The 113,720-nt window shown below is 57.4% G+C and carries 114 protein-coding genes and 2 pseudogenes (1 of these 116 running past the window's edge); 59 read left to right on the forward strand and 57 right to left on the reverse strand.

The features are described from left to right. Positions 1–14: 14 nt before the first annotated feature. The 7 genes from BMX68_RS16485 to BMX68_RS16515 all read right to left on the reverse strand — a co-directional run bounded on the left by BMX68_RS16485 (position 15) and on the right by BMX68_RS16515 (position 6,031). Positions 15–839 carry a methyltransferase domain-containing protein gene (locus BMX68_RS16485; protein ID WP_060782611.1) on the reverse strand — a complete coding sequence of 275 codons (825 nt, stop codon included), beginning with the start codon at positions 837–839 and terminating at the stop codon, positions 15–17. A 16-nt stretch (positions 840–855) separates the two neighbouring features. Continuing rightward, positions 856–1,248, reverse strand: a complete 393-nt coding sequence (locus tag BMX68_RS16490) for a DUF1641 domain-containing protein (RefSeq protein WP_017133501.1) — start codon at positions 1,246–1,248, stop codon at positions 856–858. A gap of 25 nt (positions 1,249–1,273) precedes the next feature. After that, positions 1,274–2,464, reverse strand: a complete 1,191-nt coding sequence (locus tag BMX68_RS16495) for an NAD(P)/FAD-dependent oxidoreductase (RefSeq protein WP_017133500.1) — start codon at positions 2,462–2,464, stop codon at positions 1,274–1,276. A gap of 219 nt (positions 2,465–2,683) precedes the next feature. Beyond that, positions 2,684–3,691: an SMC-Scp complex subunit ScpB gene (gene scpB, locus BMX68_RS16500; RefSeq protein WP_060782612.1), complete on the reverse strand. Its 1,008-nt coding sequence runs from the start codon at positions 3,689–3,691 to the stop codon at positions 2,684–2,686. Between the two features lie 11 nt (positions 3,692–3,702). Continuing rightward, positions 3,703–4,521, reverse strand: coding sequence for a segregation and condensation protein A (locus BMX68_RS16505; RefSeq protein ID WP_017133498.1), 819 nt, complete (start codon positions 4,519–4,521; stop codon positions 3,703–3,705). Beyond that, positions 4,522–5,151, reverse strand: a complete 630-nt coding sequence (locus tag BMX68_RS16510) for an L-threonylcarbamoyladenylate synthase (RefSeq protein ID WP_017133497.1) — start codon at positions 5,149–5,151, stop codon at positions 4,522–4,524. 13 nt (positions 5,152–5,164) lie between these two features. Beyond that, on the reverse strand, positions 5,165–6,031 hold the full coding sequence (locus BMX68_RS16515) for a PHP domain-containing protein (protein ID WP_017133496.1): 867 nt from the start codon (positions 6,029–6,031) through the stop codon (positions 5,165–5,167). Positions 6,032–6,115: 84 nt separating this feature from the next. Between BMX68_RS16515 and BMX68_RS16520 the strand changes: the two genes are divergently transcribed. The 6 genes from BMX68_RS16520 (at position 6,116) to BMX68_RS16545 (ending at position 10,326) form a co-directional block, all read left to right on the forward strand. After that, positions 6,116–6,712 carry a septation protein A gene (locus BMX68_RS16520; protein ID WP_026013352.1) on the forward strand — a complete coding sequence of 199 codons (597 nt, stop codon included), beginning with the start codon at positions 6,116–6,118 and terminating at the stop codon, positions 6,710–6,712. Position 6,713: 1 nt separating this feature from the next. After that, positions 6,714–7,013: a YciI family protein gene (locus BMX68_RS16525; protein ID WP_017133494.1), complete on the forward strand. Its 300-nt coding sequence runs from the start codon at positions 6,714–6,716 to the stop codon at positions 7,011–7,013. Positions 7,014–7,123: 110 nt separating this feature from the next. Beyond that, positions 7,124–7,531, forward strand: coding sequence for an SH3 domain-containing protein (locus BMX68_RS16530; RefSeq protein WP_017133493.1), 408 nt, complete (start codon positions 7,124–7,126; stop codon positions 7,529–7,531). Positions 7,532–7,565: 34 nt separating this feature from the next. Continuing rightward, positions 7,566–8,243 carry a response regulator transcription factor gene (locus BMX68_RS16535; RefSeq protein ID WP_017133492.1) on the forward strand — a complete coding sequence of 226 codons (678 nt, stop codon included), beginning with the start codon at positions 7,566–7,568 and terminating at the stop codon, positions 8,241–8,243. Between the two features lie 247 nt (positions 8,244–8,490). Next, the gene (locus BMX68_RS16540; RefSeq protein ID WP_017133491.1) at positions 8,491–8,916 is read left to right on the forward strand and encodes an LTXXQ domain-containing protein; all 426 of its coding nucleotides are present in this window, start codon (positions 8,491–8,493) and stop codon (positions 8,914–8,916) included. Between the two features lie 75 nt (positions 8,917–8,991). Then, entirely contained in the window at positions 8,992–10,326 is a 1,335-nt protein-coding gene (locus tag BMX68_RS16545) for a sensor histidine kinase (RefSeq protein ID WP_017133490.1), read from the forward strand. A 235-nt stretch (positions 10,327–10,561) separates the two neighbouring features. Here the strand turns inward: BMX68_RS16545 and BMX68_RS16550 are convergent, their stop codons facing one another. Further along, positions 10,562–11,122 carry a nitroreductase family protein gene (locus BMX68_RS16550; protein WP_017133489.1) on the reverse strand — a complete coding sequence of 187 codons (561 nt, stop codon included), beginning with the start codon at positions 11,120–11,122 and terminating at the stop codon, positions 10,562–10,564. 118 nt (positions 11,123–11,240) lie between these two features. Between BMX68_RS16550 and BMX68_RS16555 the strand changes: the two genes are divergently transcribed. After that, on the forward strand, positions 11,241–12,695 hold the full coding sequence (locus BMX68_RS16555; RefSeq protein ID WP_017133488.1) for a TrkH family potassium uptake protein: 1,455 nt from the start codon (positions 11,241–11,243) through the stop codon (positions 12,693–12,695). Here BMX68_RS16555 and BMX68_RS16560 read toward each other — a convergent pair. Next, the gene (locus tag BMX68_RS16560; protein ID WP_039792811.1) at positions 12,652–13,713 is read right to left on the reverse strand and encodes an AraC family transcriptional regulator; all 1,062 of its coding nucleotides are present in this window, start codon (positions 13,711–13,713) and stop codon (positions 12,652–12,654) included. The genes BMX68_RS16555 and BMX68_RS16560 overlap by 44 nt on opposite strands. A 158-nt stretch (positions 13,714–13,871) precedes the next feature. Here BMX68_RS16560 and BMX68_RS16565 point away from each other — a divergent pair, with 158 nt between their 5' ends. Next, positions 13,872–14,183 (forward strand): Mpo1-like protein, encoded by a 312-nt coding sequence (locus BMX68_RS16565; RefSeq protein ID WP_017133486.1) that lies wholly within the window; start codon positions 13,872–13,874, stop codon positions 14,181–14,183. Between the two features lie 132 nt (positions 14,184–14,315). Here the strand turns inward: BMX68_RS16565 and BMX68_RS16570 are convergent, their stop codons facing one another. Then, positions 14,316–15,137, reverse strand: a complete 822-nt coding sequence (locus BMX68_RS16570) for a UDP-2,3-diacylglucosamine diphosphatase (RefSeq protein ID WP_017133485.1) — start codon at positions 15,135–15,137, stop codon at positions 14,316–14,318. A gap of 222 nt (positions 15,138–15,359) precedes the next feature. Between BMX68_RS16570 and BMX68_RS16575 the strand changes: the two genes are divergently transcribed. Both BMX68_RS16575 and BMX68_RS16580 read left to right on the forward strand, forming a co-directional pair. Next, on the forward strand, positions 15,360–16,250 hold the full coding sequence (locus BMX68_RS16575) for a DMT family transporter (protein WP_017133484.1): 891 nt from the start codon (positions 15,360–15,362) through the stop codon (positions 16,248–16,250). A gap of 147 nt (positions 16,251–16,397) precedes the next feature. Further along, positions 16,398–16,694 carry a hypothetical protein gene (locus tag BMX68_RS16580; RefSeq protein ID WP_017133483.1) on the forward strand — a complete coding sequence of 99 codons (297 nt, stop codon included), beginning with the start codon at positions 16,398–16,400 and terminating at the stop codon, positions 16,692–16,694. Between the two features lie 62 nt (positions 16,695–16,756). Here BMX68_RS16580 and BMX68_RS16585 read toward each other — a convergent pair whose 3' ends face one another. Next, positions 16,757–17,041 (reverse strand): Rdx family protein, encoded by a 285-nt coding sequence (locus BMX68_RS16585; RefSeq protein WP_017133482.1) that lies wholly within the window; start codon positions 17,039–17,041, stop codon positions 16,757–16,759. 67 nt (positions 17,042–17,108) lie between these two features. Between BMX68_RS16585 and BMX68_RS16590 the strand changes: the two genes are divergently transcribed. Continuing rightward, positions 17,109–19,298 (forward strand): patatin-like phospholipase family protein, encoded by a 2,190-nt coding sequence (locus BMX68_RS16590; RefSeq protein WP_017133481.1) that lies wholly within the window; start codon positions 17,109–17,111, stop codon positions 19,296–19,298. Positions 19,299–19,358: 60 nt separating this feature from the next. Here the strand turns inward: BMX68_RS16590 and BMX68_RS16595 are convergent, their stop codons facing one another. From BMX68_RS16595 to recQ, 3 genes are all read right to left on the reverse strand, one after another. Then, entirely contained in the window at positions 19,359–21,515 is a 2,157-nt protein-coding gene (locus BMX68_RS16595; protein ID WP_017133480.1) for a FimV/HubP family polar landmark protein, read from the reverse strand. A 121-nt stretch (positions 21,516–21,636) separates the two neighbouring features. Beyond that, on the reverse strand, positions 21,637–22,071 hold the full coding sequence (locus BMX68_RS16600; protein ID WP_017133479.1) for a MarR family transcriptional regulator: 435 nt from the start codon (positions 22,069–22,071) through the stop codon (positions 21,637–21,639). Between the two features lie 152 nt (positions 22,072–22,223). Then, positions 22,224–24,353 (reverse strand): DNA helicase RecQ, encoded by a 2,130-nt coding sequence (recQ, locus tag BMX68_RS16605; protein ID WP_017133478.1) that lies wholly within the window; start codon positions 24,351–24,353, stop codon positions 22,224–22,226. Between the two features lie 285 nt (positions 24,354–24,638). On the opposite strand from recQ, the gene BMX68_RS16610 reads away from it, so the two are divergent. Continuing rightward, positions 24,639–25,226, forward strand: coding sequence for a UPF0149 family protein (locus BMX68_RS16610; protein WP_017133477.1), 588 nt, complete (start codon positions 24,639–24,641; stop codon positions 25,224–25,226). Between the two features lie 24 nt (positions 25,227–25,250). On the opposite strand, the gene BMX68_RS16615 is transcribed toward BMX68_RS16610, so the two are convergent. Both BMX68_RS16615 and BMX68_RS16620 read right to left on the reverse strand, forming a co-directional pair. Further along, positions 25,251–25,844, reverse strand: coding sequence for a tRNA-uridine aminocarboxypropyltransferase (locus BMX68_RS16615; RefSeq protein WP_017133476.1), 594 nt, complete (start codon positions 25,842–25,844; stop codon positions 25,251–25,253). A gap of 15 nt (positions 25,845–25,859) precedes the next feature. Next, positions 25,860–26,753, reverse strand: coding sequence for a LysR family transcriptional regulator (locus BMX68_RS16620; protein ID WP_017133475.1), 894 nt, complete (start codon positions 26,751–26,753; stop codon positions 25,860–25,862). A gap of 243 nt (positions 26,754–26,996) precedes the next feature. On the opposite strand from BMX68_RS16620, the gene speB reads away from it, so the two are divergent. From speB to BMX68_RS16630, 3 genes are read left to right on the forward strand one after another with little or no spacing between them, the layout of a single operon-like run. Continuing rightward, positions 26,997–27,947, forward strand: a complete 951-nt coding sequence (speB, locus tag BMX68_RS16625; protein WP_017133474.1) for an agmatinase — start codon at positions 26,997–26,999, stop codon at positions 27,945–27,947. Between the two features lie 42 nt (positions 27,948–27,989). Then, a complete protein-coding gene (locus tag BMX68_RS25960; RefSeq protein ID WP_017133473.1) occupies positions 27,990–28,133 on the forward strand; it encodes a hypothetical protein in 144 nt (47 codons plus the stop codon). A 25-nt stretch (positions 28,134–28,158) separates the two neighbouring features. Next, positions 28,159–29,538, forward strand: a complete 1,380-nt coding sequence (locus tag BMX68_RS16630; protein WP_074862386.1) for a sodium:solute symporter family protein — start codon at positions 28,159–28,161, stop codon at positions 29,536–29,538. A gap of 433 nt (positions 29,539–29,971) precedes the next feature. On the opposite strand, the gene BMX68_RS26420 is transcribed toward BMX68_RS16630, so the two are convergent. Beyond that, a complete protein-coding gene (locus BMX68_RS26420; RefSeq protein ID WP_017133472.1) occupies positions 29,972–30,097 on the reverse strand; it encodes a PA1414 family protein in 126 nt (41 codons plus the stop codon). Between the two features lie 127 nt (positions 30,098–30,224). Continuing rightward, positions 30,225–31,127: a putrescine utilization regulator PtrR gene (gene ptrR / locus BMX68_RS16635; protein ID WP_017133471.1), complete on the reverse strand. Its 903-nt coding sequence runs from the start codon at positions 31,125–31,127 to the stop codon at positions 30,225–30,227. A 104-nt stretch (positions 31,128–31,231) separates the two neighbouring features. On the opposite strand from ptrR, the gene BMX68_RS16640 reads away from it, so the two are divergent. Beyond that, a complete protein-coding gene (locus BMX68_RS16640) occupies positions 31,232–32,416 on the forward strand; it encodes an MFS transporter (protein WP_017133470.1) in 1,185 nt (394 codons plus the stop codon). Here BMX68_RS16640 and BMX68_RS16645 read toward each other — a convergent pair. Continuing rightward, a complete protein-coding gene (locus BMX68_RS16645; protein ID WP_017133469.1) occupies positions 32,364–33,293 on the reverse strand; it encodes a DMT family transporter in 930 nt (309 codons plus the stop codon). The genes BMX68_RS16640 and BMX68_RS16645 overlap by 53 nt on opposite strands. Before the next feature lie 94 nt (positions 33,294–33,387). Beyond that, a complete protein-coding gene (locus BMX68_RS16650) occupies positions 33,388–34,224 on the reverse strand; it encodes a CvfB family protein (RefSeq protein ID WP_017133468.1) in 837 nt (278 codons plus the stop codon). 347 nt (positions 34,225–34,571) lie between these two features. On the opposite strand from BMX68_RS16650, the gene BMX68_RS16655 reads away from it, so the two are divergent. Next, entirely contained in the window at positions 34,572–34,760 is a 189-nt protein-coding gene (locus BMX68_RS16655; RefSeq protein WP_176987101.1) for a PFL_1563 family small protein, read from the forward strand. Positions 34,761–34,928: 168 nt separating this feature from the next. Next, a complete protein-coding gene (locus tag BMX68_RS16660) occupies positions 34,929–35,789 on the forward strand; it encodes a DUF6279 family lipoprotein (protein WP_017133467.1) in 861 nt (286 codons plus the stop codon). A 12-nt stretch (positions 35,790–35,801) separates the two neighbouring features. Here BMX68_RS16660 and BMX68_RS16665 read toward each other — a convergent pair whose 3' ends face one another. Beyond that, positions 35,802–36,194 (reverse strand): hypothetical protein, encoded by a 393-nt coding sequence (locus tag BMX68_RS16665; protein WP_017133466.1) that lies wholly within the window; start codon positions 36,192–36,194, stop codon positions 35,802–35,804. A 194-nt stretch (positions 36,195–36,388) separates the two neighbouring features. After that, positions 36,389–37,735 (reverse strand): DEAD/DEAH box helicase, encoded by a 1,347-nt coding sequence (locus BMX68_RS16670; protein WP_017133465.1) that lies wholly within the window; start codon positions 37,733–37,735, stop codon positions 36,389–36,391. A 193-nt stretch (positions 37,736–37,928) separates the two neighbouring features. On the opposite strand from BMX68_RS16670, the gene BMX68_RS16675 reads away from it, so the two are divergent. Beyond that, entirely contained in the window at positions 37,929–39,182 is a 1,254-nt protein-coding gene (locus BMX68_RS16675; protein WP_017133464.1) for a mechanosensitive ion channel family protein, read from the forward strand. A 36-nt stretch (positions 39,183–39,218) separates the two neighbouring features. Here the strand turns inward: BMX68_RS16675 and BMX68_RS16680 are convergent, their stop codons facing one another. From BMX68_RS16680 to BMX68_RS16690, 3 genes are all read right to left on the reverse strand, one after another. After that, entirely contained in the window at positions 39,219–40,073 is an 855-nt protein-coding gene (locus BMX68_RS16680; protein WP_026013351.1) for a carboxylate/amino acid/amine transporter, read from the reverse strand. Positions 40,074–40,293: 220 nt separating this feature from the next. Beyond that, positions 40,294–40,893, reverse strand: a complete 600-nt coding sequence (locus tag BMX68_RS16685) for an FMN-dependent NADH-azoreductase (protein ID WP_017133462.1) — start codon at positions 40,891–40,893, stop codon at positions 40,294–40,296. A gap of 147 nt (positions 40,894–41,040) precedes the next feature. After that, a complete protein-coding gene (locus tag BMX68_RS16690; protein WP_026013350.1) occupies positions 41,041–41,355 on the reverse strand; it encodes a hypothetical protein in 315 nt (104 codons plus the stop codon). A gap of 49 nt (positions 41,356–41,404) precedes the next feature. On the opposite strand from BMX68_RS16690, the gene BMX68_RS16695 reads away from it, so the two are divergent. The 5 genes from BMX68_RS16695 to aqpZ all read left to right on the forward strand — a co-directional run bounded on the left by BMX68_RS16695 (position 41,405) and on the right by aqpZ (position 46,515). Then, positions 41,405–42,328, forward strand: a complete 924-nt coding sequence (locus BMX68_RS16695) for a PA3225 family LysR-type transcriptional regulator (RefSeq protein WP_017133460.1) — start codon at positions 41,405–41,407, stop codon at positions 42,326–42,328. Positions 42,329–42,342: 14 nt separating this feature from the next. After that, on the forward strand, positions 42,343–43,146 hold the full coding sequence (locus BMX68_RS16700; protein WP_017133459.1) for an alpha/beta fold hydrolase: 804 nt from the start codon (positions 42,343–42,345) through the stop codon (positions 43,144–43,146). Between the two features lie 3 nt (positions 43,147–43,149). After that, entirely contained in the window at positions 43,150–43,713 is a 564-nt protein-coding gene (locus BMX68_RS16705) for a peptidylprolyl isomerase (protein WP_017133458.1), read from the forward strand. Between the two features lie 85 nt (positions 43,714–43,798). Next, positions 43,799–45,631, forward strand: a complete 1,833-nt coding sequence (locus tag BMX68_RS16710; RefSeq protein ID WP_017133457.1) for an ABC transporter ATP-binding protein — start codon at positions 43,799–43,801, stop codon at positions 45,629–45,631. A gap of 185 nt (positions 45,632–45,816) precedes the next feature. Then, a complete protein-coding gene (gene aqpZ, locus BMX68_RS16715; protein ID WP_017133456.1) occupies positions 45,817–46,515 on the forward strand; it encodes an aquaporin Z in 699 nt (232 codons plus the stop codon). 7 nt (positions 46,516–46,522) lie between these two features. Here the strand turns inward: aqpZ and BMX68_RS16720 are convergent, their stop codons facing one another. The 9 genes from BMX68_RS16720 to aceK all read right to left on the reverse strand — a co-directional run bounded on the left by BMX68_RS16720 (position 46,523) and on the right by aceK (position 59,673). Then, positions 46,523–47,647 (reverse strand): GNAT family N-acetyltransferase, encoded by a 1,125-nt coding sequence (locus BMX68_RS16720; protein WP_026013349.1) that lies wholly within the window; start codon positions 47,645–47,647, stop codon positions 46,523–46,525. 294 nt (positions 47,648–47,941) lie between these two features. Then, the gene (locus tag BMX68_RS16725; protein WP_017133454.1) at positions 47,942–49,270 is read right to left on the reverse strand and encodes an OprD family porin; all 1,329 of its coding nucleotides are present in this window, start codon (positions 49,268–49,270) and stop codon (positions 47,942–47,944) included. A gap of 255 nt (positions 49,271–49,525) precedes the next feature. After that, positions 49,526–49,765, reverse strand: coding sequence for an anti-sigma factor family protein (locus tag BMX68_RS16730; RefSeq protein WP_060782629.1), 240 nt, complete (start codon positions 49,763–49,765; stop codon positions 49,526–49,528). Further along, positions 49,759–50,370, reverse strand: a complete 612-nt coding sequence (locus BMX68_RS16735; RefSeq protein WP_026013348.1) for an RNA polymerase sigma factor — start codon at positions 50,368–50,370, stop codon at positions 49,759–49,761. Before BMX68_RS16735 ends, BMX68_RS16730 begins: the two co-directional genes overlap by 7 nt. 167 nt (positions 50,371–50,537) lie before the next feature. Next, positions 50,538–51,659: a beta-ketoacyl-ACP synthase III gene (locus BMX68_RS16740; RefSeq protein ID WP_017133451.1), complete on the reverse strand. Its 1,122-nt coding sequence runs from the start codon at positions 51,657–51,659 to the stop codon at positions 50,538–50,540. Positions 51,660–52,007: 348 nt separating this feature from the next. Beyond that, a complete protein-coding gene (gene hrpA, locus BMX68_RS16745; protein WP_017133450.1) occupies positions 52,008–55,919 on the reverse strand; it encodes an ATP-dependent RNA helicase HrpA in 3,912 nt (1,303 codons plus the stop codon). Positions 55,920–56,018: 99 nt separating this feature from the next. Further along, a complete protein-coding gene (locus tag BMX68_RS16750) occupies positions 56,019–56,585 on the reverse strand; it encodes a DUF4276 family protein (protein ID WP_248672858.1) in 567 nt (188 codons plus the stop codon). 8 nt (positions 56,586–56,593) lie between these two features. Beyond that, on the reverse strand, positions 56,594–57,781 hold the full coding sequence (locus BMX68_RS16755) for an AAA family ATPase (RefSeq protein WP_074862389.1): 1,188 nt from the start codon (positions 57,779–57,781) through the stop codon (positions 56,594–56,596). Between the two features lie 170 nt (positions 57,782–57,951). Next, a complete protein-coding gene (aceK, locus tag BMX68_RS16760; protein WP_017133446.1) occupies positions 57,952–59,673 on the reverse strand; it encodes a bifunctional isocitrate dehydrogenase kinase/phosphatase in 1,722 nt (573 codons plus the stop codon). Positions 59,674–59,817: 144 nt separating this feature from the next. Between aceK and BMX68_RS16765 the strand changes: the two genes are divergently transcribed. Then, positions 59,818–60,729, forward strand: coding sequence for a DMT family transporter (locus BMX68_RS16765; RefSeq protein WP_026013346.1), 912 nt, complete (start codon positions 59,818–59,820; stop codon positions 60,727–60,729). Positions 60,730–60,783: 54 nt separating this feature from the next. Here the strand turns inward: BMX68_RS16765 and BMX68_RS16770 are convergent, their stop codons facing one another. After that, the gene (locus BMX68_RS16770) at positions 60,784–61,722 is read right to left on the reverse strand and encodes an aspartyl/asparaginyl beta-hydroxylase domain-containing protein (RefSeq protein ID WP_017133444.1); all 939 of its coding nucleotides are present in this window, start codon (positions 61,720–61,722) and stop codon (positions 60,784–60,786) included. A 208-nt stretch (positions 61,723–61,930) separates the two neighbouring features. Then, positions 61,931–62,905 (reverse strand): cysteine synthase A, encoded by a 975-nt coding sequence (cysK, locus tag BMX68_RS16775; RefSeq protein WP_017133443.1) that lies wholly within the window; start codon positions 62,903–62,905, stop codon positions 61,931–61,933. A gap of 238 nt (positions 62,906–63,143) precedes the next feature. On the opposite strand from cysK, the gene BMX68_RS16780 reads away from it, so the two are divergent. Both BMX68_RS16780 and BMX68_RS16785 read left to right on the forward strand, forming a co-directional pair. Beyond that, a complete protein-coding gene (locus BMX68_RS16780) occupies positions 63,144–63,989 on the forward strand; it encodes an AAA family ATPase (protein ID WP_017133442.1) in 846 nt (281 codons plus the stop codon). A gap of 66 nt (positions 63,990–64,055) precedes the next feature. Then, positions 64,056–65,234 carry a vWA domain-containing protein gene (locus BMX68_RS16785; RefSeq protein ID WP_060782635.1) on the forward strand — a complete coding sequence of 393 codons (1,179 nt, stop codon included), beginning with the start codon at positions 64,056–64,058 and terminating at the stop codon, positions 65,232–65,234. A gap of 57 nt (positions 65,235–65,291) precedes the next feature. Here the strand turns inward: BMX68_RS16785 and BMX68_RS16790 are convergent, their stop codons facing one another. The 4 genes from BMX68_RS16790 to BMX68_RS16805 form a co-directional block, all read right to left on the reverse strand. Then, complete coding sequence (locus BMX68_RS16790) at positions 65,292–66,209, reverse strand: 5-oxoprolinase subunit C family protein (RefSeq protein WP_060782636.1); 918 nt, start codon at positions 66,207–66,209, stop codon at positions 65,292–65,294. Further along, on the reverse strand, positions 66,206–66,910 hold the full coding sequence (gene pxpB, locus BMX68_RS16795) for a 5-oxoprolinase subunit PxpB (protein WP_017133439.1): 705 nt from the start codon (positions 66,908–66,910) through the stop codon (positions 66,206–66,208). Before pxpB ends, BMX68_RS16790 begins: the two co-directional genes overlap by 4 nt. Next, a complete protein-coding gene (locus BMX68_RS16800) occupies positions 66,907–67,659 on the reverse strand; it encodes a 5-oxoprolinase subunit PxpA (RefSeq protein WP_017133438.1) in 753 nt (250 codons plus the stop codon). Before BMX68_RS16800 ends, pxpB begins: the two co-directional genes overlap by 4 nt. Before the next feature lie 61 nt (positions 67,660–67,720). Continuing rightward, complete coding sequence (locus BMX68_RS16805; RefSeq protein ID WP_017133437.1) at positions 67,721–69,007, reverse strand: MFS transporter; 1,287 nt, start codon at positions 69,005–69,007, stop codon at positions 67,721–67,723. A 151-nt stretch (positions 69,008–69,158) separates the two neighbouring features. Here BMX68_RS16805 and BMX68_RS16810 point away from each other — a divergent pair, with 151 nt between their 5' ends. Continuing rightward, a complete protein-coding gene (locus tag BMX68_RS16810) occupies positions 69,159–70,076 on the forward strand; it encodes a LysR family transcriptional regulator (RefSeq protein WP_017133436.1) in 918 nt (305 codons plus the stop codon). A gap of 168 nt (positions 70,077–70,244) precedes the next feature. On the opposite strand, the gene BMX68_RS16815 is transcribed toward BMX68_RS16810, so the two are convergent. The 3 genes from BMX68_RS16815 to BMX68_RS16825 are packed head-to-tail and all read right to left on the reverse strand — an operon-like array spanning position 70,245 to position 72,099. Continuing rightward, on the reverse strand, positions 70,245–70,778 hold the full coding sequence (locus tag BMX68_RS16815) for a DUF2937 family protein (protein ID WP_017133435.1): 534 nt from the start codon (positions 70,776–70,778) through the stop codon (positions 70,245–70,247). A gap of 17 nt (positions 70,779–70,795) precedes the next feature. Further along, the gene (locus tag BMX68_RS16820; protein ID WP_017133434.1) at positions 70,796–71,572 is read right to left on the reverse strand and encodes a class II glutamine amidotransferase; all 777 of its coding nucleotides are present in this window, start codon (positions 71,570–71,572) and stop codon (positions 70,796–70,798) included. A 32-nt stretch (positions 71,573–71,604) separates the two neighbouring features. Next, positions 71,605–72,099 carry a hypothetical protein gene (locus BMX68_RS16825; protein ID WP_017133433.1) on the reverse strand — a complete coding sequence of 165 codons (495 nt, stop codon included), beginning with the start codon at positions 72,097–72,099 and terminating at the stop codon, positions 71,605–71,607. A 90-nt stretch (positions 72,100–72,189) separates the two neighbouring features. Between BMX68_RS16825 and BMX68_RS16830 the strand changes: the two genes are divergently transcribed. Continuing rightward, on the forward strand, positions 72,190–74,241 hold the full coding sequence (locus BMX68_RS16830) for a S9 family peptidase (protein ID WP_017133432.1): 2,052 nt from the start codon (positions 72,190–72,192) through the stop codon (positions 74,239–74,241). 68 nt (positions 74,242–74,309) lie between these two features. Beyond that, complete coding sequence (locus tag BMX68_RS16835; protein WP_017133431.1) at positions 74,310–74,783, forward strand: cyclic nucleotide-binding domain-containing protein; 474 nt, start codon at positions 74,310–74,312, stop codon at positions 74,781–74,783. 89 nt (positions 74,784–74,872) lie between these two features. On the opposite strand, the gene BMX68_RS16840 is transcribed toward BMX68_RS16835, so the two are convergent. Further along, a complete protein-coding gene (locus tag BMX68_RS16840) occupies positions 74,873–75,154 on the reverse strand; it encodes a hypothetical protein (protein ID WP_017133430.1) in 282 nt (93 codons plus the stop codon). Between the two features lie 138 nt (positions 75,155–75,292). Here BMX68_RS16840 and BMX68_RS16845 point away from each other — a divergent pair, with 138 nt between their 5' ends. Both BMX68_RS16845 and BMX68_RS16850 read left to right on the forward strand, forming a co-directional pair. Beyond that, the gene (locus tag BMX68_RS16845; RefSeq protein ID WP_017133429.1) at positions 75,293–75,979 is read left to right on the forward strand and encodes a spermidine synthase; all 687 of its coding nucleotides are present in this window, start codon (positions 75,293–75,295) and stop codon (positions 75,977–75,979) included. Between the two features lie 50 nt (positions 75,980–76,029). Then, positions 76,030–76,404 (forward strand): YajD family HNH nuclease, encoded by a 375-nt coding sequence (locus tag BMX68_RS16850; RefSeq protein ID WP_017133428.1) that lies wholly within the window; start codon positions 76,030–76,032, stop codon positions 76,402–76,404. A gap of 136 nt (positions 76,405–76,540) precedes the next feature. On the opposite strand, the gene BMX68_RS16855 is transcribed toward BMX68_RS16850, so the two are convergent. Then, a complete protein-coding gene (locus tag BMX68_RS16855; RefSeq protein ID WP_026013345.1) occupies positions 76,541–77,122 on the reverse strand; it encodes a TetR/AcrR family transcriptional regulator in 582 nt (193 codons plus the stop codon). A gap of 106 nt (positions 77,123–77,228) precedes the next feature. On the opposite strand from BMX68_RS16855, the gene BMX68_RS16860 reads away from it, so the two are divergent. Both BMX68_RS16860 and BMX68_RS16865 read left to right on the forward strand, forming a co-directional pair. After that, complete coding sequence (locus tag BMX68_RS16860) at positions 77,229–77,936, forward strand: glutathione S-transferase family protein (RefSeq protein WP_017133426.1); 708 nt, start codon at positions 77,229–77,231, stop codon at positions 77,934–77,936. 48 nt (positions 77,937–77,984) lie between these two features. Beyond that, positions 77,985–78,452, forward strand: coding sequence for an RNA methyltransferase (locus tag BMX68_RS16865; protein ID WP_026013344.1), 468 nt, complete (start codon positions 77,985–77,987; stop codon positions 78,450–78,452). A gap of 38 nt (positions 78,453–78,490) precedes the next feature. Here the strand turns inward: BMX68_RS16865 and BMX68_RS16870 are convergent, their stop codons facing one another. Both BMX68_RS16870 and BMX68_RS16875 read right to left on the reverse strand, forming a co-directional pair. Then, complete coding sequence (locus tag BMX68_RS16870) at positions 78,491–79,729, reverse strand: hypothetical protein (RefSeq protein ID WP_017133424.1); 1,239 nt, start codon at positions 79,727–79,729, stop codon at positions 78,491–78,493. Between the two features lie 25 nt (positions 79,730–79,754). Beyond that, on the reverse strand, positions 79,755–80,204 hold the full coding sequence (locus BMX68_RS16875) for a YcgN family cysteine cluster protein (RefSeq protein ID WP_017133423.1): 450 nt from the start codon (positions 80,202–80,204) through the stop codon (positions 79,755–79,757). Between the two features lie 278 nt (positions 80,205–80,482). On the opposite strand from BMX68_RS16875, the gene BMX68_RS16880 reads away from it, so the two are divergent. Next, a complete protein-coding gene (locus BMX68_RS16880) occupies positions 80,483–81,076 on the forward strand; it encodes a nitroreductase family protein (protein ID WP_017133422.1) in 594 nt (197 codons plus the stop codon). A gap of 151 nt (positions 81,077–81,227) precedes the next feature. On the opposite strand, the gene BMX68_RS16885 is transcribed toward BMX68_RS16880, so the two are convergent. The 5 genes from BMX68_RS16885 to BMX68_RS26155 all read right to left on the reverse strand — a co-directional run bounded on the left by BMX68_RS16885 (position 81,228) and on the right by BMX68_RS26155 (position 84,361). Beyond that, positions 81,228–82,160: a D-2-hydroxyacid dehydrogenase gene (locus BMX68_RS16885; RefSeq protein WP_017133421.1), complete on the reverse strand. Its 933-nt coding sequence runs from the start codon at positions 82,158–82,160 to the stop codon at positions 81,228–81,230. 126 nt (positions 82,161–82,286) lie between these two features. Then, positions 82,287–82,580 (reverse strand): YcgL domain-containing protein, encoded by a 294-nt coding sequence (locus BMX68_RS16890; protein WP_017133420.1) that lies wholly within the window; start codon positions 82,578–82,580, stop codon positions 82,287–82,289. Continuing rightward, positions 82,577–83,710 carry a ribonuclease D gene (gene rnd, locus BMX68_RS16895; protein WP_017133419.1) on the reverse strand — a complete coding sequence of 378 codons (1,134 nt, stop codon included), beginning with the start codon at positions 83,708–83,710 and terminating at the stop codon, positions 82,577–82,579. Before rnd ends, BMX68_RS16890 begins: the two co-directional genes overlap by 4 nt. A gap of 193 nt (positions 83,711–83,903) precedes the next feature. Next, entirely contained in the window at positions 83,904–84,212 is a 309-nt protein-coding gene (locus BMX68_RS26150) for a class II aldolase/adducin family protein (RefSeq protein WP_341844455.1), read from the reverse strand. Then, entirely contained in the window at positions 84,206–84,361 is a 156-nt protein-coding gene (locus BMX68_RS26155) for a class II aldolase/adducin family protein (RefSeq protein ID WP_256218801.1), read from the reverse strand. The genes BMX68_RS26150 and BMX68_RS26155 overlap by 7 nt, the downstream gene beginning before the upstream one ends. Positions 84,362–84,495: 134 nt before the next feature. Between BMX68_RS26155 and BMX68_RS16910 the strand changes: the two are divergent. Further along, positions 84,496–84,684 (forward strand): annotated as a pseudogene (locus BMX68_RS16910) (FAD-dependent tricarballylate dehydrogenase TcuA); the annotation flags it as partial. After that, on the forward strand, positions 84,677–84,847 hold the full coding sequence (locus BMX68_RS25965) for a hypothetical protein (protein WP_157214261.1): 171 nt from the start codon (positions 84,677–84,679) through the stop codon (positions 84,845–84,847). The pseudogene BMX68_RS16910 and the gene BMX68_RS25965, both read left to right, overlap by 8 nt. A gap of 280 nt (positions 84,848–85,127) precedes the next feature. Here BMX68_RS25965 and rfaH read toward each other — a convergent pair whose 3' ends face one another. After that, complete coding sequence (rfaH, locus tag BMX68_RS16915; protein WP_026013343.1) at positions 85,128–85,628, reverse strand: transcription/translation regulatory transformer protein RfaH; 501 nt, start codon at positions 85,626–85,628, stop codon at positions 85,128–85,130. A 22-nt stretch (positions 85,629–85,650) separates the two neighbouring features. Then, positions 85,651–86,178 (reverse strand): phosphohexomutase domain-containing protein, encoded by a 528-nt coding sequence (locus tag BMX68_RS25585; protein ID WP_143063308.1) that lies wholly within the window; start codon positions 86,176–86,178, stop codon positions 85,651–85,653. A gap of 526 nt (positions 86,179–86,704) precedes the next feature. Between BMX68_RS25585 and BMX68_RS16925 the strand changes: the two genes are divergently transcribed. The 22 genes from BMX68_RS16925 to BMX68_RS17030 all read left to right on the forward strand — a co-directional run bounded on the left by BMX68_RS16925 (position 86,705) and on the right by BMX68_RS17030 (position 111,326). Next, on the forward strand, positions 86,705–87,145 hold the full coding sequence (locus BMX68_RS16925; RefSeq protein ID WP_017133411.1) for a low molecular weight protein-tyrosine-phosphatase: 441 nt from the start codon (positions 86,705–86,707) through the stop codon (positions 87,143–87,145). A gap of 39 nt (positions 87,146–87,184) precedes the next feature. Then, positions 87,185–89,413, forward strand: a complete 2,229-nt coding sequence (locus BMX68_RS16930; protein WP_017133410.1) for a polysaccharide biosynthesis tyrosine autokinase — start codon at positions 87,185–87,187, stop codon at positions 89,411–89,413. A gap of 257 nt (positions 89,414–89,670) precedes the next feature. Then, positions 89,671–90,957 (forward strand): lipopolysaccharide biosynthesis protein, encoded by a 1,287-nt coding sequence (locus tag BMX68_RS16935; protein ID WP_017133409.1) that lies wholly within the window; start codon positions 89,671–89,673, stop codon positions 90,955–90,957. Then, positions 90,958–91,956 (forward strand): UDP-N-acetylglucosamine 4,6-dehydratase (inverting), encoded by a 999-nt coding sequence (gene pseB, locus BMX68_RS16940; protein WP_017133408.1) that lies wholly within the window; start codon positions 90,958–90,960, stop codon positions 91,954–91,956. Between the two features lie 3 nt (positions 91,957–91,959). Next, a complete protein-coding gene (pseC, locus tag BMX68_RS16945; RefSeq protein ID WP_017133407.1) occupies positions 91,960–93,120 on the forward strand; it encodes a UDP-4-amino-4,6-dideoxy-N-acetyl-beta-L-altrosamine transaminase in 1,161 nt (386 codons plus the stop codon). Then, positions 93,117–93,812, forward strand: coding sequence for a pseudaminic acid cytidylyltransferase (gene pseF, locus BMX68_RS16950; protein WP_017133406.1), 696 nt, complete (start codon positions 93,117–93,119; stop codon positions 93,810–93,812). Before pseC ends, pseF begins: the two co-directional genes overlap by 4 nt. Positions 93,813–93,823: 11 nt before the next feature. Next, positions 93,824–94,933: a UDP-2,4-diacetamido-2,4,6-trideoxy-beta-L-altropyranose hydrolase gene (gene pseG / locus BMX68_RS16955; RefSeq protein ID WP_143063309.1), complete on the forward strand. Its 1,110-nt coding sequence runs from the start codon at positions 93,824–93,826 to the stop codon at positions 94,931–94,933. Positions 94,934–94,973: 40 nt separating this feature from the next. Then, positions 94,974–95,456 carry a UDP-4-amino-4,6-dideoxy-N-acetyl-beta-L-altrosamine N-acetyltransferase gene (gene pseH, locus BMX68_RS16960; RefSeq protein WP_017133404.1) on the forward strand — a complete coding sequence of 161 codons (483 nt, stop codon included), beginning with the start codon at positions 94,974–94,976 and terminating at the stop codon, positions 95,454–95,456. An 11-nt stretch (positions 95,457–95,467) separates the two neighbouring features. Beyond that, on the forward strand, positions 95,468–96,541 hold the full coding sequence (gene pseI / locus BMX68_RS16965) for a pseudaminic acid synthase (protein ID WP_017133403.1): 1,074 nt from the start codon (positions 95,468–95,470) through the stop codon (positions 96,539–96,541). A 111-nt stretch (positions 96,542–96,652) separates the two neighbouring features. Then, positions 96,653–98,014: a glycosyltransferase family protein gene (locus tag BMX68_RS16970; protein ID WP_060782653.1), complete on the forward strand. Its 1,362-nt coding sequence runs from the start codon at positions 96,653–96,655 to the stop codon at positions 98,012–98,014. Positions 98,015–98,433: 419 nt separating this feature from the next. Then, the gene (locus tag BMX68_RS16975) at positions 98,434–99,531 is read left to right on the forward strand and encodes a hypothetical protein (RefSeq protein WP_143063310.1); all 1,098 of its coding nucleotides are present in this window, start codon (positions 98,434–98,436) and stop codon (positions 99,529–99,531) included. Positions 99,532–99,569: 38 nt separating this feature from the next. Then, on the forward strand, positions 99,570–100,658 hold the full coding sequence (locus tag BMX68_RS16980) for a glycosyltransferase (protein WP_167375427.1): 1,089 nt from the start codon (positions 99,570–99,572) through the stop codon (positions 100,656–100,658). A 139-nt stretch (positions 100,659–100,797) separates the two neighbouring features. Further along, a complete protein-coding gene (gene galE, locus BMX68_RS16985; RefSeq protein WP_026013341.1) occupies positions 100,798–101,820 on the forward strand; it encodes a UDP-glucose 4-epimerase GalE in 1,023 nt (340 codons plus the stop codon). 307 nt (positions 101,821–102,127) lie between these two features. After that, complete coding sequence (locus BMX68_RS16990) at positions 102,128–102,442, forward strand: hypothetical protein (RefSeq protein ID WP_017133398.1); 315 nt, start codon at positions 102,128–102,130, stop codon at positions 102,440–102,442. A gap of 82 nt (positions 102,443–102,524) precedes the next feature. After that, positions 102,525–103,625 carry a polysaccharide biosynthesis/export family protein gene (locus BMX68_RS16995; RefSeq protein ID WP_017133397.1) on the forward strand — a complete coding sequence of 367 codons (1,101 nt, stop codon included), beginning with the start codon at positions 102,525–102,527 and terminating at the stop codon, positions 103,623–103,625. 13 nt (positions 103,626–103,638) lie between these two features. After that, positions 103,639–104,298, forward strand: a complete 660-nt coding sequence (locus BMX68_RS17000; RefSeq protein ID WP_074862397.1) for a YjbF family lipoprotein — start codon at positions 103,639–103,641, stop codon at positions 104,296–104,298. After that, positions 104,295–105,062: a capsule biosynthesis GfcC family protein gene (locus tag BMX68_RS17005; RefSeq protein WP_026013339.1), complete on the forward strand. Its 768-nt coding sequence runs from the start codon at positions 104,295–104,297 to the stop codon at positions 105,060–105,062. The genes BMX68_RS17000 and BMX68_RS17005 overlap by 4 nt, the downstream gene beginning before the upstream one ends. Next, positions 105,059–107,140 carry a YjbH domain-containing protein gene (locus tag BMX68_RS17010; RefSeq protein WP_017133394.1) on the forward strand — a complete coding sequence of 694 codons (2,082 nt, stop codon included), beginning with the start codon at positions 105,059–105,061 and terminating at the stop codon, positions 107,138–107,140. The genes BMX68_RS17005 and BMX68_RS17010 overlap by 4 nt, the downstream gene beginning before the upstream one ends. Further along, positions 107,137–107,499 carry a VanZ family protein gene (locus BMX68_RS17015; RefSeq protein WP_017133393.1) on the forward strand — a complete coding sequence of 121 codons (363 nt, stop codon included), beginning with the start codon at positions 107,137–107,139 and terminating at the stop codon, positions 107,497–107,499. The genes BMX68_RS17010 and BMX68_RS17015 overlap by 4 nt, the downstream gene beginning before the upstream one ends. 640 nt (positions 107,500–108,139) lie before the next feature. Further along, positions 108,140–108,802 carry a winged helix-turn-helix domain-containing protein gene (locus BMX68_RS17020; RefSeq protein ID WP_017133392.1) on the forward strand — a complete coding sequence of 221 codons (663 nt, stop codon included), beginning with the start codon at positions 108,140–108,142 and terminating at the stop codon, positions 108,800–108,802. Positions 108,803–109,169: 367 nt separating this feature from the next. Next, positions 109,170–109,604, forward strand: a complete 435-nt coding sequence (locus tag BMX68_RS25180; RefSeq protein WP_081503057.1) for a winged helix-turn-helix domain-containing protein — start codon at positions 109,170–109,172, stop codon at positions 109,602–109,604. A 333-nt stretch (positions 109,605–109,937) separates the two neighbouring features. Further along, positions 109,938–111,326, forward strand: a complete 1,389-nt coding sequence (locus tag BMX68_RS17030) for an undecaprenyl-phosphate glucose phosphotransferase (RefSeq protein WP_256218803.1) — start codon at positions 109,938–109,940, stop codon at positions 111,324–111,326. 244 nt (positions 111,327–111,570) lie between these two features. Here BMX68_RS17030 and BMX68_RS17035 read toward each other — a convergent pair whose 3' ends face one another. The 3 genes and pseudogenes from BMX68_RS17035 to tssE form a co-directional block, all read right to left on the reverse strand. Continuing rightward, positions 111,571–112,419 (reverse strand): MinD/ParA family protein, encoded by an 849-nt coding sequence (locus BMX68_RS17035; RefSeq protein ID WP_039792814.1) that lies wholly within the window; start codon positions 112,417–112,419, stop codon positions 111,571–111,573. Between the two features lie 432 nt (positions 112,420–112,851). Continuing rightward, positions 112,852–113,583: a type VI secretion system ImpA family N-terminal domain-containing protein gene (locus BMX68_RS17040; protein WP_017133389.1), complete on the reverse strand. Its 732-nt coding sequence runs from the start codon at positions 113,581–113,583 to the stop codon at positions 112,852–112,854. Positions 113,584–113,606: 23 nt separating this feature from the next. Further along, positions 113,607–113,720: pseudogene (gene tssE, locus BMX68_RS17045) on the reverse strand (type VI secretion system baseplate subunit TssE) (it continues 321 nt past the right edge of the window).

Consider the following 113,720-nt stretch of genomic DNA (forward strand, 5'->3'; position numbering starts at 1 on the left):
CGCCGCCTTCGCGCTCAAACAGTCGCGAGAATGAAGATCCGTTTGAACGGAAACAGGGTGCATCCATTCCCTTCCGGTGGGTAATCCTGATGAACACGTGGCAGATAGTGATCGAGAAATCTTTGCCGTTCTTGCTCGTCCAGTGCCAGCAGCACTGGACGTAATGCCGAGACCTTGACCCAGTCGAAGATCGGTGAGTTGCCCTCGACTATCTGTAAGTGCTCTGTTTCCCAGATATCCACGTCCTTGGTCAGCGGAGCCAACAAACGATAGTAATCGTCTAGTGACAGCACCGAACGCTCGGCCATAGACCGTCGCAGTTGCAAATCCCCCAGTGGTCCGTTATTGATACCGCCGTGCTCAAGGGTTTCCAGCATCAATTGATACCAGGGTGCATCACGCCAGTTGGGCATATGCGCCGCCAGGCAGCCACCGGGATTGAGTTGTGCCAATAAATGTGGCAGCAACACCTTGTGATCTTTGATGAAGTGCAGCACCGCCGCTGCAAACAACAGGTCTGCTCGCTGATCGGCCTTCCAGACTTGTAGGTCGCATGCCTGCCAAAACGCTTTGATTGGCAAGCTCCGGGCCTCTTCGAGCATCTCCGTCGAGTTGTCAACGCCGGTCAGATCAGCCTCTGGCCAGCGTGTGGCTAACAATTGAGTTGCAATCCCGGTGCCGCACCCCAAGTCATAGATTCGTTTAGGATGTTCTAGATTGACCTGGTTTAACAATTCCACCACTGGTCGTTCTCGTAGACGGGTGAATTTGAGGTATGCCTGGGGATCCCATTGGGTACTGGCAGTCCTTGCCGTTGACGGCTGAGGCTTGATAAGCATGAGCTAGTCCTTTAGATCAAAGTTGCTTTCCGATGACATTCAGTGTTCTGAGTATCAGTGCTATCCCTCGGCGGGTGTCCGTTTCACGCAGCAACGACAGTAGCCCAAAGAGACTGGGGGGACCTTCCTCCGCCGTGGTCTCAGCCTTGGCCATACGCAACGCATTGCCAAAGCTCCAAGAGACAGCAGTCGCGCTCTCGAACAACCCGGCAAGCTTTTCCACCAAGGCAGAATCCAGCAGATCCACCAGGTCGGAAATCAAAGCTAGAGCATCGGCAATATTATCCATGCGACCGCCGTCCAGCAGAGGTTGTAGCTTGCCAAGCAGCGCCTCGAGCCCTGCATTGTGGCCAGGCGATAGAACGTTGGCAGTGGTATTGATTTGCGGCAACTCATTGGCGACATCCATGACTTTCACTCATCCGTATGCAGGTTCAAAGCATTCCCCGAGCCACGGCCCAATACAGGCCGCGGTTGAATCCGTTGCGAAGCAGCCCGCCTAGCTTGCTCGGCGGAGTCGGCAGAACATCATGTGTGTAGTCGTACCACAGCGGCATCCCGCCATTGAGCCCCATCTGTGCCACCGCTTGGACGCGCCCGTCATACACCGCGCAGGGCGCCCCCAGACGGATTTCGGCAGCGATGTTATTGGCGATGACCGGAGCTTGGTTGTGGCAGGCTCCTCCCGCCTTGCTGATAGGTAGATCCACTGTGTCACCTATTACATAGACGCCTTCCAACCCATAGACTTGTAGCGTTTCATGATGGGTCGGCAACCAACCTTCGTCATGCTCGGCCTGCGATGCACCACTCTCGAGTACCACATCCACCGCACGAATGGGGGGTGTCGCCATCAGAATATCGAAGGGTTGCTCGTCACCTTCTTCGGAGTAGGCAATACGCCGCCCTGGATCGACCTTGCTCAAGGTAAAACCGCGCTGAAAGCGGATGTTTTTCTGCTCGAAGATGCTTGGAAGAATCTCGCCAGTCGGTCGCTGTAAGAACAAACAATTGCGCAGGAGTTGGGCGGTGGTGGGATAGGTGTAAATGATTTCAACCTTATCCCGCACGCCGCGACGACGCAGGAAGTCGTCCAGCATCAAAGTCGTCTCCACCGGAGCGATACCGCATTGGTGCGGAACATTTGGCGTCTTGGGGAAAGACACCGTAATAAAGATTCGGCCCTTTTCTATGGTGCTCAAGCGCTGGGCCAATTGCCGTGCCGCTGGGTATTGATAGAAGTGGTCGCCCGCCTCTTTAAGCCCCTCGATGCGCTCGGGAGCTGGAATGCAACCTGTTGCGATGACTAGAAAATCGTAACCATGACGTTTGCCGCCGCGGGTCTGCACGTACTGTCCGGAGAAGTCGAAGCGCGTGACTTCGTCGACTTGAAAGTCAATTTCCGGGCGCAACAATGAACGCTCCGGACGCTTTAGCTCCTCTTCAAAGAACTGATTGAAGGCCACGTACATAAACGCGGGTTTATAAAAATGATCAGGCGAATTCGATAGCAAGGTAATGCGTACCTCACCGCGCTGAATCTCCGAATAGAGCTTGTTGACCAACTGGTTGGCAAGCATCGTGCCGCCAACACCGCCACCGACAATAATAACCTGCTTGGCCACCCGTCACCTTCCTTGGTTTAAGTTCGATCCATCGGATGGAAATTAGACGATTTCTGAAAAGAGCTAAGAATAATAGGCGATTAAAACAGCTTGGCTAATTACCACCTAACAGGCTGGTTTTTATGTCCTGCGCGTCGTTTCCACACCTCGAAAGGGCGTTGATCAGAGGTAGTCGGTTTTTGGGGCACATTGCGGCCCATCCGCCTTCCAGGGCAAAAGTCAATCCTCCCACTGACGCCGTTCGTTCTCGATGGCTTCGGCCAGGGCCTGGGCCTCTGCTTCTTCATCACTCAAATCGGGCGGGGCGGCGACGTTCAGCGCGGCGACCGCGGCCAGCAGCCGCTCGCGAGCCTCGGCGGCGCCGACTGAATCTTCCTCCGGTTCATCAGGCACTTCGGCGGAGCGAAGATCCGGATCCAACCCGTCACGCAGCTCCTCGACCTCTGCGGGCAGCTCCAGCTCGGGTTCCCTGCGCGACTCCCCGCTCGGCACCGGGCTTTCGCTATCTCTGAGCAAATCGTCGAAATCGGTCTTGATGCCTTCCTCCATCGAATCCAGCTCCAGCAGCAGGGTATGAAAGCTGGTTTCTTCCTTCTGCTCCTCCACCGCCTCCGGATCGGCGCTGGCATCGGCCAGGGCTTGAAGGCTTTCGGGCACCGGCGCATCCTCGAAATCGAGCACCGGGTCCGGCTCAAGCTCACGCAGCTGCGCCAGCGGCGGCAAATCGTCAAGGTTCTTCAAGTTGAAGTGGTCGAGAAAGGCCTTGGTGGTGGCAAACATCGCAGGCTTGCCCGGCACCTCGCGATAACCGACCACCCGAATCCATTCACGCTCCAGCAGGGTCTTGACGATCTGGCTGTTGACCGCCACCCCGCGCACATCCTCGATCTCGCCCCGGGTAATCGGCTGGCGATAGGCAATGAGTGCCAGGGTTTCCAGCATCGCCCGGGAATAACGCTGTGGACGCTCCTCCCAGAGCCGACCGACCCAGGGCGAGAACTTTTCGCGAATCTGCAGGCGATAGCCGGAAGCCACTTCCTTGAATTCAAAGGCACGGCCATCGCAGGACTTGGCGAGGAGCGTCAGGGCTTTCTTGAAGACTGCCGGCTCTGGGCGCTCGGCTTCCTCGAACAGCTCGTACAGGCGTTCCAGCGATTGCGGCTTTCCCGAGGCCAACAGAAAAGCTTCAAGCAGCGTAGCCAGCTCGCGGGGTTCAGTCAGATTCATTGATTCGCTCGTTATTCGGCTCGGGCCCGCACATGGATTGCCCCGAAGGGCTCATTCTGCACCAGCTCGACCAGGGATTCCTTGACCAGTTCGAGGATTGCCATGAAGGTCACAACCACACCGAGCTTGCCTTCCTCGGCGCTGAACAGCTCGACAAACGGCACAAAACCACCGCCCTTGAGCCGGTCGAGTACATCGCTCATGCGCTCGCGGGTCGACAGTTGTTCACGGCTGACCTGATGGCTTTCGAACATGTCGCCACGGCGCAACACTTCGGCCATGGACAGCAATACTTCTTCCAGGCTGACGTCCGGCAGTAATTTGCGCGCTCGCGCTTGCGGCGCGTCGAGCTTAGGCACGACGACATCGCGCCCCACCCGGCTCAAGCCATCGATGCCTTCGGCAGCCGCCTTGAACCGCTCATATTCTTGCAGGCGACGGATCAGTTCGGCACGCGGATCGCCCTCCTCCTCCTCGACGTCAGCCGAACGCGGCAGCAGCATCCGCGACTTGATCTCGGCGAGCATGGCCGCCATTACCAGGTATTCGGCTGCCAGCTCCAGGCGCACCGACTGCATCAGTTCGACATAGCCCATGTATTGGCGAGTGATTTCCGCCACCGGAATGTCGAGAATATTGATGTTCTGCTTGCGGATCAGGTATAGCAGCAGGTCCAACGGGCCTTCGAAAGCTTCGAGGAAAACCTCCAGGGCATCCGGCGGAATATACAGATCCAGCGGCATTTCCATGACTGCCTGGCCGTAGACCATGGCAAAGGGCAGTTCCTGCTGCGCTCCAGCCTGGCTGTCGACGGTTTCAACGGCGGACATTCAGGCCTCGCCCCCAAAGGGTGCCGGATCGCCGCAACCGACGCGCACCACTTGCGGCTCGCCATCGGCCAGGTTGATCACGGTGGACGCCTTGATCCCGCCGAAACCACCATCGATGATCAGCTCGACCTGATGTTCGAGCAACTGGCGGATCTCGTAGGGATCAATCATCGGATCGCTGTCGCCGGGCATGATCAGGCTCACGCTCATCAGCGGTTCGCCCAGCTCGGCCAGCAACGCCAGGGCAATCGGGTGGCTGGGGATACGCAGGCCGATAGTGCGTTTTTTCGGGTGCAGCAGCAGCCGCGGAACTTCCCGTGTTGCGTTCAGGATAAAGGTATAGGGCCCCGGCGTATGCGCCTTGAGCAGACGGAACAGGCCGGTGTCGACCTTGGCGAACAGGCCCAGTTGCGACAGGTCGGCACAGATCAGCGCAAAGTTGTGTTTTTCGTCCAGTTGCCGCAACCGCCGCACGCGCTCGACCGCAGTCTTGTCACCGATCTGGCAGCCGATGGCATAGGACGAGTCGGTCGGATAGATCACCACCCCACCTTTGCGAATGATCTCCACCGCCTGCTTGATCAGGCGCGCCTGCGGGTTTTCCGGATGAATCTGGAAAAATTGACTCACATTTTCTACCTGTTCAGACGCATTCGGTTGTTGGCTGGGCATAGTTGAACCGACACCAAAGCGGCGGTAGATCTTCGGGAAGCGGGCGATACTCGCCGATCTCGGACCAACCTCCGGGGCCATGAAAATCACTGCCGGCACTGACCAACAGCCCGAACTCACGGGCCAGGATCGCCAGGCTGCCGACCTGCTCGGCCGGCTGGCGCCCGTTGACCACTTCAAGCGCCTGGCCTCCTGCTTGAATATAGTCGGCAATCAACCTGCGGCGCTTGCTGCGGGTGAAATCGTAGTGCCAGGGATGCGCCAGGCTGACCCAGGCGCCGGCTGCGCGCAGGGTGCCGACGGTGTCGTCCAGGCTCGGCCAGTGCAGTTTGACATCCCCCAGCTTGCCGGCTCCCAGCCATTTGCGAAAAGCTTCGGCACGGTCCTTGACGAAACCTTCGCGTACCAGGAAGTCGGCGAAATGCGGCCGCGCCGGCGCATTACCGCTATCGCCCAGTTCCCGCTGGATCGCCCGCGCACCTTCCAACGCGCCCGGCATGCCCTTGAGGGCCAGCTTGCGGCTGATTTCCTCGGAGCGCAGCCAACGACCCTCATGCAACCTGGCGATAGCCTCGACCAGAACGGGTGCATTCGCATCAAAGCCATAACCCAGCACATGGATGGTCGCGCCACCCCAGGTGCAGGACAATTCGACGCCATTGACCAGTTGCATACCCAGCACATTGGCCGCGACACGGGCCTCTGCAAGGCCTTCGAGGGTGTCATGGTCGGTCAGCGCCAGGACTCGCACGCCTTTCTCGTGCGCGCGGGCAACTAGCAGCGCGGGCGCGAGGGCGCCGTCGGACGCCGTGCTATGGCAATGCAGGTCGATTTCCACGGGAACTGAATAACCTCTAGGTGGCGCTTTCGCTGGCAAGTATGTTTGTTATTATGCCGCTACATCCTGCTTCTGGCTGCCACTGTGAAACAATTCATCGATTTCATCCCGTTGTTCCTGTTTTTCATCGTCTATAAAATCGAACCCCGCATCCTCGACATCGCTGGCGAGAGTGTGACGTTCGGCGGTATCTACAGCGCCACGGCGGTACTGATCATCAGTTCCCTGGTGGTCTATGGCGCCTTGTTCGTCAAGCAACGCAAGCTGGAGAAGAGCCAGTGGCTGACGTTGATCGCCTGCCTGGTATTTGGCAGCCTGACCTTGGCCTTCCACAGCGAAACCTTCCTCAAGTGGAAGGCTCCGGTGGTCAACTGGCTGTTCGCCCTGGCCTTTGCCGGCAGCCACTTCATTGGCGACCGCCTGTTGATCAAGCGCATCATGGGTCACGCCCTGAACCTGCCGGAGCCGGTCTGGACACGCCTGAACGTCGCCTGGATCGTGTTCTTCCTGTTCTGTGGCGCGGCCAACCTGTTCGTCGCGTTCACCTTTCAACAGTACTGGGTCGACTTCAAGGTATTCGGCAGTCTGGGCATGACGTTGCTGTTCCTGGTCGGCCAGGGCATCTATCTGTCCCGTCACTTGCACGACGCCGACCCCGCTACGCCAAAAACCGAGGACTGACATGCTCTACGCAATCATTGCCACCGACGTCGAGAACTCCCTGGAAAAACGCCTGGCGGCGCGTCCCGCGCATATCGAGCGCCTGCAACGGCTCAATGCCGAGGGCCGCGTGATCCTGGCCGGCCCGCATCCAGCCATCGACAGCAACGATCCGGGCGCGGCCGGTTTTACCGGCAGCCTGATTGTCGCCGAGTTCGAGAGCCTGGCCGCCGCCCAGGCCTGGGCCGATGCCGATCCGTTTGTCAGCGCCGGTGTCTACGACCATGTACAGGTCAAACCCTTGCGCCAAACCATGCCCTGAGTCGCCGCTGGTGCGATGACTCGCCGTGGAGCATCGCGCCTGCAATCGCTCATTATTCTCCTTCGACAGCCGACAACGTTCTGAATACCGATTGGAATCAGGAGTTTCCGATGCGTAAAGGTCCGTTGTGTCTGCTGTGTGTCATGTTATCGATTGGGGCAATCGCTCAGGCTGAAGAAAGCGGCGCGGGGGCTACCACCCCCCTGTCCCTGAGTGTCGGCGGCCAGATCACCGATTTGCGCCAACGCCTGAAAGAAAGCGAGCGACTGCGTGAAGAATTGGGCAAGCAACTGGCCAACACCGACGCCGAACGCGAAAGCGTTCAACTGAGCCGGTTGCGTCAGGAAAACCAACGCCTCAAGCTACAACTCAGGGAGGCGCAGGCCAGCCCGGCGTCCCGTCTGCTGACCGACCAGCAGCAATGGTTCGTTACCGGTGGCGCAGTTGCACTCCTGGCCCTGCTCTGCGGTATCTTCGCGGGTGGCGGACGCAGAAAGCGCCGGCAATGGTTGAATTGAGAACGCCATCGGGCGATCTGTTATCGAGAACTTCATGAGCGACCTGTTACTGATAGACGATGACCAGGAGCTGTGCGAGCTCCTGAGCAGTTGGTTGAGCCAGGAAGGCTTTCAGGTACGTGCCTGCCACGACGGCCTCAGTGCGCGTCAGGCATTAGTCGACAGCACCCCGGCAGCGGTGGTACTGGACGTGATGCTGCCTGACGGCAGCGGCCTTGAACTGCTCAAACAGTTGCGCGGTGAGCATCCGGAATTGCCGGTGGTGATGCTTTCGGCCAGGGGCGAACCCCTGGATCGCATCCTCGGCCTGGAACTGGGAGCCGACGATTACCTGGCCAAGCCCTGTGATCCACGGGAGCTGACCGCCCGCTTGCGCGCGGTGCTGCGCCGTAGCCACCCGACTGCGACGCCGAGCCAGCTGGCCCTGGGGGATTTATGTTTCAGCCCGGTGCGCGGCGTGGTCACCATCGACCAACAGGATTTCATTCTGACCGTCTCCGAAAGCCGCCTGCTCGAGGCCCTGCTGCAACAGCCGGGAGAGCCGCTGGACAAGCAGGAACTGGCGCAGATCGCCTTGGGCCGCAAGCTGACCCTCTATGATCGCAGCCTGGACATGCACGTCAGCAACCTGCGCAAAAAAATCGGTCCGCACGCCGATGGCCGACCGCGCATTGTCGCGCTACGCAGCCGGGGTTATTACTATGCGCCGTAAGCCATCCCTTTCGGGTAGGAACGCCGATCGACGCTCGATTGCCGGCCACGACGGTCGGAACGCCGTCAACTTGCGTCCTCAGCGTCAGCCCGCCGACGCCTGCAGATAATTGCGACTTCGTGGCCAATGTCAGCGCCCTGTGCCAACCTCTTTACCCAAGCTTTACCCTGCGCTGACCGCCGCTGACCTTGATCTCCTTAAGCTGTACCCATCCGGACCGACCGGACCCCAGACAAGGAGAGACACCATGCGCAAGACCCTTATCGCCCTGATGTTCGCTGCTGCCCTGCCGACCGTCGCCATGGCCATGCCCAGAGATACTGGCGCCATGGGTGGCCCTCACAGCGACCTGCATCAGTGGAGAAGCCCTTACAGTCAACTGGACCTGAGCCGCGAACAGCGCCAGCAGATTGGCAAGCTGATGGGCGAGCAGATGCACAGCCGCAAGGCTTTGGCCGAGAAGTACCTGGCAAAGCTCCCGGCAGCCGACCAAACAGCCTTCAAGAACGAGAAAGACGCCGCTCGCCAGAAGACCCAGAGCGAAATCCGCGCCCTGCTCAAGCCCGATCAGCAAAAGGCCTTCGACGAAATCCAGAAAAAACGCGCCGAACGCCGTGCCGAATGGGCAGAATTCAAGGCCTGGAAAGCACAGCAAGCGCAAAAAGCGCAATAATCCACGCCACACCGAGCCCGACGGCCAACCCCGTCGGGCGTTCCCTCTTTGCATCCGATGGTTTGAGGAATTGCTGTGCGATCACTGTTCTGGCGCGTCCTGGCCAGCTTCTGGCTGGCCATTGCCCTTGTCGCGGGGTTGTCGATTCTGCTCGGGCACATACTCAACCAGGACGCCTGGATCCTCAGCCGGCATCCCGGCCTGGCAACCCTGGCCGAAGAATGGACCCAGACCTACGAGAACCAGGGCGAAGAAGCCGCCCAGGAGATCCTGGAACAACGCAAACAGCAGTATCACATCAATGTCCAGGTCCTCAACGAAAGTGGCGACCCGGTCGTGCGGGGCACCTTTCCACAACGCGCAGCCGCCTTCGAGGCCCGGCAAAACAACGATGACCGTCGATTGCCATGGCGGCGCCTGACCGCCGAATACACCAGCCCGAAAAGCGGCGACACCTACCTGTTGATCTACCGTATTCCTCATCCCGAATTGGATGCCTGGCACCGCGAAAGCCTGCTCTGGCCTCTCAGCGCCCTAGGTATCGCCCTGGTGGTGCTGACCTTGTTCAGCCTGCTGGTGACGCTATCGATCACCCGTCCACTGAGCCGCCTGCGCGGCGCGGTGCACGACCTGGGCCAGGCCACCTATCAACAGAACAGCCTGGCGAAACTGGCGGCGCGGCGCGATGAGTTCGGCGTGCTGGCCAGAGACTTCAACCTAATGGGCGCCCGCTTGCAGAGCCTGATCGGCAGCCAGCGCCAGTTGTTGCGCGATGTCTCCCACGAACTGCGCTCGCCGCTGGCGCGTTTGCGAATCGCCCTGGCCCTGGCCGAACGTTCAGGTCCCGCAGAACGTGAGCGGCTTTGGCCGCGGCTGACCCGCGAATGCGACCGTCTGGAAGCGCTGATCAGTGAGATTCTGGCCTTGGCTCGGGTCGATGCCGACCAGGCCAGCACCGAAGAAGTCGACCTCAACTCGTTGCTGACAGACCTGCAAAGGGAAGCCGTGCTCGGCTCACCGCAACAGCCGGTACAACTGGATGTCGAGCAAGCTCTGCGCTTCAGGGGCTGGCCGACCATGATCGAACGAGCCTTGGACAACCTGCTGCGCAATGCCCAGCGCTTCAACCCTGAAGGTCGGGTCATCGAAGTCGTAGCGCGGCGCCAGGGCGAACGAATCGAAATCAGCGTCCGCGACCATGGCCCCGGCGTCGAGGCCGAGCACCTGGCGCAGTTGGGCGAACCGTTCTTCCGTGCGCCGGGCCAGACTGCGCCGGGCCATGGCCTGGGCCTGGCAATTGCCCGCCGGGCAGCGGAACGGCATGGCGGCGGCCTTGTTCTGATGAATCATCCCGAGGGAGGGTTCGTTGCCAAACTCGATCTACCGTTGGAGCCCGGAGCGGTAGTCTAGTGGCCTGTACGGTGAGTTCGTTAGCTCAAGGTCGGATGCCATAAGTCCATGGCCAAAGCGCTGTGACGAGTCATAGCCGGGCTATGGCGAGGAACAGCAACGCAGGCCAGGGATTTAGGGCGCCGAAATGGACTCATAGAACTCACCACACAGGCCACTCGTGACCGCTGTTCAGGGTGCGCTGGACGCGACCAAGGCACGCATCTCGTCCATCGCTTCATCATCAGAAAACGTTTCAGGCCGACCAGGCGCTGACGAACTCCGTCAGATCAACCTTGGGCGCCGGACGCAGTTCGTTCTGTGGTGTGCCCAGGTAGAGGAAGGCGATCACCTCTTCATCGTCGCTCAAGCCCAGACCCTTGGCCACATGGCGCGAGTAGGACAGCTCGCCAGTGCGCCACACCGCACCGATGCCCTGGGCATGCGCCGCCAGCAAAATCGCATGGGCCGCGCAGCCGGCCGCCAGCACCTGCTCCGACTTCGGCACCTTGAAGTGCGCCTGCAGACGCGCAACCACGACCACCACCAACGGTGCTCGCAACGGCATTGCCAAGGCCTTGTCGAGCGCCGCCTGGGTCACTTCGCCATCTTGCTGTCGTACCGCCTCGGCCAGTAATTGCCCCAACTGCTCGCGGGCAGTACCTTCCACCGTCAGGAAGCGCCAGGGCCGCAATTGCCCATGATCTGGCGCGCGCATGGCCGCGGCGAACAGGATGTCGCGCTGGGCCGGCGTCGGCGCCGGGTCCAACAGACGCGGGGCGGAAACACGGTTAAGCAAATTATCGAGAGCCTCCATCGGCCACCTCCTCGGGAAAATGTGCGGTTATTTTAGCCATATCCGTAGCGGCCTTGGCGGTTTACATGGACAGGCTCACAGGTAGAATGACGGCCTTCCCCTGCCCCGAGCTTATTTCATGGCGTTGCCGACCCTGCGCATCATCGGTTTCATTATCGGCATCTTCCTGATTACCCTGGCTATCAGCATGGTCGTGCCCATGCTGACCCTGGTGATTTTCGAACGTACCGGCGACCTGCCGCCGTTTCTCTGGGCCAGCACCATGACCTTTATCGCCGGCCTGGCGCTGGTGATCCCAGGGCGCCCCGAGCAGGTACACCTGCGCCCCCGGGACATGTACCTGCTGACCGTCTGCAGTTGGGTGGTGGTGTGCATCTTCGCCGCCCTGCCCTTTCTACTGACGCTGCACACCAGCTACGCCGACGCCTTCTTCGAAAGCATGTCAGGCATCACCGCCACCGGCTCGACGGTGCTCAGCGGCCTGGACGGCATGTCCCCCGGCATCCTGATCTGGCGCTCGCTGTTGCACTGGCTGGGGGGGATCGGCTTTATCGGCATGGCGGTGGCGATCCTGCCGTTGCTGAGGATCGGCGGCATGCGGTTGTTCCAGACCGAATCTTCGGACCGCTCGCAAAAAGTCATGCCGCGCTCGCATATGGTGGCGCGCCTGATCGTCACCGCCTATATCGGCATCACTGTCCTCGGTAGCCTGGCCTTCTGGTGGGCCGGCATGAGTCTGTTCGATGCGATCAACCATGCGATGTCGGCAATCTCCACCGGCGGTTTCTCCACCTCCGACCAGTCCCTGGCCAAATGGCGGCAGCCAGCGGTGCACTGGGTGGCGGTGGCGGTGATGATTCTGGGCAGCCTGCCGTTCACCCTCTACGTCGCGACCCTGCGCGGGCACCGCAAGGCGTTGATCAAGGACCAACAGGTGCAGGGCCTGCTCGGGTTGTTGCTGGTCACCTGGCTGGTGCTCGGCACCTGGTACTGGTGGACCACCGACCTGCATTGGCTCGATGCCTTGCGCCATGTGGCGCTGAACGTGACCTCGGTGGTCACCACCACCGGCTTTGCCCTGGGCGACTACAGCCTGTGGGGCAATTTCTCGCTGATGCTGTTTTTCTACCTGGGATTTATCGGCGGCTGCTCAGGGTCGACAGCGGGGGGGATCAAGATTTTTCGTTTCCAGGTGGCCTATATCCTGCTCAAGGCCAACCTCAACCAGTTGATCCATCCACGGGCGGTGATCAAGCAGAAGTACAATGGTCATCGGCTCGACGAGGAAATCGTCCGTTCGATCCTGACCTTCTCGTTCTTCTTCGCCATCACCATCTGTGCGATTGCCCTGGCCCTGTCGTTGCTCGGCCTGGATTGGATGACCGCCCTGACCGGCGCAGCCAGCACCGTGTCCGGAGTCGGACCGGGCCTGGGTGAAGTGATCGGCCCTTCGGGCAATTTCGCCAGCCTACCGGACGGAGCCAAGTGGATCCTGTCCCTGGGCATGTTGCTGGGTCGACTGGAGATCATCACAGTGTTCGTGTTGTGTATTCCAGCCTTCTGGCGTCACTGATCGTCGCCATCGTCCCCAGCAACCGCGCCCGGTACTCGCCGGGCGTCACTTCGAACCAACGCCGAAACGCGCGGAAGAAGTTGCTCGGGTCGGCAAAACCCAGCAGATAGGCGATTTCCAGCAGGGTCATGCGTGGCAGCGCCAAGTATTGCTCGGCCAGCTCGCGACGCGTGTCGTCAAGCAGTGCCTGGAAACTCGTGCCTTCTTCCTGCAAGCGCCGCTGTAGGGTGCGCTGCGACAGGTGCAGGGTCTGCGCGACTCGCGCGCGTTTGGGCTCTCCCTGGGGCAGCAACCGGCACAACACCTGGCGCGCCTTGTGGGTCACTCGGCTCTCGGAGAAGCGCGCCAGGTATTCCCCGGCGAAGCGATCATGCAGCAAGGCCATCGCTTCATTGGCCGTCGGCAGCGGCATTTCCATATCGGCTTTTTCGAAAATCAGCGCGTCGTAGGGTGAGTTGAACACCAGCGGCGCGTGAAACGCTTCTTTGTAGGGCTCGATGTTTTCCGGCTGGGCCCCCTGGACCAAGACCTTGCGCGGTTGCAGCCTGCGCCCGGTCAGCCAGCCGCACAACGCCAGCGCACAAGCCAACGACGCCTCGGCACTCTGCCGGGTCGGCGGCAGGTGATCGCCGTGTACAGTCAGGATCAGCGCGTACCCCTCGGGCAGCAAGCGAAAGCTCAGGTCCGCGCTTTCGGCGATGATTCGCTGGTAACGCACCAGGCGCATGAAACCTTCGGCCAGGGTCCGACTGGACATCAACGCGTACCCGGCCACATGAAAGGACGCCGGACGCACGACCTTGCCCATGTTCAAGCCAATCGCCGGGTTGCCGGAAAGCTCTACCGCGCGCTGCCAGAGGCGTGTCATGGCGTCCTGAGGGAAACGTGCGTCAGGGTCCTCCAGCGCCGCGTAATCGAGCCCTACCTGCTTGAAAAGAGCACGGCAATCCAGACCGTCCATCTCCAGTGCTTTGACAATCCCCATCGCCCAGCTTGCAGAAGTCGTTCTTTCGCTCATGGCCTTTTCTTACATGATAAGCCGCATATTACGACTGACGGCCTAAGGATACTAAAGTGGCGCCTATTGTCACTGGTGGTTACAGCGAATGACCCTAGACTCAAATAAGCTCCCCGCGAAGCTCTCACCACCCGTCGTCGAAGTACGGAGCCTACACAGTGGAAAACCCAAGGAAATTCAACAGCTTTACCGAGTTCTATCCTTATTATCTGAGCGAGCACGGCAACAGCAGCTGCCGGCGCCTGCATTTTGTCGGAACCAGCCTGGTCATCTTCATTCTCGCCCTGGCCATCGGGCGCTCGGCCTGGTGGTTGCTGTGGGTCGTGCCGGTGGCCGGCTACAGCTTTGCCTGGGTTGGGCATTTTTTCTTCGAAAAGAATCGCCCGGCAACTTTTCAGTATCCTTTCTACAGCGTGCTGGGCGATTTCGCCATGTACCGCGACATGCTGCTGGGTAAGGTGCCGTTTTAGGGTCTGTACGAACTGCTTTCGAGCGAAGGATAGGCAAGACACCGACCAGCAAGTGCAGTCGACCGCCGTCAATGAGCCTTAGGGACCTGCTTGCAACGCCGCATGGGCGAGCGCGGATCTACGTCGAAAAAACTATCCCACCCGCGCAACCTTCTCCAGTTCCAACTTGAGCTGCGCCTCGCGGGCATGAGCATCGGCCAGTCGATACAGTTCGATGGTGCCATCCCAGTGCTCGATCAGCGCCGTGCAGGATTCGACCCAGTCGCCGCAGTTGAGGTATTCCACTTCGCCGACCTGGCGAATCTCGGCATGGTGGATATGCCCGCAGACCACGCCATTGAGCCCGCGCTTCACACATTCGTGAGCGATGGCCTCCTCGAAATCACTGATAAAGCTGACCGCGGTCTTGACCTTGTGCTTAAGGTAGGCCGACAGCGACCAGTAGCCATAACCGTAACGCGCCCGCCAATGATTCAGCCAGCGGTTGAGGGTCAGGGTGAACTCGTAGGCCCAATCGCCGAGAAAGGCCAGCCAACGGTGGTAACGGGTGATGACGTCGAACTGGTCGCCGTGGATCACCAGGAGCTTGCGACCATCGGCAGTGACATGTACAACCTCGTCCACCAGTTGGATATTGCCGAGGATCAACTTCGAATAGCGGCGTAGGAATTCATCGTGGTTACCCGTGACATAGATCACTTCGGTGCCACGCTTGCTCATGGTCAGCAGGCGACGAATCACGTTGGTGTGGGCCTGCGGCCAATACATGCCGCCGCGCAACTTCCAGCCATCGATGATATCCCCGACCAGGTAGATCCGGTCGGCGTGATAGCCCTTGAGGAACTGTGACAGGTGCTCCGCCTGGCAATCACGGGTGCCGAGATGCACATCGGAAATCCACAGGGTTCGCACACGCTGCTTACGGCTGGGTTTGGCGAGCTCCGCACGGGTCATGGGCATTCTCCGGATTTTTCCTGAGCTTGCACCGGAGCCATTAATGCTCCATGACAATCGCACGACGGTCTGATGACAATCGCCACGTCGCAAGCCTGACGACCATTGACACGAGGCACACGACAGACAGTAACATCACTGGCACTCTAGCGGCTTGTATGGCTGATTCTGTCAGTCAATTTCGGCTCTACAAGCCCCTGACCCGCGTGTCCAAGGACTGCAATGACTCCCCGCTCCGCCCTCGGCGCCCTACATATCGGCGCATTGATGTTCGGCCTGACCGGCGTGTTCGGCAAACTCGCCGCCACCTCTCCCGCCATCATCGTCTTCGGTCGTGCCACCTTTGCCGTGCTCGCCCTTGCGCTGTTCGCCGGTCTGGCCGGCAACGGCGGCTGGCAGCGCCTGCAGGCCCAGGACTGGCGCCGACTGTTGCTCAGCGGCCTGCTGTTGGCGGGACACTGGGTGAGCTTCTTCATTGCGGTGAAAGTCGCCGGTGTCGCTATCGCCACCCTGGGCTTTGCCAGTTTTCCGGCCTTTACCGTGCTCCTCGAAGGGTTGATTTTCCGTGAGCGTATCCGTTTGAACGAGATCCTCCTGGTGCTGCTAGTCAGCGTCGGATTGGTGCTGGTCACGCCTGATTTCGACCTCGCCAGCCAAGCCACCAGCGGCCTGCTCTGGGCGGTGTGGTCGGGACTGCTGTTTGCCCTGTTGTCGCTGGCCAATCGGGCCGGTTCCCAACGGATTGCGCCAGTGCAGGCGGCGCTGTGCCAGAACCTGGTAGTCGCCGCTTGCCTGCTACCCTGGGCGGCGTCTGGGCTGGGCGAAGTCCGGGCACTGGACTGGCTGTGGATCGGTCTGCTCGGAATCTTCTGCACCGGCCTTGCCCACAGCCTGTTCGTCGCCAGCCTGGCGGTAATCAAGGCCCGCACTGCCGCCGTGGTCTTCGCCATGGAGCCGGTGTACGGCATCAGTGCCGCCTGGTTATTGTTCGACGAAAATCCGAGTCCGCGCATGCTGCTCGGTGGCGCGTTGATCATTGTCGCGATCGTGTTGTCGAGCGTGTTGGGCCAGGCATCCGCTCCCAAAACCACGGAAGTGGCTTCGACCCATTGATTTGCGGAGACTGTCCTATACTTGGAGCATCCGCAACAGCCAGCCGTCGTTATCCGGATAACCAGGGCTGCTCGGCGACAGCGGCAGTGTTCCAGGCAGTAGCTCGATGCCAGTTGCCCTCCTACTCAAACTGTGGAGGGTTTATCCATGGAATTCATCAGTCTCCTGATTCAACTGATCAGCGGTGCCGTGGGCGGCAATGTCGCGGGCGCGGCCAGCGGTAAATACAGCCTCGGCCCCTGGTTCAACTCAGTGGCGGGCGGGGTTGGCGGAGCGTTGCTGGCACAGGTGCTCTCAGCCCTTACCAATGGCACCCTGGGCGGCAGTGTCGCCGGCATGGACCTGACAGCCATTGTCAGCAGCATCGCCAGCGGTGGTGTCGGCGGCGCACTCCTGACCCTGATCGTCGGTTTTATCAAGGCCAAGCTCAAGACCACCGAGTAAGCCCATGGTTGAACGGTCGATCACCACAACGTCAGCGCCGTGCGGCAATGACGTTGTCGACCTCAGCGCGATTCGTTATGACCCAGGTCACGCTCGGGGTCGATCCGGTCGCGCACACGCTGCTTGAGCACCTTGGCCTCGGGAAAGCCACCGTCCAGTTTGCGCTCCCAGATCTGCACCGTATCGCAGGTAATGCGGAACACCCCGCCAGTCCCTGGCTGCAGAGAGACCTTGCCGAGATCCCCGGCGAAAGTGCTCAACAATTCCTGGGCCAGCCAAGCGGCGCGCAGCAGCCATTGGCACTGAGTACAGTAGGTGATGACGATTTCCGGTTTACCTGCGGACATGATTGACTTGGGCTCCTGGGTGGTTGGGTGCCGTTATAATAACGCCCTTTGTTCCTTGAGATCCGTGATGCGCCGCCTGCTGTGTTGCCTATTGCTCTGCCTGCTTCCCGTCCTGTCGCACACCGCCGAACCTCCCCGGCCGAAGGTCGGCCTGGTGCTGTCCGGTGGCACGGCCCGAGGCCTGGCGCATATCGGCGTACTCAAGGCCCTCGAGGAACAGGGTATCCACATCGACGCTATCGCCGGCACCAGCATGGGCGCGGTGATCGGCGGCCTGTATGCCTCCGGCTACAAGATCGACGAACTGGAAAAGCTGGCCCTGGATATCGACTGGAAACGCACGCTGTCCGACGATCCGCCACGCGAGGACATGCCCTTTCGGCGCAAACAGGATGATCGCGACTTCCTGGTGAAACAGAAACTCAGCTTTCGCGATGACGGCAGCCTCGGCCTGCCACTGGGGGTGATCCAGGGACAGAACCTGGCCCTGCTGCTCGAAAGCATGCTGGCCCACGCCAGCGACACGGCTGATTTCGACAAACTGCCGATTCCGTTCCGTGCCGTCGCCACCGATATCGCCAGCGGTGAAAAAGTCGTGTTTCGCAAGGGCTACCTGCCCACAGTGGTCCGCGCCAGCATGTCGATCCCGGCGGTGTTCGCCCCGGTCGAGCTGGATGGCCGGCTGCTGGTAGATGGCGGCATGACCGATAACATCCCCGTGGATGTGGCGCGGGAAATGGGCGTCGATCTCGTCATCGTGGTCGACATTGGCACCCCGCTACGCTCGCGTAAACAACTGACCACGGTGGTCGACGTGCTGAATCAGTCAATCACCCTGATGACCCGGCGCAATTCGGAGGAGCAACTGGCAACCCTGCAACGCGACGACATCCTGATCCAGCCGAGCCTGGCCAATTACACCGGGACCGACTTTGGCCGAGCTCAGGAGATCATCGATGCCGGTTATCGGGCGACACGTGTTCTCGACGCACGCCTGGCCTCGCTGCGCCCGGCGCAAACACTCGATCCCGAATTGAATGCCGCTCGCACCCCCCAACAACGCACACCGATCATCACTGCCATCAAGATCGAGAACGACTCGAAAGTCGGCGACTCGGTGATTCGCTACTACATCCGCCAGGCCCTGGGTAAACCGCTTGACCTGGGCCGCCTGCAAACGGATATGGGCACGCTCTATGGCCTGGACTACTTCGAGCAGGTGCAATACCGGGTGGTACACAAGGGCCAGGACAACACCCTGGTCATCAACGCACGAGGCAAACGCAGCGGTACCGACTACCTGCGCCTGGGACTGAACCTGTCCGACGACCTGCGCGGCGACAGCGCTTTCAATATTGGTGCCAGCTATCGGGTCAACGGCATCAACCGCCTCGGCGGCGAGTGGCTGACACGCTTGCAGATCGGCGACACACAGGACCTCTACAGCGAATTCTACCAGCCTCTGGACGAGGGCTCGCGCTACTTTGTCGCGCCTTACGTCAATGCCCTGTCGCAAAACGTCGAGGCCACACTCGACAGTGACCCCATCGCCGAGTATCGGCTGGAACGTTATGGTTTGGGCATAAACCTCGGACGGCAGATCGCCAATAACGGTGAAATCCGCTTCGGCATCGGCGAAGCCTGGGGCAAGGCCGATGTCAAGATTGGCGATCGCGACCTGCCGCGGGTGAGCTTCAGCGAGGGCTTCTACCAGTTGAAGTATTCCTTCGACTCCCTCGACAACGTTTACTTCCCCCACAGCGGCGAGGACATCGGTCTGAGTTTGCGGCAGTTCGACCCCAACCTCGGTTCCGATCAACGCTACCGGCAGTGGGAGATGAAACTGGACAAAGCCCTCAGCCGGGGGGCGGACACCTGGATCCTCGGCGGTCGCTACGGGCGTACCCTGGACAAGTCCGAAGTGGTGACGTCGAGCTTCCTGCTTGGCGGTGCCCGACAGTTGTCGGGTTTTCGCCAGGATTCGCTCAGCGGGCAGAACATCAGTTTAATGCGCGCCGTGTATTACCGGCGTCTCACTCCGCGCGCCTACCTGCCGCTGGACTTCCCGCTATATATGGGCGCCTCGCTGGAACGTGGTCGGGCCTGGAACAATGACAACCCATTCGACAGCGGTTACATCAACGCCGCCAGTATCTTCCTTGGCTTCGACACACCACTGGGCCCGCTGAACTTCAGCTATGGCATCAATGACGACAACCAGCAAGCCCTCTACCTCAACCTCGGGCAAACCTTCTGAAGCCCGAAACGACAACGCCACGCGCAGGGGTGCGGCGTTGTCGTCTCGGGCGCCGGGCAGTCAACGGATACTGGCGAGCAGCGTGCGGGCCACCTGCTTGAGGGGCTCGTCAGCTTCCCTGAGCAATTCGTGTAGCAACTGGCTGGCGTTGTCCAGCTCACCGATAGTGATGCAGGCCTGCGCCTGCTCCAGCTTGCTCGCACAGGCTTGCTCACGTTCCAGGCTGGCGAAGTCCACTTCCAGCGGCTCGATGTCCAGCGGCTGGGCATCGTCCATGAAATGCTCAAGAAACTCGTCGTCCGAGGCATCGCCCGTCAACGGCAAGCTCAGATCGGTTTCGGCGAACAACTCGGGCTCTGGCTCGGCAAAATCGCAGAGGAACTGCTCCTCAGGCATCTCGAACACTTCAGGGAGTTCGTCGAGGTGACTGGTCGACACCGGATCGGTACCGGAAAGTACCGACGAATCGAGGGCCGCTTTGTTCCCCTGCCGCGGTGCGTCCCCAAACGAACCGGCAAGATCCCAGTCGGCATCCATCGACAAGTCGTCGAGATTGAGTTGGAATTCATCCTCCAGCGGCTTGGCCTCGGCCTTGGGCACCGCTTCCATCCATTCGGCCGCCAGTACAGGCGCGGCGACCGGTACCATCGGAACGCCTGAAGATGCCGGCGTGGGGGCTGGCTCGGAGGTCACAACCACAGGGGAGACCGAAGCGGCTTGCAGTTTCGGGTACTTTGAGCGCAGCTCGCGTAATGTCGCCTCGCTGAAGCCGGACGCCAACAGGCTCTGCTCCTCGAGCGCATAGCCAGCACTGTCGCCCTGCAGGGCTAACATGTCCAGCAAGCGTAAGCGCAGGTCCGTGCGCTGGGGTTCCTTGAGCATCGCTTCACGCAGAATACCGGCGGCCTCGCTGAAGCGGCCATAGGCGATGTAGATACTCACCCCCTCAAGGGCATCCGGGACTTCATTGGTCTCGCGCCGTACTGTCGCCAGCGCTTCGGCCACCGGCTCGATCCGCGTCGCCGAAGCACTGACGACCACCGGCGCGGCGGCGGGAACCATCTGGCTGACCATCGGCGTATCCTGACCCACTGGTGCAACAGGCGCGGGCTCGACGGCCATTTGTGCCAACCGCCGCCGTCGGCGCACGATCAGGGCGCCAGCCAGCAGCAGAACCAGCAAGGCCAGGGCAACCAGCAGCGGCAGACTGAATTCGCCGGACTGTTGGGCGACCACCGGAGGCGCCACCACTGGCGCGGGTGCCGTGACGGGCACGGCAGCGGCCCGGGCCTTGAGCTCCGCCAACTGGGCTCGCAGGTCGCCCATTTGCTTCTGGTCGCGGCTGATCTGCTCATCCTGGGCCTCCAGCCTGGCCCGCAATTGCTCGGCTGTTTTTTGCAGTTGCTGGTTTTCCAGGCTCGCCGCCGCCAACTGCTCGGCGTTGCCCGCAGTGTCGGTCGCCGGGACCGCAAGGTTCGGAGCAGCCGTCGGCGAAGGAGCCCCCGGCACGACAGCGACGTCCGGCAGCAACAAACTCTGGCCCACTGTCAATTGCTCGCTGCCGGGATTGAGGGCGCGGATACCCTGGAACATCTCGTCGACGCTGGTTTGGCCGCCGGCCTGCAGACGCTTGGCAATAATCCAGACACTGTCGCCCTTGACCACTGTATAACGCTTGCCTTGGGCCGCTGCCGGAGGCGCGATATCGGCCAGCGGCGCCTGTGGTTCCAACGCCGCGCCGCGCGCCGGCAGGTTGTAGACGCTCGAACTGCCCGGTGGATCGAGCAACACCGTATATTCACGCAACAAGCGGCCATTAGGTCGGTTAACCTGCACCAGGAAATTCAGGAAAGGTTCGGTGACCGGCTTGTTCGACTGCACCTGAATCACACTGCGGTTACCCCGCAGGATCGTCGTGAAGCGCAGGTCGTTGAGGAAAAAGACCCGCTCGACCCCCGCCTGGGAGAACTCTTCAGGGGTCGCCAGGCTGACAGAGAGCTCGCCTTCGGCCAACTCGCCGGGATCGACCAGAGCGATTTGCGCATTGAGCGGCTGATTAAGCGCCGAATGCAGGGTGATATCCCCCAGTCCCATGGCCGAGGTCAGTGCCGAATGCAACAGTGACACCAGCGCGATCACCATCCAGCACAGGCGCATCTTGGTCACTGGGGACTTTTCAGTGGAACACCGCAACACGGACTGCAAACTCTCGAGCATGAGTATCCCTTAAACCTCATCGGCCCCGAAAAGGCTCGGAATGCCAACACACTACACAGAACCACTCATTCTTATAGTATGCCGACCGAAGATTCTCCAAATCCGACAGAATGAGAATGCCTCAGGATTTTTCCAAGTTGGCCAGAATCCGGCTGTGAACCCGCATGCATATCCGCAGCTCTTCCTCGTCGATCCCCACAAACAGCTCATGGCGCAAGGCAGTGGCAATGGTTTCGATCTGTTCGATCAAGGGGCAGGCCGAGGGGCAGAGCACGATCTTCTTCGCCCGGCGGTCCTCGAGTACTGCCTGGCGCTGTACCAGTCCCTGGGTTTCCAGGCTGTCGAGCAACCGCGCCAAGGTCGGTCCTTCGACACCCACGCTCTGCGCCAACTCGCGCTGGGTAGGCGCCTGGGCAAAACGTGCCAGGTGCAGCAATACCAACCAACGCGCTTGCGACAGGCCCAGGCCGGCCAGGCGACGATCCAGCTCGGCGCGCCAGCCTCGGGACATGTGTGCCAACTGCATGCCAAAACGGTGTTCATCGGTTAACGACATAAAAGACTCATGGATAGACTGAAAACAGGACAAAACTAATTATTAGTCAGCTAAGCATGACGCTCGGCCGGAGGCAAGGTCTACGCTGTATGCAAATATGACGGGTAGCGATTAAAACAGCGAAACCCCGGCAATAGTCCATTTCCTGCTCCTTATGATTCGAATTCGGATTGCAGGGCCGCCCGCACGCAGTACAGAACACCCTCCGGGACGCGCCCGACGAACTGCGCGGCAATCTCCGTCACAGCGGGCAATTGGCCTTCACCGTCAAGAAATGCATCCTGCACTTCGCCAAGCAGATCTTCGGGCAGGTCCAGGGCCTGCTCCAGCGATAATTGCTGGCGGCTGATGGCTTCAGCCAGCAGGGTATAGACATTTTTTTCCGAGCATTGCAACTGGCCGGCAATCTGCAGGGGCGTCATCCCGGCACGGGCCAGACTGATCAACTCATGGCGGATATCGGCAACCACCTTGGGCGCCTCGGCCTCGCCGCCCAGCACTTCAAGGAAGGCTTCACCGTAACGCTCCAGCTTGCGTGCGCCGACGCCACTGACCCGGGCCATTTCCGCCAGAGAGGTCGGCTGGCTGCGTAACATCTCCAGCAGAGTGGAATCGGGAAAAATGACATACGGCGGGACGCCATGCTCTTGGGCCAGCTTGCGCCGCAGGGCACGCAGGGCTTCCCAGCGCTCACGTTCTTCACCGCGCACCAACTGGCTGGCCGGGCTGGCGGAGACGCTCTTGGCCAAGGTCTGCGGCTTGAGCTCGTGGCGCAACTCCAGGCTAACTTCCCCCCGCAACAACGGTCGGCAGGTGTCGGTCAGACGCAGGCCGCCGTAGCCTTCCAGGTCGATATCCGCCAGCCCGCGCGCCACCAGTTGCCGGAACAACGAGCGCCACTCGCTCTCGCCACGCGCCTTGCCCACGCCGAACACCGAAAGGTGCTGGTGACCGAAGCTGCGCACCTTGTCGTTCTCCTTGCCCAGCAACACATCCACCAGATGGCCGACACCATAGCGCTGCCCTGTGCGGTAAATCGCCGACAGCGCCTGCCGTGCCGGCTCGGTGGCATCCCAGGTGCGCACACCATCGACGCAGTTGTCGCAATGCCCGCAGGGTTGCGGCAGGTCTTCGTCGAAATAGGCCAGCAAGGTCTGGCGTCGGCATCGGATTTCCTCACACAACGCCAGCATGGCATCGAGCTTGTGATGTTCCAGGCGCTTGTGGCGCTCGTCGCCCTCGGAGTTCTGGAGCATCTGCTTGAGCATCACCACGTCCTGCAGGCCGTAGGCCATCCAGGCGTCCGCCGGCAGTCCGTCGCGGCCAGCACGACCGGTCTCCTGGTAATAGGCCTCAAGGGACTTGGGCAAATCGAGGTGCGCCACAAACCGCACGTTGGACTTGTCGATGCCCATGCCGAAGGCGATGGTCGCGACCATGATCAAGCCTTCCTCGTTGAGAAAGCGCTTCTGGTTGGCCGCACGGGTTTCGTTGGGCAAGCCGGCGTGATACGGCAATGCCGGAAAACCCTTCTCGCAGAGGAGCGCGGCTACTTCATCGACTTTCTTGCGCGACAGGCAATAAACGATCCCGGCATCACCACGGCGCTGCGAGAGGAACGCCAACAACTGCTTGCGCGGCTGCTCCTTGGGCACGATCCGGTAGAAGATATTCGGTCGGTCGAAACTGGAGAGAAAACGCTCGGCCTCCTGCAAGTGCAGGCGATTGACGATCTCCTCGCGGGTACGCTTGTCGGCGGTGGCGGTCAGGGCGATACGCGGCACATTCGGAAACATTTCGGCCAGTTGCCCAAGTTGCAGGTATTCCGGTCGGAAGTCGTGGCCCCACTGCGACACACAGTGGGCCTCGTCGATGGCGAACAGGGCGATATCGAGGTTCTGCAGGAACGCCAGCATACGCGGCTGTACCAGCCGTTCGGGGGCAAGGTAGAGCATTTTTACTTCACCACGGCGGATTCGCGAGGCCAACTCGCGCTGCTGCTCGGCGCTCAGGGTGGAATTCAGGGAGGCCGCCGCCACACCCAGCTCTTCCAGCGTCGCGACCTGGTCGTCCATCAGAGCGATCAGAGGCGAAACCACCACCGCGAGCCCCTCGCGCAACAACGCAGGAACCTGGAAGCACAGCGATTTGCCGCCACCGGTGGGCATCAGCACCAGAGCATCGCCGCCGTTGGCCACGCGCTCAATAATGGCACCTTGACGACCACGAAAGCTGTCGTAACCGAAGATGTCCTTGAGCACGCGCTGAGCCTGTTCGAGCATAACCACTCCAAAAATCACCGAAACACCCCTGCCTCAAGGCTGGTCGAAAATTCACCGTTTTCACGGAAAAAACCGTAAACAGGAATTTCTCCCGTCATAGCCACCGTCGGCAGGGCATTACAAAGCGCGGCAGTATACCCGAGCACTCCACGACAGAGGGCTATGCCGGTCGCTCGACCTTCGCACTTATTTCACCGTTAAAACCGCGCAAATCTATGTGCTTGCTGGCCTGGACGCTCAAGAACGCCTAGAATTCAGCATCGTTTATTCCCAAGGTAGCCCCCCATGTCCTTCGCTGAGCAACTCACCCGCCTGCAAGCCTTCCTCGACGCCGACGAGCTGCATGAAGAAGCGTTGGACTATGTCGCCGCCCATGGCTACCTGACCGCGCTGTCGATCTGTGCCGAGGTGGTGCCTGAGCGCGAATGGATCGATGCCCTGTTTGCCGAGGAACCGCACTACAACAATGCCGCCCAGCGCGAGGAAATCGAAACCACGCTGGTTCAGCTCAAGGCCCATATCGCCCGCCAGTTGGCTTCCGACGAAGAATTCGAACTGCCGTGCGACCTCGACCTGGGCGACGATCCGGACGATTCCGACCTGCGCGGCTGGTGCATCGGTTTCATGGAAGGCGTGTTCCTGCGTGAAGCCGCCTGGTTCGAAACCGCCGAGGAAGAAGTCAGCGAAATGCTCCTGCCGATCATGGTCGGTTCGGGGCTGTTCGACGAACAACCGGAGTTCTCCGATATCGCCGCCGACGCCAACCTGATGGACGATATGATCGTGCAGATTCCGGAAGCGCTGACCGCGCTGTACCTGCTGTGCAACGCGCCCGACGAAAAGCCGGCGATCCTCAAGCCCCGTCACCACTGAGCCGTAGCCTGTGGCGGCGGGCCACTAGTGGTTGCGCTGATAGGTGTCACTGCCCATGGCCTGGATCTGCCCCTCGATCAGCGCTTCGAACGGCTTGAGCAAGACGTCGAAGGAGGTCGGTTGCTCCAGGGTTTCCAGCGCCTGGACTAGCGCTTCCACTGTCGATAACGCCCCCGGCTCCGGGGCTTTGCGCAGGCGATAGCGGGACACCCTGCCTAGCCCCAGGGTGACTCTTGGCAACGCCGCCAGCAACGGATTCAGATACAACAACTTGCGCGCCTTGCGCCAGGTTCCGTCGGGCACCACCAGCAGCAACGGTTCTTCCTCTGCGGCCAACCGATAGGCTCGCAGCAACTGCGCGTCGTCCGCCGGAAACAGCAGTCGCGCCTGATAACCCGGTTGATTGAGCAACGCCGGCAGATCCTCGAACACTTCACCCACCCGCAGCTCGGCATTGGTCAGTCCCAGGGTCGCCAGCCGCGCCGTGTTCAAGGCGTGGCCGACCTCGCTGGGATGTTGCAACACCAGCACTCGGGTGCGGCTGTCGAGTTGCGGGATCAGTGCGCACAGGCAATGGGTTTCAGGGCGCAGGCAGCGGTCGCAGCGAGCTCTGGACATTAAAGAAGGCTCCAATCAGGATGGGTTGAGTGGCGCTTTGAGCAGGTCGCGGAAGGTCTGGATCAGCGGCTCGCGGCTGCGGCCACGGCGCAGGATCATCGAAAACGGCGCCTGGTAACCAAAGGTCGCCGGTAGCAGCGCCCGCAAGTCGCCCTTATCCACCCAGGGCTGGGCATAGTGCTCGGGCAAGTAGCCGATATAGGCACCGGACAGCACCAGGATCAACTGCGCCTCCATACTCTCCACGGTGGCCGCGCTGTGCTTGAAGCCATGGCGGGCCAGTTCGGCCTGGCTCCAGTAGCCCCGACCGACCATGCGCTGCTGGGTAATGACCTGCTGAGGAATCCGGCGCTCGTTGTACAGCGGATGGCGATTGCTGCAATACAGCCAGTGCTGTTCGCGGTACAGCGGCTGGTAGACCAGCCCGCTCATGCGCGTGGAAAATGCGCCGATGGCCAGGTCCAGGCGGTTGTCCTGCACACCTAGCTGCAATTCGTAGGGGCTCATCACCGACAGGTGCAGATGCACAGCCGGGTGTTCCTGGCTGTAAGCACCGATGGCTTCGGCCAAGGGCAACGCCGGCTCGCTGACGGTGGAGTCGATCACCCCGAGGTTCAGGGTGCCGCGCAACTCGCCTTTGAGAGCGGCGGCATATTGCTCGAAACCTTCGAGTTCGCCGAGCAACCGTAGGGTTTCCTGATGGAACAGTTCACCCTTGCTGGTCAGACTGAACCCACCCCGGCCACGATGGCACAATATCAGCCCCAACGTGGCCTCAAGCTGGCTCATGTAGGTGCTGATGGCCGAGGTCGACAGGTTGAGTTCCTGCTGGGCATTGGCAAATCCCTGGTGGCGCACCACGCTGGCAAAGACGCGCAATAGCTTCAGGTCGGGTAAAGCGCTGGCCATGTGAATTCCTATAGAGGGCCTGAATGCCGGGCATTGTGGAGAGGGGGCTTGGCGCAACGCCACAGAGATATTCGCCACATAGGTATTGAACAGAAACGCTATTGAGCAGAAACAAGTCTATCCCTCGGCCTGCAGTTAGTTTAGAAAAATCTGAACTAAGTATTTGCCGACAGCGATTCTTCCCGCCCGCCTCCTTTCGCAGAATCGCCAGCCAATAACCCAAACAAATGCTAAGGCTTACCCGTGGACAAGATTCTTCACCAACCACTGGGCGGTAACGAAATGCCGCGCTTCGGCGGCATCGCGACCATGATGCGCCTCCCTCACTTGCCGACGGCCGCCGGCCTCGACGCCGCCTTTATCGGCATTCCTCTGGACATCGGCACCTCGCTACGCGCCGGGACCCGTTTCGGCCCAAGGGAAATCCGCGCCGAATCGGTGATGATCCGACCATACAACATGGCCACCGGCGCCGCGCCATTCGATTCGCTGTCGGTCGCCGATATCGGTGACGTGGCGATCAACACCTTCAACCTGCTCGACGCCGTGCGCATCATCGAAGAGGCCTACGACGACATTCTCGAACACCCTGTGATCCCGCTGACCCTGGGTGGCGATCACACCATCACCCTGCCGATCCTGCGGGCGATCCATAAGAAATACGGCAAGGTCGGCCTGGTGCACATCGACGCCCACGCCGATGTCAACGATCACATGTTCGGCGAGAAGATCGCCCACGGCACCACCTTCCGGCGCGCCGTGGAAGAAGGCCTCCTGGACTGCAACCGTGTCGTCCAGATCGGCCTGCGCGCCCAGGGTTATACTGCCGAAGACTTCAACTGGAGCCGCAAGCAGGGCTTTCGCGTGGTCCAGGCCGAAGAGTGCTGGCACCTATCCCTCGTGCCGTTAATGGCTGAAGTCCGCGAAAAGGTCGGCGGCGGCCCGGTGTACCTGAGCTTCGATATCGACGGCATCGACCCGGCATGGGCACCCGGCACCGGCACCCCGGAAATCGGCGGCCTGACCACTATCCAGGCCATCGAGATCGTCCGTGGCTGCCAGGGCCTCGACCTGGTCGGCTGCGACCTGGTAGAAGTCTCGCCACCCTACGACACCACCGGCAACACCTCACTGCTGGGCGCCAACCTGCTGTACGAAATGCTCTGTGTACTTCCAGGCGTGGCCCATCGCTGAGGCGATCTCATGAACGACCCTGCCATGGCTGCGCTGTGAGCCATGGGTAACCGCATCACCGTGTTGGTCGCCAGCCTGTTATTCCTGCCCGGCACCTTTGCCGGCAAGCTCGGCTCCCACACAAGCACCGCTCCCACAGGTTCGGTGTCAACCACCGGCAGCGCACAACTGACTGTTTCATCATAAAAAAGATAATCGGAGACACACCGTCATGGCCCTGGATTTATTGGTTGTACTCATTTACGCCGCAAGCATGCTCGTACTCGGTTACTACGGCATGCGCAAGGCCAAGACCCACGAAGACTATCTGGTTGCCGGGCGCAACCTGGGCCCGACCCTGTACATGGGCACCATGGCTGCGACCGTACTAGGCGGTGCCTCCACCGTCGGTACGGTGCGCCTGGGCTATGTCCATGGGATTTCCGGTTTCTGGCTCTGCGCGGCCTTGGGCTTGGGCATCATCGCGCTGAACCTGTTCCTCGCCAAGCCGCTGCTCAAGCTGAAGATTTTCACCGTTACCCAGGTACTGGAAAAGCGCTACAACCCCATGGCCCGCCAAGCCAGCGCGGTGATCATGCTGGCCTACGCGCTGATGATCGGCGTGACCTCGACCCTCGCCATCGGCACCGTGCTGCAAGTGTTGTTCGGTCTGCCGTTCTGGCTTTCGGTACTGCTCGGCGGCGGCGTGGTAGTGGTCTACTCGACCATCGGCGGTATGTGGTCGCTCACCTTGACCGATATCGTCCAGTTCGTCATCAAGACCGTCGGCCTGATGTTCATCCTGCTACCGATCTGCCTGTACCGAGTCGGCGGCTGGGATGAGTTGGTGAGCAAGCTGCCGGCGGCGAGCTTCAGCTTCACCGCCATCGGCTGGGACACCATCATCACCTACTTCCTGATCTACTTCTTCGGCATCCTGATCGGTCAGGACATCTGGCAACGGGTGTTCACCGCCAGGGACGAGAACGTCGCGAAGTATGCCGGCAGCGTCGCCGGGGTCTACTGCATCGCCTACGGCCTGGCCTGCGCACTGATCGGCATGGCCGCCCATGTGTTGATCCCGGACCTGGACAACGTCAACAACGCCTTCGCCGCCATCGTCAAGCTGTCGCTGCCCGATGGCATTCGTGGCCTGGTGATCGCCGCAGCCCTGGCTGCCATGATGTCCACCGCCAGCGCCGGGCTGCTGGCCGCGTCCACCGTACTGACCGAAGACCTGCTGCCGAAACTGCGCGCAGGCAAGCCGTCGAACCTGGCGGTCAACCGCCTGTTCACCTGCCTGACCGGGATCGTCGTACTGGGCATCGCCCTGCTGGTCAGCGACGTGATCAGCGCGCTGACCCTGGCTTATAACCTGCTGGTTGGCGGCATGCTGATCCCGCTGATCGGTGCCATTTTCTGGAAACGCGCCACCACCGCCAGCGCGATCACCAGCATGGCCCTGGGTTTCATCACCGCACTGGTATTCATGGTCGTCGATGGGTTGGACTCGAACACGCCGATCTACTACAGCTTGGCCATCGGCTTGATCAGCTTCGTGGTGATCAGCCTGCTGCCCCCGCGTCCGTCGACAGTGGCCAACGCCATCTGATAAACGCGGCTACTTCAGCGGGTGCGACGTCGGTTGTCGCACCCGTTTTTTTCAATGGTTGCCTGTTGGGCGCCGCCCAAAATGCCCGCCCGAGGTGCTGATTGAAGGTGATCAATCGCCGATCTTTGACGCGACGCCGGTTCAAGGCGGGTCGTGGGTGTTTTCGAAAAGATCGCGACACGATTCACAGGCAAAATACTGCTCGTGTGTCGGACATCGAATAATGCCCGTGGCTCCGGCCCTGATTTGCCAATGACACTGCTGCCGGTGATAGCTCAAGGTGCCTTCGTATAACAAGGCGCCCATCTTGACGGCTCCGGCGCAATAGAGCCAAGGACAAAGGAGGTGCCCTCTTTTTTGCGAGCAAACCACGCTCCCGCACACCACGGGGAGCGCGATCATACAGTCCGGGCGGGCTGTCGACTGGGAGGTGTTACCGGCGTGGCTGCGGACGACGACGTTCGTCATCCGTGCGAATCGGCACCGGTTGCAGCGGTGGCTCGATCAGGCCGAGGGCAACACCGAGGTCGTGGAGCCAAGTTTGCAGTTTGTCTTTCATATAGCCCCCTTCAGGGTAATGCGAGCGACGGAGCTCTCGTAAGTCGCCTCACACAAATCATAGCTCTAAGTCCTACGTAATGCTTCCTTTCCATAGCGTTCGTGGCGCTAAATCATGGCAAAAAGCTTCAGGCCGACGCACGGACACTCACGACATCGGCATTCCGTTGTGCCCTGCGCTCCTGCTCCATCTCGATCCAGGCCGTCAAGTTCGCGCCCTTCATGCCTTTGCGCCACATCAGCCAAGTGGTGGCGGTGTCAAACGGCGCGGCCATTGGATGCACCGAGACGTTCTCGCGTCCGGGCAGGCTGGCCAACATCGAGCGGGACATCATCGCCACGCCGGAACCGGCGGTGACGCAAGCCAGCATGCCGGGATAGGACTCGATTTCGATGGCCCGCCCCATGGTGGCCTGATAATGCGCATACCAGGCTTCAAGGCGACCACGGTAGGAACAGCCTGGGCGGAAGGTAAACACCGGACGCCCCTCGACATCCCGCGCACTGTGTATCGGCGGATGGTCAGCGGCGCCAATCATGATCAGCGACTCCTGGAATAACGGAATGCCTTCCAACCCCGCGAGTTGCAGTGGACCATCGACCAGCGCGGCATCCAGACGGCCACTGAGCACGCCCTCGAACAGCTCGCAGCTGATGCTCGATTGCACCTGCAGGTTCACCGCCGGATAGGCGCGGTGGTAACGCGACAGCAGCGGCGGCAGATGGATCGCCGCCGTGCTGTGCATGGTCCCCAGCACAAAGTCGCCGCCCGGCTGGCCGCCCTGCACCGCCGCTTGGGCTTCGTCATGCAGCACGAACAGTTTCGCGCAGTAGTCCAGCAGCACCTTGCCCGCTGGCGACAGTTGCAAACGCTGGCGCTCGCGCAGGAACAACTCGACACCGAGTTGTTCCTCGAGCTGCTTGAGCCGGGTCGACAGGTTCGACGGTACCCGATGCAAACGTTCGGCCGCACGGGTGATAGACCCCTCCTCGGCCACCGCCTGGAAGATTCGCAACTGGCTGAACTCCATGTTCCTCTCCAAAAATGAACAAGTTACTTAATATTATTCATTTTTAAAGAAAGTCAATCAGCTCTAGTCTGACGATCAATTGCCTCTCTCCGGGAATGGCCGCCATGTCGCCGCTGATTCGTTTAATCGCCTGTTTTATCGCGTTGATGATCGCCATGGGCATCGGCCGTTTTGCCCTGACGCCACAATTGCCGCACCTGATCAGCGAAGGCCAGATCGACCTGACCGCTGGCGGCCTGATCGCGGCCGCCAACTATCTGGGCTATATGCTGGGGGCGCTGGACGCAATGTTTGCTCGACGCCCGCGCCAGGTTCGCCAGCGTCTGCTGGTCGGTTTATGGTTGTGCGTGCTGTTGACCCTGGCTTCGTTCTGGGCCCATGGATTCTGGTCGCATCTATTGTTGCGTTTCGGTACCGGGCTCGGCAGTGCCTGGGTCGTGGTGATGATCACCAGCCTGAGTCAACCACTGGCCGCCAGCAGTGGCCGACATCGCCTGGGGGCTCTGGTGTTCGCCGGTCCCGGCCTGGGCATCCTGCTCACCGGGCTGCTGGCGCTGGGTTCTAATCGGCTGGAGCAAAGCTCGTCCGTGTTGTGGCTGGTCTACGCCACGGCCGGCCTGCTGATGTTGCTGATGATCGTGCCGTTCCTGCCCCACCCCGCGAACACCGCCGATGCCACCCCCGCTGCGCTGGCGACGAACTCCGGCAGCCAGGGCATCGGTATCCTGTGCGTGGCCTACGGCCTGTTTGGTTTGGGCTATATCATCCCGGCAACCTTTCTCTCGCAGATGGCCAACGTGCGCTTCCACGGCGAATGGCAGGCCGATCTGTTCTGGCCCAGCTTCGGCCTGGCGGCGGCCCTCGGGGTATTATTGGTCAGCCTACGTCGGCCCACCTCCCCTGCAACCCACCACTGGTTGACCGGGGTCTTGTGGCTGCAGGCGGCCGGGGTGTTCGCCTGCCTGTCATCGAGCAGCATCGGCCTGGTGCTGGGCGTGCTCCTCTGCGGTACCCCGTTTCTTGCCAGCATGCAGTTGGTGATGCAGCGCTCGCGGGAACTGGCACCTCACTCCACCCAGCGCAATGCCGGCCTGCTCACCGCCTGCTTCGCCGTTGGCCAGCTCGCCGGGCCATTGCTGGCCGCCGTGAGTAACCACTTCAGCGGTGGCCTGCAACCGGCGTTGATCGTAGCAGGCAACGGCCTGGTATTGGCCGGATTGGCCGTGCTGCGACCCCCTACTGCCCCAGTGCCTTACGCAAACGGCGGCGTATCCACTGCTCGGCACTGACCAGGGTGATTCCCAGCAGCACCAGTGCCGCGCCAATGACGAAGTCAAGACTCAAGGGGTCGCCGAGCAGGACAACCCCGAAGGTCACGCCGAACATCGGGGTCATAAAGGAAAACACCGCCAGGTTCGACGCCAGGTAGCGCTGCAGCAGCCAGAACCACACCAGATAGCTGAAGAACGAGACTACCAAACCCTGGAACAGCACGCTGGCGACGGCAACGGTCGTCAGGCTGACCTGACTGATCTGGCCGGAAACCGCGGCAATCGCCAGCAAGCCGACGAAACCGACAATCAACTGATAGAACAGCGTCAGTGTCACCGGCGCTTCCGACAACCGTGAAGCCCGCACCACCACCGTGGTCGCACCCCAGGCGGCTCCGGCCAGCACCCCCAGGGCATCGCCCAGCAACATGTTGCTGTCCATGTCGGAGAACGACACACCACCGGCAAACGCGAAGGCAATGCCGACAAAGGCCAGGCCGATCCCCAGCCACTGCAACGGCCTCAGGCACTCGCTGGGCAACAGCCAATTCACCCCCAAGGCGGTAAAGATCGGCGCGGTGTAGAGAAACACCGACATATGCGCCGCCGAGGTCAGTTGCAGGCCCTCGGAGATGAACAGGAACTCCAGGCCGAACAGCGCGCCCGCCAGCAGCCCGCCGCGCCAGGTCGCGCCGATATGGCTCCAGCCGCCCGTCCAGCACATCAACAGGCCGACCAGCAGCGCCGAGATCCCGGAGCGCCCGACCGCCTGCATGACCGGCGCGATATCCGCCGCGGCCCACTTGATCACCACTTGCTGGACACCCCAGATCAGGCACAGTCCGAGCATGACCTGAATGGCAAAACGATCAGCATTACGCCGTGACGTACTCATGAGCGCGCCGGGCTAGAAAACAAAGACATGGCAGTTTCCAAAAAAAACCAGCTCCCTGGCAAGCCGTCTCAAGTAGCGACTTGCCGTGCGAGATTCAGCTCAACTCGATGCGATCGGCGTGAATAACGATCTGGCCCTGTTTGTACAGCGCACCGATGGCCTTCTTGAAGTTGCCCTTGCTGACACCGAATAGAGCGCTGATCACGGTCGGATCGCTCTTGTCGCTGACCGCCAGAACGCCGTTGTTTTCCCGCAACTTGGCGAGAATCTGCGAATTCAGGCTGCTGGCGGCTTCTGCACCCACGGGTTGCAGGCTCAGGCTGATCTTGCCGTCGGCGCGAATCTCCTTGATAAAACCTTTTACCTGTTTACCAGCACGCAGAAACTTGAATACTTCGTTCTTGTGAATCAAGCCCCAGTGCTTGTTGTCGATAATGGCCTTGAAGCCCATATCGGTGGCCTCAGCCACCAGCAAGGCGACTTCCTGGCCTACCTTGTAATTGGCCGGAGTCTTGTCCAGATAGCGATCCAGGCGCGTGGTGGCGGTGATGCGCCGGGTGTGCTTGTCGAGATAGACATGCACCACGCAGTACTCGCCAGCGGTCAATTGGCGTTTTTCCTCGGAATATGGCAGCAGCAGATCCTTGGGCAGCCCCCAGTCGAGGAATACACCAATGCTGTTGACTTCCTTGACTTTGAGACTAGCGAATTCACCGACCTGCACTTTCGGTGTTTCAGTGGTGGCAATCAACTTATCAGCACTGTCCAGATAAATGAAAACATTCAGCCAATCTTCATCTTCACTGGGAATATCCTTGGGAATATAACGATTGGGCAAAAGAATTTCGCCATCCTGCGCACCGTCCAGATACAAACCGAAGTGAGTGTGCTTAACCACTTGCAAGCTGTTGTAACGCCCGACTAAAGCCATTTCCAGTCCCCTTATTACGTGGGTGCCATTCTACCCGAGTTTGCCAGTGCTGTTTCATGGCCCTTGCCCACGACTGAAAAATCCCCGCCAACCCCAATCTTTCAAGGGTTTCCCGATCCTCTATGTCACCGTTCGTCAGACCAGACACTCTTTGGTCGAGCGAAATCCTTCGCCAAAAAAAGTCGATGGAGCGGAGTTACGATTTAAAACAGCGGCTTAGCGAACAATAATGCGTTCAGTTTGACAATCACAGGGATAAAACCGTCGCCTATTTCGAGAACATATTTGCCGAGCTATTATCAAGAACTTCTGGTATGCTGGCTGATTCAGTTAATATCTACAGGTTAATGGCCGCCATGCGCGTAAAAGCATCCAACAGCAAAGCAAAGCCAGCCCCAGCCGTTGAAACCAGCGACTCGATCAACGAGCAAATTGCTGCTTTCCTGAAATCCGGCGGCGAAATCCAACAGATTGCCAAAGGCGTCAGCGGCCAGACTTTCGGCCCGTCGAAACAGATCACCCTCGGCAAAAAATAAGTTATCCCTCGAAACTGCTCTGCCCTCGCAGCACGTTGGCCTCTATGCGCTTTGATCCTCAAGGCGCTAGGGCTGAGGCGATATAGCCTGACTCCGATTGCATCTTGCCATTGAACTGCCAGGCCACAAGGCGCTCTATGGGGAAAACGCCATCGCAAGGATTCGCTCATGTCGCGCCGATCCCACTTCCTGTTTTGCTGCCTGATCCTGGGCTTGGCGCTGTTTGGCTGCAACCGGGTCGGCGTCGCCTATCGCCACCTGGATGTCATCATCCCCTGGACCCTCAGCGACTATGTGGACATGCGCCGCGAGCAGAAGGACTGGTTCAAAGAACATCTGAAGGAGCACCTACAATGGCATTGCACCACGCAATTGCCTGCTTATCTGGAGTGGCTCGACCGCTTGCGGCAGATGGTCGAAAACACCCAGGTCAGCGATGCCCAGTTGTTGGCGCGGACCGTTGAGGCCAAGGCGGCTATAGCCCAAGTCGCCCGGCAAATCACGCCGTCAGCCATCGAGTTGCTCAAGGGTCTGGATGCTCGACAAGTGGCCGAGATGAACGAGGCATTCGCCAAGGAACAACGCGAACGCTATGCCGAGTATGTCGCACCGCCCCTGGATGAGCAGATTCGCCAACGCGCGAAGCGGATGAGCAAACGCCTGGAGGTCTGGCTCGGACCGCTCAGCCCGGACCAGCAGCAACGGGTCATTGATTGGTCAACCGAACTCGGTGAGCAGAACCGCTTTTGGATTGCCAACCGCGCGCACTGGCAGGCGCAACTGAGCGCAGCAGTCGCCGAACGCCAGAACGCCGACTTTCCCCAGCGTATCGAGCAATTGCTGCAACATCGGGACAGCCTGTGGACCGTTGAGTACCGCCAGGCCTACGAGCGTACCGAGCAGTCCACCCGCCGCCTACTGGTGGACTTGATGGCCGAGAGCACGCCTGCCCAGCGCAGCCAGCTACTGAAAAGAATCGCCGATCTGCGCCGCGACTTCAGCCAACTGAGCTGCCTGAAAGCAGCTTGAAACCCTAGGCAATCAAGCGATCCGTGCCTCGGACACCACGGCGTCGAACACCAGTGGGTCCAGCGCATCGCGCTGTTCATCCAGCACCTGGCGTGGGTGGTCGTTGCCGGGGATACTGCTGTCGATCAGGCTCAACAAGCTGGAACCGCGGGGCGTCAGGACAAAGTTCTCGCCATCGCCGCCCTCTTCTTCTGGCCGCGACTCGATAAAGCCGTTGTTGAGCAATAACCGCTCATAATCGGTCGCCAGGGTTTTCAGTGTATCGAGGTTACCCGTCGGCTCGCCTTCGGCAGCCTGCGCGCAGGCATGTTGTTCGGCATAGGCCCGCGGAGCGAAGCTGTAGCCGGCACCGTTCTGTACTTCGTGGAGCAGACGTTCGATCAGCTCCCAGTTATAAGTCGTCATCCTGATGCGACCTCCTACCGTTGATAGAAGAAATCCCCCCTCTACAGTAGTGACAGACAGCAGCGATCGACGTTCAGCCCGATTTCAGGTCAGCGTGACCATTGGGCGGACCAACATCGATTGCCGGACCCGACACAGGGGCAGCCTGCGCTGCACCTCACCGGGCAAGACAACCAGTCCACCCGTCGAGCGGGTTATTCGTCCGCTGGCGCTTGCGGCTTGCGGCGCTTGAGCGGCGCCATGCCGTCCTTGCTGACCAGCGACAGGGCGTCGGTCTTCGGCCGGTTGGCGATCTTGCGCTTGGTCGGTGCCTTGGCCGCCGACTTCTTCTTGTCGCCCTTGGCGTCGGTCTTTTTCTTCTTCACGCCCACGGCCTTGCCCGAAGCCTTGACCTTCTTCGGCCCGCCGTAACTGCCTTTGACTTCCTTGATAATGCGGCGCTCGAAGCTCTGCTTGAGGTAGCGCTCGATGCTCGACATCAGATTCCAGTCGCCGTGGCAGATCAGCGAGATCGCCAGGCCGTCGTTGCCGGCACGCCCGGTCCGACCAATACGATGCACGTACTCGTCGCCACTGCGCGGCATATCGAAGTTGATCACCAGATCCAGCCCTTCCACATCCAGGCCACGGGCAGCGACATCGGTGGCCACGAGGATCTTCACCCCACCCTGCTTCAGGCGGTCGATGGCCAGCTTGCGGTCCTTCTGGTCCTTTTCGCCGTGCAGCACGAAGGCCTTGTATTCCTGGGCCACCAAGCGGCCATAGATACGGTCGGCCATGGCCCGGGTGTTAGTGAAGACAATGGCCTTCTGGTAAGTTTCATTGGCCAGCAACCAATTGACGATCTGCTCTTTGTGCTGATTGTGGTCAGCGGTGATGATCTGCTGGCGAGTGGTGTCGTTCAGTTGGCTGACCGCATTGAGCTGCAAGTGCTCGGGATTGTTCAGAACCTTAGCGATCATCTCGCGCAGGCCGGAACCGCCGGTGGTGGCGGAGAACAGCATGGTCTGCTGGCGGTTCGGACACTCGTCCACCAGGCGCTGCACGTCTTCGGCAAATCCCATGTCGAGCATGCGGTCGGCTTCGTCGAGCACCAGCACCTCGACTTCCTTGAGGTCGAGATTGCCGGCATTCAGTTGCTCGATCATCCGCCCTGGGGTGCCGATCAGAATATCCGGGACCTTGCGCAGCAACGCCGCCTGGACCTTGAAATCCTCGCCGCCGGTGATCAGGCCGGACTTGATGAAAGTGAACTGGGAGAAGCGCTCGACTTCCTTGAGGGTCTGCTGGGCCAGCTCGCGGGTCGGCAGCAGGATCAGGGTCTTGATGCTCACCCGCACCTTGGCCGGGCCAATGAGGCGGTTGAGGATCGGCAGCACGAACGCAGCGGTCTTGCCGCTGCCGGTTTGCGCCGTCACCCGCAAATCACGCCCTTCGAGCGCGAGCGGAATGGCCGCGGCCTGCACGGGCGTTGGCTCGACAAATTTAAGCTCGGCCACGGCTTTGAGCAGGCGTTCGTGCAGGGCGAATTGGGAAAACACGGGTGCTACCTCGAAGAAATACAAATATTCAGCCGCATAGGGTAACGGTTTCGAGCGCCGAGGCCGAGTTTCTTTGCACTTATCGCCGCAAACAGTGACGTTTTTGTGAGCGGATTTGTCCAGGACCGTCTCATCTGCTGACTTAAATGTTCTAATCGAACCGTTACTTTCTGCAGAAGATCGCTCTTTTCCCATGGATATGAAACAGCTCTGGCTCAACGCCCAAGACCTCTGGGGCAACCTTGATCGACATCCCCTGCTACACACCGGCCTGGGCTTGGTATTGCTGCTGTTGGTAGCGCTGCTGCTCGGACGAGTGGCACGCTACCTGATCCTGCACGCGGCCAAGCTGCTCGGTCGGCAGCCGGCGATGCACTGGCTCAACGATCTGCGCCAGAACAAGGTATTCCATCGCCTGGCGCAGATGACGCCGTCATTGGTGATCCAGTTCGGCCTGCACCTGGTGCCGGAACTGAGCAAGACCGCCCTGCTGTTCCTTGGCAACGCGGCGCTGGCCGTCACCGTTCTGTTCCTGGTGCTGGTCCTGAGCGCTCTGCTCAACGCCCTGCTGGACATCTACGCGCGCACCGAATATGCCCGCACTCGCTCGATCAAGGGCTACGTGCAACTGGCGAAGATGGTGCTGTTCGTGTTTGGCGCGATCGTTATCGTCGCCACGTTGATCGATCGCTCGCCACTGTTGTTGCTGTCCGGGCTGGGTGCTATGTCGGCGGTGATCCTGTTGGTCTACAAGGACACCTTGCTGTCGTTCGTCGCTAGCGTGCAACTGACCAGCAACGACATGCTGCGGGTCGGCGACTGGATCGAGATGCCCCAGGTCGGCGCCGACGGCGATGTGGTGGACATCACCCTGCACACGGTCAAGGTACAGAACTTCGACAAGACCATCGTCTCGATTCCCACCTGGAGACTGATGTCCGAGTCGTTCCGCAATTGGCGGGGCATGCAGCAATCCGGTGGCCGGCGGATCAAGCGCAACCTGTTTATTGACGCCAGCGGTGTGCGCTTCCTGCATGAAGACGAAGAACAGCGCCTGAGCCAGGTGCACCTGCTCACCGGTTACATCGACCGCAAACAGGCCGAGCTGAAAAGCTGGAACGAGGCCCAGGGCGCTGTCGCGGCGATGTCGGCCAATCGCCGGCGCATGACCAACCTCGGCACCTTCCGCGCCTATGCGCAGGCTTACCTCAAGAGCCACCCGCAGATCCAGCCGGACATGACCTGCATGGTCCGCCAGATGCAGACCACGGCACAGGGCGTGCCGCTGGAAATCTACTGCTTTACCCGCACGACGGCATGGGCCGATTACGAACGGATACAGGGGGATATTTTTGATTACCTGCTGGCGATACTGCCGGAGTTTGGGTTGAGTGTTTATCAACAGCCAAGTGGGGCTGATTGGCGGGCGGGGTTGTCGGCGCGGTGAGTCCTTTATGCTCGATACTGAAGGACATTGCCGCTGTCAGGCGCGACGAACACCGAGACGACTGGCCCACACCGCCACCAGAATCACCCCGCCCCCCAGGAACAAACGCCCCAGGTCTTCATGCTGATTCCAGATCAGCAGGTTGATCAGCAGTCCCACCGGCACGTGCAGGTTGTTCATCACCGCCAGGGTGCCGCCGTCGACCAGGCAAGCGCCTTTGTTCCACCAGTACAGACCCAGCGCCGTGCTGACCAGCCCGAGGAATACCAGCACGCCCCACTGCAACGGTGCTTGCGGCAGGTAGTTGTTCTTGCCGAACAGCAGGAAGGCTGGCAACGCCACCGCCAGTGCGCCCAGGTAGAAATAGCCAAAACGGCGGTAGTGCGGCAGATCGCTGGGATGACGTGCCACCAGGTGTTTGTACAGCACCTGGCCGGCGGCATAGGTGAAGTTGGCCAGTTGCAGCAGCAAGAAACCCAGGAAGAAGTCCGGGTTGATCCGGTCGTAGCGGATCACCGCCGCGCCAACCACCGCCACCAGTGCCGCGACCAGGACCCAAGGGTTGAAGCGCCGGTTCAGGGCATCTTCAATCAGGGTGACGTGCAAGGGGGTAAGGATGGTGAACAACAACACTTCCGGCACCGTCAGCACACGGAAACTCAGGTACAGGCAGACGTAGGTCACACCGAACTGCAAGGCGCCGATCAGCAGCATGCCACGCATGAAAGCCGGCTCCACCAGACGCCAGCGGGTCAGGGGAATGAAGATCAGCCCAGCCAGCAATACCCGCACCAGCACGGCGAAGTAGCTGTCGACGTGACCGGCCAGGTATTCGCCGATCAGACTGAAGGAAAACGCCTGGATCAGCGTAACGAAAAGCAGGTAACCCATGAATGCCTCACCCATGTTGCGATACGCCCGCGACCTTAACGGCTTTGCGCCGCACAAGGAATCCGCGGCGAAAAAAAACCCGATCGGGCGGGGGGCCGGATCGGGCTAGGTGCACCTAGGGAGCAACCAGTGCAAAGGGAGGATCAATGCGCGAACAACTTGAAGGGTCTATCTCGCTGGAGACACTAGAACACCCGAGGATTAGCTGAAGATTAAGGTTTCAAGCGATTTGGGCGATTCGGGCTTTCGCCTGGCCCAGACCTTTTTTCTGGAAATTGTCACCCATGTTCAGGCCTTCGGCATGAATGAAGTTGATGTCGTGGATACCGATGAACGCCAGCACCTGGCGCAGATACGGTTCCTGGTGATCGTGGGTGCCACCGGCATACAACCCGCCGCGAGCGGTCAGGACATACGCTTGCTTACCGGTCAACAGTCCCTGCGTGCCAGTTTTGGTGTACTTGAAGGTCACACCGGCTCGCAACACGTGGTCCAGCCAGGCTTTGAGGGTGCTCGGAATCGCGAAATTGTACATAGGCGCAGCGAGTACCAGCACGTCCGCCGCCAGCAATTCGTCGGTCAGCAGTTTGGAACGTTCGAGGGATGCCTGCTCGACCTCGTTGCGCTGTTCGAGCGGTTTCATCCAGCCCCCCAACAGGTTGCTATCCAGATGGGGTACCGGGCTTTCCGCCAGGTCACGCACGCTGATCGGGTCGCTCGGGTGTGCAGCTTGCCACTGGCCGATGAACTGCCGGGTCAGTTGGCGGGAAACCGAGCCCTGCTGGCGAGCGCTGCTTTCGATGATCAGTACGCGGGGCATGGGAAGTGCTCCATCGATGAGTGCGGTAAGTCAATGGAGTGAAGACTAAACAGTAAGATATCGATAAAAAAGCGGAAAAATTTGCTACAACCTATCTATAAATTTGTTTATAGACGGAGCATGCTTGTCAGCGATGCACAGCCGGTGTCATTTCACAGAGCAGGACAGGTCCATTCGCAACCGAATGATCTTGCGATTGAACTTGGCGGTGACGTTGGTGTTCTTCCCGGCCAGCACTTCCACTCGGCGGCTGCGCGGCGCTTCGGGGCCGTTGTGGAACACCACCTTGCACAGGGCGTCGGTCTTACCGTAGTTGTTCAGATTGATCGAACCGATGTCTTCATCGGTGTCGTGGGGGGTGTAGTCGATACTCAGACCATTGAGTTGCTTGCGCACATCGATGGGATAGGCAAACGCGCTCAGCGGCAATAGCGCCAGCAACACACAACAGATCTTTCTCATTCGACGGTCCCCAATGTGGACCGCCAGCTTAGGACAAGAGGAGCTCAACTTGAAAGCGCCCCGCGTGACGATCGATCAATGGCGAACGCTGCAGGCCGTGGTCGATCATGGTGGCTTCGCCCAGGCGGCAGAAGCCCTGCATCGTTCACAGTCGTCAGTCAGTTATACCGTGGCCCGCATGCAGGACCAGCTCGGCGTGCCGCTGCTGCGCATCGATGGGCGCAAGGCCGTGCTGACCGAAGCCGGCGGCGTGTTACTGCGCCGCTCGCGACAATTGGTGAAACAGGCCAGCCAGCTCGAAGACCTGGCCCATCACATGGAGCAGGGTTGGGAGGCCGAGGTGCGCCTGGTGGTCGACGCCGCCTACCCCAATGCCCGGTTGGTCCGAGCCCTGACCGCCTTCATGCCGCAGAGCCGCGGCTGCCGCGTGCGCCTGCGCGAGGAAGTGTTGTCCGGCGTCGAGGAGGTGCTGCTCGAAGGTGTCGCCGACTTGGCCATCAGCGGCTTCAATATCCCCGGCTACCTGGGCACCGAAATGAGCGCCGTCGAATTCGTCGCCGTCGCCCATCCGGAACACACCCTGCATCGCCTGCAACGGGAGCTGACCTTTCAGGATCTGGAAAGCCAGCTGCAAGTGGTGATTCGCGACTCCGGTCGTCAGCAACCACGGGATGTCGGCTGGCTCGGTGCCGAGCAACGCTGGACGGTCGGCAGCCTGGCCACCGCTGCCACCTTTGTCGGTAACGGACTGGGCTTTGCCTGGCTGCCACGTCATATGATCGAGCGGGAAATCCGTGAGGGCCTGCTCAAGCAACTCCCCTTGGACCAGGGCGGCAGCCGCCACCCGACGTTCTATCTGTACTCAAACAAAGACAAACCCCTGGGACCGGCGACGCAGATTCTCGTTGAACTGTTGCGTACCTTCGACACCGCGCCACTGGACGCCCCCTTCGCCGCTCCCCAGCAAGCCTGACAAGGACGTTGACCATGGCCTATTTCGAACACAACGGTTGCACGCTGCACTATGACGACCATGGCCAGGGCACGCCAGTGCTGTTGGTACACGGCCTGGGCTCCAGTGGCCTGGACTGGGAAATGCAGGTACCGGTGCTGGCTGAACACTATCGGGTGATCGTCATGGATATTCGCGGCCATGGCCGCTCCGACAAGCCTCGCGAACGCTACAGCATCGAGGGTTTCAGTGCCGATATTGTGGCGCTGATCGAACACCTGGAGCTGGGCCGCGTGCATCTGGCGGGCCTGTCCATGGGCGCAATGATCGGCTTTCAGATCGCGGTGGACCAACCACAATTGCTCAAAAGCCTGTGCGTGATCAACAGCACCTGCGAGGTCAAGGTGCGCACGCTGGGCGATTACTGGCAGTGGGCCAAGCGCTGGAGCCTGGCGCGCCTGCTGAGCTTGAACAGCATCGGCAAGGCCCTCGGCTCGATGCTGTTTCCCAAGCCGGAACAGGAACCATTGCGTCGCGCGATGACCGAGCGCTGGGCAAAGAACGACAAACATGCTTATCTCGCCAGCTTCGACGCCATCGTCGGCTGGGGGGTTCAGGAACGACTGTCACGTATTGCCTGTCCAACCCTGATTGTCAGCGCCGATCGCGACTACACCCCGGTCGCACTGAAGGAAAGCTATGTCAAACTGATTCCCGATGCGCGACTGGTCGTCATCGCCGACTCCCGTCACGCGACACCACTGGACCAACCCAAGGTCTTCAACCGTACCCTGCTTGAGTTTCTAACTGCAGTCGAAACCACCACCCAGGATCACTGAACCATGCTGAAAAAAATTGCCCTCTTCACCGGCTCCGTACTGTTCGCCGCCAACCTGATGGCCGCCGACGCCACCAAGGCCCAGCATGTATTGCTGGAGACCACCAACGGCCAGATCGAAATCGAGCTGGACCCAGTCAAGGCGCCGATCAGTACCAAGAATTTCCTTGCCTATGTGGACAGCGGCTTCTACACCAACACCATCTTCCATCGGGTTATTCCAGGCTTCATGGCTCAGGGCGGCGGTTTTACCCAACAAATGCAACAAAAAGACACCAAAGCGCCAATCAAGAACGAAGCCAGCAACGGCCTGCACAACGTGCGCGGCACCCTGTCGATGGCGCGGACCTCGGACCCCGACTCGGCCACCAGCCAATTCTTCATCAACGTCGCGGACAATGCCTTTCTCGATCCAGGCCGCGACGCCGGTTATGCCGTATTCGCCAAGGTCGTGAAAGGCATGGATGTGGTCGATATCATCGTCAACTCACAAACCACCACCAAACAAGGTATGCAGAACGTGCCGGTCGACCCCGTGATCATCAAGTCGGTCAAGCGCATCGACTAAAAGCAGGCGCCAACCGTAGGCCGGGTGCCGGCGGCTGGCGCTGCTTCACTTTCAAGGAGAGCCCGCCCGACGGGCGTCAGAACCCATGCTATATCGTCGTTTCGAACAACTGATCGATATCTTCCGCGACGCCCCCACCGCCGCTCCCCCCAATGCCGTCCTGCCCTTTTATCTGTATTACCTGCGCCAAGTCTGGCCCAGTTTTGCCGCCTTGCTGGTCGTCGGCCTGTTCGCCTCCCTGATCGAAGTGGCGTTGTTCAGCTACCTGAGCCGAATTATCGACCTGACCCAGGGCACACCCAATAGCGAATTCTTCACCCTCCATGGCACTGAGTTGCTGTGGATGACGGCGGTTACGCTGGTGCTGCGACCGATCTTCTTCGGCTTGCACGACCTGCTGGTGCATCAGACTATCAGCCCCGGCATGACCAGCCTGATCCGCTGGCAAAACCACAGTTATGTGCTCAAGCAGAGCCTGAATTTTTTCCAGAACGATTTCGCCGGACGCATCGCCCAACGCATCATGCAGACCGGCAACTCGCTACGCGACTCCGCTGTCCAGGCCGTTGATGCGCTCTGGCACGTGCTGATCTATGTGATCAGTTCGCTAGTGCTGTTCGTCGAGGCAGACTGGCGCCTGATGATCCCGCTGCTGGTCTGGATCGCTTGCTACATCGGCGCCCTGTATTACTTCGTACCACGGGTGAAGGAACGTTCGGTGATCTCCTCCGACGCCCGCTCCAAGCTGATGGGCAGGATTGTCGACGGCTACACCAACATCACCACTCTCAAGCTGTTCGCTCACACCCATTTCGAGCAGCAGTACGCCCGCGATGCGCTGTTGGAGCAGACTGAGAAAACTCAACTGGCCTCTCGCGTAGTGACCAGCATGGACGTCGCCATCACCAGCATGAACGGTCTGCTGATTGTCGGCACCACCGGCCTGGCGCTATGGCTCTGGAGCCAGTCGCTGATCTCGGTCGGCGCCATCGCCCTGGCCACTGGCCTGGTGATCCGCATCGTCAACATGTCGGGTTGGATCATGTGGGTAGTCAACGGCATCTTCGAAAATATCGGCATGGTCCAGGACGGCTTGCAGACCATCGCCCAGCCGCTGAGTGTGACCGATCGCAAGCAAGCGCCACACCTGGCGGTCAGCCGTGGCGAAGTATGCTTTGAGCAGGTGGACTTTCACTACGGCAAGCGCAGCGGGGTGATCGACGGCCTCAACCTGACGATTCGTCCGGGCGAGAAAATCGGCCTGATCGGCCCCTCGGGCGCCGGCAAGTCGACCCTGGTCAACCTGCTGCTGCGGCTCTATGACCTGCAGGGCGGAAGAATTCTGGTGGATGGTCAAAACATTGCCGAGGTCGCTCAGGAAAGCCTGCGCGCGCGCATCGGCATGATTACCCAGGACACGTCGCTGCTGCATCGCTCGATTCGCGACAACCTGCTATACGGCAAGCCCGATGCCAGCGATGCCGAACTCTGGGAAGCGGCACGCAAGGCCAAGGCCGACCAGTTTATTCCCCGGCTGTCGGACGCCGAGGGCCGTACCGGCTTCGACGCCCATGTCGGCGAGCGCGGGGTGAAGCTCTCCGGTGGCCAGCGCCAGCGCATCGCCATTGCCCGCGTGCTGCTCAAGAACGCACCGATCTTGATCATGGACGAAGCCACCTCGGCGCTGGACTCGGAAGTCGAGGCGGCGATCCAGGAGAGCCTGGAAACTCTGATGGAGGGCAAGACGGTGATCGCCATCGCCCACCGCCTCTCGACCATCGCCCGCATGGATCGCCTGGTGGTGCTGGAAAACGGCCGCATCGCCGAAACCGGCAGCCACGCCGAATTGCTGGCCCATGGCGGCCTGTATGCGCGATTGTGGCAACACCAGACCGGCGGCTTTGTCGGTATCGACTGACCTCGCCCTCGTTGATCGTGCCACGCCCCCCACAAAAAAGTGCGCCGTGGCGGCCTGGCGGGACTGGAATTGTCGGTAAAGCCTGCTGTACTGATTTCTGACTCAGGCAGGGAGCCTGTCGTCAGGTTGCATGGAAGCATCACCGCGTTATCGGAGCGATAGGCTGACCTATCAAGGCAGGATGCATGTCTCTGTTCAAACGTTCAGTAACAGAAGGATTAGGTACGTTCTGGCTGGTCTTGGGAGGTTGCGGCAGCGCGGTATTGGCGGCGGCTTTCCCCAATGTGGGCATCGGTCTGCTCGGTGTGTCCCTGGCGTTCGGGCTGACGGTGCTGACCATGGCCTTTGCCATCGGACATATCAGTGGCTGCCACCTGAATCCGGCGGTTTCCGTCGGGCTGGTGGTCGGCGGGCGCTTTCCTCTGCGGGAGCTGCCGGCCTACGTGGTCGCCCAGGTAATCGGCGGCATCGTCGCGGCGGCACTGCTCTACTTTATCGCCAGCGGCAAGCCCGGCTTCGAACTGGCGAGTGGCTTGGCCTCCAACGGTTACGGCGAACATTCTCCAGGCGGTTATTCGCTAGCGGCGGGGTTTGTCTGCGAACTGGTGATGACGGCGATGTTTCTGCTGATCATTCTCGGGGCCACCGATAAACGCGCGCCCAGCGGATTAGCGCCCATCGCCATCGGCCTGGCCCTGACGCTGATCCACCTGATCTCGATCCCGGTGACTAATACCTCGGTCAACCCGGCCCGCAGCACCGGACCGGCCCTGATCGTCGGCGGTTGGGCACTCCAGCAATTGTGGCTGTTCTGGCTCGCACCGCTGCTCGGCGCGCTACTCGGTGGCCTGGTCTATCGCTGGCTGGGCAAAGAGCAAGACTGATAGAGGATCAGGCTTGCCGGTAAGGCAGCGCCGCCCTCGCTTCTTCGGCATAGGCCAGGATGCCGACGCGCTCGCGGACCAGGAAATCACTCACCGCCGCCTTCAGACCAAGGTGGCGCAGGTAATGCCAGGAATGAGTGATCACCGGTTCGAAACCGCGAATCAGCTTGTGCTCGCCCTGGGCCCCGGCATCGAAGCGTTGCAAGCCATGGGCGATGGCGTAATCCATGCCCTGATAGAAACAGGTCTCGAAATGCAGACGATCGAACTCGGCCAGACAGCCCCAATAACGCCCATAGAAGCTGTCACCACCGATCAGACTGAAGGCCATCGCCACCGGTCGAGTCCCCTGGCGCGCCAACACCACCCGGATCGCCTCGGGCATGCGCTCGGCCAGCAGGCTGAAGAACGCCCGCGTCAAGTATGGCGTCTGGCGGCGCACCGCATAGGTGTTGGCGTAGCAGGCATAGACGAAATCCCACTGTGCTTCGCTCAGCTCACGCCCTTCTAGCCACTCGAACTCAAAGCCCTGGGCCGCGACCTGCTCGCGTTCCTTGCGCATCTGCTTGCGCTTGCGCGAGCTCAGGGCGTCGAGGAAGTCCTGGAAGTCGCGGTACTCGCGATTCGGCCAATGGTATTGGCAACCGAAGCGCTGCAACCAGCCCGGTTGCTCCGCCAGGGCGGTATCGGCCAGGGTGTCGGTGAAATTGATATGGGCGCTGGACAGTTCCTCGATCTGCAGATACCCCGGCAGCGCCGCCAGCAGCTCGAAACCGTCTTCGGCACGGGCCGCCAGCAATCGCGCGCCACTGACCGGGCTGAAAGGCACCGCCGTCAGCAGTTTGGGATAGTAGGCAATACCGGCGCGTTCGCAGGCCTCGGCCCAGCCATGGTCGAACACGTACTCGCCGTAGGAATGCCATTTGCGGTAACTGGGCAGCGCCGCGATCAGCCGGCCCTGTTCGATATGCAGTAGATGCTCCGGCTGCCAGCCGCAATGTTCACCCAGGCTGGCGCTGTCCTCCAGGGCGCTGAGGAAAGCATGCCGCAGAAACGGTTGTCCCGTGGGGACCAGCGCATCCCAATCCGCGGGAGCGATCTCGCAAAGGCTGTGCAGACGTTGTAGCGGCATCGATATCCCCAGGCAGGTGCGTAACGCGGTGGGAGTATCGCGCAAGTACCCGGCCATGAGAACCCGAAGTCTTTGCAGCGCCGATGTTAAAGAGTCCTGGACCGGGCTGACTGGGATCCTGTCGAGCTCGCCGCCAGGGAGGTCTCGGCGGATGCGCGATAGTCGAGGCAAAAAAAGACCCTGCCAAAGACAGGGTCCAAAGAACTGCGCAAGCTTTAACGGATGAAGAAAAAGCTTTGAATCACCACATCGCCAGGCCTCGGGCCTGGCGACTATTACGCTAAAACTGCCTGATTACAGGAAGTTATAGGTGTAGTTGAAGATCAGGCGAGTCTGATCCTGGGCGGCGATGTTGGTCTCACCACGATAGGTACCAGTACGCAGGGTGGTACCGAAGCCCTTGAGCGCGCCGCTCTGGATAACATAGTCCACGCGCATGTCACGCTCCCACTCGTTCTGATCCTTGCCGATACCGGTAGGGGTCTTGATGTCGGTACCGCGCAGATAAGCGATCGATGCCTTCAAGCCGGGGACACCGAGCTTGGCGAAATCGTAGGAGTACTGACCGAAGTTAGTCTTCTCGCCGGCCCGAACGAAGCCGTTAACCATGCTGTCGGTGAACAGGTAGAAACTGGTGCCGCCGTTACCCTCGTTGCGCCCGTTACCGTCAACCACGTTGCCTTGGTTCAGGTAGACGAAACCGCCGTCGTCGCCAACGTCCTGATGGCCGAGCAGGAAGGCATGACCACCCAGGGTGTAGGTGAACATGGCGCTCCAGGTGCGGTTGTCGACTTCGCCAGCGTGCTTGGCATAGCCACCGTTGTTGTTGAATCGATAGCCGGCATCGCCGTTATGGCCATCGGAACTGCTGTCGAAGTAACGCAGGTCGGTCTTGAACGACTGATCCTCACCGATCGGCAATACGTGTACCAGGCCGAAGAAGTCCTGCTTGTAGTAGTCCTTCAGGTTGGCGTGGTAGTACTGCAGGAGCAAATCTTTGGTGACTTTCCAGTCGGCACCGGCAAACCGGAACTGGTTGCTGTCCTCGGTACCACCGGCAACGCTCAGGCCGGAGCTATTGCTCGAGGCGCGACCGGCGGAATGTTCGAGCTGGCCCGCGGTCAGCGTGAGGTTGTCGATCTCCTTGGAAGTCACGATGCCACCGTCGAAGGTCTGTGGCAGCAGGCGGCTGTCGTTGGCGACCAGGATCGGCAGGTTCGGCGCCAGAGCGCTACCGACATGAGCTTCAGTCTTGGACACGAGGAACTTGGCGTTCGCCCCCAGACGGCTCCAGGTGGACGGCGCGGAACCGTCGCTGTCGCTCGGGAAGAACGAGTTGTTGTCCGGGTGATGGCCACGGCCACCGTCCAGGTGAATACCCATCAAGCCCTGAACGTCGACACCGAAACCCACTGTCCCCTGGGTGAAACCGGACTTGAGGTCGAGCTTCAGGCCCTCAGCGGTTTCATCTTGATCATTCGCGGTGCCTTCACGGGTGTCTGCACGGTAGTAGAACGTGCGCGAACTGAGCGACCCCTTGGTATCTTCGATAAAACCAGCGGCGCCTGCATGCTGCGCCAACACCCCTACGGCCACGGCCATGGCCAAGGTAGACTTCTTCATTGATTCGCTCCTCTAGGTTCAAAAACTTCTATTATTCTTGGGTTGCATCCATTGCCCTGAAACACCTGTGCGGTCGTCGCCCATGCCCAATCTGCCTTGTTGTTGGCATGGAATCTTGGCTTTGGGTTATTTCAAGGCGGTTGCCATAAAGTGAAAGATTTATGACAACGGAACTTTTTGACACACATAAAAAAGCAAAGCCCCTGTCCCGGGGCTTTGCGTAAAAAGATAGTGGCTTCTTGAGATTATTGCAAATCAGATTTTTTCAGCGTTTTGCTGTTCAGCCGCTAATCGACGGGCCAATGCATCGAGGTTTTCGACCGGCGGTTCAGGCATTTCCTTCAAGGCGCCCTGCATCAATCGCATCTGGCGAATGAAACGCCGGCAGTTGGGGCAGACCATCAAGTGGTGACGCACCATCAGCCGCTCACGAAAGCTCAATTGATCATCGAGGTAGTCGCTGGAGCGCGCCACTTGTTCCTTGCAGGTCAGCATTCGCCGGTTTCCTCAAAATGTTCCACGGTCGCGAAGACCTTCAATCGTGCCCTGTGAAGCAGCACCCGGACATTAGAGAGCGAGATATCGAGAAGATTACAGATTTCCTTCAACTCCAGGCCCTGGCGTTCACGCAGCAGCAGCACACTGCTCTGTAACTCGGGCAGACTCGACAGCGTCTGTTCCAGGCATTCACGCAGCTGATCCTCGCTGAGCAAGGCCTCGGGCGTGTCCTCGTGCCAGGAGAAGGGTGCCGGCGCCCAATGCCCGTCAGCGGAAAAACGCTCGTCGCCGACAGTGCCGTGAGGAGAAGCTAAATCTTCGAGCAGGACTTCCCGGCGATTCTGCTTGTAGCGATTCTTCGCCGCGTTCGCGGTGATGGTCAGCAACCAGGTCTTGAGACTCGAACGGCCCAGGAACCCCGAAAGGTTACGCGTCACCGCCAACCAGGCATCCTGCACGGCTTCATCGGCCTGGCGGCTGCCGACAATGGCATAGGCCACCGCGAGCATCGCACTCTGGTAGGTACTGACCAACTCCTTGTACGCCTGTTGTTCACCAGCCAACAAGCGTTCGAGCAATTGAGTATCGTCCATCGCTGCCATTTACAACCTCGCGCTCAGATTTCCGAGACATTATGGAGCGTCAGTGTTTGCCGCCGCTCCATGCCCATGTTCAACACGAGAATGCGTCCTCTGCCCGAAACCCAGCGGAATATGGACATGGCCCTGGCGACCCTGCGCGCACACGATGCCTGACGCGAAGGTGTCAATCAACGTTTGCGTAGAATCACGCTGCCGATCGAATAACCCGCGCCGAACGAGCTGAGCACCGCCAGCGACCCCGCCGCGAGATCGTCCTGGTTCTTGTGCAAGGCAATCACCGAACCCGCCGAGCTGGTATTGGCGTAAGTATCGAGAATCACCGGCGCCTCCATTTCCGAGGCTTCGCGACCCAGCAGCTTCTTGACGATCAGGTGGTTCATGCTGAGGTTGGCCTGGTGCAGCCAGAAACGCTTGACCTGACTGATATCCAACTGGTTCTCGTGCAGGTGAGTACCGATCAGTTCGGCCACCATCGGACAGACATCGCGGAACACCTTGCGGCCTTCCTGGACAAACAGCTTGTCCGGTGCGCCGACGCCCTCTTCCGCCGCGCGGTTGAGGAAACCGAAGTTGTTGCGGATATTGTTGGAGAACTGGGTCAACAGCTTGGTGCCGACAATGTCGAACTGATAAGAAGAAGTCGCCAGGTCCGCACGCTCGACAATCACCGCCGTCGCCGCATCGCCGAAGATGAAGTGACTGTCACGGTCGCGAAAATTCAGGTGGCCGGTGCAGACTTCCGGGTTGACCATCAGGATCGCTCTGGCCTGGCCCAACTGCACGCTGTTGCTGGCGGCCTGGATGCCGAAGGTCGCCGAAGAACAGGCCACGTTCATGTCGAAACCGAAACCCCGAATGCCCAGCGCTTCCTGGACTTCGATCGCCACTGCCGGGTAGGCCCGTTGCAGGTTGGAGCAGGCGACGATCACTCCATCGATATCGGCGGCGGTCTTGCCGGCACGCTGCAAGGCCTGCTCGGCGGCGCCGGTGGCCATCTGGCAAAGGATCGACCATTCGTCATTACCACGCTCGGGCAGGCGCGGCTTCATGCGACGGGGGTCGAGAATGCCATCCTTGTCCATGACAAAGCGGCTCTTAATGCCGGAAGCCTTTTCGATGAATGCCGCGCTGGATTCGCTCAAGGCCTGAACCTCGCCCCGCTCGATGGCTGCAGCATTTTTGTCATTGAACAGCTGTACATAGGTATTGAAAGACTGCACCAGCTCTTCGTTGGAAATGCTGTTTGGCGGAGTGTATAGGCCGGTGCCGCTGATGACCACGTTATGCACGGTCGTTCCTCTATATTCTGTTCAGGCAGAAAGCACTGGCGCCATCGTACCAATACATAAAAGGGCCAACCCCTGACAGCAGGGAGGACCCTGGCGCGTTTTTTCCGGTTCAGTCGCTGAACCTGGCATTTATAACCGCCAATTGTGCCATAAACGCCGGGATTTCGCCGCAACGCCAATATTAACGACTGCTGGCCGCTACGGTGAGTTCGTTAGCTCAAGTTCGGGTACCAAAAGTCCATGACCAAGGCGCTGTGACGAGTCATAGCCGGCTATGGCAAGGAACGACAACGCCGGTCAGAGACCGCTGGCGCCGAAGTTACCTCACAGCACTCACCACACAGGCCACTAGCCATCAACCTGGCTCCATTGCTTGCCCAGGCGCTTGTCCGAGATCGGCACCTTGGTCCCCAATTGCTGGGCGAACAAGGACACCCGGTACTCTTCCAGCCACCAGCGGTACAGCGCCAGTTGCGGATCACGCTTGCCCTCCTGAGCATGCTTGGCCACACGGGTCTGGTACTGGCTCCACAATCCCCCCAGTTCGCTGCTCCAGACCCGGTCCTTCTGCACCTGGCTGGGCAACTTCTCCAGGCGCAATTCAATGGCTTTGAGATAACGCGGCAGTTCCTTGAGCCAGGCACCTGGGGTTTCCCGGACAAACCCCGGGTAGACCAGTTGGCTCAGTTGCTGTTTGATGTCGTTGAGCGCCACGGCCTGGGCCAGATCGATCTTGCCCTTGAAACGCTTCTGCAAGCCGTGCCAGAGCTTGAGAATCTCCAGGGTCAGGCGTGCCAGGCGCTCGGCATGCTCGGTCCAGCCGCCACGCTTGCGTTCGGCCAGGGAAGCCAGGCCGGCGCCATCACGGGGCAGCGGGTCTTCACCGTCAAGGACACAGCCGTCGAGGCTGGCCAGCAGGATGTCCTCCACCAACGCCTCGATGCGTCCCAGTTCGCGATACAGCAGGCCCAGCTCGGTCAGGCCCGGCAGCTTGCCACGCAGGAACTTCGCCGATTCGGCCAGTTGCTGCATCAGCAGCCGCTGCAAGGCTCGGCGATGCTGGTACTCAGCCTGCGCTGGGGTAGAAAAACGCCCTTCCTTGACCGTGCCGCCCTCCTCCACCAGTGCCGGATAGACCGTCATCGATAGCCCGGCGATCTTCTGCTGGGTAGTTTCGGCAACGGCAGCGAAGACCTTGGCCTCCACCGGCTGCTGGCTCGTCGCGGTTTGCGCTACAGCCAACGCGGCCTGGCTGGCCTGGGCGAAGCGCGCCGTCAGTTGCGCCAGGTCGCGGCCTTCGCCGAGGAACTTGCCCTGGGCATCGACCACCTCCAGGTTCATCCGCAGATGGCTTTCCACCTGCTGCGCCGCTTCGACCCAGGCTTCGTCGCTGACCCGTGCCCCGGTCATGCGCAACAGCTCGCGCCCCAGCGCCTGGGGCAGCGAGCCCTGGGCGAACTCGATACGTTGCAGCGCCGCCTTGACGAAGTCCGGCACCGGTACGAAGTTCTTGCGCAGCGCCTTGGGCAGGTTGCGCACCAGGGCAATGCACTTGGCCTCGATCACTCCCGGCACCAGCCACTCCAGGCGTTCGGCGGGCAGTACCGGCAATAGCGGCGCCGGCACGCGCAAGGTCACGCCGTCACGGGGATGGTTGGGTTCAAAGTGATAACTCAAGGCCAGGGCCAAGTCGCCCAGATGCAGGGTGTCCGGATAATGCGCGGCGGTGACTTCACTGGCTTCGCGAGCCAGCACGTCCTCCTCGTGCATGATCAGCAGTTGTGGATCTTTCTGGCTATGGACCCGATACCAACTGTCGAAGGTTGCGGTCTGATGGATCTGCGCCGGCAGACGCGCATCGTAGAAGGCAAACAGAGTTTCCTCATCGGCAAGAATGTCCCGACGCCGGGCCTTGGCCTCCAGTTCGTCGAGCTGTTCGAGCAGGCGGGTATTGGCACTCAGGCACCTGGCCTTCGACTGGATCTCGCCGCGTACCAGTGCCTCACGGACAAACAACTCGCGGGAAGCGACGGGATCGACGGGGCCGAAATGCACCGGACGGCGTCCGACCACGATCAGGCCGAACAAGGTGATCTGCTCGAAAGCCACCACCTGACCGCGCTTCTTCTCCCAATGGGGCTCGAAGTGATTCTTCTTGATCAGGTGCCCGGCCAGCGGTTCGATCCAGTCCGGCTCGATCTTGGCGACCATGCGCGCATAGAGCTTGCTGGTTTCCACCAGTTCGGCGGCCATCAACCATTGCGGGCGCTTGCGCCCCAGACCCGAAGACGGATGGACCCAGAACCGCCGCTGGCGCGCGCCGAGATAGTCGCCGTCCTCGGTCTTTTGGCCGATCTGGCTCAGCAACCCGGACAACACCGCCTTGTGCAGCTTGGGATAATCCGCTGGCTCCTTGTTGACGCTCAACTGCAAGTCGCGGCAGATCAGCCCCAACTGCCGATGTGAATCACGCCACTCGCGCATCCGCAGATAATTGAGGAAGTTCTTCCTGCACCAATTGCGCAAGGCACTGGCGCCGAGGGCCTGACGCTGTTCCTCGAAACCCCGCCAGACATTGATCAGGCCGGCGAAATCCGAATCCACGTCCTTCCACTGTGCATGGGCCTGATCAGCAGCCTGCTGGCGTTCGGGCGGCCGCTCGCGCGGGTCCTGCACCGACATGGCACTGGCGACGATCAACACTTCCTGCAGGCTGCCGAGTGTGGCCGCTTCCAGCAACATGCGGCCCATGCGCGGGTCTACCGGCAGCCGCGCCAATTGCCGGCCTAATGGCGTCAACTGGTTCTCGCGGGTTACCGCCGACAATTCTTGCAGCAGGTTGAAACCGTCACTGATGGCCTTGCCATCCGGCGGCTCGATAAACGGAAACGCAGTGATCTCGCCCAGGCGCAGGTGGAGCATCTGCAAGATCACCGCCGCCAGGTTGGTACGCAGGATCTCCGGGTCGGTGAATGGCGGCCGGCCGTTGAAATCCTCTTCGCTGTACAAGCGCACGCAGATCCCCGGCTCGACCCGACCGCAACGGCCCTTGCGCTGATTGGCGCTGGCCTGGGAGACCGCCTCGATGGGCAGGCGCTGGACCTTGGCGCGGTAGCTGTAACGACTGATGCGGGCGGTGCCGCTGTCGATCACATAACGGATGCCCGGCACGGTCAGCGAGGTTTCCGCGACGTTGGTCGCCAGTACCACTCTACGTCCCGGATGGGACTGGAAGATCCGCTGTTGCTCGGCCGGTGACAGCCGCGCATATAAAGGAAGAATTTCGGTGTGCTTGAATTGGGCCTTGCGCAGTATGTCTGCGGCATCGCGAATTTCCCGCTCGCCGGGTAGAAACACCAGCACATCGCCGGGGCTCTTGCGCTCGCTGCGCTCGAAGGCGGCGATCTCGTCGAGGGTGGCGAGAATGGCCTGGTCGACTGTCAGGTCGTCCTCGACGCTGTTGCCTTCTTCATCCTGTTCGGAGGTCAGCGGGCGATACCAGGTTTGCACCGGGAAGGTCCGACCGGAGACTTCGACGATCGGCGCATCGTTGAAGTGCCGGGAAAAGCGCTCCAGGTCGATGGTCGCCGAGGTGATGATGACTTTCAGGTCCGGACGCCGTGGCAGCAGGGTCTTCAGATAACCGAGCAGGAAATCGATGTTCAGGCTGCGCTCGTGGGCTTCGTCGACGATGATCGTGTCGTAGCGTTCGAGGTAACGATCATTCTGGGTTTCCGCCAACAGGATGCCATCGGTCATCAGCTTGATCAGGGTGTTGGCGTCGCTCTGGTCCTCGAAGCGCACCTGATAACCCACCAACGCGCCCAGTGGGGTCGCCAACTCCTCGGCCACCCGGCTCGCCACGCTACGGGCGGCGATCCGCCGTGGCTGGGTATGGCCAATCAGGCCATGCTGGCCGCGACCGATTTCCAGGCAGATTTTCGGCAACTGGGTGGTTTTGCCCGAGCCGGTTTCACCGGCGATGATCAGCACCTGGTGCTTGAGCAACGCCTGCTTGATCTCGTCGCGCTTGGCGGCGATGGGCAAGCTGTCGTCATAACGAATCAGCGGCACGCTCTGGCGCCGCGCCGTGACTTGGGCGCAGGAGGCCTGAACCCTCTCGGCCCACTGCCCCAGCTTCGTCTCATCGGGCTTCTTGCGCAGCTCATGCAATTGCCGCCGCAACCGGTGGCGGTCGGCAATCATGGCGAGGTCAAGGTTTTTCAGCAGTTGCTCGATAGCAGGCGATTCGTCAGTCATTAGGTACGCAGAGGGCTTTTTAGCAGTGCAAGTGAACTTACATTGTCGCATGCAACTGACTGATAAGACTAATGCATCACCAGTTCCTCTGTGTAAAACTCACAGCGAAAGCAGCTCCTGTTCTAGCCGCTTGATACCCTCAACCAGGTTACGAAAGCTATCAGAACGCTCCCCCTTTACGTTTAGGTAGCGACCTATTTCTCGTGAGCCGCTAATTTTTTCATACCGATGTCCGGTGACAGCCTTCAGTTCATGGCTGGGGGAGACAAGGTAATCTGGACTCCGAAATTTTGCTCCTCGTTGTTTAGCACTCAACCCTTTTATATCAAGCGCATTTTCAACAGCCAATAGGTCAGCCAAATAAAAAGCCTCTAATTCACGACATGCAATACGCACCAAACTATGCTTTCCTCTCCCTGAGGCATTGCATTTTTCGACCAATTTCGACTTAATAGCTTTGCAATCAGGAACACTATCCTGGTCGCGCATGACTATGAATCTAGCTTCAGGGTTCAAGTAAGCCTGCATACGCATTGTCATTCTTTTTTCAAGATCTTGCTTCCCTTCAAAAGCAATAAGCTTAAACTCTATTCGCTCATCAAGCACTCGCGGTAAAAAACTCTCAAGCATTACCTTCGCAGACCTTTCCTCCAGCAGAAAAACCAATTCCCTCCTCATTGCGGATCAGCCCCTTCGAAAAATCCTTGCTTCCACAAATATCCCAGCTGATCACCTTGAGCCATATAAGCACAAATTTGAGGATCGTCCTTAGCGCGCCGAATCTCTGCTCCTCCATCACGTTTAACTAACCAACAAACCTCATCCAATTGTGCCGCATTCAAAAAATCGGGAGAATGTGTAGACACTAAAACCTGCCCCCCGCGCAGAGCATAACCTCGAAACTCCTCGGCCAGCTCCTCCATAAGAGTGGGGTACAGCTGATTTTCCGGTTCCTCAACACATAGGAGAGGATGCGGAGCGGGGTCATGTAGAAGAACCATATATGCAAACATCTTTATGGTTCCATCCGAAACATATCTGTCCAAAAATGGCGTTTTAAATGAGCCATCCTGAAAACGCAAGGTCAGATAGCCATCATCCATAAGCCTCGGCTCAATCCCCCTCACACCGGGAACCCGTCTCGCCATCGTTTCAAGGATTTTCTTAAACTGTTCTGGATGCTGCTCATACATATAACGAGCGACTAGAGGCAAATTACCTCCCGACTCTGAAAGATGTTCAGAATCACCTGAAGGCTCTTTTCTACCTCGCGCAGAACTTATATGAAAATCTGATACATGCCACTGTTCGATTAACTGACGGAACGCATTCGCTGCTTTAAATCTCTCAAACTGCCCCAACCCTTTAATCGCCAGGGTATCAGGCGCCACAGACTGATATTCTCGATCCAATTCATCGTCCGATCGCTTAAACTCCTCTTCATTAGTAATAGCAAAACCCTGGCCATTCTCAAAATCTAAAAACCTATAGGGACTTCCATAACGCCCACGCTTATAGCGCAATATTTCTCGTTTAACATAAGGGACGTTATTTCGCTCACCAATCTCCAGAGAATATGTAACAAGACGATTAACACCTGCAATAGGCATTCGATACTGAACTTCAATTAAGATGGTATCACCATCACTTTCCCTGCTGAGCACTTCGCGAAAACGACCACGACTATCTAAAGCTTGGCGTACATTGCCTTTCAGGCAGTCATGCAAAAAACCAAAAACATCAAAGAGCGAAGTCTTACCAGCACCATTCGCTCCAACAACGATCAAAAACGGAGGAATATCTTGCAAATGGACATCTCGGAAAACCTTAAAATTTTTAAGACGAATCGATTCAATTTTCATATCTATCTCAACTTTCAAGTATTTCTAATTATCACAGATATCTCAAAAATCTTCTATAAATCTTAGCCTTTGCTTCATCGAGGTTACCCACCCGTTTATGATGCCCAAAAACACTTAAAAAGTGGCAAAAAACAAATCAGCCCATGCTACTCGATCCAGTAAACACCCTATTATCCGTTTTCCAGCCCCTTGCGCCGATACGGGAACACATCGATGACCTTGCCGGCGCGAATCGCCTCCTGTAGCCCCTTCCAGTAATCAGCGTTGTACAACTCGCCGTGCAACTGCTCGAACAAGCGGCGCTGCGCCAGGTCGGCAAACAGGAATGGCGGGAACTCCTCGGGAAACACGTCCAGCGGCCCGATGGAGTACCAGGGCTCGCAGGCCATCTCGTCCTCCGGGGTGCGCGGCGCGGGGATATGACGAAAGTTGACTTCGGTCAGCAGGCAAATCTCGTCGTAGTCGTAGAACACCACCCGACCGTGACGGGTCACGCCGAAGTTCTTCAGCAGCATGTCGCCGGGGAAGATATTCGCCGCCGCCAGTTGCTTGATCGCCAGGCCATAGTCCTCCAGCGCCTCGCGGACCTGGGCTGCATTGGCGTTATCCAGGTAGAGATTCAGCGGTGTCATGCGTCGTTCGGTCCAGCAGTGACGGATCAGCACCGTCTCTCCTTCGACCCGCACGGTGGATGGCGCCACTTCCAGCAACTCCTCCAGGCAGGCAGGATCGAACTTGCCCAGGGGAAAACGGAAGTCGGCGAACTCCTGGGTATCGGCCATGCGTCCCACCCGATCGACGCTTTTCACCAGGCGATACTTCTCGATCACCGTCGCTCGATCGACGTTCTTCGATGGCGAGAAACGATCCTTGATGATCTTGAACACCGTGTTGAACCCCGGCAGGGTAAACACGCTCATGACCATCCCGCGCACGCCCGGCGCCATGATGAATCGGTCGTCGGTATCGGCCAGGTGATTGATCAGCGCCCGGTAGAACTCGGACTTACCGTGCTTGTAGAAACCGATGGAGGTGTACAGCTCGGCGATATGCTTACCCGGCAGGATGCGCCGCAGAAAACCGATGAACTGCGCCGGCACCGGCACATCAACCATGAAGTAGGAGCGCGTGAAGGAAAAGATGATGGAGACATCGGCTTCATCGGTGATCAGCGCATCGATCTGGATCCCGCGACCTTCACGGTGCAACAACGCAATCACCAGTGGCCATTGCTCCTCATGGGTAGAGATCTGCCCCACCAGATAGGCTCCTTTGTTGCGGTAGAGCACCGAGGAGAACAGTTCGACACTCAGTTCGGGGTCCTTACAGACCCAATCCGGCAGGCTTTTGCGCAACTGCACCGCCAACCGCCGCAGATCGCCGGGCAGGTCGGCGTAGGCCTCGCTGAACTTGTAATCGGTAAAGATCTGCTCGAGCATACCCAAGAGCTCGCCGAAGGGGCGATAAGTCCGGGTCTGCGCCGCCCATGCCCGCCGCAAGGATGGCCGGGTGGTATGGATGAACATGCAGCCGTCGCTGATCAGCTCATGACTGAACAACCCACAGAAGATCGAGTTGTACCAGGTCTCCCCCAGTTCATCGTCCAAACGCAGGTCAATCAGGCTGATATAGGCACTTTTCACCAGGGGCCAGAGGGTGATATCGAGTAAGGCATTGGCCTCGAATCCGCCCCGCAGCCGCGCGCTAACCTCTCTGACCTGCTCTTCGTAGAGGTTGATTCGTGCCACCGATGCCGCCTGGGCCTCCTGCCAGCGTGCACCTTCGAAACGGGCACGGGCGCCGTCGGTGATCTGGCGAAAGTGCTCGCGGTAATTATCGAAACCATCAAGGATCAGACGGGCGATATCGGTGGCCAGCCGTTGCCGTGACATGGTCAAACCCCTGCGTGACTTTTCGGAGATTATTCTGATCGCGGATCACTTGAGCTTAGAGGTCAATGGTCGCGTGACGCAACCATTGCCTTGCCACCCACATCCGGGGACACTGGCCCGCCTTACCCCGTCAAGGACGCCCCTGTGAGACCCGTCGATATTGTGCGCATGTTTAGTCTGGCCGCCGTCTGGGGTGCCAGTTTCCTGTTCATGCGCATCATTGCCCCGGAGCTGGGAGCCTTTCCCACCGCCTTCTTTCGCGTCTCCATCGCCGCCGTGGGGCTGCTGGTGATCCTGTCGTTGATGCGCGTCCGTTGGGACTTCAAGGGTAAGTTCAAAGTCTGCTTGATGCTCGGTGTGATCAACTCCGGATTGCCGGCGACACTGTATTCGGTCGCCGCCCAGGTGCTACCGGCCGGCTATTCGTCGATCTTCAACGCCACCACGCCACTGATGGGCGTGCTGATCGGCGGCCTGTTCTTCCATGAAAGACTCGGCTTGAGCAAGCTGCTGGGCATCTTCCTCGGTCTGTTCGGGGTCGCGGTGTTGACCCGTGCCGGGCCGGTGAGCTTCAATCTGGAATTACTATTGGGCGCCGCGGCGTGCCTGCTGGCAACCACCAGTTATGGCTTCGCCGGTTTCCTCACCCGCCGCTGGCTCGACCAGCAAGGGGGCTTGGATCCACGGCTGTCGGCCATGGGCAGCATGTTCGGCGCAACCCTGGTGATCCTGCCATTCTTCGCCTACAGCGCCATCGTCCATCCGCCAGCCAACTGGGGTGGAATCAGCGTCTGGAGCTCGCTGCTGAGTCTGGGTCTGGTGTGTACGGCATTGGCCTACATCATGTATTTCAAGCTGATCAGCAGTATCGGCCCGATCAAGTCGATGACGGTGACCTTTATGATCCCGGCGTTCGGCGTATTGTGGGGCGCGCTGTTTCTCGGTGAGCCGCTGTCGATGGCCCATTTGTATGGCGGGGTGTTGATTGCGGTGGCGTTGTGGCAGGTGCTGAAACCGGCCGCGATGGTGAAAGCGGTCGGCGTGGCCGACCGATAAGGCGAATGCAGCGAGCGTTGACCCTAACCAGCGCTCGACACAGATCGCAACAACTCAGCCGAACAACCAGTAGCCGAGCAGCGTCAGCACCATCACCGCCAGCACCGGGCGCATAATGCGGTAGGCCTTGGGGTGCTTACGTTTCCACTGCTTGACCACGCCACTGAAACGGTCACTGAAGTTTTTGCTCCAGGCGTAGGCCTGGTTGATACCGCCCACACGTTCGTCATCGAGATTCTGCGGCGCGGTGGCACGCCCCAGCAAACCACTGACCCAGCGGTTGATCAGGGTCATCGGGCGATTGCTCAATGGCCGCTCGATATCGCAGAACAAGATGACCCGGGTCTGCTCGGTTTCGTTCTTGACCCAGTGCACGTAGGTCTCGTCGAACATCACGTCCTGGCCGTCGCGCCAGGCGTAGACCTGGCCGTCGACAAAAATCCGGCAATCGTCGGAATTGGGTGTCGACAACCCCAGGTGATAACGCAACGAACCGGCGAACGGGTCGCGGTGTGGATTTAGATGGCTGCCACCGGGCAACAGGGCGAACATCGCGCCCTTGATGTTGGGAATGCTGCTGACCAGGGCGACGGTTTTCGGGCAGAGCAGCTCGGCCGACGGCAGCGGCTTGTCGTACCACTTGAGGTAGAAGCGCTTCCACCCCTTCTTGAAGAACGAACCGAAACCGGCATCGTTGTTCTTCTCGGCGGCACGGATATAGCCCTCGTCGAACAAGTGCATGGCCTCTTCGCGAATCACCTGCCAGTTGTCCTTGAGTACATCCAGCTCGGGAAACTTGCTGCGGTCCAGGTACGGCTTGGACGGTACAGCGGAAAACAGGTACATCAAGGCGTTGTACGGGGCAAACAGCGCGGAATGGTTGACGAACTGGCGCAGCACCGGCAAACGCGCCTTGCCGCGCAAATGCACGTAAAGCGTACTGCCGAGGAACAGCAGCAACACTGTGGCCTTGGCGGCAAAGGAAAAGGTCATTCAACACTCCTTGAAAATGGGCAACCTCGGGACAGGGCAATATTCGCCCGACGTGGCAGCCGGCCATGATAAACATTCCCTGCCTCGGGAAAAACCCATCGGCCCACACATTCAGCAGCGGCGGTGGCGCTACACAGCATGTATGTAGCACGTCCCCGCTGAACCGGGACTGATACAGATCAGTTGCGCGGGCGCCGCCCGTGCCGATTTATTGCTGGATCTCCTGGTCGGTGAACAAATCGCTGAACAGCATGCTCGACAGGTAGCGCTCGCCGGAGTCGGGCAGCACCACGACAAGGGTCTTGCCCTGCATTTCCGGAGTCTCCGCCAGGCGCACGGCCACGGCCATGGCGGCGCCAGAGGAAATGCCGCAGAGGATCCCTTCCTCCTGCATCAACCGCAGGGCCATGACCTTGGACTCCTCGTCAGTGACCAATTCAACCCGATCCACCAACGACAGATCGAGGTTCTTCGGCACAAAACCCGCTCCGATGCCCTGGATCTTGTGAGGCGACGGCTTGACCTCCTGTCCGGCCAGGGTCTGGGTGATCACCGGCGATGACACCGGCTCCACTGCCACCGAGAGGATCGGCTTGCCCCGGGTCAGCTTGATATACCGCGAAACACCGCTGAGGGTGCCGCCAGTGCCTACCCCCACCACCAGCACATCGACCGCGCCATCGGTGTCATTCCAGATTTCCGGCCCGGTGGTTTTCTCATGGATCGCCGGGTTGGCCGGGTTGTCGAACTGCGCAGGCATGAAGTAGTGGGCCGGATCGCCGTTGACGATCTCGGCGGCCTTCTCGATCGCGCCCTTCATACCCAGAGCCGGGTCAGTCAGTACCAGCTCGGCACCCAGTGCCTTGAGGACCTTGCGCCGCTCGATGCTCATGGACGACGGCATGGTCAGCAATAATTTGTAGCCACGGGCGGCAGCGACAAAGGCCAGGCCAATCCCGGTATTGCCCGAGGTCGGCTCGACGATGGTCATCCCCGACTTGAGCCGGCCACTGCTTTCGGCATCCCAGATCATGTTCGCGCCGATCCGGCACTTCACCGAATATCCTGGGTTACGCCCCTCGATCTTGGCCAGGATAGTCACACCGCGCGGCGCGATGCGATTGATCTGAACCAGGGGCGTATTACCGATGGAGTGGGCGTTGTCGGCGAAAATACGGCTCATGACAGGGTCCTTTGGGCAACAGAAAGTAAGCTCTCAAGGGTATGCCTCGGGGTTCGAATCGTCCAGTCGTGGCAAACCTGACATGAAGTATCCCGACCGGGTCAGGATGTGACGCACCATTCAGAGACTGAATAAACCGTCGGCGTTCACACTCCACCGGACGCCGCGTTATAGTCGGGCATGGCATTTTCCCGCCGTCCTGTCTGCCAGGCCGGTGTTACCGTTCGAGGAATGACAGATGAAGTTCGAAGGCACCCTAGCCTACGTCGCCACCGATGATCTGAAGTTGGCCGTCAACGCCGCCATTACCCTGGAGCGTCCGCTGCTGGTCAAGGGCGAGCCCGGTACTGGCAAGACCATGCTTGCCGAACAGTTGGCCGAGTCCTTCGGTGCCAAGCTGATCACCTGGCATATCAAGTCCACCACCAAGGCCCATCAGGGCCTGTACGAGTACGACGCGGTCAGCCGCCTGCGCGACTCGCAACTGGGCGTGGACAGGGTCCACGATGTGCGCAACTACCTGAAAAAGGGCAAGCTCTGGGAAGCCTTCGAATCCGATGAGCGGGTGATCCTGCTGATCGACGAGATCGACAAGGCCGATATCGAGTTCCCCAACGACCTGCTGCAAGAGCTCGACAAGATGGAGTTCTATGTCTACGAGATCGATGAAACCATCAAGGCCAAGAAGCGCCCGATCATCATCATTACTTCCAACAATGAAAAAGAGCTGCCGGATGCCTTTCTGCGCCGCTGTTTCTTCCACTACATCGCCTTCCCGGATCGCCCCACGTTGCAGAAGATCGTCGATGTGCACTACCCGGACATCAAGAAAGACCTGGTCAGCGAAGCCCTCGATGTGTTCTTCGACGTGCGCAAGGTGCCGGGCCTGAAGAAGAAACCTTCGACCTCGGAACTGGTGGACTGGTTGAAGCTATTGATGGCCGACAATATCGGCGAAGCGGTATTGCGCGAACGCGATCCGACCAAGGCCATCCCGCCGCTGGCCGGCGCCCTGGTGAAGAACGAGCAGGATGTGCAACTGCTTGAGCGCCTGGCGTTCATGAGCCGTCGCGGCAGCCGCTAGTGGCCTGCCTGATTGTCGCTCGGCGAGCGCTCCCACAGACCCTCCCGTTTATCCGAGGCGATTGCCATGCTGCTCGACCTATTCAATGAAATGCGCGTGGCCAGGGTGCCGGTATCGTTACGCGAACTGCTCGATCTGATCAACGCGCTGAAACAGCGGGTGACCTTCGCCGACATGGACGAGTTCTACTACCTGGCACGGACGATCCTGGTCAAGGACGAACGCCATTTCGACAAGTTCGACCGAGCGTTCAGTGCCTATTTCAATGGCCTGGAAAAACTCGACGAGCATCTTCAGGCGCTGATTCCCGAAGACTGGCTGCGCAAGGAATTCGAACGTTCGCTAAGTGCTGAAGAGCGCGCCCAGATCCAGTCCCTCGGCGGTCTTGACAAGCTGATCGAAGAATTCAAGAAACGCCTGGAAGAACAGAAGGAACGTCACGCCGGCGGCAGCAAGTGGATCGGCACCGGCGGCACCAGCCCCTTCGGTTCCGGCGGTTTCAACCCGGAAGGCATCCGCGTCGGCGATGCCGGCAAGCGCCAGGGCAAGGCCGTCAAGGTCTGGGACCAGCGCGAGTACAAGAACCTCGACGATCAGGTCGAACTGGGCACACGCACTATCAAGGTAGCCCTGCGCCGCCTGCGTAAATTCGCCCGTCAGGGCGCAGCGCAAGAGCTGGACATCGAGAGCACCATCGACCACACCGCCCGTGACGCCGGCCTGCTGAATATCCAGATGCGCCCGGAGCGGCGCAACACCATCAAGCTGTTGCTGCTATTCGATATCGGCGGTTCGATGGATACCCATGTGAAGATCTGCGAGGAGTTATTCTCGGCGTGCAAGACCGAGTTCAAGCACCTGGAGTACTTTTACTTTCACAACTTCATTTATGAATCGGTGTGGAAGAACAACTTGCGCCGGGGTTCGCAGCGAACTTCGACCCAGGACCTGCTGCACAAGTACGGCGCCGACTACAAGGTAATCTTTGTGGGTGATGCGGCCATGGCCCCGTATGAAATCACTCAGGCCGGCGGCAGCGTCGAGCACTGGAACGAAGAGCCGGGCTATCTGTGGATGCAGCGTTTCATGGAAAAGTACAAGAAACTTATCTGGATCAACCCGTATCCGAGAGACACTTGGGATTATACCGCCTCGACCCATATTGTCCGGGATCTGATCGAGGACCAGATGTATCCGTTGACCCTGCGCGGTCTGGAAGAAGGGATGCGATTTCTGTCCAAATAAACAGCGACGAAACCCCTGTGGCGAGCGGACTTGCCCGCTCGCCACAGGGGACCGGCATCAGGCGAACTTGCGCATGAATTCGACTTGCTGCCGATGAGCGCTGTCCTGCACTGTCGGTGCCAGCCTTACCTTTGTCCCCGGCAGGCATTGCGCCAATCGCGCCAGCGATAGTGGCGTCAATGCCCCCAGCCGCGGATAACCGCCAATGGTCTGTCGGTCATTGAGCAACACGATCGGTTGTCCGTCTGGCGGTACTTGGATCGCCCCCAGGGGAATGCCCTCGGAAATCATCGGTTGGCCCTGATACGTCAGCGCCGGTCCCAACAGCCGAATACCCATCCGATCACCACGACTGTCCAGGGTCCAGGTGCTGTTGAAGGCGTCGAACAGACTTTGCCCGCTGAACGCGCCAATCTGTGCGCCCAAGACCACCCGCAGCGGCGCTTTGGCGTGGAAGTCAGGAACCTGCGCCGCCGATAGCTCTCTGGGGGGCACCGCCGCGCCTGAATAACTCAGGCTGGCGCCTTTGGGCAAAGGCTTGCCAAGCCCATCAAGTCCCCCCAGCTCTTCACGCACCACGCAGGCGCTACTGCCCAGTACCTTGGGCGCATCAAAACCACCCGGGGCCGCCAGATAGGCACGGGCGCCCAGCAAAGGCTGGGTGAATTGCAGGCGCTGTCCCTTGTTCAGGACGAAACTACGCCAGGGCACCAGGGCCTGGCCATCTATCTGAGCGCCCAGGTCGGCTCCGGCCAACGCCAGGCAACAATTCTCCTGGGCAACCAACGTGAGTCCACCGAGAGCGATTTCCACCACCGACGCGTCTAATGGATTGCCCAGCAGGTGGTTGGCCCAGGACATCGATACCCAATCCAGCGCGCCCCCCTGGGTAACCCCGAGATGGCGCACGCCGAACCGTCCACGGTCCTGCAACAGGCACAGCGGCGTGCTGGCCTCGATCAACAGATGGCTCATGCCAGGGCCTCCAAAGGCGTATCGTCGCCACCCAACTTGATGAACTCGGCGTGGTCAATCGCGGCAAACCGCACGGTATCGCCCGGCTGCATCAGGCTGTAGCCGTCGCGCTCGCGGTCGAACAGTTTGCTCGGGGTGCGCCCGATCAGGTTCCAACCGCCCGGCGAGACCACCGGGTAGGCCGCCGTCTGGCGCTCGGCAATACCGACACTGCCCGCTGCGACTTTCTTGCGCGGCGTACTCAGGCGCGGCGCCGCCAGTGGCTCTTCCACCAGCCCCATAAAGGCGAAGCCTGGGGCAAAGCCCAGGGCAAACACTTGATATTCGCGCTCGCTGTGGCGACGGATCACTTCGCCGGTCGACCAACCGGTCCGTGCAGCCAACAGGCTCAACTCCGGGCCGACACTCAGGTCGTACCACACCGGCAGCACATGACATTGGCCGCCAGTCCGAGCATTGGGCGCCAGGTCGTTCAAGGCCTCGGCGATCAGTTCCCGAGCCTGGCTCGGACTCAAGGCCATCAGGTCGTAATGCACCATCAAGGTGGTATAGGACGGCACCAGGTCGACCAGGTGTCCGGCAAAACCGTTACGCAGGCGTTCGCTGGCGGCGAGCATCCACGGCATGTTTTCTTCGGCAATCACATCGAATAAACGCACCATCAGGCAGTCGATGGCCACCACTTCAATCCGTGGCTTCATGGGTTCGACTGCCGATCCAGGGCCTCGCGAATGCGCCGCACGGCCTCAACCGAACTGGCGTTGTCGCCATGCACGCAAAGTGTGTTGGCCTGCAAACGCAAGGCGCTGCCATCGCTGGCGGTCAGATCATCGCCACGGGCGATAGTCAGGGCCTGCTCGATGATGCGCTCCGGCTCATGGTGTACCGCCCCCGGCAATTGCCGGGAAACCAGGCGTCCGGCGCTGTCATAGGCGCGGTCGGCGAAGGCTTCGAACCACAGCGTCACGCCATACTCGTCGCCCAGCGCCTGGGCCGCGCTGTTGTCGCGCATCGCCAGCAGCATCAGCGGCAACTCGCGGTCATAGGCGGCAATCGCCTTGATCACCGAACGCAACTGCTCGGGATTGGCCATCATGTCGTTGTACATCGCGCCATGGGGTTTGACATAGCTGACCCGTGCGCCCTGGGCCCGGCAGATACCGTCCAGCGCACCGATCTGGTAATGCAGCAGATCCTGGATTTCCTGGGGGGTGCAGGCCATGGAGCGGCGACCGAAACCGACCAGATCCGGATACGCCGGATGAGCGCCAATGCGCACATCATGGGTCAGGGCCAGGGTGACGGTCTTGCGCATGATGCTCGGATCTCCCGCGTGATAACCACAGGCGATGTTGGCGCAGTCGACGAACGGCATGACTTGAGCATCCAGACCCATGGTCCAGTTGCCATAGCTTTCACCGATATCGCAATTCAGTAACAGGCGGCTCACGGTAGATGCTCCTGTGGGGGGTTATCGACTTGATTCGGGGCGCAGAACCCGCGCCCACGGATTACTGTGCTTGGAGTTGCTTGCCACGGGTTTCCGGCAGGCTCAGGGCCGCGAGGATCACCACGCCATAGGATACGGCGGCAAAGCCCCCAATCCCTACGCTCAGCGGCACTGTCTGGCTGAGCAGACCGATCAGCAGAGGGAACAGCGCGGCCAGTGCGCGACCGATGTTGTAGCAGAAGCCCTGGCCCGAGCCGCGAATCCGGGTCGGAAACAGTTCGGTGAGAAACGCGCCCATGCCGCTGAAGATCCCCGAGGCGAAGAAGCCCAACGGGAAACCCAGCCACAACATCACCTCGTTGCTGACCCGCAATTGGGTATAAAGCAGGACGATGATGAACGAGCCGACGGCAAACAGGATGAAGTTCCTCTTGCGCCCCAACAGGTCGGTCAGATAGGCACTGATCACATAGCCCGCGTAGGAGCCGATGATCACCATCGCCAGATACCCGCCCGTACTCAGCACGCTCAAGCCGCGCTCATTTTTCAGGAAGGTCGGCAGCCAGGACGTGATGGCGTAATAGCCACCCAAGGCACCGGTGGTCAACAACGACGCACGAATCGTGGTGCTGAGCATCCCGGGGGCGAAAATCTCGTAAAAGCGCGCCGGGTTGCTGGGCGCTTCTTCGGCCTTGGCCTGACGATAGATTTCCGGGTCCTTGACCAGCCGGCGGACGAAAATCACGAAGATCGCCGGCACGATGCCCAACAGGAACAGCGCTCGCCAGGCGTCTTCAGGAGGTAGCAGCGAAAACAGCAAAGCATACAGCAGCGCTGCCATACCCCAACCCAGCGCCCAGCCGGATTGCACCATGCCCACCGCCTTGCCACGATCCTGGGCGCGGATCACCTCGCCCATCAACACCGCGCCAGCAGTCCACTCACCGCCGAAGCCGAAGCCCATCAGTGTTCGTGCCACCAACAACTGGTTATAGTTCTGGGCCAAGCCGCAGAGAAAAGTGAAAAAGGCAAACCAGAGCACGGTCAATTGCAGCGTGCGCACCCGACCGATACGGTCGGAGAGGATCCCAGCGATCCAGCCACCGAGGGCCGAGGAGATCAACGTGCTGGTGGAAATCAGCCCGGCCTGACCAGTGGTGATACCCCACATGGCGATCAGCGTCGGGATAACAAAGCTAAGCATCTGGGTGTCCATACCGTCGAGGCCATAGCCGATCTTGCAACTCCAGAACGTCCGACGTTCCTGTTGATTAATACGGCGGTACCAGGCGAACGGTCCAGGCGGACCTTCGGCCTTGGCAACATCCAGCGAGTCGGGCGTACTCATGGGGGAAATTCTCCACAGCGAACTTATTGGTATTGTTCTAACAGCCGGCGACGCTTATCGTTGGTCACCAGTCGGGCGCCATTTTTGTTGCACCTGCCCTGCGCGTCCAACTAATAAAAGCTGTTCCCAGGCATAAGAAAAAGTTGATTGTATGAACCTCAAATTTCTCGAAACCTTTGTATGGGTTGCCCGGCTCAAGAGCTTTCGCCTGACCGCGGACAAGCTCTTCACCACTCAGGCGTCCATCTCCAGCCGGATCGCCGTGCTCGAAAGCGAGCTGGGGGTCAAGCTGTTCCTGCGCGATTCGCGGGGTGTCAGCCTGACTCCCGAAGGACTCAAGGTGCTCGATTATGCCGAGCAGATGATCGACACCATGCAGGCCCTCAAGCAGTCTATCGAGATCAGCTCGACCAAGGTCGGGCGTATACGCATCGGTGTCATGGATACGGTGATCCACACCTGGCTCAGTCCCTTGGTGGCGGAAATGATGGACCGTTTCCCCCTGGTGGAAATCGAGCTGGTGGCCGATACGGCGCTGAACCTCTGCGATCAGTTGCAAAAAGGCTTTCTTGACCTGGTCCTGCAAACCGACCTGCTGCGTCAGGAATCCATCCGCAGCCTGGAACTGGCCAGCTACCCGATGGGCTGGGTGGTGGCCAGCCACTCGATCTACAACCGCGAGTATACAAGCCTAGCGGAGATTGCCCGGGAACGCATCGTGACCTTCTCCAAGAACTCCCGGCCGCATCAGGAAATCCTCGGTTTGATGCAGACCCACGGCGTTCCCGCGCCGCGCCTCAATTGCGTGAACTCGGTGTCGGCGATTACCCGACTGATTCGCGACGGCTTCGGTATCGGTGCTTTCCCGCCAGCGCTGGTCAGCGCGGAACTGGCGCGGGGCGAGTTGACCCTGCTGGCGCTGGAAATACGCCCACCGAACCTGGAAGTGGTGGTGTCCTGGCGAGTCGGTGTGGAGTTGGTCGAAGAGATTGTCGCGCTGTGTCAGAAGGTCTTGCACAGTTATGCCAGCAAGGTCGGGGAACACTATGTGGTGCTGAGCAGGGCCTAGGCTCGGTACGAAATGTATCTGCGCCCGCTCATGCGGCGTTGAGCGCCGGCTCGCCATGCTCATTGACCATCCGTCAACCGCACTGGCTCGCCTGCTTTCGCCCGGCCCTCGCTCGAAAACATTGCACACAGACCCTAGTGGCCTGCGTGGCTGGTCTTGCGAGAGCGGTTACCGGCTCCGCTCCCGCCGGGCCAGGCGTTCACGCTGGCGCTTGCCGCCCAGCACGACCCAGTCCACCAGCCGGAAGAAGCCTTCGATGACGAAGGAGAACAGTAACGCTGCGCCCATGGCCCAGCCAATCGCTTCGGGCGACAGCAGCACCTGGTAGGTGTAGCCCCGCAGGGTTTCTTCGCGGATGGCCGGGTCCGCCGCATACGCAAGCTGCAACGCGCGCTTGTACCAGGGCCCCTGCATCGCCTGGAACTGGTCATCGAGCAGGCGCTGACGGTCGAGCAAGGTGCCGAGGCTGTCGGCATCGCTGCGAAATACCGGGTCGTCACTGGCGCGATAATGCGCCACCAACGCCTGCAGATCGCCCTTGAAGAATTGTTCGGCAGTCTTGCGAAAACCTTGTAGGCCGGTCTGCGCCTCGATCAGATGCGCCTCGACCCGCTTGGCGTAATCGTTGATCAAGCCCGGCACCTGAATGCCGATCAACAGTCCCAGGGTAAACAGTATCAGCCGCAGATAACTCAACCACATAACCGATGCCCTTGCCCTTATTCAGTCCGGCCCTGGCTGACGCATTCACCGCGCCGCCACAGGCTCCATTGTCCCGGCTCGTAGCGGGTCCAGGTCTCGTTTTCCGTCAGGGGGTCGGTGGCGATCACCGTGACCACATCGTTGGGGGTGGTTTCGGCCTGGAAATCGACGATCATATCGACATCCTTCAGCCGGGCCGGCCCGAAGGGCGCGCGGCGGGTGATCTGGGCCAGCTTGGTCGAGCAATAGCAGAACAGCCAGTCGCCATCGCTGAGCAAGCAGTTGAATACACCCTTGGTGCGATACTCGGCACAGGCCTGGACCAGCGATGGCAGCAGTTCTTCCACCTCCACCGGTTCGGGAAAAGCCTGGCGCACCCGATTGAGCAGATCGCAGAAGGCCGCTTCGCTGTCGGTATCGCCGACCGGACGATAAAAGCTACTCGGTGATCGCAAGTCCGCCAACTGGCCGTTATGAGCGAAACACCAGTTACGCCCCCACAGCTCACGGACAAAGGGATGGGTATTGGACAAGCACACTTTGCCGACATTGGCCTGGCGGATATGGCCGATCACCACTTCGCTCTTGATCGGGTAACGCTGCACCAGTTGCGCCACTTGCGACTCACTGCTCGCGGCCGGGTCCTGGAACAGGCGCAGCCCGCGACCTTCGTAGAAACCGATGCCCCAACCGTCGCGATGAGGGCCGGTCCGCCCGCCACGCTGCATGAGCCCGGTAAAGCTGAAAACGATATCGGTCGGCACATTGGCGCTCATGCCCAACAACTCACACATGTTCGGACTCTCGCTTCAATGCAGGAACGTGCTTACAAACGCGGCTCGACCCGTGAACGACCGACACCGACGGAAGGCGGCTGACGGCGCGGGCGCTGTGAACTGTCCACGGCGGTGAAAGGCTGGTCATCCGCCTCGACTTCAGCGCGAGCCGCCGCCGACTGCAACTGCAGTTTGCGGGCCTTGCTGGAGCGCTCGAGCGGCCAACGGATCAGCACGAAGACCCCATACACGCCAAGGGCGATGATCAAGTACATGAACAGATCGGAAACCGCGCGCCACGCATTGTTGCCGACCTTGAACAACAGATCGAGGGCGGTAATCGCCACTGCCGGGGCAAAACGCTCTTTCACCGGGTCGAGAATGGTCGGGCTCAACAGCAGCACCGCCCCCAGCAACCGCAGCGGCTCGCGCAACCAGCGCCAGGTCCAGCGCGTCAGGCGAAACCACACCAACAGGCAGCCCAAGGCGGCAAAGGCGTAGCAACCCCAGGCGATCAAATAGTCGTTCTCGGTCATGGTGTCCATGGCAAGGCTGGCAATGAGAGGCTTATGATAACGGCTTTTCGCCGGTCCGGCTGCACCGCCGTCAGCGATCCTCAAGACAGAGAGTTGCCCATGCCTCGCAAAGCCACCGCCAGCAGTGCCCCGATTGCCCCCACCGGCCCAGGTTCGGATCCTTACGCCTGGTTGCAGGAGCGTGACAGCGAGGCGGTACTCGATTACCTCAAGGCCGAAAATAGCTACCTGCAAGCGCAATTGGCCGACCAGGCCGAGCTGCGTGAAAGCTTGTTCGAAGAGATCAAGGGGCGGATTCTCGAAACCGACCTATCGCTGCCCTCGCCCTGGGGGCCGTTCCTCTATTACACCCGAACCACCGCGGGTGACGAATACGCCCGCCACTATCGCTGCCCGCGCCCAGCCGATGACAGCCTGATTGTCGACGAAAGCCGCGAACAACTGCTGCTCGATCCCAATGTGCTGGCCAATGGCGGCTTCTTTTCCCTCGGCGCCTTCAGCATCAGCCCGGACCATCAGCGCTTGGCCTACAGCCTCGACACCAGTGGCGAGGAGGTCTACCAGCTATACGTCAAGGAATTGGCCAACGGCAACCTGATCGAGCTGCCCTTCGAGAACTGCGACGGCAGCATGACCTGGGCCAACGACAGCCGCACACTGTTCTTCGGCGAACTGGACGACACCCACCGCCCGCACAAGCTGTATCGCCATACCCTTGGCGAAACCGTCGCCGAAGCTGTGTTGCATGAGCCCGACGGACGGTTTTTCCTGCATTGCTATCGCAGCAGTTCCGAACGGCAACTCGTTGTGTCGCTCAACAGCAAGACCACCAGCGAAGCCTGGGTGCTCGATGCCGATACACCGCAAAAGCCTTTCACTTGCCTGGCGGCGCGGGTCGAAGGCCATGAGTATTTCGTCGACCACGGTCGGTACCAGGATCAATGGCGCTGGTTTATCCGCAGCAACCAGGACGGTATCAACTTTGCCCTGTTCCAGGCCGTGGACGGCGACATTCCCCGTCGCGAAGACTGGCAACGGCTGATCCCGCACAATGACCAGATCATGCTCGAAGGCCTGACCCTCAATGCCCAGGCCCTGTGCCTGAGCCTGCGTGCAGGCGGCCTGCCGATCATCGAAGTACACCCCAGCGGGTTGCCCGCCTACCGCGTGGAATTACCGGATGCCGCCTACAGCCTCCACGTGCAGGACAGCCTGGAGTTCAACAGCGATAAGGTCCGCCTGCGCTATGAAGCCCTCAATCGCCCGGCCCAGGTCCGTCAATTGAGCCTGGCCAGCGGCGAGCAGCAAGTCCTGAAGCAAACCCCGGTACTCGGATCGTTCGATCCCGATGCCTACGTCAGCCAGCGCCTATGGGCGACCGCGCCAGATGGCACACAGGTGCCGATCAGCCTGGTGGTCAAGCGCGAGCGGCTGGGCCAGGCCACCCCGCTCTATCTCTATGGTTATGGTGCCTACGGCGAAAGCCTCGACCCTTGGTTTTCCCATGCCCGCCTGAGCCTGCTGGAGCGCGGCGTGGCCTTCGCCATCGCCCACGTGCGCGGCGGCGGCGAGCTGGGCGAGGCCTGGTATCGCGCTGGCAAGCAGGAACACAAGCAGAACACCTTCAGCGACTTTATCGCCTGCGCCGAACATCTGATCGCCACGGGCCTGACCACTTCCAAGCAACTGGTGATCAGCGGTGGCAGCGCCGGCGGTCTGCTGATCGGTGCGGTGCTCAACCAGCGCCCGGAGCTGTTCCAGGCGGCGATTGCCGAAGTGCCGTTCGTCGATGTGTTGAACACCATGCTCGACCCCGAACTGCCCTTGACCGTCACCGAGTACGACGAGTGGGGCAACCCGCAAGCGCCCGAGGTGTACGCGCGCATCAAGGCCTATGCGCCTTACGAGAACGTCCGCGCCCAGGCGTATCCGGCGACGCTGGTGATTGCCGGCTACAACGACAGCCGTGTGCAGTATTGGGAAGCGGCTAAGTGGGTGGCGAAATTGCGTGCCAACAAGACCGACGAGCATCTACTCTTGCTCAAGACCGAGCTGGGCGCCGGCCACGGCGGCATGAGCGGGCGCTATCAGGGATTACGTGACGTCGCGCTCGAATATGGTTTTGTCTTCAAGGTACTCGGCATCGCCTGAGTTGTCTTATTGGGGCTAGCGGGCCTCGAAACCCAAACAGAACAGGTAATCAGGACAGATCGTGGACCATGCCAGAACCGACCTTACTGAATAACGAAATTCGCGACATGCTGATGGATTGCGGTCTGTTCAACCAACTGCTGCCCATCGACTGCCAGGCGGCGGCCGGCTATTTCAGCATCAGCACCATTGCCAAGGGCGAGAAGATCTTCCACGAGGGCGATGCCGGCACCTTCATGTGCATCATCCATGACGGCAGCGTCAATGTGCAGAAGAACAACGAGGCAGGCCAGCCCGTGGTGATCGCCACCCTGCGCGCCGGTCGCGCCTTCGGCGAGATGGCGGTGCTCGACGGCGAGCGGCGCTCGGCCAGTTGTGTCGCCGCCAGCGACTGCCAACTATTGAACCTGGGCAAGGACTCCCTGGAAAAGATGCTCAACGATGCGCCGAAAATCGCCGCCAAGATCATTCGCGCCATCGCCATCGCCCTGTCGAAACGCCTGCGCATGGCCGACGGCCAGTTGCTCTCACAACAGATTTAGTAGCCATGTGACTGCTCCTCGTCATCGCCGGCTATGACCCGTTACAGCGCCTTGGCCATGGGCTTGCGGCATCCTCACCGTACAGGCCACTAGTGGGAGATCGGCTTGGGCTTGGCCTTATCGTTCGGGTCACTCTGCTCCAGACCTGGCAATGTCTGATCCTTGGGTGGCGATGGCAGTTCGATGCTCGGCAAGGGTTCGCCGGGCTTGGCCGGCGTGCTCGGCATGACTTGAGGGTACGGTGTGGGAGTCGCGGTGCCGGGGGAGCCCGGGGTCGGTGTCACCGGCACCGGCGATAACTCCTCGGCTTGCACCGAGGTAAACGTCAACGCAGACAGCACAATGGCCGTTAGAATACTGCCCTTGCTCATAAAACAGTACCTTTGATCATAAAATAATGCCTTTGAATAGAATCGCACCTTTCATCTAATCGCTGCGCAGCCACACCGATCAGTCTTTTATCAGGCTACTCGCAACGCAACCATTTTGCCCTTCTCAATGAGACTGCCATGAAACGTTTCGTTCTGCTCGACACCACCCCGATTCCGGAAAACGGCGGTGCCCTGTGCCTATTCGAGTATGGCGAGGACTTCGTGATCAAGATCCAGGGAGGCAACGGCGGGCAATTGATGAACACCCGCATGCACGGTTCCGAAGATGCCCTGGCCGAGATTCCTTGCCGCAAAGTCGCCGGTCGGCCGCAGTCACGGGTGTTGATCGGAGGTCTGGGCATGGGCTTTACCCTCGCCTCGGCCCTCAAACACCTGGGCAAGACTGCCGAGGTGGTCGTCGCCGAACTGGTACCCGGCGTGGTCGAGTGGAACCGCGGACCACTCGGCGAAAAGGCCGGACGCCCGCTGGCCGATCCACGCACGGTGATACGCCTGGAAGATGTCGCCAAGGTCCTGCAGGCCGAGTCCAATGGCTTCGATGCGATCATGCTCGATGTCGACAATGGTCCCGAAGGGCTGACTCAAAAGACCAACAGTTGGCTTTACTCCGCCGCCGGTCTGAACGCCTGTGCCAAGGCCCTGCGGCCCAAGGGCGTGCTGGCCGTGTGGTCAGCCAGCGCCGACAGCCATTTCTCCGGCAAACTGCGCAAGGCCGGCTTCAAAGCCGTAGAGGTCCAGGTCTATGCCCACGGCAACAAGGGCACGCAACACACCGTGTGGATCGCCGAAAAGCTCAAGAACTGAGCTAAACTTTGCCGCATAACCGTCATTAACCTATTTGACAAGGTAACCCCATGAGTTCGGCCAACACGCCTTCCCCTACCGCCAAGCTGGATCGCATCCTCGCCGATGCGAAACGCGATAAAGAGATGGGCTATCGCGACAAGGCACTGAAAATGTACCCGCACGTCTGCGGTCGCTGCGCCCGCGAGTTTTCCGGCAAGCGTCTGAGCGAGCTGACTGTGCATCACCGCGACCACAACCATGACAACAACCCGCAAGACGGCTCCAACTGGGAGCTGCTTTGCCTGTTTTGTCATGACAACGAGCACTCGCGCTACACCGACCAGCAGTACTTCGGCGACAGCTCCCTGAACAGCCCGAAGATCGCCAAGGCCACCCACAATCCGTTCGCGGCGCTGGCCGGGTTGATGAAGAAAGACGAGTAGGCTGGCTGTACCGACTTCCTTTATACCGTGAACAGGTCAACATCGAACTGATCGAGGGTCTGGTTCATTCTGCAGAAACTCGCCCCTGCAATGCAGCAGAATCGGTCATGCCTGCGACCGAACTCATCAGGACGGCCTATTTCAATAAAGCAAAAAGCGGGCGCACCAGCCCCTCCAACAATTCCCGTTCGGGTCTTGAGCGGGACAGTACCTGAAGCCCCATCAGCACGCCCAGACACAGGCGCGCCAGATCGTCCGCCGGTGTCGACGCATTGATACTGCCCTGGGCTTGACCGGCACGGATACAACGCCGGAAAAAGCCCTCTATCCCTTCCTGGACCTGGGCCAACAGCACCCTGAACTCCGGATCGTGGGGCGCCACCTCAAGGGCTGCGTTGACGATAAAACAGCCCTTATGTTCAAGGTCATCCAGCGACCGCTCGATGATCTCATTGAAGAACGCCAGCACCGCCTCGCGGGGTGGCAATTGTTGCTCCAAACGCGCGGAGCGCTCGCAGAAACCGTGCCTGATGTAATGCTTGAGCGCCAGGCCGAACAGCGCGCGCTTGTCACCAAAGGCATTGTACAGGCTGGCTGCGGTGATCCCCATGGCCTGCGTCAGGTCTCGTACCGAGGTCGCCTCATAGCCACGAGACCAGAAGCAGCGGACCGCTGCCGCCAATGCCCCGGTCTCATCAAACTCTCTGGGTCGCGCCATTACTCACACACTGATTCAAATTGAAGTCGAACGACGATTGTCATATACCTGGTTTTCAGCCTATTTTATAACAATCGATCCAAAACATCAGCCAGGACCCTTCATCATGATCCATTTCTTTTTCCATCCGACCCCCAACCCCGCCAAAGTCGCCCTGTTTCTCGAAGAAACGGCGCTGCCCTACGAAGTGATCCCCGTCGATACCAGCAAGGGCGAGCAGCACAGCCCGGAGTTCCTGGCGATCAACCCCAATGGCAAGGTCCCGGCAATCGTTGACACCGAAGGTCCGGACGGTCGCGAAGTGCGTGTGTTCGACTCGAACGCGATCCTTTTGTACCTGAGTGAAAAGACCGGGCAACTCGGCGGGCAACCCGGTGATCGCGGCGAACTGCTGTCGTGGATGATGTTTATCGGCACTGGCCTCGGGCCATTCTCCGGGCAGGCGGTGCACTTCCAGCACTCGGCCCCGGAAAGCCTGCCCTATGCCATCAATCGCTATCGCCGGGAAGCCGAGCGGCACTACCGGATACTTGACCAGCACCTGGCCGGGCGTAACTATATCGTCGGGGACAGCTATTCGATTGCCGATATTTCGGCCTGGGGCTGGATCGACAGGGCTTCACGGGTACTCAAGGGCGAAGAGTCGCCGCTGGCCGCCTACCCTCATCTGTCGGCCTGGTTCCAACGTATCGACGCCCGGCCAGCCGTGGCCCGTGCGCGCCAAGTAGGCAAGAGCCATGCCTTCAAACAGGTCAACGACGAACAGACACGCCGCGCGCTGTTCCCCTCGAACTATCCCGACACCACGGTCTGAGGAAGATGCCGGTATAATCGCGTCTTTTTCCTGAAAGGCACCCGGCCCGTGGCAAACAAAAGGTACAGCTGCATTGGTTTGTATAACCCCAAGTCACCGGAAAACGTCGGTTCGGTGATGCGTGCAGCTGGCTGCTACGGCGTGGCCTCAGTGTTCTATACCGGCAAGCGTTATGAGCGGGCCAGGGACTTTGTTACCGACACCAAGAAGGTCCATCAGGATATTCCGCTGATCGGTATCGACGACCTGAAAAAAATCTTGCCGCTGGGCTGTATCCCGGTTGCGGTCGAGTTGGTGGAAGGCGCCCGCTCGCTGCCGGAGTACACCCACCCGGACCGTGCGTTGTATATCTTCGGCCCGGAAGATGGCTCGTTGGACAAGGCGATCCGCGACTGGTGTGAGGACGTGGTGTACATCCCCACCACCGGCTGCATGAACCTCGCCGCCACCGTCAACGTGGTGCTCTATGATCGGCTGGCCAAGGGCAATAACACCCGTTCGGGCCCCAAGTTCTGAAATGGCCTGGAACAACTAAACTAAGGCCTGAGCCGAGGCTACTTCAATAAATCACTGGCCAATACCTTCGACGGCCCGCCCATCAGGCTCTCGCTGAGCTGGATGAATTCCTCGGTCGTCACGGTATCCAGACGCATCGCCGCCCGGCTCACATCGTCCAGCGAGCGCTGGTTGCCGGTCCGCTGGCGAATTTCTCGATCCAGTTCCTGCAGCAGCAGCACCGCACGGGCTACAGTCGGTCCGCTTACCTGATCGCCGCGCAAGCCAGTGACCTGGCGGCTGACGCGGGCCAGCTTCGCCTGCAAGGCCAGATAACGCTGCTCGCTCAGCCCCCCCGCTCGTCGCACCAGCTCAATGGCGTAATACTCTGCCAGGCCTTCGCCGATCCAGTCGCTGTGATGGCTGTCGTTGATCCGGCCGAAAACATGCACCAGCTCGCGCAGTAACGGACTGGCCCCCGACTCCTTGATCAGCGGCTCGGTGGAGTGCAGGTAGATCGAATCATGGGCCGCCTGGCTGCCGCGCAGCATCGACTCACTCGCTCCAACCACCAATAGTTTCGCAGGATTGCGCGGGAAGACTTCCTGCACCTTGGGCCAGACAAACGTCAGCAACGTCAACACATCTGCCCGTCGCATGCCTTGACCTCTGGGACCGGCGACCGTCACTTCGGTTTCCCCCAGACGCGTGCGCCGGCTGCCGAGATTGCCGGCCAGCATCCAGCCGGTCGGACGGTCGAACAGGCGCGAGACGTTATCGATGCGAAAGCGGTTGTTACCGATTCTCGGCCAAGCGGTCTCGACGCTTTTCCAGCCGGTGGGCAACTCGAACTCCAGGCGCGACACCAGTTCAGTACCGTCCTGCTGGTCCAGGTGCGCGGGCGGGACCAGTTGCTCGCCCCGTAGTAAGGCCCAGTTTGCGGTCAGGCGGGTATCGAAGCTACCGTTCTTGCGCGGATGGCTGATGTTCACCCGATAGCTGAGGCTGGCCTTGCCGGGGGCCGGGCGCCAGATCCCGCGGCTGTGGGTGCCGGCCTGATCAGGTGTCAGCAACCACAGGCCATCGGCCTTGAAGTCGGTGTAGTCACCCCGGCTGCCAAGGTCGAAGTCGAAACTGCGCACCGCCGAACCCTGGGCCAGGGTCAGCCGCACTTCGGCCTGGTCGCTCTGGGGCAGCAGGCGCACATGATAATCCAGGTCGATTTTTTTCCCAGCCCAACCGGGGCCAGACAGCATCAGCAGCAAAACCCCCAGCAACAGTCGGCCACGCACCGGCATACACACTCCCTCAGGTCCATCTGGCTCAACCAGCGCGGAAAATCAGGTGATCTTCCCAATCGTCCTCGGGCACGCTGCCTTCGGCCAGCATGCGCCCGGACTGGGAAATCCGCTCTTGATGAACCGCATCGCGGTCACCACAGACCAGATGGTGCCAGAGTGGCAGGTCCTTGCCTTCACTGACCAACCGATAACCGCAGCTAGGCGGCAGCCATTTGAACGCGTCGGCCTTACCCGGTGTGAGCTGGATACAGTCGGGCACCGAATCGCGACGATTGTCGTAGTCGGTGCATCGACAGGTCTTCAAATCGAGGAGTTTGCAGGCGATACGCGTGTAATAGACGCTGTTGTCCTCTTCATCTTCAAGCTTTTGCAGGCAGCACAAGCCACACCCGTCGCACAGCGACTCCCATTCCTGCTGATCGAGTTGATCGAGGGTCTTGCGTATCCAGAAGGGTTCGACTCTTGCGGCCATGGCTCAAACATCTGCATCGGGTAGTGAAAAGGTCGCCAGTCTAGTGCCCCCGCCGCAAAGGGCCAAGCATCGGCGACTGTCGGTTGAAGAATGCTTGTCAGGCGGGACGCCGCACAGTAAATTTGGCGGCCGCAACAGCCCGCCTGCCAACTGCCATTAGCGCTCTACCGCGCCGCACGAAGTAGATAGACACGGGCCAGGCACCACGACAGGACACCGCAACAACGGCCCCGGTCGACTCACCTCCTTCATCCCAGACTCTTGTTCAGGAATTTTCCATGAGCGCTAATCCACGTGTAGCCGACTATCCTATCGATGCCCAGTTCACCCAACGCTGGTCGCCCCGTGCCTTCACCGGCGAAGCCATTGCGCAAGAAACTCTGCTGAGCTTTTTCGAAGCGGCCCGCTGGGCTCCCTCGGCCTACAACTCGCAACCATGGCGCTTCCTCTATGCACGCCGTGACACACCGAACTGGGAGCGCTTCCTCGGTCTGCTGAACGAGTTCAACCGTGGTTGGGCGCAACACGCTTCGGCGCTGGTCATCGTGATCTCGAAAACCACTTTCAAGGCGCCTGGCGCCGCCGAGGAAACCCCAGCCCTGACGCACACCTTCGACACCGGTTCGGCTTGGGGTTACCTGGCCCTGCAGGCCAGCAAAAGTGGTTGGCACGCCCACGGCATGGCCGGCTTCGACCAGGACTTGACCCGCCAGGAGCTGAAGATTCCGCAAGGTTATGCCCTGCACGCAGCCGTGGCGGTGGGCAAACTGGGCGACAAAGCGACCTTGCCTGATTACCTGCAGGAGCGTGAACTACCGAGCCCGCGCGAACCCTTGAGCGCGCTGGTGGCCGAAGGTGACTTCAGCCTGTAAGAGCGTTTAGAGACTTGTGGCGAGGGGCCGACCTCGCTGGGGTATCAGGTGCCGCTAAAAAGCGTCGCATCGGGAAGAACGAGATACCCGATCCACGACCGCCTCGCGGCCAAGCGTGGACAAGCCCCTCGCCACAGCGCTTCACCGCAACTCAGTAACCGCGCGCAAAATCCACTTCGCCGCGCAACGCGTGCTCAGCTTGATAGGCCCGCAGGTTATCGACGAACAATTGCACCATCATGGCCGGTGAAGTCGGCGCCGAGCTGTGGCCGGTCAGCAGCAGCCCCCAGGCCGTCCAGAACGGGTGGCGCTGCGGCAACGGCTCCTGGCGGCAGACATCTATCACCGCCCCTCCCAGATGCCCTTCCTTCAGGGCTTCCACCAGATCCGCATCGACCACGGCCACCCCGCGTCCGGCATTGATGAACAACGCAGTCGGTTTGAAACGCTTGAACAACGCCGCGTCGTACAGGTCATGGGTATTGGGCGTATCGGGCAACAAGTTGACCACGTAATCCACCTCGCCAACCCGATCGCCCAGCGCCTCCAGGCCGTCCACCCGGACAAACGGCGACCGCTCACGGGCCTCGCTGGCGATGCCGTACAGCTCGACCCCGAAGGGCCGCAGAAACTGCGCCACGCTATGGCCAATATCCCCAGCGCCAACGATCAGCACCTTACGTCCCACCAGGCTCTGCCCCAGGCGATTGTCCCATTTACGCTCGACCTGGCTGACGAGTCGCGCCAGCACTTCGCGCTCGTGGCCAAGCATATAGGTCAGGACATATTCAGCCATCACCTGACCAAATATCCCCACCGCGCGAGTCAGCCGGTAGTGACGCGGCAACCCTTCGGCCAGCAGCGGCGTGATACCCGCCCAAGTCGATTGCAGCCATAACGGCCGGTGCCCCTGGCGCAACAAGGTCGCCAGCAAATCCGGCTGCCCCAGCCAGATCGGGCAATCGCCGGCCAGGTTCGACAATGTAGCCGAATCGCCGCTGGTCATCACTTCAAGGTCGGGAGCTGCCTGGCGTAGCAACTGGGCATAAAGAGCGTGGTCGTGTTCGGCAATCAGAACGCGCATGATTCAAACCTTTCAAAAACGGTGCAGACAGCGGCCGACGAAGCGCTCAGCATCGTGCTCGGCCACCGCCAGAAAATACATTCCATTCGTGTCGAAGGCCCTGGACAGGGCATTCAGGGATATCCGTCAGACCGGATCATTGCGGCGCAACAATTCTTCGGGCAAGTGTTCGATGTACTCGTCTTCCGCCGGCGGCATCTGCAAGTGATAGCCCTGGGTCTGGAGGTTCTCCAGCACCTTGTGGATATCTTCGCGCGACAGCTTGCGCTCGGGCGTCAACACCAGGTCGAAGGCATGCACCGGCTTGCCGAATGCCAACAACAGGTTTTCCGGCACGCGCTCCAGGGCGTCGCTTTTGAGCACATAGAGGTACATTTCGTTCTTGCGCGGGCTTCGGTAGATGGAGCAAATACGTTTCAAGGCTGTTCTCCGGCAATCGCCAGGCTATCGAGCAAGGCCTGGCCCATCAATTCGCGGCGCCAGCCACGCAGCGAATCGGGCAATTGATAGGGTCCATCAGGAAAGCCGCTCTTGATCAGCGCTTCCAGGGTTTTCTTGCGCAGCATCAGTTCCGGCGCGATGTTCAAGCGCTCCGCTTCGGCCTGGCCGATCGCCCGCAGGCGCTTGACCAGTGCCCCGGCTTCGATCGGCAGCGGCTCGGGCACCACTGGCGGCCATTGGTCCATCGGCACGCTGCTGGCCTGCTTGATCAATTCGAGCAGGAATTCGCCGTCCTGGCGCACGGTACGCGGGTGCATGTCTTCGATACGGGCGAGAGTCACCAGGTTGTCCGGCTGGCTCTTTGCCAGGGGCCACAGCGAATGTTCGCGGATAATCCGGTTGCGCGGCAGGTCACGGACCCGGGCCTCGCGCTCGCGCCAGGCGCAAAGTTCACGCAGCACCGCCAGTTGCGCCCTGGACAGTTTCCAGGCCAGCTTCGCCTCGCGATAGACCTCGTAGGGATCGACTTCGCGGCGCAAGTTGGCAACCAGTTCGGCACCGTCCTCCAGTACCCAGGCGTACTTGTCATGCGGCAGTTGCGGGCGCAGGCGGGTGTAGACCTCGGCCAGGTGCAGCGCATCCTCGGCGGCATAGCTGACCTGAGTTTCCGACAGCGGGCGTTGCAGCCAGTCCGAACGGGTTTCGCCCTTGGGCAATTCGATGCCGAGCACTTCCTGGACCAGGCGCGAATAGCCCATGGAGAAACCGAGGTTCAGGTACGCGGCGGCCAGCTGGGTGTCGAACAGCGCCACCGGAAGGCTGCCGGTCAGGCGCAACAAGACCTCGAGGTCTTCACTGCAGGCATGCACCACCTTGACCACCGCCGGGTTTTCCAACAATGCGGCCAGGGGTAGCCAGTTATCGATGGTCAAGGGGTCGATCAGGTAGACGCGCATGCCATCACCGATCTGGATCAGACCAGCGATGGGATAAAAGGTGTCGACCCGCATGAATTCGGTGTCGAGGGCAACGAAGGGTAATCGTTGCCATTCAATGCAATATTGACCGAGGCTATCGTTGTCGCGAATCCAGTGAATATCGATGGCCACACGGCTCTCCCTTGAAGAATGGCGCGCAGTATATATCGCCAAGGGCGATTTCCGAGCATTCACTCTGCAACAGCATGAGTGAAAAGACCCGCCGAAAAAAAAGAATAGTCCCACTCAGGACGTTCAGCTCGGCCAAAATAGGCGAACAGCAGCAACGATGAACACCCGCCACCGGGCGTGTCAGACCGTGCAGTCAGAGCCGATGGCCGGCAACCTCGACCTCCTCATAGCCCTGCCCCAGTTCTTCGATCACCGCTGACTGCTCGACGATATCGAATACCACGCCCTGGTAGTCGTGATAACCCATCTTCAGAAAGCGCATGGCGGTCTGGCTGATCGGTAGCAAGCCACAGTCCTGGCTCGAGACAGCCATGGCCGCCCAACTATGGGTATGAATGACGCAGCCGACATCATCACGGGTGTGATGGATCGCGCTATGGATGACCGCACCGGCCTTGTTCAGGCCGTAATTCAGCTCACCAAAATCGACGCTGCTCAGGATCTTCCGGCATGATCGACCTTGAGCAGGCTGGAGGCGCTGATTTCCTCGTACATCATCCCGTAAGGGTTGATCAGATAGGTGCCTTGCTCTCCAGGAATACAGGCCGAGAGGTGGCTGGCCATCATGTCAGACATGCCGTAAAGGTCCACCAGGCGTAATAGGCCGTCAGATCAATCCGCGCTTGCCACTCTTCGGGGCTGCAATGCGACTTCATCGAACTGACCGATAAGCTGGCGTCAGGGCGCATATTCGGGCCTCCAATCAGGTTTTGTCAGGTGAGGTGCTACGAAAGTACGCGGGTGGCCTGACCAATGAAAAACTGGCGCACATCGCCATTCGCGCATCCTCTTGCTGCCGTGACTGGATGCGCTCCCACGGCGTGCATTTCCAGCCACCTTTGTCCGGCGCTTTGCATGTGGCGCGCACCAATGCTTTTTTCATGGGTGGCGGCAAGGCCCTGATCAATGCCTACTGTACCTAAGGCCATGGCCAAGGTGCGCCTGAACACCTATGCCGAATACGCCTGGCCGCGAGCGTTAGGCAAGTTCGCCCACGGCATCTTTCGCAGCGCTGCGTTACTGAAATACGCCATCGAAAAACGTCAAGCCAACCCGATCAACACCGGCAGCGACTGATTCAGGCCTTACCGGTCCCCGCTCAATCCGATAACAATCCGGCACACAGTGATGGCGGGCGGTTTGCTCGCCTCAAATTAGCTGATGCTCGCCGCGATATGCGGGTTTTCGGCAACCATAGTTCTGTATCGACAACGACTTGCGGTGACGATTGCGGCGATTTAAGAGCGATGTTCGCGAGTCCATATAAATAAGAGCGAAGGCTGCATAAGTGCAGCCCTCTTCCGCATAACCGGCGCAGGGTCGTATGCCCTCCTATCCAAACCTTGCAACTGGCGGCTCAATGTTTTCTGACATCCGCCAACGGCACGCTGATGCGTTGTTCTCGTTGCAAGAGTTGCATCAGAAGGACAACTCGCTCTTCCCCTTCCATTGCCAGAAAAATGGCTTCCAACTCGACAAATGGGCCTTGCTTGATATGCACCCTCTCACCAAAGCTAAAGTGGCTCTCCAATGGCGCAACACTGTCGTGTTCATAAAGTTGAGCGATTACTTCATCGTGCACCGCCAATGGCTTTCCACCGAAACTGACCACCCGCGATACGCCACGGGTAGAACGAAGCGGTGCCCAGCTGTCATCCGCACCCAGCTGAATAAACAAATAACTCGGAAACAGTGACTCGCAGACCACTCGGCGGCGCCCACGTAAAACACGCTCGCGCCGACGCATGGGGCGAAAGCAGGTGTATCCCTGGTTCACCAGGTTTACCTCGGCACGCTCGTCTTGACAGGCCTTGCACAGAACCAAATACCAAGCCCTGCCAGGAAGCCCCAGCGACATGTCCGTTCCAGCGACTATTTCCTCAGAGGCCTGCATGTTCACCTCGTCTTCCATCTATCTGATCCAACAGCTCGCTGGTTTTCGCCTGCATCAGCGCCACATCCCCACGACTTTCTACGTGCAACGAAATCGCCGATTCCGTAGGCGAAATCCGTAACTTGCAGCGCCAATCATTTAAAACCAGCTTCAAGCCTTCTACTTCATCGATCTCCAGCGCCAGGGCAGCATGCAGTGTCTTGATACGTTCAAGCACCGCGAGCGGATCCGTGACCTGGCGACAGATTTCACCTGATGACGGAAACAATCCCATTCGTTCGACCATTAAAGATGGCTGCATTTTTTCGTGCCGATCCCCGCTTTCACGGGCCCGCAACCATGCCATCAAGCCACTACGAACCGACTCGGAACCCCGAGACAAAGTCCCCTGGCTCGGCGAACCGAGCGTATGCCTGACGGCACTAGGGCGAGCTGGAGCGCAGACTGCGCTTTTAGTCAATTCAGCATCCAGCCGACGCTGAAACGCATTGCCTATAGACTTCGAATTGCTCATCGCGATTTCGTCCAGACAAAAAACAATTCAACAGTAATCAGGCTATTAAAAAATATTTTTTTAATAGCAAATTAAAGCAATTGAGTGAAATTAAAACGCCACTAGCTTTAACTTAAACAAAGTGTTTTTAATATTTATCACAACCCCTATCTAGCAGCACTAAACCAATCGGCAATGTTATTTTTAGTCAGGCATAAAACGATAATGTTATTTTTTGTCCGAATGCAGCTATTGATATTTTCTAAAAGACATGAAAACAAACTGCGCACCGATTTAGAGGTTGATATTGTGAGGAATTCGCAGTTAGAATTTTTCCCCGTCGTAATTTACATGCCACCGTAAAGGTCGCATCACGTTTGACCAGGGTCTCTGTTACAGAGAAGTCATTGCGGTGCGGCCGTGTCATGAAAAATAAACCACTAGCCCATTACCCTTGGAAACTATTGTTCATCGATGAACAACCTCAGGCCAGATAGTGGCCAAGTGTTTCAGCGTGACGAGCATTGACGGCATAAAGGAAGTTGTCTTGTTTAAGAATATTCTGATCGTCTGCATTGGCAATATTTGCAGAAGCCCTACCGCCGAAAATTTATTGCGCCAAACCCTGGAGCCGACCGACATCCTCGTCCGCTCCGCAGGCCTTCACGCGCTCAAGAACAATCCCATCGAAGCGACCGCCCTCAGTGTCCTTGAAGAACACGGTCACGCTCCACACGAGCATCGCGCCACGCAACTGACCTCGGCAGCTATCAACGAGTCCGATCTGATCCTGGCGATGGAACACCAGCACATCGACGCAATCCTCAGCATGGCGCCCGCCGCCCGAGGGAAAATCTTCCTGCTGGGCAAATGGCAAGACAACCGCGAAATCAAAGATCCATACCGTCAAGGCCGACCTGCTTTCTTGCACGCTTATGCGTTGATCGAAGCAGCCGTACACGCGTGGGCCAAGCGTCTCGCACGCTGAGCCACTCCCAGCTACCCGCAAAGAAAAAAGAACCGACTTATGCAGCAAGCACCCGTGTTAACGCCACAAGATAACGATGCTGATGAAATAGACCTGATGGGGCTACTCGGCACGCTGATCGACCATAAATGGTTGATAGCCGGGATTACCGGTGTCTTCATGGCCGCCGGGGCTGCTTATGCGGTGTTGGCCACCCCGGTGTACCAGGCGACCGCGTTGGTCCAGGTCGAAGCCAAGAAAAACGACATGCTGGGCTTCTCCGATGTGAATGGCATGCTGGGGAAGGAATCGCCATCAGCTACAGAAATCGAGCTGATCAAGTCGCGCGTCAATATCGGCACGGCTGTCGATAATCTGAAACTGGACCTTGAAGTTAAGCCGAATCGCTTTCCGGTGATTGGTGAGTTTATCGCCCGCCGATTCAAGGCAGATGCACAGAACCCTGTCGCCAATCCCTGGCTTGGCATGAACAGTTTCGCTTGGGGTGGCGAAATTTTAAAGGTTGCAGAACTTGAACTGCCACAGGAGTTACTGGACAAGGAGCTGACATTGGTCGCCGGTGAAACAGGTAGCTACACCCTGCTCGACGAGGACGACCATCTTTTAGTCAAAGGCCAAGTGGGCCAAGTCTATGACCAAAACGGTATCAAACTGTTGGTTGAAGCGCTGCAAGCCAATCCCGGCACCACATTCAGCATCGTCCGTATTCGCCGCCTCACCAGTATCTTGAATTATCAGCAGGCACTGGATGTGGCAGAGCGCGGTAAAGAATCCGGCATGATTGGACTGGCTCTGGAAAGCACCGATCCCGCCAAAGCCATTCAAATCCTCAATGAAATCGCCAAGCTTTATGTGCGACAGAACATTGAGCGGACCTCGGCTGAAGCGGCGCAGAGCCTGGAGTTTCTCAAGGATCAACTGCCCCAGGTCCGTAAAGACCTGGAAAAAGCTGAAACCGCCCTGAACCAGTTTCAGATCCGTAGCAAATCCATTGATATCAGCCTGGAAGCCAAGGCCATTCTCGACCAGATCGTGGCCCTCGACACCAACATCTCAGAACTCAAACTGCAACAAGCTGAAATGGATCGCAAATTTACCCGTCAGCATCCGGCCTATCGTGCCTTGCTGAGCCAATTAGGCGAGTTGACCAGCAAACAGAATGGCCTGGCCAAGAAAGTTGAGGGGCTACCCACCACCCAGCAAGAACTGCTAAGCCTCACCCGGGATGTGAAAGTCAGCACCGAAATCTATACCCAGCTTCTGAACAAATCCCAGGAATTGGATGTTATGCGCGCCGGTACCGTGGGTAATGTGCGCTTGATCGACACTGCGGATGTGGACCTGCGATATCCGGTTAAACCCAAGAAGATTCTAGTCGTACTGATCGCCACCCTGCTCGGAGCTTTCCTGGCAATAGCATTGGTGCTATTTCGCAAAACCCTTAACCGCGGCGTGGAAAATCCGGATGAAATCGAAAAACTCGGTTTGCCGGTATATGCGGCCATTCCATTCAGCTCGCTACAGAAAGTTGAAGAAGACAAAATTACAGGCGTTCGCGGTCGAGCAAACAAAGTAGCCCCCTTACTGTCTGCTAGCCACCCGACTGACTTGGCCATTGAAGGACTGCGCAGCCTGCGTACCAGCTTGCATTTCGCAATGCTTGAGGCAGACAACAATCGCCTGATGATTTCCGGGCCAAGCCCCAAAGTTGGCAAAACCTTTGTCTCGGCCAACCTCGCGGCGGTCGTGGCGCAAGCAGGCCAGCGCGTGCTGCTGGTCGATGTCGATATGCGCAAAGGCTATCTGCATAAAGTGCTAGGCATTCCGGTTGAAAACGGACTGTCTGACCTTCTGGCCAAACGTTGCGATCTCAACATCGCCATTCACAAGACATCCATTGAAAATCTCGACATTGTCGGTCGCGGCCAGATCCCTCCCAATCCCTCAGAATTACTAATGCACAACAATTTCACTGCATTTCTGGAACAGGTCAGCGCTTTGTACGATCTGGTCATTCTCGATACACCACCGTTTCTAGCCGTGACCGATGCGGCCATTGTTGGTCGCCAGTCCGGCACCAGTTTGATCGTGACCCGTTTCGAGTTGAACCCGGCCCGTGAAATCGAATTGACCATGCGCCGCTTTGCACAAAATGGCATTGAGCTTAAAGGCGCTATTTTCAATGGCGTTGAAAAACGTGCATCCGCCAAATATGGCTATGGTGCTTATGGTTATTACAACTACGAATACAAATCTGACAGCGTTTAATTTACAATACGATTTTAGCATTAAATAAACGCTTCTGAATTTACAAGGAGCGTTTAGTACCTGGTCTTTATTCGCAACATATGATTCAGACTTTTTATAAATGAGACCGCTTTCAGGGACCAGCAGGTAATTCTGGGGCGGTAGCGTGCCCGAATCATAGTATTACCCCTGTAAATCCGGCGTAAAAAACGCCAAAAAACTTTCACGCTCGGCCACAGAGCTAACCACCGCGCACCAACTAAAAGACACAACAACTAATGCCAAAACAAAGCCTTATACGCTTTATTAATATCGCATTGCGCGGCACTACACTTGCCAGCAAGTTTCTGTTGATGTTTTTTCTAGCAAAATTTGTCGAACCGAAGGAGCTAGGCCTTTACGGGTTGCTCACCGCAACTATTAGCTATTCACTATTTTTGTTGGGAGTCGACTTCCATACGTTTACTACACGCGAAATCATCAAACGAGAACGCCACGAATGGGGTGGATTGCTCAAAGATCAAGGTGTGCTTTCACTATTACTTTACGCAACTGTATTACCGTTGTTGGTTTTTATTTTTTTAACCGGACTTCTGCCTTGGCGCATCGCAGGCTGGTTCTTTATATTGCTGGTACTCGAGCACTTGACACAGGAGCTTGGTAGGTTCCTGATAGCTATATCGGAACAGTTGTTCGCTAGCGTCGTGTTGTTTCTCCGCTCGGGCATCTGGGCGGTACTAGTGACATCAATCATGTTTTTCAAAGCTGAGACACGAAATTTAGACTTTGTGTTTGGCGGCTGGGCACTTGGCGGCCTTGTAGCCCTCTTATTGGGAGTCTATCGCTTAAAGCAGCTAAATATTTCAGGATGGCATAATAAAATTGATTGGCGCTGGATTGGTAAAGGTCTGAAAGTTGCAGTTCCCTTGTTGATGGCTACTCTATCTATCCGAGGCATCTTCACACTGGATCGCTACTGGTTTGCTGATTTAATGGGTCTGGGAACACTCGGCGCTTATGTTCTATTTATGGGAATCAGCACTGCGCTTCTGTCATTTTTAGACGCCGGGGTATTTGCCTTTATCTACCCTGGGCTGATCAGCGCGCATCACAACAAAGACTCTGCTGCCTTCTGCCTTAAACTGCGCACATTATTGCTTCAAACACTGTTGCTTTCCGGAGCGTTTGCAGTAACTACACTTTTAATTATAGACCCACTGTTGGTTTGGTTGGACAAGCCGTTATACCTTGAAAACCAAAGCTTGGTTCCTTGGATCTTGCTGACCACCCTCCTCTACTCGGTGGGGATGGTGCCGCATTATGCATTATATGCGCAAGGACTTGACCGCCCCATTATTCATAGCCATATAGCAAGTCTGTTGATCTTTATTCCAAGCACTTGGCTCTTCTCCCAATTCTGGCCCCTACAAGCTGTGCCGTTGGGACTCTGTGTTGCTTTCTTTTTGATCCTCCTGTGGAAGAGCTTGGCTTTTGTTCGCCTGACTCCTCCGCAGTATCGATCACTTTCATCTGCATCTAAAACACTCTACAAAGGAACCCGTTGAATGCTCACCAACAAAACTATCCTTGTCACCGGCGGTACCGGTTCGTTCGGCAACACCTTCGTGCCCATGACCCTGGAAAAATACAACCCCAAAAAAATCATCATCTTTTCCCGTGATGAAATGAAACAATGGGACATGGCAAAGAAATTCGAAGGTGATTCGCGGGTGCGCTTTTTCATTGGTGATGTGCGTGATAAGGAACGTCTATACCGAGCACTGGACGGTGTCGATTACGTTGTACACGCCGCCGCCACCAAGATTGTCCCGACAGCCGAGTACAACCCGTTTGAATGCGTGAAAACCAACATCAATGGGGCGATGAACCTCATCGACGCTTGCATTGATAAACAGGTCCATCGCACTGTTGCCTTGTCCACCGACAAAGCCAGCAGTCCAATCAATCTGTACGGTGCGACCAAGCTGGCATCGGACAAAATGTTTGTCGCCGGCAACTCTTATTCAGGCGGCCATGACTCTCGTTTCGCCGTGGTTCGATATGGCAACGTCATGGGATCGCGTGGTTCGGTCATTCCCTTCTTCATGTCGATAAAAAACAAAGGCGTGTTGCCAATTACCGACGAGCGCATGACCCGTTTCATGATCTCTCTCGAGGAAGCAGTAAAGCTGGTCTGGCACGCCTTCGAAGACATGGAAGGCGGCGAGATTTACGTCAAAAAAATCCCTTCCATGAAAGTGACGGATCTCGCCCGGGTGGTTGCTCCTGAAGCGGAACAGCAAATTGTCGGCATTCGCCCCGGTGAGAAACTGCACGAGCAGATGATCAGCGCCGAAGATGCCTACTACACCTACGAATACCCTCACCACTTCAAAATTCTGCCGACGATCAATGGCTGGGCTACCTGTGCCAAGCGCATCAAGGACGGCACCCGAGTGCCTGAAGGCTTCGTCTACTCCAGCGATAACAACAGAGAGTGGATGAGCGACGCCGATCTGGAAACCTGGATCGACATCAACCGCGATAAGATTGGGAGCATCTGATACATGATTCCCTACGGCCGCCAAGAAATCACCCAAACCGATATCGACGCGGTCGTGGGTGTGCTGCAATCTGACTTCCTGACCCAAGGACCGATGGTGCCGCGCTTCGAGCAAAGGGTCGCGCAGCACGTCGGCGCCAGCCATGCCTTGGCAGTGAACAGTGCCACCTCGGCTTTGCACATGGCCTGCCTGGCCCTCGGGCTGGGGCCGGGCGATCGGTTGTGGACAACACCGATTACTTTCGTCGCATCGGCCAACTGTGCGTTGTACTGCGGCGCCGAAGTCGACTTTGTCGATATCGATCCGCGCACCTATAACCTTTGCCCGCAAGCGCTCGCGGGCAAACTCGAACAGGCCGAACGTGAGGGCACGTTACCCAAAGTGGTGGTGCCGGTCCATTTATGCGGCCAACCCTGCGACATGCAAGCCATTCATGCGTTGTCCCAACGCTACGGCTTCAAGATTATCGAAGATGCTTCCCATGCTATCGGCGGCAAATACCAAGGGGAGTTCATCGGCAACTGCCGCTACAGCGATATCACCGTATTCAGTTTCCATCCTGTGAAGATCATTACTACCGCAGAAGGTGGCATGGCACTGACTAACGATGGCGAATTGGCGAACAAGATGGCCTTGTTGCGCAGCCATGGCATTACCCGTGATCCGTCTCAGATGACTCACGAGGCCGATGGCCCATGGTACTACCAGCAGATTGATCTAGGCTTCAACTATCGGATGACTGAGCTGCAGGCCGCGTTAGGTGTCACCCAGATGGAGCGCCTGGATCTCTATGTGGCACGTCGGCATCAACTGGCCCGCCGCTACGACGACCTGTTGGCCAACCTGCCCGTCACTACACCCTGGCAGCACTCGGAGAGTTACTCCGGTTTGCACCTATACGTTATCCGCCTACAACTGGATCAAATCAAGAAGACTCACCGGCAAGTTTTTGACTCACTGCGTGAGCTGGGCATAGGCGTCAACCTCCACTACATCCCAGTGCACACTCAGCCTCACTATGAACGCATGGGTTTCAAGCCCGAAGATTTTCCGCAAGCGCAAACCTATTATCGGGAAGCCATTAGCATTCCGATGTTCCAGACCATGACCGATAAACAGCAGGACGAAGTCATCACCGCGTTACATAAAGCGGTGCTGGAATGAAACTAGCAATCATCCCTGCCCGTGGAGGCAGCAAGCGCATCCCGCGCAAGAACATCAAATTGTTCTGCGCAAAGCCGATGATCGCTTGGTCCATTGAAGCGGCACTGCAAAGCGGCTGCTTTGATCAGGTAATTGTTTCCACCGACGATGAACAGATTGCCGAGGTGGCTCGACACTACGGGGCTACCGTGCCCTTTATGCGTCCTGCGCAACTGTCCGACGACCATACCGGCACCATCCCGGTCATTCGTCACGCCATTGAATGGTTCAATACCCAAGATCAACCTGTCACACACGCTTGCTGCCTGTATGCCACGGCCCCATTCGTCGGCCCTGAAGATCTCCGTCGTGGTTTCGACATTCTCACCGATGTCGGCTGCGATTTCGCTTTTTCGGTGACCAGCTACGCCTTTCCGATCCAGAGAGCCATTCGCCTCAACGCCGAAGGGAGGGTGGAGATGTTCAACCCTGAGCATTTCAACACCCGCTCTCAGGACCTTGAGGAGGCCTATCACGACGCAGGCCAGTTCTACTGGGGCAGAGCCGATGCGTGGCTGCAAGACAGGACGCTCTTCAGCCCAGGCTCGATACCGGTGACACTACCGCGACATCGTGTGCAAGACATCGATACTCCGGAAGATTGGGTACGAGCCGAATGGTTGTTCAAGGCCATGCAGGCAGAAACCCCGTGAAGATGCCGTCGATGAAGATCGCCTTTCGCGTCGATGCCTCACTGCAAATAAGCACGGGGCACGTCATGCGTTGCCTGACCCTAGCCAGCGCGCTTAAGGTGCAAGGCGCCGAATGCCGGTTTATTTGCCGCGAACATCCCGGCAATTTAATCGAGCACATCCGCAGCAAAGGCTTCCAGGTCCATGTCTTACCTCCCATGGACTCGGCAGCGGGCTTGACCGCCGTCCACGTGCCGAGTGCGTTGCCGCAACTGGCACATGCCGCCTGGCTGGGCGCCACCCAGGAAAAAGACGCTGACCAATGCAGCGCCATTTTCAGTGAACTGAAAGTTGACTGGCTGATCGTCGACCACTATGCGCTCGATGCTCGCTGGGAAGCTGCGCTGAAGGCGCACTACCAAAAACTGATGGTAATCGACGATCTGGCCGACCGTCCTCACCAGTGCGACCTTCTGCTGGATCAGACCTTCGGTCGCACGGCCAAGGACTACGCACCTTGGGTCCCTGACGCTTGCACCCTGCTCTGCGGCTCGCAATATTCTTTGCTGCGGCCTGAGTTCGCAGCCTTGCGCGCCTACAGCCTGGAGCGTCGGCAAAAACCGCAACTCGCGCACCTGCTCATCAGCATGGGCGGCGTGGATAAGGACAACGCCACCGGGCAAGTCCTCGAAGCGCTCAAATCCACTGAGCTTCCAGCCAATTGCCGGATTACCGTGGTTATGGGGGCTGCCGCGCCCTGGCTTGCCGAAGTTCGCCAACTGGCCATGCAGATGCCGTGGCCCACAACGGTCAAAGCGGGCATCAGCGATATGGCGCAACTGATGGCCGATAGCGACTTGGCAATTGGCGCTGCCGGAGCTACCTCCTGGGAACGCTGCTGCCTGGGCTTGCCAACCCTAATGCTAGTGCTGGCGGACAACCAACGACAGGTTGCTCATAACCTCGCACACGCAAGTGCGGTTTACCTGCTTCAAGGCCCGCAGGAAATTCTTGATCGCCTTCCCCATCTGCTAAACAGGCTTGTTTCATCCGCTGCCCTACGAGCAAGCATGAGCCAGGCAGCCTCGCATATTGCGGATGGCCAAGGGGCGACCACTGTCATCCAGCATCTGGAGTTCTAAATTGACCGCAAACGTACCGAAACAATCACGGGTACGGCCGATGACTCGTGAGGATCTCGAACGAGTACTGAGCTGGCGCAATCATCAAGAGGTGCGGCGTTATATGTACACGCAGCATGAAATCAGCCTTGTCGAGCACACTCGCTGGTTCGAACGAGTCTCCTTGGATGCCAGCCGCCATTTACTGATTTTCGAGAACGATGTTGTACCACTCGGTTTCGTCAACATCCATCAAATCGCCGTCGGTGGCGTGGCTGATTGGGGCTTTTACACCGCGCCCGATGCTCCGCAAGGGACCGGTCGTCAACTGGGACAGGCCGCACTGCACTATGCCTTCGGACAGGCGGGGCTACACAAAATCTGTGGCCAGGCAATTGCGCATAACGAGCGCTCCATCAAGTTTCACCTCAACCTGGGTTTTCAACAGGAAGGCACTTTGCGCGAACAACACTTCGACGGTGAGCGTTATCACGATGTCGTGTGTTTCGGCCTTCTCGCCTCCGATAGACAAGCGAAAATTTAAGAGATCAGACCATGTCAAACATTCCCAGCATTAGCATCGCCGGACGCCGCATCGCGGCGGATGCACCGCCTTACATCATCGCCGAGCTTTCCGCCAACCATAACGGCAAGCTTGAAACCGCTTTGAAGATCATCGAAGAAGCAAAAAAAGCGGGTGCTGATGCGATCAAGCTCCAGACTTATACCGCCGACACCATCACTCTTGATTGCGACTCGGAAGACTTTCAGATCCACGGTGGGTTGTGGGATGGCAAAACACTTTATCAGCTTTATCAGGAAGCCCATATGCCATGGGATTGGCACGCAACGTTATTCGAATATGCTCGCAAGCTGGGTATTACCATCTTCAGTTCGCCATTCGACACCACGGCTGTTGACCTGCTGGAAAGCCTCAACGCGCCGGCCTATAAAATTGCTTCTTTTGAGGCAGTCGATCTGCCCTTGATCAAGTATGTTGCCAGTACTGGCAAGCCGATGATCATCTCCACGGGTATGGCTGATGCGGAAGAAATCCAGGAAGCTATCGATGCCGCTCACGAAGGTGGCTGTAAGGAACTGGCCATTCTGCATTGTGTCAGCGGCTATCCCGCACCAGCCGCGGATTATAACCTGTGTACTATACCCGATATGATAAAGCGCTTCGGTGTGGTTACAGGTCTTTCCGATCACACTTTGGACAACACTACAGCTGTAGCCAGCGTGGTCATGGGCGCCTCAATAATTGAGAAACATTTTACTTTAGATCGCAGTGGTGGCGGTCCGGATGATAGTTTTTCGTTAGAGCCAAAAGATTTGGTAGCTCTGTGCCGCGACAGTAAAACTGCCTGGAGCGCATTGGGAAAAATTGATTATGGTCAAAAATCCAGCGAACAAAGTAATGCTAAATTTAGGCGATCACTTTATTTTGTAAAAGACCTGAATATTGGTGAAATAATTACTAAAGACTCAGTACGAAGCATTAGACCTGGATTTGGTTTACCTCCAAAATTTCTAGAACAAATAATCGGCTGTAAAACTTCAAAAAACATCAAAAAAAATACCGCCGTCGGCCTAGATTGCATTCACCCCGAACATAAGCAAATCTGATCTCTACAACTCTACAACTCTACAACTCTACAACTCTACAACTCTACAACTCGAAGGCATCAAAAAAATAGCGCATCACATCAATTACTCTACGGCTCAGAAAGGAAGACCATGAAAGTAGCGATACTAATCGACACAGTTAAAAGAGACCTGGGGCTTGCAACCGAAATCAAACATAAACTTGAGCATGAACAACTCGGAGAAGTTCAAATACTCCCAATATTCCCTATCGATGGAGATGGAAAATTCACATATGGAAAATTCATTTTTGGAAGCTTTGATTTTGTAATAACTCCATCCTACAATGTAGCAAGAACAAAATCTATTAGACTTCGAGCTCTGCTTTCAGGGGCAAAACTTATTGAATTTACGTCCGAACAATTCTATTCTCAAGAATTTGAAAAAGAAAAATTAAACCTAGACTATAAAAGCCAATACAGCAAACACATTTACCAAAATTTTGTCTGGAGCGATTACTACGCGAATAAAATTATTTCAGCCGGCATTTCAAACAAAGAAAAAACCTGGATAGTTGGCTCTCCAAAAGTATTCAAAAAACAATCAGAAAACAGAAAAGAAGGCATTGCGTTTGTTTCCGATTTTAGTTTGGCAGACTTTAATACAAATCAACTAGAATCATTCAACAACCTATATAAATGCAATCTCACACTTTCTGACATAAATGCAATTGCTGAGGAAAGAAAAAACTTCATTGATTTTTCAATCCGCCTCTCAAAGACATGTGGAAAACGTGTTTACATAAGACCACATCCCGGAGAAAGTAAATTACCTTATGAACTGGCAGTAGCATCTGGCGTCATTGCTTCCTGGCCGGAGGATGAGTCTTTTACAGACTTCATAAAAACAAAAGAACACTCAATCGTTCACACTAGCACGACACTTTTTGAAACATGCGCCCTGGGGATACCCGTACATAGTATAAAGTTCGGTGAAATTCCAAAAAGTTTACAACGCGATTACTATAAAGATCTAATATCGTTCAGTTCAGAATCAGAAATAACAAAAAAAATCTGCTCATTCGACGACGCATACACAAAAGATAGCCAAAGAAAACTGCACTATTACTTTGATAATTTCTCAGGCGCGTACACATGTTCCGACGCAATAATTTCAGCATTAATTGAAATAAAAAATAAAACTAAAAAAAATAATCTATGGATGAGAAAGACTTTTGGGCTGCTATCTATAATCCTCGTTTATCCACATATCTTTTTTATCGATTCTGCCAAATTGGCCGTGACGCACTTTCTCAAATTCGAACTAATCAGAAGTATTATTTCGATAAAATTCAGTGATAATCTTAGGCGTTTTTTTGATCCCTCTCACAAGCTAACCAAAGAAAGTATAGATAGGTCTGCCAACGAATTCGATAAGAGCGACAACTTCAAAAAAATTCAATTCACGCATAGTCAAATTGGAAAAAAACCTTCATCAAATCTAACATCCTTATGAAATACCATTTGAGCTTTCCGTAAAATTCACCGAAGCCTTCAAAAGTACCGATTAACATATTACATATAAATCGCTTATAACAGCCAAGTCGTGCAAGATAGTACATTATAGATACACAAGCCTTCTTATCCTCCCACTCAATATAAAATCATGCACATATCTGACAGCCCAAAATACAGTTCTCACAACATAAAAAAATATACTTACCTACTCAATACCTACCACCAAAAGCCAAATACAACCAGCATCATCACTATAAACCTATATAAATTTATATTAGCATCGGGATATCAGGTAGCTCTGCTTCAAAAAATTAAAAATAAAATCCCACTGTATGCAGCCCCTTATCACCACCGAGTTAAAACTACGCTTTTCACTTAGTTAAGCCACCTCCAACACAAAGATCACTTAGAGCCCTTATGAAGATCATAAGAATAAATTTCTTTTCAAAACCAATGAGTAATTCTTCCTCAAATTACTTATGGGTTTTAGCAACGACTTTTCTTTTTGTTTTTTCACTAATCAAAGAAAATCTGCTGCCGGAGCGTTTTTTCTATGACGCTTCAGCCATTTCAAATTTTATTCAAAGGAAAGCAGATTTTACGATAGGCGATTCTTATGCAAGCACTGCCGCTTTTTATAGTATATTTTCGGTGACTGACAACTCAATTTTTCTTTCGACAATCTCAGCCATTTTAACTTTTTTATCATTCTATATCTATTCCAGCAAATCCAATTCAAGTCGACTTACATCCCTAGAGTTTTCTTCAGTTATTTTTTTTATGTTTCTAAGCCTCACTTTCATGACAATGATCAGTAAAGATTTAATTGTTCTGATAATAGTAACCCCATTCATATATTTTGTTAAAAAAGGCACAATAGGCCTTCTCACATGGAGTCTGCTTGCCCTTCTCTACGCAGTTTATTTTAGAGCGTATTGGTTTTTATTTATAGCTATGTTTTGGGGGGTCTACTTGCTACTAGGCTTTACTCGAAAACCCTCCCTACTTTTGATTGCTATACCCTCTGCATTGCTGATACTCAGTTTTATATTCAGTTATGCGCTGGGGACAGACCTAGACAATTTCCGGATGACAATAAACAACTATCGTCTCGACAATAACTATGAAGACACTCGAACAGCCATACTTCCCTGGATAGCTGGGAGTGGACCAATAATAAGCTGGATTAACACCGTGATTACGTGGTTTACACTAATTATCCCTATACCACTCATTATATTATTTTCCCCTTACTATCTCATCATCTCTTTTTTCATTATGTTGATGTTCTTGAAATTCTGGAAAAAAATCATCAATGAAATCAAAGAAAGAAGAAGTCCTGAGATAGCAGCATGTGGGTCGCTTATAATTTCATTCACAGCAATCCAAAGTGTATTCGAACCTGACTACGGTAGCTATGTGAGACATTTAGCACCACTGTACCCAATGGTTTTTTTTGTGATACTAAAAGACAGCAGATCAAAAACCCCAAGCAAAAATTTTAATAATAAATAATTATTACCCTTTCTTAGTCAAGGACCGAAATGCGAATAATGCATGTAACCGAAGCTTTGGGCGGCGGCGTTCTAAACATCATCCATCAATTAGTTTTGATGCAGTCCGCCGATGATCACGAGGTAATAATTGCTCACTCAATACGACCAGACACACCTAACTCTAATGAGCTCGCAGTACTATTCCCACGCCCAATAGTGCGTATCGAACTACCAATGAAAACGAGCATTTCCCCACTAAGTGATTTATTGGGGTTAATTAAGCTTATAAAACTTATAAAAAAAACAAAACCGGATATCGTACACCTTCATTCATCTAAAGCTGGCGTTTTGGGGCGTCTTGCTTGCAAAATCATTGGTCGTTCGAGCTCATGTATTTATACACCACATGGCTTTTCTTTTTTAAGGAAAGATCTAAGTTCTAAGGTACGTTCAGTCTTCGTTGCTATCGAACGATTGAGTTCATATTTCGGAGGGACAACAATTGCATGTTCACAAAGTGAGCTAGAACATGCTATTCATCGCGCAGGGCAGAAAACCGCAGTATTGGTTGAAAATAGTATCCCTCTTGAAATTGTGACCGAAGCGATCGGAAGCGGCAAAAACTGCCAAATCGCCTCGGCTGGCCGCTTATGCTATCAGAAAAACCCATCTGCCTTCCGCGAGCTCGCCATTGAGTTACAAAAAGAGCCAGCATCCTTTTTGTGGATTGGGGATGGCGACCTAAAACATCAGCTTTTAATTAACGGCAATTTACCCGCCAATCTAAGAGTTACTGGTTGGACATCAAGAGAGTTGGTAGCCAATCATCTTCGTCTTTCGGACATATTCATTATGACTTCTCTTTGGGAAGGCATGCCCTTGGCGCTAATTGAAGCACAAGCATCTGGACTACCTGCCATTGTACTTGATGTCGAGGGCTGTAAGGACATTGTGATAGATGGTAAAACTGGATTTATCTGCCAAAGCATAATTGAAATGCAGAAAAAAACCAGATTATTGATAAATGACGTTGCACTAAGAAAAACAATGGGAGCAGCTGCACGCAGCATGGCCCTCGAACGTTTCTCTCAAGATCGCATGCACAATGAGATCTTGAACGTTTATAACTCCCGACTGAATACTTGAAGCTAGCGTCTCACTCACACCAAAACTCCAAATAAAATATGAAAACCTAGCCACGAGCAAATATTCTAATTATTTTCATCTTAAACACTTATCAACACTGAAACCCTCTAACACATTTATCTTCTAATGGGACACTAACGTGAGCAAAAAAGTACTAGTGACTGGTGGTGCCGGTTACATTGGCTCGCACACGACACTCGCGTTGCTCGAGTCGGAATATGACGTAATTGTGTTAGACAATCTCTGCAATAGTTCACAAGAGTCACTGCGTCGAGTAGAGCTTCTTTGTGGAAAATCACCCGAATTCATTCATGGTGATGTCCGTGACCAAGCATTACTGGATAATCTGTTCGCTTCACATCAGATCAATGCAGTATTACATTTTGCCGGTTTGAAATCTGTAGGGGAAAGTGTCCGCGAACCACTCGATTATTATGACAACAATGTCGCAGGCAGCCTCACGTTGTGTCAGGCGATGGCGCATGCTGGGGTTTTCAGGCTCGTATTCAGCTCTTCCGCTACGGTGTACGGCGAACCGACGCAAATGCCGATCAGCGAGGACTTCCCCACCGGGGTACCGACCAATCCTTATGGCCGCTCCAAACTGATGGTCGAAGAACTATTGCAGGACCTGGCGAAATCGGAGCCGCGCTGGAGTATCGCCCTGCTCCGCTACTTTAATCCGGTGGGCGCCCACCCTAGCGGGATGATCGGCGAAGCGCCTAATGGCCTGCCGAATAACCTCCTGCCTTATGTCAGCCAGGTAGCAATCGGTAAGCTCAAGCAGTTGTCGGTATTCGGCGCGGACTATCCGACGCAAGATGGCACCGGGGTGCGTGACTACATCCATGTGCAGGATCTGGCTGAGGGCCATTTGAGTGCGTTAGCGGCTATCGTGCAAAAGACCGGCGTGAACATCTGGAACTTGGGCACAGGTGTCGGCTACAGCGTGCTGGAAATGATTCGAGCGTTCGAACAGGCCAGTGGTCGAGTCATATCTTATCAGGTGGTTGAGCGCCGCCCAGGGGATATTGCCGAGTGCTGGGCCGACCCGAAAAAAGCCGCCCATGAGCTGAACTGGAAGGCCAAGCGCGGCTTACAGGAAATGATGACCGATACCTGGCGCTGGCAGACAGGTAATCCGCAGGGCTATGGTCAATGATTTTATCGGCCGCTAACATTTTGAATGATCAAAGAATCATCACTTCGCTCCCTAAACTCGATAATCAGCAGCCTACCGGATCGGGATGTTAGAAAACGTCAGCAACCAAAAGCGCTCTAGACGGGTATTCTTAGGGCGATATTGCGAAAATGGAATGCCGGCACAGAAGCCACTCGAATGTGATATTCGTCGTGCCCAGGGCCGTCGCAATTTTTCCAACATACACAATGCTCGAAGCCGTACTTTCTGCACTTACACCGCTCAAGTATCAACGCTAATACAGACGATCTATCAAAAGGAATTTTCCATGAGCAAATTATTTGTTTCCGCGCTAATGCTTGCCTTGAGTACCCCTGCCCTGGCCGCTGAGGCTCCTGCACAGTCCTCCACGCCTGCTGCGGCGGGTTCTGCAGCAACCGCCCCCGCCGGATCGGCAACCGGCACACCTCTAGCGACCTCCACCGGTGTACTGGGCGGGGTCTCCACGACGACCGCTGTGGGTGTCGGCGTCGCTTTTGCAGCGGGCGTCGCAGCGCTGGCCGCCAGCGGTGGTGGTGGCGGCGGTGGAAACAACACCAGCGGCACCACTGGCACTACCGGGACCACCGGCACCACCCGCTAAGCCTAACGTCAGGTCGCCCTCAACCTCCCGGAACAATCCGGGAGGTTGGGTTTGTTGTGCTCCTTCCACAAGTGTCTTCCTTATGATTCGTAGTTTGTCGCTCGCTTTGCTCGCAGGCGTTGCCCTGCAAGGTTGTATGTTCGCACCCGGTCATTACCTGGACACCAGTGAAATCGGCCGTGATGGCTCACCGGAAAGCAGTCGGGTCGAGTTGATTCCGATAACCCCCAAACTGATTGCCCAGAATGCGGCGGCAAATGTGTCCGGCTCGTTACCAGCCGCATTGTTGGCGTTCAAGCCGGGAGCCTATCGGATTGGGGCCAATGATGTGTTGTACATTACCGTGTGGGATCACCCGGAGTTGACGGCCCCGTCAGGAGCGCAACAACAAATCGACGCCAACGGTCGCCTGGTTCGCCCGGATGGCACACTGTTTTATCCCTACGTCGGCAATGTTCAAGCCGCGGGAAAAACCATCGAAGAGTTGCGCGAATTTATCGCCGAGCGCCTGACGAAATTCATCGATAGCCCGCAGGTGGATCTGAACGTGCTGCGGTTCGCCAGCCAGAAGGTCGTCCTCTCCGGCGCGCTGACGAAAGCCGGTCAACTGCCCATCACTACCTCCCCCCTCAACGTGACGGAAGCGATCGGTGTTGCCGGTGCCGACCCGTTGAATGCCGACCTGTCCGGCCTGACGCTCACCCGCGACGGACGTGAATACCGACTGGACCTGGATGAACTCAACAGCACCAGCTCCCAGTTACACAAGGTCTATTTGAAAGACGGCGACCAGTTGTACCTGCCGTACAATGACCGTAAGAAGATCTACGTCATGGGCGAAGTCAACCAGCCACGGGCCGTCACGTTCAAAATCAGGCAGATGAATCTGGCGGATGTAATCGGCTCGGTTGGCGGCTTGAACCAGACCACCTCCAATGGCAACGCGTTATATGTGATTCGCGGCACTGACAACCTTGAAACCGAACCGGCTAAAGTCTTTCAGTTGGATGCCAAATCGCCCACCGCGTTTGCCCTCGCCAGCCGCTTCAACCTGCAACCGCAGGACATCGTCTACGTCGGCCCTGCCGGGGTAACTCGCTGGAACCGCGTGATAAGTCAGTTGGTGCCTTCAGCGAGCATTTTAGGTACCGGAGCAGCTGCGCAAAATAATCTTCGTGAATAAGGTTTGAGCCGTTTTGAAAAGTTTTCGTAACTGCTCATGCTTGGCGGTGGTTTTCCTGCTGGGCGGCTGTAATCCCTTGATGCAAGCCTCCCTGGAGACGTTCAAAGCCACTGCAGTAAGCGCCGAACCTCTGCAGTTGAGCCCGGCCCAGGTACAAGCGGTGCCCTATGCGCAAATCAAGGTCACCACCGACTCCAGCGAAGGGGTGATGGCCCGGCTGCGCCAGCAGGGCGATCTGGGGTTCTGGGTCGCCTCCGGCAAGCAGGTGTTGTTGATACGCGACGGCCTCGCGGTACGCAGCGTAGGTCTCAATCCCGAGCTGGATGGCACCCGATTTGACGGCGAATCGCCGTTCAAGCGCGGCCTGCAGCAATTGCCCGACGGTTATCGCAGCACTCGCTGGATCGATCTCTATCAGGGTCGACGGGTGGGGCTGGCGGTGCACAGTCGCTTCAGTCGCCAGTCAATCGAGACTGTCCGTATCTTGGACAAGGATTATGCGCTGCTGCGCGTCGATGAACGCATCGACATTCCCGAGCTGGGGTTTCACGCCACCAACCGTTTCTGGGTCAGGCCCGACGATGGCCTGGTGCTGCAGAGCGAGCAATATCTTACGCCGGAGCTTTTCTTGAAGATTGTGCATTTGCGTCCTGACTGGGAGACGACCCGGTGAGGTATTCGAAAACGCTGTCCGCTTGTCTGTTGCTCGCCAGCGCTACGTTGACTCAGGCAGCAGTCACGGTGACGGGGGATGTGTTGAATGCCGGTCCCGTTACGTGGGTGCCGGGTGCGCGCCTACTGGATGTGGTCAACCAGGCTCGCCCGAACGCCGAAAGCTACTGGCTGGCCGCCGCGTGGCTGCACCAACCGCTGTTGGAGCAACAGACGCGCCTGAAAGCAGGTGTGCTGTTCGATCTGAAAATGCTGCAACGGGGCGCCTTGCTCAGGCAACAAGACAAGCTCGCGGACCTCGCCGCGCGGCTGCACCAGGACGTCAATCGCTTGCCGGTCACCGGGCGCCGACTTGCGGTGCTCGACCCTATTGCGCTGGAGGTTGGGTTCGCTCGCAACTACCTGGTCAACGAAGGCGACCAACTGATTTACCCGACCCGCCCGGACTCGGTCACGGTACTGGGCGCGGTGGCACAGCCCTGCACTCTGCCCTATCGCGCTCCGCTGCAGGCCCGCGAATACCTTGAAAGCTGCTTGCCGCTACCCGAGGCAGAAGCCGATTACCTGTGGTTGATCGGTCCCGATGGGCAGGTCAAGCGCGTCGGCATCGCAGGCTGGAACCGCGAGGAGGGGGTGTATGCCGTGGCGGGCAGTAGGATTCTGGTGCCAATACGCAACGATGATCCCGATCTGCCCACTGCGGATTTGAACGAGCAACTGGCCCTGTTTCTCGCCACCCAACCGCAGGCCGAGGTGGCCCCTTGAAGTTACGTTTTGCCGCCGTAGTGTTGCTGCCCTACAGTCTGGCTCATGCCGAGCCACGTTTTACCCAGAATGATTTCGGTGGTGTGGGGTTGTTGCAGACCCCCACCGCGCGGATGGCCCCAGCCGGCGAATTCAGCCTCAACGCCAATCGCACGGATCCTTACTCGCGCTATAGCCTATCATTGCAGCCGCTTGACTGGCTGGAAGGGTCGTTTCGTTATACCGCCATCACCAACCGCAAATACGGGCCAGAGTCCCTCAGCGGTGACCAGAGCTATAAGGACAAGGCGGTCGATGTTAAAGCCCGGCTTTGGAAAGAAAGCCATTGGCTACCCGAGGTCGCGATCGGTTTCCGCGACATCGGTGGTACCGGCCTGTTTTCCAGCGAGTATTTTGTCGCGAACAAGCGTTACAACAATCTGGATTTCAGCCTGGGCATCGCCTGGGGCTACATCGGTAACCGCGGGGATTTCGATAATCCGCTGAGGCACATCGATAGTCGTTTCGACACCCGCCCGGTGAGCTCTACCGCGGGCGACGTCAACACCGACTCGTATTTTCGTGGCTCGCCCGGGTTGTTCGGTGGCGTCGCCTATCAAACGCCCTGGTCGCCCTTGAGTCTGAAACTCGAATTCGACGGCAACGATTACAAGCGTGAACCCCAAGCCAACAACCAGAAGCAGGACTCACCGATCAATATCGGTGCGGTCTACAAGCTCAACGACTCGATCGATTTGACAGCGGGCTGGGAGCGCGGCAATACCGCGTTGTTCGGCATCACGCTGCATACCAATTTCGTCAGTCGCAAGGCGCCGATCAAACGCAACGATGCGCCGGCCGAAACGCTTGCGGCTCAGGTGCCGAATATGCGGCTCGAACAGGTTGACTGGGCCGGGGTTGCCAAACGCCTGGAAAACAACGCCGGTTATAAAGTTGAGCGCATTGCTCAGCGTGATTCCGAGCTGATGGTGTATGGCGAACAGTCGCGCTATTTCTATTCAGCCAAGGGGGTGGGCCGGGCCAGCCGGATTCTGGACAACAGCGCCAATAAGCAGATCGATTGGTTCACACTGGTCAACAAGCGTTATGACATGCCGGTGGAAGAGGTCAGCGTGCCACGGGAAACCTTCCGTTCCGTGCTCAATAACCAGCAAGACATCATCGACCTACACCGTAGCACCGAGCTGAATCGACCCACGGCGCACCGGGAAAACACCTTGTATAGCCAAGAGTTGCAGCCTTTTACCTATGGTTTCGGCTTGGGTTACAAGCAAAACGTCGGTGGCCCTGACGGCTTTCTGCTGTATCAGGTGACGGCTGACGCGGACGCCGAATACCGCTTCACCCGCAGCACCTGGGCCAGCGGTGGCCTGAGCGTCAATCTGCTGAACAATTTCGACAACTTCAACTACGACGCACCGAGCAACATGCGTCGAGTGCGCAGCGATTTGCGCAAGTACATCACCACTTCGGATGTCACCATGCCAGCGTTGCAGCTCAACCATGCCAAACGGCTGGACCAGGACCTGTATGGCATGGTCTATGGTGGCTATCTGGAATCGATGTTTGCCGGGGTCGGCGGTGAATTGCTGTACCGCCCCATGGGTGAACGCTGGGCGGTGGGCGCGGATTTGAATTATGTGCGACAACGCGATTTTGATCAGGGTTTCGGTCTTCGCGGATACAAGACGCTGACCGGCCATATCACCACCTACACCGAGCTGCCCTTCGACTTGCAGGCAGCGATCAGCGTCGGGCGCTACCTGGCCCGGGATTGGGGGACCACGATCGATCTGTCCCATGAGTTCCGTAACGGCGTCAAGTTCGGTGGTTGGGTCACCCGTACCACGGCCTCGAAGGAAGAGTATGGCGAAGGCAGCTTTGATAAAGGTATCTATATCTCCGTCCCGTTCGACGAGTTGATGAGTACCTCTACAATGCGTCGCGCCAATCTGGTCTGGGCTCCGCTGACCCGCGACGGTGGCGCACGGCTTAATCGCCAGTATTCGCTGCACACGATGACCGATGGACGCGACAGCGATGCGTTCTATAGAAACTTCGAGAAAATCACCGAATGAAACTGTTCTTTCAACGCATCACACGGTTGCCCTTCTGGTTGCGCCTGCTGTTTTTTATCGGTGTCAGCGGAGTTCTGCTGATTGCCGGGTTGCGCGCGCAGCCGATTCCAGAGGCCTTTGCGCAAGAAGACAAACTGCATCATTTTATTGGCTTTCTTGCGCTGTCCTTTAGTTGCCGACTGGCATTTCGGCGGGCAAGGCTGATATGGATTGCCTCGGGTTGCCTGCTGACCGGGATTCTCATCGAATGTGCACAAGCACTGATGCCGCTGCGTACCGCATCAGCTTACGATGCCTTGGCTAATGGTTTCGGGGTATTGATCGGTTTGCTGATTGCATGGTACTGGGTGCGAGACTAATCAGGGCATGCATCTGCTTACTAACGAAACTGGGTAGCGATTGGCTCTCTCATTCCTAGGCGTAAGCGATTTCCCCTTGAGGCGCGCCTATTCGCGAAGACAACGGCGCGATCTCAAGCTTAAAGGCAATAAAATTCCCGCGTAGGTCAGTGGCCACCGCCGAGTCCGTGCCATATTGCAAGCCCCCATAGCCGTCAACCCTATAATTAAATTTTTTGCAACAACATGATGAGCCTTGAAGCGTTTTGCCCTCCTTCTCTCAACCTTATCCTGCCCAAAAAAATTGAGCTTTTCGGGTGCGGGCTATACGTCATGCATTTGAACCAAACACCACGAGCGCACTCAAAGATGCATGATGAAAACTGGTTATGTCTATTTCGTATATGAATATAACTTTTTAATAGATCCCTCTAAAATCCCAACACTCTTGGATAAATACTTGGCGTTGGTTTTTTTAGAGTTCAACCATGAAAATCATTTTATAAAAGTAATACAACCAGATCGGAATTTTCCTCAAAATGTTATAAAATGTCGAATAGCATACTAAGCAGATATGGCAACATTCTTGTGCCGCTAAGCATTTGAGACGGACGATATGGTTCCCGCAGGACGCACTTCCAGAAGGCAGGATGCTGCTATTTTGACTTTCACACGCACTCAAGCGTTGACAGAACGCTTAAAGCAGCTGACTGCCTCGGAAGCATTACATCTTGACGCATCAACCCCCTTCGAAACATCGAACCAGATGTGCGCTATTGATTCTGTAGAGGCCATTTTTATCGAAATTAATGGCCCTACGGTTATCGATGAAAGCCTTGATCTTGTAAAGAAAATCCGTCGCGTAAGTCATGCAGTCAATATTTTTATGTTATTCACACACGCAAAATCGTTTTCAGGTGTGAAATACTATCTCGCCGGAGCCGACCATTGCATAAAGCTGCCAAACGATCAGGCAGAAAAAACCAATCTACTTTCAACCATATTCCACGACTCTATGTGGAAGGAAAAAATCAAACTAATTTTGGATCGAACGCGCCTTCTCTTGCATGCGGACACTAACAAAATTGAAATTTCTTATACAGAGATGACAATACTTGACGCCTTGCTCAAGGCACCGCAACACGTTATGAGCCAAGAAAGCATTGCCAAAGCTCTGAATCCGGATGTCGTATTCTATGATCCACGCGCTTTAGAAAAAACCATCAGCCGCCTACGCACTAAGATTAGAGCCGCCTACAACATCGAACTGATTTACAGCGTTCGCAGCTTCGGCTATCGAATGCGCCGAGGCATTATTTCGTAAAATCCAATGCAGTAGCTTTCAATTTATTAGCCACAAGCACTTGAAAAATTGGAGCTGCCTGGCTCAACCTACATCGCAGCGCTACCAATCGACATGTAAGAAGCTCGCTGCTTTATTATTTAGGAGTCCTAGTTAATTTCTGAAAGCGCAAAAAAGCTAGAGATCTTTAGTATAAGTATGACATTTGATAGCACCAAAGCTGCTTTCAACAAAGATCTAGTGGATTGTTTGCGCAGAGCGAATAGGAACCCCCCGACTTATGTCATACACAGAGAAAAACAGCCGCGACACATTCTACTTTTTGACAAGAAACCATTCCTCATCGGATAAATCATTAAAACGCCAGGAAGATAGGAAGACAGCGTATATGGATTTTTCAACTGAAGTAAAAAATTCATTCAATAACAACGTATTTTATACTTACACGGCTATCGTTGCGCGCCAAAAGCCGGCTACCTATGGAGTATTCACATCGGAAATCCGCTCAAAGAATGCGTGTACAGTTTCTGACGTCTGGTCGTTCAGACTTAATAAACGTGAACTATCCAGCGCAAACACCAAAATTTTGCTCACGGCCATTGAGTCACTATTACTCAAACAATTGGTACTGAGTCACCGCCGGGTGTGCAGCAAGAAAGAGCTTATCCTAGCCATCAACCGGGATCCCTCGAACTATACGGGTCTTGAAATGTGCCTGAGCAGGCTACAAGATAAATTCAATAGTGCGTATGGAAAACGCTTGTTTCGATCGGTGAGAAATCGAGGCTACTGTCTCGTTCAAGACGTGAAGGTCATTACCTGACGAATATCATAAAGTTAACTTATTTTTTATTATGGCTATTTTCTATACGCATCATACACCGCATCCTGACTGATCGCCCCTGGCCGTAGAACTCATCGAATAAGTGTCGCCTCACGGAACAAACCCGCTTACAAAAATAATACGCGACACCTTTCCGACCAAAGTTATAAATCGTCGGACACCTCTCTCTCCCGAAATATTATCATTAAAAAATCATAAAGCTTTCCCGCATGAAACTTTCGAATGAATAAGTGCGCGTAAAGACTATCGCCACGCCCAATACCGAACCAACAGAAACTTCAATATGGACAGTCATTTCAAAGGGCCTGCATCTTGATACATACTCGTATAGATCGAAAAGCTGTCGCTAAGGGGCTCACTTTTTGGAGTCAGTGGTCGGCATCGATGAGTTGCGTCATCGCACTTCTGTTGATACTGGCATATGACGAAACGGGTGCCGTCAACTTCCATTATCGAATGCTAGCAATTCTGACTTTGCTGGTATCTGTACCTGTGTATTCCGCACTCCAGGTATATTACAAAAAACATGACTACTTCAACGGCTTGGCTCGCTTGCTGCTGGGCTGGACCACTACCATGGCATGTTTACTTGCCATCATGCTTATTAGCAGGGCAAGCGATTTATTTTCTCGAGAAACTATTATCACCTGGTCACTATTGGGTTATATCGTACAAATTCCGCCTTACCTTACAATGCATCACCTCTCCAAATATTATCATCAAAAACTAAACCACCAATATAACAGCCTGATTATCGGCACGAACAATATTGCGTTGAAATTAGCTGATACCTTTTCCCAGCAAAACCACTTCCCATTGATCGGCCTTGTCAGCTCTACTCCCGCCAATAGCGTAGCGAGATCAAACTTGATAGTCGGTGAGCTGAAAGAGCTCAGGACCCTCATCACCACCCATGACATCAGGCGCCTTTATATCGCTCTTTCACTCAGTGAAGCGCAACATATTGAAGCCTTGTACATTGATCTTCTTGATCTGAATGTCGATGTTGTCTGGGTTCCTGATCTGGACAGTATGATGTTGCTTAATCACTCCGTGAGTGAAGTAGGTGGTTTACCTGCGATACATCTCAACGAAAGCCCCCTGACCAGCTACCCTACCGCAGCCCTGAGTAAAGCGTTAGTAGACCGTTTTGTATCATTGGTTGCGTTGATCTGTTTGAGCCCGCTACTGGTCACAGTAGCTGCAGCTGTCAAATTATCCTCGCCCGGTCCGGTTATTTTCAAACAGAAACGCCATGGCTGGAATGGCAAGATCATTAATATCTGGAAGTTTCGCTCGATGCGCGTCCATGACGACAAACATGTGCATCAGGCAAGTCGCCAGGACTCACGAGTGACTGCGGTGGGGCGTTTTTTACGGCGCTCCTCAATCGATGAGTTGCCACAGTTATTCAATGTACTACAAGGGCATATGGCACTTGTCGGACCGCGCCCCCACGCCATCGCTCATAATGATTATTACACCGGAAAAATACATGCTTATATGGCACGCCATCGAATCAAACCGGGGATTACCGGGCTTGCTCAGATAAGTGGGTGTCGTGGGGAAACCGACACCCTTGACAAAATGCAAAGGCGTGTTGAGATGGACCTTGATTACATTAATAACTGGTCGTTGTGGCTTGACATCAAAATCCTTATCAAGACCCCCTTTACACTTCTTTCAAAAGATATTTACTGACATCGGAAGCATTCTATTTCGGCGACCAGCAATTGCAAATCCCAAGGGGATAATAGAATGCTTTCTTGTTAACCTCATCAAATGGCACTGACTAGGTAGAACATCAAACGATCAGCCGGGAAAACCCATAAAATATTAAAAAATATAAATTAAGTCATTTATAAAATTCATTCTTAACGAACAAACAAAACCACAGAGCACACCATAGCAACATTAATAACATGACGTCATATTTCAAATTCGATTAAAATATTGCATTTCGAGTTTGCATTCTTATTAGTTTTTCGACAAAAAATTCCTGATGGCCACGAGGTCCAACCTGCAAAGTCCAACGATTGAACTTCAATGCAAGTGAATCCATTGCTTTCGAAAACTCGGAACGCGGTAACGCCTCGTATATCCCACGTTGCTGCTGTACAACCTTATGCATTGCATCGTCATAGGGTATTGAGCCTGCAAACTGTAGTGAGACATCTAAATATTTATCGGTTAAGGCAGTCAATTTTTTAAAGAGGCGAAGGCCTTCATAGACATTTCGCATCATATTGGCAAGCACTCGAAATCGGCTCAATCCATAACTACGGTGCAACAAGCTAATCAGCGCATAAGCATCGGAGAGAGAAGCTGGGTCGCTGGTTAGCACTACCAGGACTTCCTGAGCGGCCCGAACCATGCTGATAACCGATTCATTAATGCCGGCCGCAGTATCAATTATCAATACATCCAGGCTGTTCTCAATGTCACTGAACGATTGAATTAAACCTGCATAAAGCGCTGAATTAAACTCTACCCTATCATCCAGACCCGAGGAAGCTGGAACAACTTTAATGCCCATAGGCCCAGGATGGAGTAGATCTCTTAATTCGCAATTACCCTTGATCATATCAACAATAGTGAGTTTTGGATCGAAGCCGAGTTGCACATGAATGTTTGCCAGCCCAAAATCCGCGTCGAATAACACCACTCGCTTGCCTGAATTGGCCAAGGCCAAAGCCAGGTTCACAGAAATGCTGGTTCTTCCGACTCCACCTTTTCCGCTCGTTATCGCGATAACTTGTATTGGCTGTGTTCCAAAACAGCTTTCTTCAGTCATTATCAATCTACCTTGATTAAAATCGACGGCCATTACATCCTTCACAATCTTGACGCCAGAACATCTTATAAACTCTCTGCGCCTATCAAGAAACACGACTAAATTTTAACTGGAAAAAGCTCACACCTTGCAACCGCCACAAAAACAAAAAAGCTAGAGCCTTTTCAATTATAACACTCGAAATAAAAGATGCGCCTGACAATTTATAACATTTATTTGAAACATAATGCTTTCACCTTTAAAAAACGACATCCCACCAACAACAAATTAACTATCGCAAAATAAAATAGTGCATACCACGCGAATGATTTAATAATAAAAATTTTCAGTCAAACGAAATACCGAGCATTTCAAAAAAATACAAACTCAGTGCTGTCTTTTCCACCCCATCCAACGGACGGTCAAATATGGCAAAAAAGTAATTGACCGGGCTCACGTCGATAAAGCGATACACCAGCCAGAACCAGACACCAGGGCGATAATGGTGGCCACCGCAAATAACCATAGAGCAATGCGTCGCTTCCGGGCTTTCGAGACCGCAGATGGTATTTCAGGTATCGGCTGGCTGGCTAACACCACTACCGGCATCACCAACGCCGGTGTCACAACCCTATTCAGTTGCGGTACACTCTCACTAACATGGAGATTTCGCGCCAGGCGCTGCATCAGGCCACTGATCTGATGACGCAATGCTTGCAACATGACCTGAGAGACTTGCGCTTGATGTTCCAATTGCGCGTTTAAGCGTGCTAACTCACCGTCCAGGCGTACCAAATTGGGCAATGTTTGGGTATTGATCTCCAATCCGCGCAACAACGGCTGAAATTGCGCGAACAGCCAAGCGAGGATGTCCAGGCGCGCTGGTGCCATCGGTGGCCATACGCTTGGCCATTCGCGGCAAAGCGCCTCGATCAGCGTCACCCCTTGCGTCATACCCTCCAGGCCGTGGCGTCGGCTACAAGCCAGAGCAAAAGCCGCGACAGTGTGCAGCTCTGCCCCGTTATGGTGGAACAACGTCAAGCACAACCGTTCGACCTTAGCCCAGTCGACGTCCGGGCATGCCGGATGACTCAGTTTGGCCAACTCGTCATGCAACGCGGTAAATTCGCTGAAGCCACGCGGGTCACCGCCGACCCGGATAGGCATTTCAAATAAAGCCGTCATCCCGCTTCCCTTCCGTTACAGCTTTACGGCAAATAGTTCTGCCGCTTCAGGTGACGCACCAACACTTTCCCTTCGGGCGCCAGGGTCGCGCCAAAGGTCATCCGTTCGCCCCCTTTAAACTGCGCGTCCAGGGCGTA

It is taken from the genome of Pseudomonas agarici (genome assembly GCF_900109755.1).
GTDB classification, from domain to species: Bacteria; Pseudomonadota; Gammaproteobacteria; order Pseudomonadales; family Pseudomonadaceae; genus Aquipseudomonas; species Aquipseudomonas agarici.

Excerpts from the sequence above, each read along its gene's own strand:
- BMX68_RS17035 (WP_039792814.1), bottom strand. The coding sequence starts at position 112,419 with ATGACTGAAGAAAGCTGTTTTGGAACACAGCCAATACAAGTTATCGCG.
- BMX68_RS16780 (WP_017133442.1), top strand. The coding sequence starts at position 63,144 with ATGAAGTTCGAAGGCACCCTAGCCTACGTCGCCACCGATGATCTGAAG.
- BMX68_RS16485 (WP_060782611.1), bottom strand. The coding sequence starts at position 839 with ATGCTTATCAAGCCTCAGCCGTCAACGGCAAGGACTGCCAGTACCCAA.
- pseG (WP_143063309.1), top strand. The coding sequence starts at position 93,824 with ATGAAGATCGCCTTTCGCGTCGATGCCTCACTGCAAATAAGCACGGGG.
- scpB (WP_060782612.1), bottom strand. The coding sequence starts at position 3,691 with ATGAATCTGACTGAACCCCGCGAGCTGGCTACGCTGCTTGAAGCTTTT.
- cysK (WP_017133443.1), bottom strand. The coding sequence starts at position 62,905 with ATGAGCCGTATTTTCGCCGACAACGCCCACTCCATCGGTAATACGCCC.
- BMX68_RS16655 (WP_176987101.1), top strand. The coding sequence starts at position 34,572 with ATGGCCGCCATGCGCGTAAAAGCATCCAACAGCAAAGCAAAGCCAGCC.
- pseH (WP_017133404.1), top strand. The coding sequence starts at position 94,974 with ATGACTCGTGAGGATCTCGAACGAGTACTGAGCTGGCGCAATCATCAA.
- BMX68_RS26420 (WP_017133472.1), bottom strand. The coding sequence starts at position 30,097 with ATGAAAGACAAACTGCAAACTTGGCTCCACGACCTCGGTGTTGCCCTC.
- BMX68_RS16970 (WP_060782653.1), top strand. The coding sequence starts at position 96,653 with ATGAAAGTAGCGATACTAATCGACACAGTTAAAAGAGACCTGGGGCTT.
- BMX68_RS16930 (WP_017133410.1), top strand. The coding sequence starts at position 87,185 with ATGCAGCAAGCACCCGTGTTAACGCCACAAGATAACGATGCTGATGAA.
- pseC (WP_017133407.1), top strand. The coding sequence starts at position 91,960 with ATGATTCCCTACGGCCGCCAAGAAATCACCCAAACCGATATCGACGCG.
- BMX68_RS16560 (WP_039792811.1), bottom strand. The coding sequence starts at position 13,713 with ATGAGCGAAAGAACGACTTCTGCAAGCTGGGCGATGGGGATTGTCAAA.
- BMX68_RS16630 (WP_074862386.1), top strand. The coding sequence starts at position 28,159 with ATGGCCCTGGATTTATTGGTTGTACTCATTTACGCCGCAAGCATGCTC.
- BMX68_RS16875 (WP_017133423.1), bottom strand. The coding sequence starts at position 80,204 with ATGGCCGCAAGAGTCGAACCCTTCTGGATACGCAAGACCCTCGATCAA.
- BMX68_RS16720 (WP_026013349.1), bottom strand. The coding sequence starts at position 47,647 with ATGCCGCTACAACGTCTGCACAGCCTTTGCGAGATCGCTCCCGCGGAT.
- BMX68_RS16880 (WP_017133422.1), top strand. The coding sequence starts at position 80,483 with ATGAGCGCTAATCCACGTGTAGCCGACTATCCTATCGATGCCCAGTTC.
- BMX68_RS16555 (WP_017133488.1), top strand. The coding sequence starts at position 11,241 with ATGGCGTTGCCGACCCTGCGCATCATCGGTTTCATTATCGGCATCTTC.
- BMX68_RS16680 (WP_026013351.1), bottom strand. The coding sequence starts at position 40,073 with ATGGGTTACCTGCTTTTCGTTACGCTGATCCAGGCGTTTTCCTTCAGT.
- BMX68_RS16675 (WP_017133464.1), top strand. The coding sequence starts at position 37,929 with ATGGATATGAAACAGCTCTGGCTCAACGCCCAAGACCTCTGGGGCAAC.
- BMX68_RS16660 (WP_017133467.1), top strand. The coding sequence starts at position 34,929 with ATGTCGCGCCGATCCCACTTCCTGTTTTGCTGCCTGATCCTGGGCTTG.
- pxpB (WP_017133439.1), bottom strand. The coding sequence starts at position 66,910 with ATGAAGCCACGGATTGAAGTGGTGGCCATCGACTGCCTGATGGTGCGT.
- BMX68_RS16820 (WP_017133434.1), bottom strand. The coding sequence starts at position 71,572 with ATGTGTGAGTTGTTGGGCATGAGCGCCAATGTGCCGACCGATATCGTT.
- BMX68_RS16975 (WP_143063310.1), top strand. The coding sequence starts at position 98,434 with ATGAAGATCATAAGAATAAATTTCTTTTCAAAACCAATGAGTAATTCT.
- BMX68_RS16585 (WP_017133482.1), bottom strand. The coding sequence starts at position 17,041 with ATGTCCGCAGGTAAACCGGAAATCGTCATCACCTACTGTACTCAGTGC.
- BMX68_RS16870 (WP_017133424.1), bottom strand. The coding sequence starts at position 79,729 with ATGCCGGTGCGTGGCCGACTGTTGCTGGGGGTTTTGCTGCTGATGCTG.
- BMX68_RS16530 (WP_017133493.1), top strand. The coding sequence starts at position 7,124 with ATGCGTAAAGGTCCGTTGTGTCTGCTGTGTGTCATGTTATCGATTGGG.
- rfaH (WP_026013343.1), bottom strand. The coding sequence starts at position 85,628 with ATGTCGCTGGGGCTTCCTGGCAGGGCTTGGTATTTGGTTCTGTGCAAG.
- BMX68_RS16600 (WP_017133479.1), bottom strand. The coding sequence starts at position 22,071 with ATGTCGTTAACCGATGAACACCGTTTTGGCATGCAGTTGGCACACATG.
- BMX68_RS16535 (WP_017133492.1), top strand. The coding sequence starts at position 7,566 with ATGAGCGACCTGTTACTGATAGACGATGACCAGGAGCTGTGCGAGCTC.
- BMX68_RS16935 (WP_017133409.1), top strand. The coding sequence starts at position 89,671 with ATGCCAAAACAAAGCCTTATACGCTTTATTAATATCGCATTGCGCGGC.
- BMX68_RS16595 (WP_017133480.1), bottom strand. The coding sequence starts at position 21,515 with ATGCTCGAGAGTTTGCAGTCCGTGTTGCGGTGTTCCACTGAAAAGTCC.
- BMX68_RS16650 (WP_017133468.1), bottom strand. The coding sequence starts at position 34,224 with ATGGCTTTAGTCGGGCGTTACAACAGCTTGCAAGTGGTTAAGCACACT.
- BMX68_RS16825 (WP_017133433.1), bottom strand. The coding sequence starts at position 72,099 with ATGGACACCATGACCGAGAACGACTATTTGATCGCCTGGGGTTGCTAC.
- BMX68_RS16505 (WP_017133498.1), bottom strand. The coding sequence starts at position 4,521 with ATGTCCGCCGTTGAAACCGTCGACAGCCAGGCTGGAGCGCAGCAGGAA.
- BMX68_RS25960 (WP_017133473.1), top strand. The coding sequence starts at position 27,990 with ATGGGTAACCGCATCACCGTGTTGGTCGCCAGCCTGTTATTCCTGCCC.
- BMX68_RS17015 (WP_017133393.1), top strand. The coding sequence starts at position 107,137 with ATGAAACTGTTCTTTCAACGCATCACACGGTTGCCCTTCTGGTTGCGC.
- BMX68_RS16615 (WP_017133476.1), bottom strand. The coding sequence starts at position 25,844 with ATGTCCAGAGCTCGCTGCGACCGCTGCCTGCGCCCTGAAACCCATTGC.
- BMX68_RS16840 (WP_017133430.1), bottom strand. The coding sequence starts at position 75,154 with ATGAGCAAGGGCAGTATTCTAACGGCCATTGTGCTGTCTGCGTTGACG.
- BMX68_RS16610 (WP_017133477.1), top strand. The coding sequence starts at position 24,639 with ATGTCCTTCGCTGAGCAACTCACCCGCCTGCAAGCCTTCCTCGACGCC.
- BMX68_RS16580 (WP_017133483.1), top strand. The coding sequence starts at position 16,398 with ATGGAATTCATCAGTCTCCTGATTCAACTGATCAGCGGTGCCGTGGGC.
- recQ (WP_017133478.1), bottom strand. The coding sequence starts at position 24,353 with ATGCTCGAACAGGCTCAGCGCGTGCTCAAGGACATCTTCGGTTACGAC.
- BMX68_RS16850 (WP_017133428.1), top strand. The coding sequence starts at position 76,030 with ATGAGTTCGGCCAACACGCCTTCCCCTACCGCCAAGCTGGATCGCATC.
- BMX68_RS16730 (WP_060782629.1), bottom strand. The coding sequence starts at position 49,765 with ATGCTGACCTGCAAGGAACAAGTGGCGCGCTCCAGCGACTACCTCGAT.
- aqpZ (WP_017133456.1), top strand. The coding sequence starts at position 45,817 with ATGTCTCTGTTCAAACGTTCAGTAACAGAAGGATTAGGTACGTTCTGG.
- BMX68_RS17040 (WP_017133389.1), bottom strand. The coding sequence starts at position 113,583 with ATGACGGCTTTATTTGAAATGCCTATCCGGGTCGGCGGTGACCCGCGT.
- BMX68_RS16815 (WP_017133435.1), bottom strand. The coding sequence starts at position 70,778 with ATGTGGTTGAGTTATCTGCGGCTGATACTGTTTACCCTGGGACTGTTG.
- BMX68_RS16710 (WP_017133457.1), top strand. The coding sequence starts at position 43,799 with ATGCTATATCGTCGTTTCGAACAACTGATCGATATCTTCCGCGACGCC.
- BMX68_RS16705 (WP_017133458.1), top strand. The coding sequence starts at position 43,150 with ATGCTGAAAAAAATTGCCCTCTTCACCGGCTCCGTACTGTTCGCCGCC.
- BMX68_RS16995 (WP_017133397.1), top strand. The coding sequence starts at position 102,525 with ATGATTCGTAGTTTGTCGCTCGCTTTGCTCGCAGGCGTTGCCCTGCAA.
- BMX68_RS16805 (WP_017133437.1), bottom strand. The coding sequence starts at position 69,007 with ATGAGTACGCCCGACTCGCTGGATGTTGCCAAGGCCGAAGGTCCGCCT.
- BMX68_RS25180 (WP_081503057.1), top strand. The coding sequence starts at position 109,170 with ATGGATTTTTCAACTGAAGTAAAAAATTCATTCAATAACAACGTATTT.
- BMX68_RS16550 (WP_017133489.1), bottom strand. The coding sequence starts at position 11,122 with ATGGAGGCTCTCGATAATTTGCTTAACCGTGTTTCCGCCCCGCGTCTG.
- ptrR (WP_017133471.1), bottom strand. The coding sequence starts at position 31,127 with ATGGAGTTCAGCCAGTTGCGAATCTTCCAGGCGGTGGCCGAGGAGGGG.
- BMX68_RS16540 (WP_017133491.1), top strand. The coding sequence starts at position 8,491 with ATGCGCAAGACCCTTATCGCCCTGATGTTCGCTGCTGCCCTGCCGACC.
- BMX68_RS16855 (WP_026013345.1), bottom strand. The coding sequence starts at position 77,122 with ATGGCGCGACCCAGAGAGTTTGATGAGACCGGGGCATTGGCGGCAGCG.
- BMX68_RS16785 (WP_060782635.1), top strand. The coding sequence starts at position 64,056 with ATGCTGCTCGACCTATTCAATGAAATGCGCGTGGCCAGGGTGCCGGTA.
- BMX68_RS16860 (WP_017133426.1), top strand. The coding sequence starts at position 77,229 with ATGATCCATTTCTTTTTCCATCCGACCCCCAACCCCGCCAAAGTCGCC.
- pseI (WP_017133403.1), top strand. The coding sequence starts at position 95,468 with ATGTCAAACATTCCCAGCATTAGCATCGCCGGACGCCGCATCGCGGCG.
- BMX68_RS16525 (WP_017133494.1), top strand. The coding sequence starts at position 6,714 with ATGCTCTACGCAATCATTGCCACCGACGTCGAGAACTCCCTGGAAAAA.
- BMX68_RS16830 (WP_017133432.1), top strand. The coding sequence starts at position 72,190 with ATGCCTCGCAAAGCCACCGCCAGCAGTGCCCCGATTGCCCCCACCGGC.
- BMX68_RS16810 (WP_017133436.1), top strand. The coding sequence starts at position 69,159 with ATGAACCTCAAATTTCTCGAAACCTTTGTATGGGTTGCCCGGCTCAAG.
- pseB (WP_017133408.1), top strand. The coding sequence starts at position 90,958 with ATGCTCACCAACAAAACTATCCTTGTCACCGGCGGTACCGGTTCGTTC.
- BMX68_RS16770 (WP_017133444.1), bottom strand. The coding sequence starts at position 61,722 with ATGACCTTTTCCTTTGCCGCCAAGGCCACAGTGTTGCTGCTGTTCCTC.
- BMX68_RS16640 (WP_017133470.1), top strand. The coding sequence starts at position 31,232 with ATGTCGCCGCTGATTCGTTTAATCGCCTGTTTTATCGCGTTGATGATC.
- BMX68_RS16590 (WP_017133481.1), top strand. The coding sequence starts at position 17,109 with ATGCGCCGCCTGCTGTGTTGCCTATTGCTCTGCCTGCTTCCCGTCCTG.
- BMX68_RS25585 (WP_143063308.1), bottom strand. The coding sequence starts at position 86,178 with ATGAGCAATTCGAAGTCTATAGGCAATGCGTTTCAGCGTCGGCTGGAT.
- BMX68_RS16685 (WP_017133462.1), bottom strand. The coding sequence starts at position 40,893 with ATGCCCCGCGTACTGATCATCGAAAGCAGCGCTCGCCAGCAGGGCTCG.
- BMX68_RS16490 (WP_017133501.1), bottom strand. The coding sequence starts at position 1,248 with ATGGATGTCGCCAATGAGTTGCCGCAAATCAATACCACTGCCAACGTT.
- BMX68_RS16725 (WP_017133454.1), bottom strand. The coding sequence starts at position 49,270 with ATGAAGAAGTCTACCTTGGCCATGGCCGTGGCCGTAGGGGTGTTGGCG.
- BMX68_RS16570 (WP_017133485.1), bottom strand. The coding sequence starts at position 15,137 with ATGACCCGTGCGGAGCTCGCCAAACCCAGCCGTAAGCAGCGTGTGCGA.
- BMX68_RS16980 (WP_167375427.1), top strand. The coding sequence starts at position 99,570 with ATGCATGTAACCGAAGCTTTGGGCGGCGGCGTTCTAAACATCATCCAT.
- hrpA (WP_017133450.1), bottom strand. The coding sequence starts at position 55,919 with ATGACTGACGAATCGCCTGCTATCGAGCAACTGCTGAAAAACCTTGAC.
- BMX68_RS16845 (WP_017133429.1), top strand. The coding sequence starts at position 75,293 with ATGAAACGTTTCGTTCTGCTCGACACCACCCCGATTCCGGAAAACGGC.
- BMX68_RS16885 (WP_017133421.1), bottom strand. The coding sequence starts at position 82,160 with ATGCGCGTTCTGATTGCCGAACACGACCACGCTCTTTATGCCCAGTTG.
- BMX68_RS16835 (WP_017133431.1), top strand. The coding sequence starts at position 74,310 with ATGCCAGAACCGACCTTACTGAATAACGAAATTCGCGACATGCTGATG.
- BMX68_RS25965 (WP_157214261.1), top strand. The coding sequence starts at position 84,677 with ATGCCTACTGTACCTAAGGCCATGGCCAAGGTGCGCCTGAACACCTAT.
- BMX68_RS16790 (WP_060782636.1), bottom strand. The coding sequence starts at position 66,209 with ATGAGCCATCTGTTGATCGAGGCCAGCACGCCGCTGTGCCTGTTGCAG.
- BMX68_RS16645 (WP_017133469.1), bottom strand. The coding sequence starts at position 33,293 with ATGAGTACGTCACGGCGTAATGCTGATCGTTTTGCCATTCAGGTCATG.
- BMX68_RS16700 (WP_017133459.1), top strand. The coding sequence starts at position 42,343 with ATGGCCTATTTCGAACACAACGGTTGCACGCTGCACTATGACGACCAT.
- BMX68_RS16990 (WP_017133398.1), top strand. The coding sequence starts at position 102,128 with ATGAGCAAATTATTTGTTTCCGCGCTAATGCTTGCCTTGAGTACCCCT.
- pseF (WP_017133406.1), top strand. The coding sequence starts at position 93,117 with ATGAAACTAGCAATCATCCCTGCCCGTGGAGGCAGCAAGCGCATCCCG.
- BMX68_RS16755 (WP_074862389.1), bottom strand. The coding sequence starts at position 57,781 with ATGAAAATTGAATCGATTCGTCTTAAAAATTTTAAGGTTTTCCGAGAT.
- BMX68_RS16665 (WP_017133466.1), bottom strand. The coding sequence starts at position 36,194 with ATGACGACTTATAACTGGGAGCTGATCGAACGTCTGCTCCACGAAGTA.
- aceK (WP_017133446.1), bottom strand. The coding sequence starts at position 59,673 with ATGTCACGGCAACGGCTGGCCACCGATATCGCCCGTCTGATCCTTGAT.
- BMX68_RS16690 (WP_026013350.1), bottom strand. The coding sequence starts at position 41,355 with ATGAGAAAGATCTGTTGTGTGTTGCTGGCGCTATTGCCGCTGAGCGCG.
- BMX68_RS16735 (WP_026013348.1), bottom strand. The coding sequence starts at position 50,370 with ATGGCAGCGATGGACGATACTCAATTGCTCGAACGCTTGTTGGCTGGT.
- BMX68_RS16620 (WP_017133475.1), bottom strand. The coding sequence starts at position 26,753 with ATGGCCAGCGCTTTACCCGACCTGAAGCTATTGCGCGTCTTTGCCAGC.
- BMX68_RS16575 (WP_017133484.1), top strand. The coding sequence starts at position 15,360 with ATGACTCCCCGCTCCGCCCTCGGCGCCCTACATATCGGCGCATTGATG.